Annotated in this window: 98 protein-coding genes and 4 pseudogenes (1 of these 102 only partly in view); 64 read left to right on the top strand and 38 right to left on the bottom strand. The window is 45.6% G+C overall.

Annotated features, from left to right (window positions below):
* Positions 1 to 712, top strand: partial view of a pseudouridine synthase gene (locus tag L5M71_RS08490; RefSeq protein ID WP_263206928.1) — the 3' portion only. Its footprint begins 206 nt before the window's first position; the window shows 712 of its 918 coding nt (coding positions 207-918); the start codon falls outside the window, past its left edge; it ends in the stop codon at positions 710 to 712.
* Between the two features lie 147 nt (positions 713 to 859).
* Positions 860 to 1,252 (top strand): hypothetical protein, encoded by a 393-nt coding sequence (locus L5M71_RS08485; RefSeq protein ID WP_212600493.1) that lies wholly within the window; start codon positions 860 to 862, stop codon positions 1,250 to 1,252.
* 4 nt (positions 1,253 to 1,256) lie between these two features.
* On the opposite strand, the gene L5M71_RS08480 is transcribed toward L5M71_RS08485, so the two are convergent.
* Complete coding sequence (locus L5M71_RS08480; RefSeq protein WP_263206951.1) at positions 1,257 to 3,107, bottom strand: alkaline phosphatase D family protein; 1,851 nt, start codon at positions 3,105 to 3,107, stop codon at positions 1,257 to 1,259.
* 178 nt (positions 3,108 to 3,285) lie between these two features.
* Between L5M71_RS08480 and L5M71_RS08475 the strand changes: the two genes are divergently transcribed.
* Genes L5M71_RS08475 through L5M71_RS08465 form a run of 3 tightly spaced genes read left to right on the top strand, consistent with a single transcriptional unit; the run spans position 3,286 to position 6,067 of the window.
* Positions 3,286 to 4,200 (top strand): dTDP-4-dehydrorhamnose reductase family protein, encoded by a 915-nt coding sequence (locus tag L5M71_RS08475; RefSeq protein ID WP_263206926.1) that lies wholly within the window; start codon positions 3,286 to 3,288, stop codon positions 4,198 to 4,200.
* A gap of 8 nt (positions 4,201 to 4,208) precedes the next feature.
* Complete coding sequence (locus L5M71_RS08470) at positions 4,209 to 5,519, top strand: sensor histidine kinase (protein WP_263206924.1); 1,311 nt, start codon at positions 4,209 to 4,211, stop codon at positions 5,517 to 5,519.
* A complete protein-coding gene (locus L5M71_RS08465) occupies positions 5,516 to 6,067 on the top strand; it encodes a response regulator transcription factor (RefSeq protein WP_105251231.1) in 552 nt (183 codons plus the stop codon). Before L5M71_RS08470 ends, L5M71_RS08465 begins: the two co-directional genes overlap by 4 nt.
* Before the next feature lie 189 nt (positions 6,068 to 6,256).
* Here the strand turns inward: L5M71_RS08465 and L5M71_RS08460 are convergent, their stop codons facing one another.
* The 4 genes from L5M71_RS08460 to L5M71_RS08445 form a co-directional block, all read right to left on the bottom strand.
* Entirely contained in the window at positions 6,257 to 8,590 is a 2,334-nt protein-coding gene (locus tag L5M71_RS08460; protein WP_263206921.1) for a M4 family metallopeptidase, read from the bottom strand.
* Positions 8,591 to 9,111: 521 nt separating this feature from the next.
* The gene (locus L5M71_RS08455; protein WP_263206919.1) at positions 9,112 to 9,819 is read right to left on the bottom strand and encodes an SDR family oxidoreductase; all 708 of its coding nucleotides are present in this window, start codon (positions 9,817 to 9,819) and stop codon (positions 9,112 to 9,114) included.
* Positions 9,820 to 9,966: 147 nt separating this feature from the next.
* Positions 9,967 to 11,532, bottom strand: a complete 1,566-nt coding sequence (locus L5M71_RS08450; protein WP_263206917.1) for a cryptochrome/photolyase family protein — start codon at positions 11,530 to 11,532, stop codon at positions 9,967 to 9,969.
* A gap of 708 nt (positions 11,533 to 12,240) precedes the next feature.
* Entirely contained in the window at positions 12,241 to 12,678 is a 438-nt protein-coding gene (locus L5M71_RS08445; RefSeq protein WP_113940113.1) for a hypothetical protein, read from the bottom strand.
* Between the two features lie 218 nt (positions 12,679 to 12,896).
* Between L5M71_RS08445 and L5M71_RS08440 the strand changes: the two are divergent.
* Both L5M71_RS08440 and L5M71_RS08435 read left to right on the top strand, forming a co-directional pair.
* Positions 12,897 to 13,358: pseudogene (locus tag L5M71_RS08440) on the top strand (transposase); the annotation flags it as partial.
* Positions 13,359 to 13,649: 291 nt separating this feature from the next.
* A complete protein-coding gene (locus L5M71_RS08435) occupies positions 13,650 to 14,126 on the top strand; it encodes a hypothetical protein (RefSeq protein WP_263206915.1) in 477 nt (158 codons plus the stop codon).
* Positions 14,127 to 14,160: 34 nt separating this feature from the next.
* Here L5M71_RS08435 and L5M71_RS08430 read toward each other — a convergent pair whose 3' ends face one another.
* The 9 genes from L5M71_RS08430 to L5M71_RS08390 form a co-directional block, all read right to left on the bottom strand.
* On the bottom strand, positions 14,161 to 14,745 hold the full coding sequence (locus L5M71_RS08430; protein WP_263206913.1) for a DMP19 family protein: 585 nt from the start codon (positions 14,743 to 14,745) through the stop codon (positions 14,161 to 14,163).
* Positions 14,746 to 14,864: 119 nt separating this feature from the next.
* Positions 14,865 to 15,251, bottom strand: coding sequence for a gamma-butyrobetaine hydroxylase-like domain-containing protein (locus L5M71_RS08425; RefSeq protein ID WP_063883307.1), 387 nt, complete (start codon positions 15,249 to 15,251; stop codon positions 14,865 to 14,867).
* A 194-nt stretch (positions 15,252 to 15,445) separates the two neighbouring features.
* Positions 15,446 to 16,774 (bottom strand): HslU--HslV peptidase ATPase subunit, encoded by a 1,329-nt coding sequence (hslU, locus tag L5M71_RS08420; RefSeq protein ID WP_105251238.1) that lies wholly within the window; start codon positions 16,772 to 16,774, stop codon positions 15,446 to 15,448.
* Positions 16,775 to 16,793: 19 nt separating this feature from the next.
* Positions 16,794 to 17,318 carry an ATP-dependent protease subunit HslV gene (hslV, locus tag L5M71_RS08415; protein ID WP_006083300.1) on the bottom strand — a complete coding sequence of 175 codons (525 nt, stop codon included), beginning with the start codon at positions 17,316 to 17,318 and terminating at the stop codon, positions 16,794 to 16,796.
* A gap of 144 nt (positions 17,319 to 17,462) precedes the next feature.
* On the bottom strand, positions 17,463 to 18,038 hold the full coding sequence (locus tag L5M71_RS08410) for a type II secretion system protein (protein ID WP_012088092.1): 576 nt from the start codon (positions 18,036 to 18,038) through the stop codon (positions 17,463 to 17,465).
* Positions 18,039 to 18,218: 180 nt separating this feature from the next.
* Complete coding sequence (locus L5M71_RS08405) at positions 18,219 to 18,770, bottom strand: dihydrofolate reductase family protein (protein ID WP_012088093.1); 552 nt, start codon at positions 18,768 to 18,770, stop codon at positions 18,219 to 18,221.
* A 15-nt stretch (positions 18,771 to 18,785) separates the two neighbouring features.
* Complete coding sequence (locus L5M71_RS08400) at positions 18,786 to 19,061, bottom strand: hypothetical protein (RefSeq protein WP_105251241.1); 276 nt, start codon at positions 19,059 to 19,061, stop codon at positions 18,786 to 18,788.
* 430 nt (positions 19,062 to 19,491) lie between these two features.
* Complete coding sequence (gene fliB, locus L5M71_RS08395) at positions 19,492 to 20,676, bottom strand: flagellin lysine-N-methylase (RefSeq protein WP_263147984.1); 1,185 nt, start codon at positions 20,674 to 20,676, stop codon at positions 19,492 to 19,494.
* A gap of 210 nt (positions 20,677 to 20,886) precedes the next feature.
* The gene (locus L5M71_RS08390) at positions 20,887 to 21,489 is read right to left on the bottom strand and encodes a response regulator transcription factor (RefSeq protein ID WP_263193054.1); all 603 of its coding nucleotides are present in this window, start codon (positions 21,487 to 21,489) and stop codon (positions 20,887 to 20,889) included.
* A gap of 215 nt (positions 21,490 to 21,704) precedes the next feature.
* Here L5M71_RS08390 and L5M71_RS08385 point away from each other — a divergent pair, with 215 nt between their 5' ends.
* Positions 21,705 to 23,516: a PhnD/SsuA/transferrin family substrate-binding protein gene (locus tag L5M71_RS08385; RefSeq protein ID WP_263206911.1), complete on the top strand. Its 1,812-nt coding sequence runs from the start codon at positions 21,705 to 21,707 to the stop codon at positions 23,514 to 23,516.
* Positions 23,517 to 23,580: 64 nt separating this feature from the next.
* On the opposite strand, the gene L5M71_RS08380 is transcribed toward L5M71_RS08385, so the two are convergent.
* The 3 genes from L5M71_RS08380 to L5M71_RS08370 form a co-directional block, all read right to left on the bottom strand.
* Entirely contained in the window at positions 23,581 to 23,907 is a 327-nt protein-coding gene (locus tag L5M71_RS08380; RefSeq protein ID WP_173247240.1) for a hypothetical protein, read from the bottom strand.
* A 96-nt stretch (positions 23,908 to 24,003) separates the two neighbouring features.
* Positions 24,004 to 24,831: a hypothetical protein gene (locus L5M71_RS08375; protein ID WP_131523469.1), complete on the bottom strand. Its 828-nt coding sequence runs from the start codon at positions 24,829 to 24,831 to the stop codon at positions 24,004 to 24,006.
* A gap of 408 nt (positions 24,832 to 25,239) precedes the next feature.
* Positions 25,240 to 26,151: a LysR family transcriptional regulator gene (locus L5M71_RS08370; RefSeq protein WP_263192930.1), complete on the bottom strand. Its 912-nt coding sequence runs from the start codon at positions 26,149 to 26,151 to the stop codon at positions 25,240 to 25,242.
* Between the two features lie 111 nt (positions 26,152 to 26,262).
* Here L5M71_RS08370 and L5M71_RS08365 point away from each other — a divergent pair, with 111 nt between their 5' ends.
* The 3 genes from L5M71_RS08365 to L5M71_RS08355 are packed head-to-tail and all read left to right on the top strand — an operon-like array spanning position 26,263 to position 29,026.
* Positions 26,263 to 27,399, top strand: coding sequence for an alkene reductase (locus L5M71_RS08365; RefSeq protein ID WP_263172956.1), 1,137 nt, complete (start codon positions 26,263 to 26,265; stop codon positions 27,397 to 27,399).
* On the top strand, positions 27,399 to 28,037 hold the full coding sequence (locus tag L5M71_RS08360) for an ester cyclase (RefSeq protein ID WP_198573044.1): 639 nt from the start codon (positions 27,399 to 27,401) through the stop codon (positions 28,035 to 28,037). Before L5M71_RS08365 ends, L5M71_RS08360 begins: the two co-directional genes overlap by 1 nt.
* A complete protein-coding gene (locus tag L5M71_RS08355; RefSeq protein WP_263206909.1) occupies positions 28,034 to 29,026 on the top strand; it encodes a polysaccharide deacetylase family protein in 993 nt (330 codons plus the stop codon). The genes L5M71_RS08360 and L5M71_RS08355 overlap by 4 nt, the downstream gene beginning before the upstream one ends.
* 126 nt (positions 29,027 to 29,152) lie before the next feature.
* Here the strand turns inward: L5M71_RS08355 and L5M71_RS08350 are convergent, their stop codons facing one another.
* Both L5M71_RS08350 and L5M71_RS08345 read right to left on the bottom strand, forming a co-directional pair.
* Complete coding sequence (locus tag L5M71_RS08350; RefSeq protein ID WP_263167648.1) at positions 29,153 to 30,313, bottom strand: putative sulfate/molybdate transporter; 1,161 nt, start codon at positions 30,311 to 30,313, stop codon at positions 29,153 to 29,155.
* Between the two features lie 279 nt (positions 30,314 to 30,592).
* A complete protein-coding gene (locus L5M71_RS08345; protein ID WP_263206907.1) occupies positions 30,593 to 31,324 on the bottom strand; it encodes an SDR family oxidoreductase in 732 nt (243 codons plus the stop codon).
* Positions 31,325 to 31,515: 191 nt separating this feature from the next.
* Between L5M71_RS08345 and L5M71_RS08340 the strand changes: the two genes are divergently transcribed.
* Positions 31,516 to 32,355, top strand: coding sequence for a LysR family transcriptional regulator (locus L5M71_RS08340; RefSeq protein WP_263206905.1), 840 nt, complete (start codon positions 31,516 to 31,518; stop codon positions 32,353 to 32,355).
* 33 nt (positions 32,356 to 32,388) lie between these two features.
* On the opposite strand, the gene L5M71_RS08335 is transcribed toward L5M71_RS08340, so the two are convergent.
* The 3 genes from L5M71_RS08335 to L5M71_RS08325 all read right to left on the bottom strand — a co-directional run bounded on the left by L5M71_RS08335 (position 32,389) and on the right by L5M71_RS08325 (position 35,891).
* Positions 32,389 to 33,165 (bottom strand): substrate-binding periplasmic protein, encoded by a 777-nt coding sequence (locus L5M71_RS08335; protein ID WP_263206902.1) that lies wholly within the window; start codon positions 33,163 to 33,165, stop codon positions 32,389 to 32,391.
* Positions 33,166 to 33,397: 232 nt separating this feature from the next.
* Entirely contained in the window at positions 33,398 to 34,936 is a 1,539-nt protein-coding gene (locus L5M71_RS08330) for a tetratricopeptide repeat protein (protein ID WP_263206900.1), read from the bottom strand.
* A 118-nt stretch (positions 34,937 to 35,054) separates the two neighbouring features.
* Positions 35,055 to 35,891, bottom strand: a complete 837-nt coding sequence (locus L5M71_RS08325; RefSeq protein WP_131523458.1) for a mechanosensitive ion channel family protein — start codon at positions 35,889 to 35,891, stop codon at positions 35,055 to 35,057.
* 169 nt (positions 35,892 to 36,060) lie between these two features.
* On the opposite strand from L5M71_RS08325, the gene L5M71_RS08320 reads away from it, so the two are divergent.
* Together L5M71_RS08320 and L5M71_RS08315 are read left to right on the top strand one after the other, a co-directional pair.
* Entirely contained in the window at positions 36,061 to 36,540 is a 480-nt protein-coding gene (locus tag L5M71_RS08320; protein ID WP_219250687.1) for a hypothetical protein, read from the top strand.
* Positions 36,541 to 36,917: 377 nt separating this feature from the next.
* On the top strand, positions 36,918 to 38,093 hold the full coding sequence (locus tag L5M71_RS08315; protein WP_105251256.1) for a type III PLP-dependent enzyme: 1,176 nt from the start codon (positions 36,918 to 36,920) through the stop codon (positions 38,091 to 38,093).
* A gap of 65 nt (positions 38,094 to 38,158) precedes the next feature.
* Here L5M71_RS08315 and L5M71_RS08310 read toward each other — a convergent pair whose 3' ends face one another.
* The gene (locus L5M71_RS08310) at positions 38,159 to 38,371 is read right to left on the bottom strand and encodes a YdcH family protein (RefSeq protein WP_006083288.1); all 213 of its coding nucleotides are present in this window, start codon (positions 38,369 to 38,371) and stop codon (positions 38,159 to 38,161) included.
* Between the two features lie 413 nt (positions 38,372 to 38,784).
* On the opposite strand from L5M71_RS08310, the gene udp reads away from it, so the two are divergent.
* Positions 38,785 to 39,543: a uridine phosphorylase gene (udp, locus tag L5M71_RS08305; RefSeq protein WP_105251257.1), complete on the top strand. Its 759-nt coding sequence runs from the start codon at positions 38,785 to 38,787 to the stop codon at positions 39,541 to 39,543.
* A gap of 102 nt (positions 39,544 to 39,645) precedes the next feature.
* Here the strand turns inward: udp and L5M71_RS08300 are convergent, their stop codons facing one another.
* Positions 39,646 to 40,398 carry an outer membrane protein OmpK gene (locus L5M71_RS08300; RefSeq protein WP_219253753.1) on the bottom strand — a complete coding sequence of 251 codons (753 nt, stop codon included), beginning with the start codon at positions 40,396 to 40,398 and terminating at the stop codon, positions 39,646 to 39,648.
* 474 nt (positions 40,399 to 40,872) lie between these two features.
* Here L5M71_RS08300 and L5M71_RS08295 point away from each other — a divergent pair, with 474 nt between their 5' ends.
* From L5M71_RS08295 to L5M71_RS08285, 3 genes are read left to right on the top strand one after another with little or no spacing between them, the layout of a single operon-like run.
* Positions 40,873 to 41,343, top strand: coding sequence for an NfeD family protein (locus tag L5M71_RS08295; protein WP_263192939.1), 471 nt, complete (start codon positions 40,873 to 40,875; stop codon positions 41,341 to 41,343).
* Between the two features lie 12 nt (positions 41,344 to 41,355).
* Complete coding sequence (locus L5M71_RS08290; RefSeq protein ID WP_105251260.1) at positions 41,356 to 42,291, top strand: SPFH domain-containing protein; 936 nt, start codon at positions 41,356 to 41,358, stop codon at positions 42,289 to 42,291.
* Positions 42,291 to 43,229, top strand: a complete 939-nt coding sequence (locus L5M71_RS08285) for an SPFH domain-containing protein (RefSeq protein WP_181800857.1) — start codon at positions 42,291 to 42,293, stop codon at positions 43,227 to 43,229. Before L5M71_RS08290 ends, L5M71_RS08285 begins: the two co-directional genes overlap by 1 nt.
* 181 nt (positions 43,230 to 43,410) lie before the next feature.
* Here L5M71_RS08285 and L5M71_RS08280 read toward each other — a convergent pair whose 3' ends face one another.
* The 4 genes from L5M71_RS08280 to priA form a co-directional block, all read right to left on the bottom strand.
* Positions 43,411 to 43,635: a hypothetical protein gene (locus L5M71_RS08280; protein WP_006083282.1), complete on the bottom strand. Its 225-nt coding sequence runs from the start codon at positions 43,633 to 43,635 to the stop codon at positions 43,411 to 43,413.
* 315 nt (positions 43,636 to 43,950) lie between these two features.
* Complete coding sequence (locus L5M71_RS08275; RefSeq protein WP_168825699.1) at positions 43,951 to 44,667, bottom strand: SPOR domain-containing protein; 717 nt, start codon at positions 44,665 to 44,667, stop codon at positions 43,951 to 43,953.
* Positions 44,668 to 44,670: 3 nt separating this feature from the next.
* Positions 44,671 to 46,416 carry an arginine--tRNA ligase gene (gene argS, locus L5M71_RS08270; RefSeq protein WP_105251263.1) on the bottom strand — a complete coding sequence of 582 codons (1,746 nt, stop codon included), beginning with the start codon at positions 46,414 to 46,416 and terminating at the stop codon, positions 44,671 to 44,673.
* 123 nt (positions 46,417 to 46,539) lie between these two features.
* Positions 46,540 to 48,735, bottom strand: a complete 2,196-nt coding sequence (gene priA, locus L5M71_RS08265; protein ID WP_105251264.1) for a primosomal protein N' — start codon at positions 48,733 to 48,735, stop codon at positions 46,540 to 46,542.
* 102 nt (positions 48,736 to 48,837) lie between these two features.
* Here priA and L5M71_RS08260 point away from each other — a divergent pair, with 102 nt between their 5' ends.
* The 34 genes and pseudogenes from L5M71_RS08260 (at position 48,838) to L5M71_RS08095 (ending at position 89,174) form a co-directional block, all read left to right on the top strand.
* The gene (locus L5M71_RS08260; RefSeq protein WP_263206896.1) at positions 48,838 to 49,851 is read left to right on the top strand and encodes a FimV/HubP family polar landmark protein; all 1,014 of its coding nucleotides are present in this window, start codon (positions 48,838 to 48,840) and stop codon (positions 49,849 to 49,851) included.
* A 181-nt stretch (positions 49,852 to 50,032) separates the two neighbouring features.
* The gene (gene rpmE, locus L5M71_RS08255) at positions 50,033 to 50,245 is read left to right on the top strand and encodes a 50S ribosomal protein L31 (RefSeq protein ID WP_063883331.1); all 213 of its coding nucleotides are present in this window, start codon (positions 50,033 to 50,035) and stop codon (positions 50,243 to 50,245) included.
* Positions 50,246 to 50,767: 522 nt separating this feature from the next.
* Positions 50,768 to 52,012, top strand: a complete 1,245-nt coding sequence (locus tag L5M71_RS08250) for a malic enzyme-like NAD(P)-binding protein (RefSeq protein ID WP_113940091.1) — start codon at positions 50,768 to 50,770, stop codon at positions 52,010 to 52,012.
* Positions 52,013 to 52,198: 186 nt separating this feature from the next.
* Positions 52,199 to 54,142, top strand: a complete 1,944-nt coding sequence (gene csrD, locus L5M71_RS08245; protein WP_263206894.1) for an RNase E specificity factor CsrD — start codon at positions 52,199 to 52,201, stop codon at positions 54,140 to 54,142.
* 245 nt (positions 54,143 to 54,387) lie between these two features.
* On the top strand, positions 54,388 to 55,266 hold the full coding sequence (locus L5M71_RS08240; protein WP_105251268.1) for an MSHA biogenesis protein MshI: 879 nt from the start codon (positions 54,388 to 54,390) through the stop codon (positions 55,264 to 55,266).
* Positions 55,263 to 55,865, top strand: coding sequence for a fimbrial assembly protein (locus L5M71_RS08235; RefSeq protein ID WP_263206892.1), 603 nt, complete (start codon positions 55,263 to 55,265; stop codon positions 55,863 to 55,865). The genes L5M71_RS08240 and L5M71_RS08235 overlap by 4 nt, the downstream gene beginning before the upstream one ends.
* Positions 55,862 to 56,512: an MSHA biogenesis protein MshJ gene (locus L5M71_RS08230; RefSeq protein ID WP_131523452.1), complete on the top strand. Its 651-nt coding sequence runs from the start codon at positions 55,862 to 55,864 to the stop codon at positions 56,510 to 56,512. Before L5M71_RS08235 ends, L5M71_RS08230 begins: the two co-directional genes overlap by 4 nt.
* Entirely contained in the window at positions 56,499 to 56,819 is a 321-nt protein-coding gene (locus L5M71_RS08225) for an MSHA biogenesis protein MshK (protein WP_263206890.1), read from the top strand. The genes L5M71_RS08230 and L5M71_RS08225 overlap by 14 nt, the downstream gene beginning before the upstream one ends.
* A 14-nt stretch (positions 56,820 to 56,833) precedes the next feature.
* A complete protein-coding gene (gene mshL, locus L5M71_RS08220; protein ID WP_263206888.1) occupies positions 56,834 to 58,516 on the top strand; it encodes a pilus (MSHA type) biogenesis protein MshL in 1,683 nt (560 codons plus the stop codon).
* Between the two features lie 6 nt (positions 58,517 to 58,522).
* Positions 58,523 to 59,431, top strand: coding sequence for an ExeA family protein (locus L5M71_RS08215; RefSeq protein WP_263201899.1), 909 nt, complete (start codon positions 58,523 to 58,525; stop codon positions 59,429 to 59,431).
* Positions 59,428 to 60,729, top strand: coding sequence for a tetratricopeptide repeat protein (locus tag L5M71_RS08210; RefSeq protein ID WP_263206887.1), 1,302 nt, complete (start codon positions 59,428 to 59,430; stop codon positions 60,727 to 60,729). The genes L5M71_RS08215 and L5M71_RS08210 overlap by 4 nt, the downstream gene beginning before the upstream one ends.
* On the top strand, positions 60,726 to 62,486 hold the full coding sequence (locus tag L5M71_RS08205) for a GspE/PulE family protein (RefSeq protein ID WP_173247182.1): 1,761 nt from the start codon (positions 60,726 to 60,728) through the stop codon (positions 62,484 to 62,486). The genes L5M71_RS08210 and L5M71_RS08205 overlap by 4 nt, the downstream gene beginning before the upstream one ends.
* Before the next feature lie 2 nt (positions 62,487 to 62,488).
* Positions 62,489 to 63,709, top strand: a complete 1,221-nt coding sequence (locus L5M71_RS08200; RefSeq protein ID WP_126491075.1) for a type II secretion system F family protein — start codon at positions 62,489 to 62,491, stop codon at positions 63,707 to 63,709.
* Positions 63,710 to 63,759: 50 nt separating this feature from the next.
* The gene (locus tag L5M71_RS08195) at positions 63,760 to 64,254 is read left to right on the top strand and encodes an MSHA biogenesis protein MshF (RefSeq protein ID WP_263148047.1); all 495 of its coding nucleotides are present in this window, start codon (positions 63,760 to 63,762) and stop codon (positions 64,252 to 64,254) included.
* A 76-nt stretch (positions 64,255 to 64,330) separates the two neighbouring features.
* Positions 64,331 to 64,948 (top strand): prepilin-type N-terminal cleavage/methylation domain-containing protein, encoded by a 618-nt coding sequence (locus L5M71_RS08190; protein WP_105251278.1) that lies wholly within the window; start codon positions 64,331 to 64,333, stop codon positions 64,946 to 64,948.
* Positions 64,949 to 65,012: 64 nt separating this feature from the next.
* On the top strand, positions 65,013 to 65,519 hold the full coding sequence (locus L5M71_RS08185; RefSeq protein WP_263206884.1) for a type II secretion system protein: 507 nt from the start codon (positions 65,013 to 65,015) through the stop codon (positions 65,517 to 65,519).
* 13 nt (positions 65,520 to 65,532) lie between these two features.
* Positions 65,533 to 66,051, top strand: a complete 519-nt coding sequence (locus L5M71_RS08180; protein WP_263206882.1) for a type II secretion system protein — start codon at positions 65,533 to 65,535, stop codon at positions 66,049 to 66,051.
* Between the two features lie 172 nt (positions 66,052 to 66,223).
* On the top strand, positions 66,224 to 66,712 hold the full coding sequence (locus L5M71_RS08175) for a type II secretion system protein (RefSeq protein ID WP_263206879.1): 489 nt from the start codon (positions 66,224 to 66,226) through the stop codon (positions 66,710 to 66,712).
* A complete protein-coding gene (locus L5M71_RS08170) occupies positions 66,702 to 67,256 on the top strand; it encodes a type II secretion system protein (protein ID WP_263206877.1) in 555 nt (184 codons plus the stop codon). The genes L5M71_RS08175 and L5M71_RS08170 overlap by 11 nt, the downstream gene beginning before the upstream one ends.
* The gene (locus L5M71_RS08165) at positions 67,256 to 68,113 is read left to right on the top strand and encodes a PilW family protein (RefSeq protein WP_263206876.1); all 858 of its coding nucleotides are present in this window, start codon (positions 67,256 to 67,258) and stop codon (positions 68,111 to 68,113) included. Before L5M71_RS08170 ends, L5M71_RS08165 begins: the two co-directional genes overlap by 1 nt.
* A complete protein-coding gene (locus tag L5M71_RS08160) occupies positions 68,103 to 68,582 on the top strand; it encodes an MSHA biogenesis protein MshP (RefSeq protein WP_263206874.1) in 480 nt (159 codons plus the stop codon). The genes L5M71_RS08165 and L5M71_RS08160 overlap by 11 nt, the downstream gene beginning before the upstream one ends.
* A gap of 64 nt (positions 68,583 to 68,646) precedes the next feature.
* Positions 68,647 to 72,354 (top strand): DUF6701 domain-containing protein, encoded by a 3,708-nt coding sequence (locus L5M71_RS08155; RefSeq protein WP_263206872.1) that lies wholly within the window; start codon positions 68,647 to 68,649, stop codon positions 72,352 to 72,354.
* 340 nt (positions 72,355 to 72,694) lie between these two features.
* Positions 72,695 to 73,744, top strand: coding sequence for a rod shape-determining protein (locus L5M71_RS08150; RefSeq protein WP_105251284.1), 1,050 nt, complete (start codon positions 72,695 to 72,697; stop codon positions 73,742 to 73,744).
* A gap of 44 nt (positions 73,745 to 73,788) precedes the next feature.
* Positions 73,789 to 74,793, top strand: coding sequence for a rod shape-determining protein MreC (gene mreC / locus L5M71_RS08145; RefSeq protein WP_263148058.1), 1,005 nt, complete (start codon positions 73,789 to 73,791; stop codon positions 74,791 to 74,793).
* Positions 74,793 to 75,281, top strand: coding sequence for a rod shape-determining protein MreD (gene mreD / locus L5M71_RS08140; protein ID WP_105251286.1), 489 nt, complete (start codon positions 74,793 to 74,795; stop codon positions 75,279 to 75,281). The genes mreC and mreD overlap by 1 nt, the downstream gene beginning before the upstream one ends.
* Before the next feature lie 2 nt (positions 75,282 to 75,283).
* Positions 75,284 to 75,873: pseudogene (locus L5M71_RS08135) on the top strand (Maf family protein).
* 218 nt (positions 75,874 to 76,091) lie between these two features.
* Positions 76,092 to 77,558 (top strand): ribonuclease G, encoded by a 1,467-nt coding sequence (rng, locus tag L5M71_RS08130; protein WP_168825804.1) that lies wholly within the window; start codon positions 76,092 to 76,094, stop codon positions 77,556 to 77,558.
* On the top strand, positions 77,558 to 81,904 hold the full coding sequence (locus L5M71_RS08125) for a YhdP family protein (protein ID WP_263206870.1): 4,347 nt from the start codon (positions 77,558 to 77,560) through the stop codon (positions 81,902 to 81,904). The genes rng and L5M71_RS08125 overlap by 1 nt, the downstream gene beginning before the upstream one ends.
* Positions 81,828 to 82,658, top strand: coding sequence for a carbon-nitrogen hydrolase family protein (locus tag L5M71_RS08120; protein WP_263206868.1), 831 nt, complete (start codon positions 81,828 to 81,830; stop codon positions 82,656 to 82,658). The genes L5M71_RS08125 and L5M71_RS08120 overlap by 77 nt, the downstream gene beginning before the upstream one ends.
* Before the next feature lie 133 nt (positions 82,659 to 82,791).
* Positions 82,792 to 84,240, top strand: a complete 1,449-nt coding sequence (gene tldD, locus L5M71_RS08115; RefSeq protein ID WP_105251291.1) for a metalloprotease TldD — start codon at positions 82,792 to 82,794, stop codon at positions 84,238 to 84,240.
* Between the two features lie 94 nt (positions 84,241 to 84,334).
* A complete protein-coding gene (locus tag L5M71_RS08110; protein WP_263206866.1) occupies positions 84,335 to 85,717 on the top strand; it encodes a TolC family protein in 1,383 nt (460 codons plus the stop codon).
* Positions 85,707 to 86,681: an HlyD family secretion protein gene (locus L5M71_RS08105; RefSeq protein ID WP_263206864.1), complete on the top strand. Its 975-nt coding sequence runs from the start codon at positions 85,707 to 85,709 to the stop codon at positions 86,679 to 86,681. Before L5M71_RS08110 ends, L5M71_RS08105 begins: the two co-directional genes overlap by 11 nt.
* Positions 86,682 to 86,761: 80 nt before the next feature.
* Positions 86,762 to 87,979, top strand: coding sequence for an ABC transporter permease (locus tag L5M71_RS08100; RefSeq protein WP_263206949.1), 1,218 nt, complete (start codon positions 86,762 to 86,764; stop codon positions 87,977 to 87,979).
* Position 87,980: 1 nt separating this feature from the next.
* A complete protein-coding gene (locus tag L5M71_RS08095; RefSeq protein WP_131523437.1) occupies positions 87,981 to 89,174 on the top strand; it encodes an ABC transporter permease in 1,194 nt (397 codons plus the stop codon).
* Between the two features lie 85 nt (positions 89,175 to 89,259).
* On the opposite strand, the gene L5M71_RS08090 is transcribed toward L5M71_RS08095, so the two are convergent.
* Positions 89,260 to 89,661 (bottom strand): hypothetical protein, encoded by a 402-nt coding sequence (locus L5M71_RS08090; protein WP_107402714.1) that lies wholly within the window; start codon positions 89,659 to 89,661, stop codon positions 89,260 to 89,262.
* Between the two features lie 624 nt (positions 89,662 to 90,285).
* Here L5M71_RS08090 and L5M71_RS08085 point away from each other — a divergent pair.
* Positions 90,286 to 91,617 (top strand): APC family permease, encoded by a 1,332-nt coding sequence (locus L5M71_RS08085; protein WP_263206862.1) that lies wholly within the window; start codon positions 90,286 to 90,288, stop codon positions 91,615 to 91,617.
* A 155-nt stretch (positions 91,618 to 91,772) separates the two neighbouring features.
* Here the strand turns inward: L5M71_RS08085 and L5M71_RS08080 are convergent, their stop codons facing one another.
* Both L5M71_RS08080 and yjgA read right to left on the bottom strand, forming a co-directional pair.
* A complete protein-coding gene (locus L5M71_RS08080; protein WP_263206861.1) occupies positions 91,773 to 94,283 on the bottom strand; it encodes an Ig-like domain-containing protein in 2,511 nt (836 codons plus the stop codon).
* A 29-nt stretch (positions 94,284 to 94,312) separates the two neighbouring features.
* Complete coding sequence (yjgA, locus tag L5M71_RS08075; protein ID WP_198573074.1) at positions 94,313 to 94,849, bottom strand: ribosome biogenesis factor YjgA; 537 nt, start codon at positions 94,847 to 94,849, stop codon at positions 94,313 to 94,315.
* Between the two features lie 174 nt (positions 94,850 to 95,023).
* Between yjgA and pmbA the strand changes: the two genes are divergently transcribed.
* Positions 95,024 to 96,367, top strand: a complete 1,344-nt coding sequence (gene pmbA / locus L5M71_RS08070) for a metalloprotease PmbA (RefSeq protein ID WP_263206860.1) — start codon at positions 95,024 to 95,026, stop codon at positions 96,365 to 96,367.
* A gap of 250 nt (positions 96,368 to 96,617) precedes the next feature.
* Here pmbA and L5M71_RS08065 read toward each other — a convergent pair whose 3' ends face one another.
* A complete protein-coding gene (locus tag L5M71_RS08065) occupies positions 96,618 to 98,744 on the bottom strand; it encodes a TonB-dependent receptor (RefSeq protein WP_263206859.1) in 2,127 nt (708 codons plus the stop codon).
* Positions 98,745 to 98,989: 245 nt separating this feature from the next.
* Positions 98,990 to 99,838 (bottom strand): substrate-binding periplasmic protein, encoded by an 849-nt coding sequence (locus L5M71_RS08060; protein WP_317629940.1) that lies wholly within the window; start codon positions 99,836 to 99,838, stop codon positions 98,990 to 98,992.
* A gap of 265 nt (positions 99,839 to 100,103) precedes the next feature.
* Here L5M71_RS08060 and L5M71_RS08055 point away from each other — a divergent pair, with 265 nt between their 5' ends.
* Both L5M71_RS08055 and fumC read left to right on the top strand, forming a co-directional pair.
* Complete coding sequence (locus L5M71_RS08055) at positions 100,104 to 100,328, top strand: ribosome alternative rescue factor ArfA (RefSeq protein WP_131523432.1); 225 nt, start codon at positions 100,104 to 100,106, stop codon at positions 100,326 to 100,328.
* A 209-nt stretch (positions 100,329 to 100,537) separates the two neighbouring features.
* Positions 100,538 to 101,941: a class II fumarate hydratase gene (gene fumC / locus L5M71_RS08050; RefSeq protein WP_263172894.1), complete on the top strand. Its 1,404-nt coding sequence runs from the start codon at positions 100,538 to 100,540 to the stop codon at positions 101,939 to 101,941.
* A 211-nt stretch (positions 101,942 to 102,152) separates the two neighbouring features.
* Here fumC and rimO read toward each other — a convergent pair whose 3' ends face one another.
* Positions 102,153 to 103,571: a 30S ribosomal protein S12 methylthiotransferase RimO gene (gene rimO, locus L5M71_RS08045; protein WP_263172890.1), complete on the bottom strand. Its 1,419-nt coding sequence runs from the start codon at positions 103,569 to 103,571 to the stop codon at positions 102,153 to 102,155.
* A 418-nt stretch (positions 103,572 to 103,989) separates the two neighbouring features.
* On the opposite strand from rimO, the gene L5M71_RS08040 reads away from it, so the two are divergent.
* The 4 genes from L5M71_RS08040 to L5M71_RS08025 all read left to right on the top strand — a co-directional run bounded on the left by L5M71_RS08040 (position 103,990) and on the right by L5M71_RS08025 (position 107,858).
* Positions 103,990 to 104,703 carry an oxidative stress defense protein gene (locus L5M71_RS08040; RefSeq protein ID WP_263206857.1) on the top strand — a complete coding sequence of 238 codons (714 nt, stop codon included), beginning with the start codon at positions 103,990 to 103,992 and terminating at the stop codon, positions 104,701 to 104,703.
* A 206-nt stretch (positions 104,704 to 104,909) separates the two neighbouring features.
* The gene (locus L5M71_RS08035) at positions 104,910 to 105,686 is read left to right on the top strand and encodes an EAL domain-containing protein (protein WP_113940061.1); all 777 of its coding nucleotides are present in this window, start codon (positions 104,910 to 104,912) and stop codon (positions 105,684 to 105,686) included.
* 140 nt (positions 105,687 to 105,826) lie between these two features.
* Positions 105,827 to 106,678: a class I SAM-dependent DNA methyltransferase gene (locus L5M71_RS08030; RefSeq protein WP_263206855.1), complete on the top strand. Its 852-nt coding sequence runs from the start codon at positions 105,827 to 105,829 to the stop codon at positions 106,676 to 106,678.
* A 601-nt stretch (positions 106,679 to 107,279) separates the two neighbouring features.
* Positions 107,280 to 107,858, top strand: coding sequence for a porin family protein (locus tag L5M71_RS08025; RefSeq protein WP_263148076.1), 579 nt, complete (start codon positions 107,280 to 107,282; stop codon positions 107,856 to 107,858).
* A 305-nt stretch (positions 107,859 to 108,163) separates the two neighbouring features.
* Here L5M71_RS08025 and L5M71_RS23120 read toward each other — a convergent pair.
* Positions 108,164 to 108,274: pseudogene (locus L5M71_RS23120) on the bottom strand (IS30 family transposase); the annotation flags it as partial.
* A gap of 177 nt (positions 108,275 to 108,451) precedes the next feature.
* Between L5M71_RS23120 and L5M71_RS08020 the strand changes: the two are divergent.
* Positions 108,452 to 109,327 (top strand): toxin-antitoxin system YwqK family antitoxin, encoded by an 876-nt coding sequence (locus L5M71_RS08020; RefSeq protein ID WP_263206852.1) that lies wholly within the window; start codon positions 108,452 to 108,454, stop codon positions 109,325 to 109,327.
* A 313-nt stretch (positions 109,328 to 109,640) separates the two neighbouring features.
* Here the strand turns inward: L5M71_RS08020 and L5M71_RS08015 are convergent.
* Positions 109,641 to 110,610, bottom strand: a pseudogene (locus tag L5M71_RS08015) (transposase).
* A 401-nt stretch (positions 110,611 to 111,011) separates the two neighbouring features.
* Here L5M71_RS08015 and L5M71_RS08010 point away from each other — a divergent pair.
* On the top strand, positions 111,012 to 111,518 hold the full coding sequence (locus L5M71_RS08010) for an Imm26 family immunity protein (RefSeq protein WP_263183952.1): 507 nt from the start codon (positions 111,012 to 111,014) through the stop codon (positions 111,516 to 111,518).
* Positions 111,519 to 111,904: 386 nt separating this feature from the next.
* Here L5M71_RS08010 and L5M71_RS08005 read toward each other — a convergent pair whose 3' ends face one another.
* Together L5M71_RS08005 and L5M71_RS08000 are read right to left on the bottom strand one after the other, a co-directional pair.
* Positions 111,905 to 113,008: a phosphoribosylaminoimidazolesuccinocarboxamide synthase gene (locus L5M71_RS08005; RefSeq protein ID WP_263206850.1), complete on the bottom strand. Its 1,104-nt coding sequence runs from the start codon at positions 113,006 to 113,008 to the stop codon at positions 111,905 to 111,907.
* The gene (locus tag L5M71_RS08000) at positions 112,995 to 113,423 is read right to left on the bottom strand and encodes a hypothetical protein (protein ID WP_317629999.1); all 429 of its coding nucleotides are present in this window, start codon (positions 113,421 to 113,423) and stop codon (positions 112,995 to 112,997) included. Before L5M71_RS08000 ends, L5M71_RS08005 begins: the two co-directional genes overlap by 14 nt.
* Before the next feature lie 247 nt (positions 113,424 to 113,670).
* On the opposite strand from L5M71_RS08000, the gene L5M71_RS07995 reads away from it, so the two are divergent.
* Together L5M71_RS07995 and L5M71_RS07990 are read left to right on the top strand one after the other, a co-directional pair.
* A complete protein-coding gene (locus tag L5M71_RS07995) occupies positions 113,671 to 114,153 on the top strand; it encodes an SRPBCC family protein (protein WP_131524358.1) in 483 nt (160 codons plus the stop codon).
* A gap of 105 nt (positions 114,154 to 114,258) precedes the next feature.
* Entirely contained in the window at positions 114,259 to 114,921 is a 663-nt protein-coding gene (locus tag L5M71_RS07990; protein ID WP_263206848.1) for a pentapeptide repeat-containing protein, read from the top strand.
* Positions 114,922 to 115,343: the final 422 nt, after the last annotated feature.

Below are 115,343 nucleotides of genomic sequence, written 5' to 3'. Positions count from 1 at the left end.
GGTGTATTACTACCGTGAAGTGCCGGTGGAAGCGAAAATTCCCTTCGAAGAACAGATCCTATTCCAAGATGACAATGTTATTTTGGCCTACAAGCCGCACTTTTTGCCTGTGACGCCAAGCGGCAACTATGTGAACGAATGTCTGGTGCATAGACTAAGATTGCGTACTGGCATTGATACTATCGCGCCCGCTCATAGGCTTGATCGTGAAACCGCTGGAGTGATCCTGATGACGGTCGCGCCTGAAACCCGTGCGCTCTATCATCAACTCTTTATTGACGATGCGATTCGTAAAGACTATCAAGCGATTGCCAAGTTGACTCCTGAGATTATTGAACAATATCAACAGGGCTGCTTAACTTTGCCATTGCACTGGACGGTAACAAACCGCATGCAGCCGAGCGACCCGAGTTTTACCATGAAAATCGTGGAAGGCGAGGCAAATACCCATTCCGAAATTAGCCTAGTGGCCATAAAAGGCGATCTTGGTTTGTTCCACTTGAGCCCGATTACCGGCAAAACTCACCAGTTGCGGGTGCATATGCAAAGCTTAGGTATGCCATTGTTAAACGACAGATTTTATCCAAGCTTATTACCTAAAGGGCCGGATAACTTTGCGACGCCTCTTAAGTTGATGGCGCAGCGGTTACGTTTTATTGACCCAGTGAGCGGGATGCACCACGACATGCAATGTCAAGGTTTTGAGTTTTAGTCAGCGGAAAGCATTATTTCCAGTCTGTTTAAAGGAAATAATCGGGTGCAATTGTGTGCTTGGCCCTGTGATGGTATGAATACAATCTGCAGTATCTGAGTCTCTGCCATAGGGAGCCATATTACGATTGTTTAAAGGAAGTCCATTATGACCAAATCTGCGATCTTCTCTATCTTGCTTTGCGCTGCAGTATTAGTGGGGGCCATGTATTTTGGTGACTGGACTAAGCAGCCTTATCTGAATGACATTGCCGCCGAGATCCGTAAGGCGAGTGCGGTGATTGAACCGAAGAAACCAAGTTCGTCTGGCACATCGACAGCAGAAGCCGATGCCGAGCGGGATCAAAGCCCTAAGATCATTTGGGATCAAATGGCGCATGAAAAACCATCGAATAAGTCGCAGCCAGAAGCACTGATTTTCAATCAGGCTCAGCCAAAACCTGCCAAAACCGATGAGGCGTTATCCAAAAATACGCCTTTGATGGATTCTGGCTCTGGTGCCACTCAGCCTGAAACGGTTAAACATAATAAACCCGTTTAATCTGTTATTCCTGTTTGGGTGGTTCGAACAGGGTTTCGCTCATATCGCCATGTAAAACCGCAATTTTTGTTGGTGCACCATCATCAGCTAATTCCAACATACCTATTCCGCTTTTATTCACTAGACGTTTACTCGGCTCACCATTTGGTCGCCTGCCGCGCAGCAACATACGTTTACGTTTTGTCAGCAAGTTAAGTGGTGAAAAGTGGCCATAAAACCAGCCATTGAGTTTATCGAAAATCGGTAACAGCTTCTCAGGGAAGTGATTTTTAATACCGCTGCAGGTGATTTGGTAGATGTTAGGGCTACTGCGTCTAAAACGAATACTGATGTCGTAACTAAAGGAGTAATGCACATCGCCGGAGAGGATCACAAACTCCTCAGGGGTTTTACGGTGCATAAAAATACTCAGCAGTGCATTGGCGGCGCCCGGGTGTGCCATCCAGTTTTCGGCGTCTACTAACAGGGAACCGCCGATCAGAGTGGCTGTGCGCTGCACAGCTTCAATCAACTTGACCCCAAACATGGGCGCAGGTGAGACGATAATGACCTTCGACTGGCCGAGTAACTCTTGCTGTAAATCCATTAACGCCTCCCAATCCATCAAGCCGGAAGGTTTTGCGAGATTAGATTCACTGCGCCAGCGGCGGGTACGGGTATCGAGCACGACCAGTTTAGGCGAGGACTCTAAGGTGTAATGCCACTGCTCAAATTTAAGTAATTCGTCGATGAGCAGATCCTGACTTTCGCTTTCTTGTCGCGTAAAAAACGCATCGAGCAGCGGGCGGATATCGGCGGCAAATTTATCAGGCGCGTTGCCAAGTCCTTGGAATAAGGTGTAGCCGATTAAGGCATTACCAATGATGCGTTTCGAAAATGCGTGTTCGTAGGCCGCTTGTTCCCATTTAGCCGTCAGGTTCCAATCATCGGTGACGTCGTGGTCATCAAACATCATATAAACGGGAATGTGCGCCATAAAGCGCCTGACTTGCCCCAACCCAGCTTTAAAGCCAAGCAAGTGTTGCCACTCATTTTGCCAGCGGGCGGTATTGGCGGGTAATAAGCCGTCGACATCCTTCGAGATATTCACTAATTCCCACAGCTCAGGTGACCAAGTGAGTAAATACAGGGCGATGATTTCATTTAGGCTGACCAAATGATTTACGGCGATGGAGGAGGTAAAAATGGGGTGATTGCGATACCAACGCCAAAGCGCGGTTTTGGCCGGATATTGGGTATGAGGCAACAGGTTTTTATGCCGTTGATACAAATATGCGGGTTGATAATGAATGTCTTCACTAGTGGTGATGCTCGCGCCTTCAAATTGCTCATGTTTAAGACCAAGCAAATCGATGACTTGCCCTATGGCGCTTAACATAGGTCCCGCAACATCATCAATATAGACCTGATCACCACTCATTATGATAAGTGCAGGGCGATCATCCTCCGCACCCCTGTTGATTATCTTGGCTAAATGGGTATCGGCGGCGACCAGTGCATCGTCACTGTGGTGATGCGGATTGCGGCAGGAACCGTGGAATACTTGGGTTAATTCAGGGGTAAAACGTACACTTGGCGTTGACGCATCGCCGTAGTTTAGCTGGCTTATCGTGGCAAAAATATCACCATGCTGAGCGGCAGACACTTGGTAAGGTGTGACGATATTGGGCGCGAGCAACTCTGGGCGCGACAGTATTATTAGATATTGATGGGCATGTTGCCCAAGTGGCACATAGTGTAAATCGGCATCCTGCAATAGGTACTCTTGCTCACCAAGACGCAGCTTAAGTTCAGTTAATGGCTCACGACTTACAAACCACAGGGTAAAGTGTGAGGCATCGCAGTGGCGCAGCATGGGGCCAGCTAATATCAGAGGAAGTGTCGTACTCAAATTCTGCCTATGGGTATTTGGGTTAATCTTGCATGAGTTAACCCTAAGTAAGTTTGGTTTAGAAGAGTAAACAAGTGCGTTGAATATGAAAAGCTTTTAGAATTGTTAGCCATAAATATGCGTTGAAACTGAATGGGGCGATATGGCTAAGATTATGGTCACGGGGGCAACAGGGCTACTCGGCAGAGCTGTCGTAAAACAGCTTGAATTAACAGGACATGAGATCATCGCCACGGGTTTTAGCCGCGCAAGTGAACGAGTGCATAAACTCGATCTTACCGCCCCTTTGGATGTCGAGGCATTTATCGCCCGCGAGCAACCGCAAGTGATAGTGCACTGCGCCGCCGAGCGTCGCCCCGATGTCTCCGAGCAAAATCCGCAGGCGGCATTGGCACTTAACTTAACCGCCAGCCAAGCCTTAGCTATGGCAGCTAAGGCCAATAATGCTTGGCTTATCTATATTTCCACTGACTATGTGTTCGATGGCACTCAACCTAAGTACGCTGAAGATGCAGCCACTCATCCGGTTAATTTTTATGGTGAATCTAAGCTAAAGGGCGAAGAGATAGTGCTAGACACTAGTGCTGATTTTGCCGTGCTACGCTTGCCAATCCTTTACGGCCAAGTAGAAAAGCTGAGTGAATCTGCTGTGCTAGTGCTGGTTAACCAATTGATTGAGCGTCGCGCTCAGGGTGTTGATCATTGGGCGATACGCAGTCCAACCTCGACCGCCGATATTGCCCAAGCCATAGACAAGATGATTGCACAGCATATTGAACATTCTACCGTGCAGGGGATTTATCATTTTAGCGCCGTAGAGACTATGACTAAGTATCAGATGTTGTTGACCTTAGGAGATATTTTACAACTCAGTACCGCGCACTTAACGCCTGAGTCAACGCCGACAGATAACGCCAAGCGGCCAAGGGATTGCACCTTAAGCTGTGCGCGTTTAGCTGCGATGGGGATTTGTTCTGAAATTAATTTTGCCACTGGCGTGCGCCAAGCATTAACACAATCGAGTGGTGCACTTGCCACGCTCGGACTCACTCTGTAGGAATTGCCATGGCTAAGATCTTAGGGACCAGTCTACAGGCTGCCGACCAAGTCGCATTACTGCGAACCTTAGGTTTGCTGCTGCAAATAGGCTTAACCACGTTTGCCGCCGATACTTTTGGTCTTAGCCTGCAAATGGAGCCGTTAGTGCATGTGTTAGTGCTAGAGGTGTTATACCTTTCGCTCACATTGGCGCTACGTAAACCCTTATTTGCTAAGGAGCGCGGCCTCTTTATTGCGCTCAGTTTAGACACGCTATTTTGGATATCTTGGTTGCACTTTTCCGGCGGCGCGACCAATGCGTTTATCTCGTTATTACTGTTGCCGATTGCACTTGCGGCTGTGACTTTGCCAATCTGGGCGCCTTGGGCACTGACGGCTATTTCAACCTTTGCTTACAGCCTGATGATCTTTACTGTGCCCGAATCCCCCATGCAGCACCACGGTATGGACATGAGTTCCCACTATTTAGGCATGTGGTTCAACTTTGTGATTTCAGCATTGGTGATGACAACCAGCGTGGCGTTAATCACTAAGCGTATGCGCCGCCAAGATGCGCAGTTAGCCTATATGCGCGAAGGGCAATTGCGTCAGGAACAACTCTTAGCCCTAGGCACAGTATCGGCGCAGATGGCACATCAACTGGCCACACCGCTCTCGAGTCTGAGGTTATTACTCGATGAAGTAAAAGAAGACATGAGCGATACCTCGATAACGATTGTCGAGATGGAAACTGCGTTAGGTCGCTGTGAACATACGCTTGCCGAGCTGAGATTAGCGACGGAGTCGATCCGCGATCGCCGCCAGCGCCCACTAAAGATCATTGAGCTGGTGGACAGTTTAAAGCAAAAAACCTTGTTGTTAATGCCGCAAACTGAACTGAATTGGTTGATCACTTGTGTGCCTGAACAACTAGCAGAGCAAAGTATTCTGACTGATATGAGCTTAACGCCTGCCATCATGGCCTTGATTGAAAATGCTGCCCGCGCCAGCGCCGAAACCATAGGTGTGCCGCAGGTGGATATCAGTTTAGATATAGCGCCAAGCGAAGAGCAGATCTACTTGCAGATCCGCGATTATGGCACTGGTATCGCGCCCGATTTATTGCCACAGTTGGGCACCTTACTCATAGAAAGTCCCAAGGGTTTAGGTGTCGCTTTGCTACTCAGTCATGCCAGTTTAGAGCGTTTGGGTGCAGAGTTGATTTTGGCTAATCATCCCCAAGGTGGCACTGTGGCACAAATTCGTTTCACTATATTAAGGGAGCTGGCGCCGTCTGTATCGCACAAGACTAAGGTTAGTGACGAGGTAAATTCATGAAACGTTTGTTGATTGTAGAGGATGACCTTTCCCTTGCGAGTATTTTAGGCCGCCGATTAACACGCCATGGCTTTGAATGCCGATTAACCCATGATGCCAGTGATGCTCTGCTGGTGGCGCGGGAATTTCGTCCTAGCCATATTCTTTTAGATATGAAGCTTGCCGAAGCTAATGGCCTAGGGTTAATTGTGCCGCTGCGTCATCTGCTGCCCAAGGTGACTATGGTGTTACTCACCGGCTACGCCAGTATCGCTACAGCGGTGGAAGCGATTCGCCTCGGCGCCGATAATTATTTAGCTAAACCTGTGGATACCCAAACCTTGCTCGCCGCACTGGAAATGGATGGGCATTCCCATACTCTTCAAGAAGATGAAGTCGACGATTCGCCACTTAATCCTAAGCGTTTGGAGTGGGAGCATATTCAGCAAGTGCTCAATGCTAACCAAGGCAATGTGTCCGCCACGGCTCGCCAATTGGGAATGCATCGCCGGACGTTGCAACGTAAATTGCTGAAGAAACCTGTGGGTGAAAGTGGACATTTGAAGTAACGATTCATCCACGTGTGGGCAAGGGGCAACAGCTTAAGGCAAACCTGATTAGGTAATGAGGCAGAGCCGTTTGACCATAAAAAATGCCACTCAAAAGGGCTGAGTGGCATTAACAAGAAAACGAGAAGTGAATCGATGAATTAGCGCTAGGATTTTACGCTAGCGCCATTGCACGATTAGGTTATGCGATTAAAAATTAACGGTTTCTTCGTTTGAGCAAGGGCCGTTAGTTTCACACACTTTATAGGTGAAGCTTGCGCCAGCTAGGTCGGTGAAACGGTCAATAAACGATGAGCTGCTTGAAGTATCCACCGCAACACCGTTACGGAAGATAGTATACTCATCAGCGTTGTGACCATCCCATTCGAGTGCAACACGTATGCTACCGCGACGAGATTTGTTCGCATTTTTTACTGCCATTTCTAACGCCACTTCTGGCACTTCAACCGCAAATTCTGCCGAAGTGCTTGCTGTTGCGCCATCGTTGTCAGTTACAGTCAGTGTGACTGTGTAGCTGCCTGACTGGGCATACTGATGATTGACACTCGCACCTGCGGCATTTGTACCATCACCAAAATCCCAGTTCCATGACGTCAGGTCGCCATCGCTGTCAGTACTGGTGCTTGTGAAGCTGCCGTTACCGTTAGCAAAGCTTGCAGTAAAGCCTGCGGTTGGAGCTTGGTTTGGTGTGTCATCGCCGTCATAAGCACCCACTAGGCTCACACCTGTGTAGCTGCTATAGCCGCTGACCATCACCCAATAAGTTCCCGTTTGAGCAGGATCAATAGCACAGCTTTCGGCATTACCTGACTTGTATGGACGACAGTCATAGCTGCTAGACGTCGGCGCTTGACCAAATTTAACATACATGTCCGCATCACCTGTGCCGCCTGACATATTGAAGATCAGGTTAGTTGCACCGCTAGCGACATCGAGTTTGTAGTATTTTTTGCTACCTGATGCACCCGCTAAACCTGTCACAGCAACACCGTTGGCGAGTTCAGTAGCTTCTGGTGGTGGCGGTGGTGGTGGCGTTTCACAAGGTGTGATACCCACAGCGGCAAACGCAGTAACCACATCGTCAGCACTTAAGCCTAAGTCAGTTGCGGCCGATTTAACACCACAGGCGCCTTGCCAGAATAAGCTGTCCGCCGTCCAATATAATTGGTTAGCGACTACAAATGTTTGGAATGCTTTGCGTGTATCCCAACCCGGTAAGTTAGCTAAAGTGTAGAAAGCTTTATTGAATACACCTGAACTGTGGTGCACATCGATGCCATCATAGTAATCGTCGATATGACCGATTGAGATACCGTCTAAGGTTGGATCTGCCATGTAGCGCAGTGCACCACTGCCTTTAAAGATATCGGCGCCGACTAACCAGTCGTTTGTGCCGTGCATGTAAAATTCAGCGGCTTCACCCGCCATATCTGAGAAGGCTTCGTTCATGCCGCCAGATTGATCTGCGTAAACCAGCCCTGAGTTTTGTTCAGTGAAACCGTGACTCACTTCGTGTGCCGAGACATCTAAGCTCACTAATGGGTGGAAGGTTGTTGCGCCATCACCGAAGGTCATAGCACTGCCGTCCCAGAAAGCGTTTTCGTAGTTGTTGCTGTAGTGAACTCGCATCGTTAACTGAAAGGTTAACGGTGCAGTGTTGTACCACTCGCTATACATCTTGTAGATCACGTTGCCGAAGTAGTGCGCATCGTTTAATGGCGAGTAAGCACCGTTGATCTCTTTGACTGTATTGCGCGGACAAGTATAAGAGAAGGGTGTGGCGCCTGATGTGGCACCGTTTAGGTTAACGGTTTTCACGTTAGGTGAGTTCATGGTGCAAGTGTCACCGCTCACTTCAACGTCTAAGCTAGAAAAATCAGTACCGTATTCGTATTGGCCAGTCTTAATGTTACCGCCTGGACCTGTGCCCGTTGCAGCGTGATTAATCCCTTCCCAACGCTTAATCACTTCACCAGAGTGCGCGTCAACCATAGTGAATGGGCGGCTTGGTTCATCGCCATATACTACAAATGAAGTCACATAAACGAGGCGAGTTTTAGCGGCATCATCGAGGTAAAGCCATAATTTTGCTTGTTTGTTTTCAGCTTTTAGGCCTGCAACGGCTTTGTCAGACTTGCCACGGATCGCAATATCTAACGCTTTGTTAGCCGTTAAAGTAGGTTTGACAAAATCAGCCGACTTTTCAATATTTTTTAATACGCGGCCAGACATGTCGCTGTAAAAGCCCATGCTCGATTGTGACGTCGCAACAGAGAAACCATAAACTGGTACGCCATGGAAATATTGTTGTAAACGTTGTTTTTGCTTGCCTTGACCTAGGTTGAGTTTTTTCTCGACTTTGAGTTGGCTACCTGCGTCTAAGCTGAACTGAGACACTAAGTTATTGCTTGAAGACGCGCTTCTAAGAGTGCCGACATCGATAACATCAGCAGCAAATGCGGATGTGCCTAAAGTGGCCGACACAGCAATGAAGAGTAGCGACAGTTTTTTGTTTAGCATCATGCTTGAAATCCTTTTTCCGTTTTGTAAATAACGTTGGAATGCCATACAGCTTAACTGGCTCGGGCGAGCGTTTTTTTATTGTGATTTCTACAGGGTCGTCGGCATCCCTCTGCCATGGCCGCATAGAATGAGCTGTTGCTCAGGCGGAAATTCTCAGGGTTTTATTCTGCGCAAAGCGTGAATGACCGCATGACCCTAGATGTTATTTAAATGTAAAAGTGTTAACAATCGTACAAAGGAACTATCTTCAACGTTCATTTAGATGCTTTTAAATCTGAATTAGGACTTTTGGGTAATAGCGATTTAGCCAAGCGGAAGGGTGATGCACTTGAGTGTTTTAAAACAATTTAATGATTTATTTCAATTGTTTATTTTTCAGTGTTCTTGAAAAGGCTTGATTAAGGATGGGGTGTGCGTTGGGGTCATCATCCTATCAAGGGGTTGAAACCCTCGGCTTTGATTTATTCACTTAGAAAGACTCCATCGAAGTTGCCGCTGCTTGACTTGCTCTTCAGCTTATTTCACCAAGGTAACTCTGTGCCATCGTAGGCAAAAAAACGCCCTGTTTGTGCGGGTGTAGCATTGGCAATGATGGGCAGTAAGCAGTTGGCGACATACTCAGGTGTAAACAGTTTGCCTTTGGGGACACTCTGTTGAAATGGCTGAGATAATGGCGTGTCTGTCGTGCCCGGATGCAGAGACAGCACCACGCTGTGTTTCATGGTGCGTTGCCACTCAATCGACAGTGTTTTGAGAAACATATTCAGCGCGGCTTTTGAGGCGCGATAGCTGTACCAGCCCCCTAATTTATTATCGGTAATACTGCCGACTCTCGCCGATATCACCGCAAATCTTGCCGAGTGGCTTTGTGTTAATGCCTTAGCAAAGTGCTTCGCCAACATGATGCTGGGCAGTGTATTCAGCATTAAATTGTGCTGGAAAAAGTCGATATCGATTGACTGTAGGCTTTTTTCTGGTCCTTTATCTTGGGTGTGTAAGATGCCGACACAGTTAATAATCCAATCTAATTCAGTGAGTTGTTCACTTAGCTGTTTAATCTCAGCTTCATTGGTCACATTTAATGCATGCCATTGGATTTTATCCTGCCTGTCTTGGGGAAGATGATGCCTGTAGGTGGCGTGCACAGTGGCGTCGGGATATGACTCTTGAATTTGCTTAACTATGGCTTTGCCAATACCCCCACTCCCGCCGACGATAAGTACTTTCATAGCAAACTCTCCCTATCCAAATATCTATATCAAACTCTTTATATCAAACTCTTTATATCAAACTCTCTATATCCAAGAGTCACGCTTAGGCTTAGTACAAATGCTAAGCACTAATGCTAAGTACTAACACTCAGTACTAAGGCTCAGTTACAAACGGTTTAGATGAACGAGATTGTGCTCGGCTGTGGCTAATATGGCATGCCTTACGGACTCGTCCATCTTGTCCCAAGTCTGGTACAGCATGCCGATCCTTGGGTTCTGCGATAATCGCGCGCGGTGTTTGTCCATAAAGCGCCAATAAAAGCTATTGAACGGGCAGGCAAGTGCGCCGCTGCGCTCTTTTATCTTGTAATGACACCCGCTGCAGTAGTCACTCATTTTATTAATGTAAGAGCCGCTGGCGGCGTAGGGTTTAGTACCGACAATGCCGCCGTCGGCAAACAATGCCATGCCGCGGGTATTAGGCATTTCAACCCATTCGATGGCGTCAACATACACGCCTAAATACCACTCATCGACTTGATTTAGCTCGATTTCGGTTAATAAGCAGAAATTGCCGATCACCATTAAGCGCTGAATATGATGGGCGTAGGCAAAATCTAATGATTGGGATAAGGCTTGTCGCATGCAGCTCATCTTAGTGTCGCCATGCCAAAAATAATCGGGCAGCGTCCCATGGGCATCGAGCGCATTAGTGCTGGCGTACTGCGGCATATTGGCCCAGTAAATGCCGCGAACGTATTCTCGCCAACCTAATATCTGCCGCACAAATCCTTCAACTTGGGCGATATCAATCTCAGCATTCGTTTGATAACTGTCGATGGCCGCATTGATGACTTCTAACGGGCTGATTAATTTACTGTTAAGGCTGAATGATAGTCGACTATGGTACAAGCTCCACTTGGCGGGATGTTGCGCTGTCATGGCATCTTGAAAACGGCCAAAGGAAGGCAAGCAAACCTGACAAAAATACGTTAATAATTCGAGGCTTTGCGCACGGTTTATCGGCCACAGCAATGGCGCATCAATGCGACCCATGGTCGGAATTTGATGACGTTCAAGACGTGCGAGAATTTCCGTCACATCGAGGCTAAACATCAATGGCGCTGGCAAGACTTTTATATCCTGAGTTTTAAGTTTTTGACGGTTGCTGGCATCAAAGTTCCACTGCCCGCCGAGTGGTTTCCCGTCATGCATCAAGATGTTGTAACGCTTACGCATGCGGCGATAAAAGTGCTCCATCATAATGTGTTTGCCGACGGGGAACTGCGCATCGATTTCGTCAAAGGGCAAGATAAAGTGCTCTGTATCGACACAGTTCACCACGGCGGCCTTGAGCTTAAGCTGGCTCAATTGCTCAAGTAGGCGGTATTCATCTGGCCTTTGGTATTCAAACTTAATCGCGCCAACCTGTGTTACCTGATGTTGAATGAGCCCCAGTAGTTCGCTATAGCCCTGAGTGTTATTGAAGGTGTCATCAAGGGTGAGATGGATCACTTGATGCCCTTGCGCCCGCAGCTCTTGGGCAAATTGCGCCATTGCTGCAAAGAAGGCACATATTTTTTGCACATGATGGGTCACATAAGTGTTTTCTTGGTGCAGTTCTGCAATCACATACAGCACTTGATCATCAACATGGTTAAACCAAGAATGCTGGGCATTGAGTTGATCGCCTAAAATTAGTCTAACTGTATGGAATTGCTGTAATTGCATTAAGTGGACTCGTTGAATGACTTTCGCGGTTAAGCATTTCGCGATGGGATATTGCCTGAAATTACGAATTGGGTTGCAGTGAGGATCACAAAGCAGGGTATTTGTCGTGATTTCGACAAGGAGGTTTATCTAAGCTTGGTTTGATAGCTTTTAAAGCAAAGTCAAAGTCGTGGGGCTTCCCCATTGATTTTCAATCAAGAGCCCTTGCCGAACAACGTCCATGTCTAACTGCCAGTTCGTCATCCTTGGCTCTCGTTTGTACCGCTGTTTCGCTGCACTCACCCTAGCGAAGTTACATGCATTAACTCTTTATTTATAAGCAGGGCTTCGTGCTTATTCAAAATCGCTAACGCTTACGGTGGTACATCCCTATTAATTAAATAAAGAATCCGAAAGCTAACTCGGCATCCATGCCTCGCTCATGCGATTTTCTTCAACGCCCTTCAGCAACTTCGCAGGTGAAGGTGAACTTCTGAAGTTTTAGTGTTGTTTGTTAGTATTTAAAAAGAGTACTAACACTCCATTTTTAAAATTTAACAATGGGAGTCTAAATAACAAGAGCTAATTCATATAATAAGGCTGGTGGAGCACGTTTTATATTACAAAAATGAGATTGGGTATCCTTAGATATAAAAACATCGGCCTAGACCGATGTTTTGGGGTTGTCTGATGCAATAAAATTCACATAAACAGTGAGATAGCTAACCACTAATCCCAATATACTGTATAGACATGATAGCCAGCATACGGCTTAGGGGATAGTTGATGTTCGCCATAGGGCCAGCCTGTCCCCATTCCATCTGCTGCGATTCCTTCAATCCATTCTTCCACTTCCGCCAGAGGCGCACAGGTAAGAATATGAATGTTCTCAGCTGCAGGCCATAGCTCATCATCCTCAAGTGCTTCGGACCATTCATCGTGCATCCCAACATAAACACCTTGCACATCTGACCTATGTTCGATTTCTTTCAAGCAACGATAGATTTCTTTGATGGATGGTCGACCATAACCCCAATTATTGGGTGCGATAGACTCTTCATCTTCGTTTTCTAAAAAGTACTCATTTAATGTCACTACCGGACAGTGCTCTGGATCGGCGGTCGATAAGGCGCTTAATTTATTGAGTAATTCCGTTCTCGTTGTCACTGACAATACTCCATTTCTAAGATTTGTTTCCAGCGAAGGTTTAACTGTTTTATCACATATGCAGGGCTAATAATAAATCTGGCCATCCATTTTAGAGCAACAATATAATGCACTTTCAGGTTGCCTACAAAGAAGCTGTTTTCAAGGCACCCAGCTTAAATGGTGTGGTAGTTAACCTCCGACTATGTTTTGATTAAGCATTAAACAAGGAGGTTTATATGCCGCGTCCTCTCAGAACTTAATAAGCCTTGAAGACATTCCCTATTACCATTGCTATAGCCGCGTTGTGCGGCGTGCTTTTTTATGTGGCGATGATGCCTATTCTGGGAAAAATTATGGCCATCGCTGTAGTTGGGTTGAGTCACTACTGTTTGAACTTGAAGCCGTTTTTGCTATCGATGTTGCAGCCTTTGCGGTGATGTCGAATTATCTGCATGTGGTGTTGCCAGCCGATATCGACAGTGCCAATCGTTGGACTGACCGCGAAGTACTTGAGCAGTGGCATAAGTTGTTTAAAGGCGATGAGTTAACGCAAAAATCCGTTTAAGGAGAGCTAGTTGAGGCGCATGAGGTCAACCGATTATGCGTTATTTCATGCCTAAGTTTTCAAAAGAGCGCGATGTTTGAATGAGCTAATAGCAAGACAAGCAAATCAAGAAGATAACTGTACAGGCCACTTTTAGCAGGGACGGTTTAAATCACAGGCCTTACTTGATGAAGTTGCTGATTTAAAATGGTAGGCCTGATAATTTTCATTCCATTATCCTTGACCATGTGATCGCAGTGTTCGCGCTTACTTATGCTGCAAATGGCGCCATCAAGCGCTTAGGGATAACTCATTTTTAAATCAAAGTTGGCGAGTCACTGGCGTAATAGTCTTAATCGTTGGGTGCATTGATCAAAAAGTTATTATTTTATAGTATGTTACTCAATTTTAATGCGTCACTTAACGCAGCAGGAGCTTAGTTCGTATGCGGGAATATGATGGGATTGAAAAGCGTTATCAAAGACCTGATGCCGATTTAGCTAAAAGTTTGATGATTATCGAAAATTTATTGGGTTTTACGCCGCTAGAGGATAGGTTGGAATTTGATTTGTCTTTTTGGGCTGGCGGCTCAGGTGTATTCGATAAGTTGGCGGTTTCATGTTCTGTGACTCCCGAGCAAATGGTACTCGCGCAAGATAAGTTGAGACTCTATTCCCCAGAGGCGGCGATAGCATTGGATGAATGGCGTGATGATTTTATTTGGCTAGTGGAGGATGAAGACGTTTGTACCGATGTGCTGGTTAGGTCGGCGCATTTTATTAATCAGAATAAAGCGCCATTTCAAGATGTTTGTCTTAAAACGCAATCCATTTATTTCGCTTACATGAGTGATGTGAATGGCTGGACTGCGGTATGGGGTCAGCAAGATAGGCTCAATTATGCTTATTTCTGCCAAGGATAGCCTTTATCTTTAAGTGATTACCGACAATCGCCAGTTAAGTGTTATTTACCAGTCCGTAATCAAGGGCGTAGCTTTCAAGCTTGGCATCGAGATCATCTAGATCTTTATAAAACTCGTCATCGAGCTTATCGAGTACGCTGTACAGGTCTTGGTTATCGGTTGCGGCTAAACGACGATCTCTGTCTATTGGTACTGGCTTTTCGCCAAACACGGCCTGTTTTGCTTGGTGCAATAAGTTTAACGAGTGGCTTGCTCCCATTTGGATAAGTCCACGTTCAGCGAAGGCGTAATGCTCACCTGAAGAGTTGTCGAAATACTGAATAAATCCACCATTATAGACTTCGCCAGATAAGCAGTTCACCGCATAGTAGTTTTGTTCCTCTGGTCTAAGCGTATAAAAACCTTGTTCTTTGTTATGTACCCTTACAACAAGATCTCGCCAAAAGGCTCGAAAGGGACAGGTTTTATCGAGTTCACGCTCTTGTTGGTAGTATTCCTTCGCACGCTCGAGATTTGCACGTATGCCATTTTTGCAGGGCATGCATAAACCCTCATTTTTCTCGGCGGTACTCGGAAGGATTAAGGTGTTACATTCTTGGCAGGGGATTTTTTCCGACATGGTCTTTCCTTTGATACTCAAGTCAGTAAGAGAAGTCACAGCTTCACAAGCTACCCATTGTTAAATTCTCTGTTTCTAGAGTTTACATCGCACAATTAAGCGTCTATTTACCTAACGTACTAGTTGTACTTTATATTCATCGCAATCAGCGGTTCGCGTGAGGCTTTTTCTGCGCGTAGGCGGGCGAGGTATTTTTCCCATAGGTCCACCTGGTGGGTGGCGAGATCGTAGAGCACTTTCCACGAGAATAGGCCTGTGTCGTGGCCGTCATCGAAGACGATTTTCACTGCGTAGTTACCGACGGGTTCTATGGCACTGATGTTGACGTTTTTCTTGTGGGTGACCAGCTTTGGATTACCGTGACCATGCACTTCGGCCGAGGGCGAGTAGACTCTGAGCATCTCGCAGCTGAGCTGATATTGCTCACCATTATCGAAACTGATTTCTAGAATGCGCGATTTACGTTTCAGTTTAAGATCGGTGACATTGGGCGTTGCTGTGGTCATAGGTTGGCTACCAAGAAAATGCTAAGGATAGGATAACGACTCATTAAAATAACACCTGACTAATGTAACCACTCGCGGCCAAGGATACAAAGGGTAAGCGAGAGCCTTGGTCAGGCTTTTTCGTTTAAGTCACACTTTTGCAGTTGAGTCGTTCACCGCCAAGTCGTTTGAGCTTGGCGGTGAACGGTTTAGTACTAGAGGATAAAGCGGCTGAGATCTTCGTCTTGGACTAAGTTGTCTAAGTGGGCGCTGACATAGTCGGCGTCGATAACAAAGGCGGAGCCCGATTTTTCCGATGCCTCGTAGGAGATATCTTCCATCAGCCTTTCCATCACAGTGTGTAAACGACGGGCGCCGATGTTTTCGGTGCGCTCGTTCACTTGCCATGCGGCTTTCGCAATGCTGTCGATACCCGATTCGCTGAATTCAACTTTCACGCCTTCTGTGCCCATCAGCGCGATATATTGCTCGGTGAGCGAGGCGTGTGGCTCGGTTAGAATGCGTTTAAAATCATTGGCTGATAATGCATCTAACTCGACACGGATCGGTAAACGACCCTGTAATTCAGGAATTAAATCAGACGGTTTAGACATCTGGAATGCGCCAGAGGCGATAAACAGTATGTGGTCGGTTTTTACCATGCCGTGTTTTGTGGTAACAGTGCAGCCTTCGATGAGCGGCAGTAAGTCACGTTGCACGCCTTCACGGGAAACGTCGGGGCCTGAGGTTTCGCCGCGCTTACAGATTTTGTCGATTTCGTCGAGGAACACTATGCCGTGTTGCTCAACCATTTCAATGGCTTGTTCTTTTAAATCTTCTTGATTGACCAGTTTGGCGGCTTCTTCTTCGATCAATAGCTTAAAGGCTTCTTTGATCTTCATCTTGCGACGTTTTGCTGGTGCTTGGCCCATGTTTTTAAACAGACTTTGCAGCTGGTTGGTCATTTCTTCCATGCCTGGAGGCGACATGATTTCAACACCAATTTGCGGTTGGGCCACATCGATATCGATTTCTTTATCGTCTAATTGGCCTTCGCGTAGTTTTTTGCGGAAGACTTGACGGGTATTTGAGTTGGAATCGGTTTCAGTGCTTTCCCAGTCGTTTTTTGGCTTAGGCAACAGGGCATCCAGAATGCGCTCTTCGGCATTTTCTTCGGCGCGTTGGCGACATTTGCCCATTTGCTGCTCGCGGGTCAGCTTGATGGCGATATCGGTCAAGTCGCGGATGATTTGCTCGACTTCCTTACCGACATAACCCACTTCAGTGTATTTAGTGGCTTCGACCTTGATAAAAGGCGCGTTCGCCAGTTTGGCTAAACGGCGGGCAATTTCAGTTTTACCAACGCCCGTTGGGCCAATCATCAGAATATTTTTTGGGGTGACTTCTTGACGGAAATCCGCGTCAAGTTGCATCCGGCGCCAGCGGTTGCGCAGGGCGACAGCAACAGAACGTTTGGCCTTTTGTTGGCCAATAATGTGTGCATCCAGCTCGTGGACAATCTCACGGGGGGTCATTTCAGACATAATATTCCTCACGGGCTGTTTAGTAATTGAGTTCTTCAATCGTTTTGAATTGATTGGTGAATACGCAGATATCCGCAGCAATAGTCAGGGATTTTTCGGCGATTTCTAGGGCTGACAGCTCAGTATTTTGCAATAGTGCAAGGGCCGCCGCTTGGGCATAGTTGCCGCCTGAACCAATGGCGACTAAGTCGTGTTCTGGCTGAACGACATCACCATTACCTGTGATGATAAGCGAGGTTTCCGCATCGGCCACGACTAATAGGGCTTCGAGTTTACGCAGCATACGGTCGGTACGCCAATCTTTGGCGAGCTCAACGGCCGAGCGCAATAAATGGCCTTGGTGCATTTCAAGTTTGGCCTCAAAACGCTCGAATAGGGTGAAAGCATCGGCGGTGCCGCCTGCAAAACCTGCCAGTACCTTGTTGTGATATAAGCGACGCACTTTTTTGGCGTTACCTTTCATAACGGTATTGCCTAGGGAGACTTGGCCATCGCCGGCGATGACAACTTGATTATTACGGCGTACTGATACGATAGTGGTCACAATGAATCCTCTTCTGGCCCGCAGCAAAAGTTGCGGTGGATGATGGGATATATATGGGGATGGATGACAATAATTCAAGTAATCGCGGCAAATGCCAAAGGAGTTTGCGATCTTTCGCGCTCCTTTAGCAATAAAAATAAGCGCTTACTGGGAAAGGGTGGATCGACCTACAATAGTGCGGCCATCGAAGGGATAGTATTTAAGATCCCAGTTTTCACTGCCGAAGCTGCGATCGTCCGAGACATAGTTGAAAATGCAGTAAGCATTGGGATCTTTTATGTCGACGGCACCATACCAGTAAACAATGTCGACATTGGGAACTGTGCGCCAAGAGTATTGATCGGCAATGACAAATTCATTATTAGCCAAAAGACCTTGCCATAACTGACCACAATAATCGCCCTGCAATTTAGCACCGGCATCAGCGGTTGCAGTCTCTATTCCCAGTGGAAATCCTGTGGTGGTCGAGTCGAGTTTTCCGTCACCATAACAGGCGAGATCTTGGGTATAACCAGAGTGACCGCCCGCAAGCCAGCAACTGTGATAAAGCTTAACACCAGAGGCAAAGGCCGCAAATGCGGTTTTGGCTCTGGCATCGTGGGCATCTTGGCCTAGGTTTAAAAACCGTGGTGCTGCGACGACGGCCAAGATCCCAAGGATGATAATGACCACAACCAGCTCAATTAATGTAAAGCCCTTCGATGACTGCAAACGACTCATATTGCTCACCTATCTGTTAGAGGACAATATTCTAACGGAACTTTGATTTGCAATCAGTAAGTCATTGATAATATCTAGTTGTTTAACATTGTTGTTACATGGCTCTACAGTAAGATGGTAAGCCGCAAAATGGCAAGCCATCACTTCATCTTTCAATGCCATCTGCCGAATGTAAACGGCTTATAAAGCCGTTTTGTCTATAACACGATAGCGGGTTTGTACGTAGCCATTGTCGTACTGCTGCGTGTGAATTGGCATTAATTGAATCGCTTGAGCTAAGTCGCCAAAGAGTGGAATACCTTTACCCAGTAAAGTGGGGATGCGAGTGAGCGTGAGTTCCTGAATTAGCCCTGCCGCTAAAAAGCCTTGGATTGTTTGGCCGCCATCGATATAGAGATGCTTAAAGCCACGGGTTTTGAGTTGCTCGCTAATGCTTGCTGCATCGCCATTTAGCACTTGCACGTGCTCACTTAACGCCGACGGTACTGTTACACCGCTGCGACTTAATACAAACACTGGGATATTTACATAGGGCCAATCACAATCGAAGGAGAGGACTTTTTCAAAGCTTTTTCGTCCCATTACAATCGCATCGATAGTGTCGATAAAGGCATGATAACCAAAGTCTTCATCGGGATTAGTACCGGGGTGCTGATTTAAAAAGTCGATATCCCCATCGGGCGTTGCGATATAACCGTCGAGGGTCGCGGCAATAAAAACGGAGGCTTTCATTCATCTTCCTTAATGCTATTTTCGAGCGTGTTTCTCTAATGATTCTTTCAGTGCTTGTTGTTGAGCGAGGCAGTCTTGTTTTGCTTTGCCCGACATATCGTTACACGTTTGACCTTTATCTGGGCCTTCCAATATAGCCGCCGCAACATAAACTGCGGCGTCGGCTGCATTGCATTCTTGTTTGCTGTAGGGGGAATTTGTATCACATTTTGAATTAAGTGGCCCAACGCAGCCACTCATACTGGCCAAGACTAAGGTGCTAAAGCTGAGTAATATTAAAGGTTTGAACATTCGCTCTTCCATGATTCTTATTATTTGAGACGGTTGGAAAGTATATAACTGCTTTGCAGACGGAACTAGAATTGGATCGTTCCATTTCCACTTTAGTTGTTATCTTGGAGGAAGGCATTCGCAGATGGAAGCAAAAAAATCCCCGAGGGTATAGTTACCCTCGGGTGGAGGTTCAAAAAGCAGTGGATTTCTTGAGCGCCCGCGGGGCACAAAGGAAGGAACCTATGGTGTGATTGTGCGGGCTGATACAATATTTAACAAAGCCAAATGCACAAACTGCGACAGCTTGTCGCAGGTAGGATTAATTTTTTATGCAGCAAGCCCACCTTACAGGGTAAATCTATATTGCAAAGTGAAGCTTCACACCTGTGATATTGCTTCACTTCGCTATATGTTCTCTTCTTGCTACAGCGCGATGCTGTTTATACGTTTAGATATTTGTTTTTAAAAGGCAAATTGCGGCTGGCACACTGTCTATTCCGCATTCCTCTAATGTTTTGCTCATGCTTTGTACAAATTCAATTTTATGCTGCCTAACGACTTGATAAAGCTGAAAGCACATCACAATATCACTTTCAGATAGTCCTTTATTTTTAAAGGCTATTGCAGATAAATAGCTGCGGATCATAAAACAATCGAGTACGAGTAAACGGAATGCTTCCCAAGATAATTGCTGTGAGTCTAGTAAGGGGAAATGGTAGTGGTAAATTGAATATAAAATGTATCGTTCAAAAAGTTCCGTATAGTTAACCAATGCGGGTACTGCATGCTCAGTCCATGCTTGATTCAACGCATCAATTTGATAACTATTTTCTTCATTACACAGTGCAGCAACAGCCTGATTTAACGACGTAAATCTTGCGCGTACACCTCTAGAATGAGTTTTACACAACTCATTATGAACAGTAATAAAGGCATGCGTCTGCGGCAGTGGGGAATAAGGTAAGTTCTTATATTGCTCTGCCAATGCGCCTGACTGTGCATACAATTTTAGTTGTTGTAAGCGCTTATCTAGTTCTTCTATTGGTAAGGTATTTTGACGGACTTGGTCACTAACCTTGATTAATAGCCCTATGGCCAGCAGTGCTTGTTGCCAACCACCTCCCAAATTCAATAATAGGTCGAGACTGTATTCATGGGTTTTTTCTAGCCACGTAGGACTTGGCGTTGAAGGCTGTTTTATGCCACTTATATTGGAATCAAATTGGAAAGCATTAGGATTAAATAACACTGAGCGAGCGACTTCTGGGCAAGATAGATAGAGGCTTTCGTATTTATTACCGCCAATGACCTTGTGGATCCTTGGATAAGTTTTACATGTATGACTTAAGGCCTGTTCACCCGCTTTTGCATGGATGTCACAAAGCTTATGTTCGTTAACAAATGGGCATGAACCTTGCGCATCAAGTCTAATGTCGGCCCAATCGCTTGTACTTTTCTTTGTTTCAATAAATGCAGTCTTTGCCGTTGTAGCGAGCAGTGGGTGTTTAATCGTGTTTTTATAGCTCTTTTTATCAAATGATATTCGCCAATCGTAACAGCAACTGTCTTCACATTCTGGTCCAACACATTGGAATTGAGTGACATAACCTGGTTTTATTATGAGGTTGTCCATCGGTAATTTCGTTAAATTTACAGTAATTTAGGACAAAGGTAACAAATCAAACTCCCTTATTCCAGTTTTGTTAAATGCCGATTAGATCTAAGCCAATTTAGGTACAATTAATATTTTACTCTCATCAACTAGTGCGATAGAAGTTCTTTGATTAAAACTTATACGCTCATTGGAATGCCATTTATTTCGCACTGCATATTGGTTCATTATTTATAAAACAGAATTCAGATTGCCTAAGTGCTGCACTAGCTCTGCCATATTGTTCACTTCGAGCTTTTTCATGATTTTTGCGCGGTGTACTTCAATCGTGCGCAGGGATAAAAACATCGCCTCCGATATTTGCTTGTTAGTCATGCCTTGGATCACATGGGCTAACACTTGCTGTTCGCGCTCAGTCAGTTGGTCAAACTTATGCTGCAGACTTTGCTGTTCGAAGGCCGCTTGGCTTTCACGCTGCGCCTTTTCAATCGCTTGTACTAATGCCTTGCCGGACACTGGTTTTTGAAAAAAATCGCAGGCCCCCTTACGAAAGGCGCTTAACGCCATAGGTAAATCGCCGTGGCCAGTGAGAAAGATGACGCCAAGCGGACTGTGGGTTTCGAGCAGTTTTTGCTGCACTTCTTGGCCGGTGATTTCCGGCATTCGGCTATCTAAAATCACGCAGCCCGCCTGTAATAATGCACAGTGCTCAAGGAAGTCGCGGCCGCTGTTGAAGGTTTGTATTTGGTAGCCAAATTGTCCGAGCATAAAACCCAGCGAATCCAGAATCGCTTCATCGTCATCGACTAAATACAGCGGCAGTTTTGTAGACATGGATTTCCTTGTGGGCATGTGTGGATCGCGATATCAGCTTAAGCCGCGTCTGTGTCTAGCTCAATTTTAAGCCTAGGTCTTGGGAGGTGCATCACTAAATTAGCCAATCCCCTCTGGGCATAAACCAGAGTTTGGCGGCATTTCACAGCTTGATTTTTATCTGCGAGCTAAAGTCGTTCTATGACAATGGCATATAAGAGTGGGTAATAGAGGCGATGACGATTGACTCTTGGTGTAAAGCGATATTGATGGGATTCTTGCTGAGTGTCATTGGGCTTAATCCGTCCAATGCCAGCGAAGTGACAGAAGTGAACCATTTTAGAGTCGGAGTGCTGGCAAATCATGGCGTGTTACAGGCCAAGCAGCGTTGGCAACCTATGATGGATTACCTCAGTGAGCAAGTGCCTAATAGTCATTTTGAAGTCGTGCCTGTGGATTTTAATGGCATGCGTAGTCAGTTACTTGAGCATGATTTGCAGTTTATCGTCACTAACCCTGGGCAATATCTGCATCTAAGTAACAATTTCCCGTTGTCTTGGCTTGCGACAATGAAGAGCCGTAAGCATCAAGGCAGTACTTTTACCATAGGTGCGACCATTATTGTCCGCGCCGACAGCCCTATCCGCACCTTGCAGGATTTGCGCGGGCGCAATGTGGTCGCCAGTGATCCGCAGGCCTTGGGGGGGTATCAAGCGGCAATGGGGTTACTGCATAAAATGGGTTTTTTACCCGAACAGTTTTTTGGGCAAGTGCGCTTCCTCGGGTTCCCGTTAGAACCGCTTATCTATCAAGTCAGAGATGGCAGTGCCGACGCCGCAATAGCGCCTTTTTGTACCTTAGAGGAAATGATCGCAACGGGTCTTGTTAATCAGGGTGATTATCGTGTTATCCATCCTGCCACGCCTGCAGGATATGATTGCGAGGTGAGCACTCAGTTATACCCAAACTGGTCATTCGCTGCGGCGGATACGGTTTCTCCTAAGTTGACGATGGCGATTACCCGTGCCTTATTCGATTTACCCGCCGATCATATTGCAGCAATTACCGCCGATACTTTGGGCTGGACTGCGCCCGTAAGCCAGTTAAAAGTGATTGAGTTATTTAAAGAATTACAACTACAGGGAGCATCACCACCACTTTATCAAACCGTATACAAATGGATGGCAAAAAATAAAGAATGGGGTGGTGCACTGTTGTTAATTTTCATTATTTCCACCATTTATCACCTGTGGCTTGAATATAAGTTTCGCCAGAAAAGTGAGTTTTTAGTTAGCACTGAGCGTCAATTAAAGGACAAGGCACTGCAGCTTGAGCGACTGCAAAGTGCGGCGATTCTTGGGGAAATAGGTGCAGGACTTGCCCATGAACTCAATCAACCCATAGCCGCCATTACCCAATACAGCGAAGGTGCCATGCTACAACTGGAAAGGCTTGGGCAAGATAATCCGGAACTCTATGATGTACTCGGTAAAATTAATGCGCAGTCGATTCGCGCCGGAGCGGTTGTGCATCGTATTCGCGGTTTACTCAAGCGGCGTCAGGCCAAGACCGAACCTTTAGATATAGTGCCAGTGGTGAAAGAAGCTTTAGCTCTGTTGCGGCGCGAGCTAGACCGAGCGAATGTGCAAGTGAATGTGCGAGTGCAGGGTGAGCCCTTTGAACTGATGGGCGATAGCGTTGGTTTAAGCCAAATGTGGGTCAATTTAGTAAAAAATAGCTTAGATGCGCTAGAAACCTGCGGCGATAATCGTGTGCGTCAATTATGGATCGATATCTATTATCATCCAAATGAAATCAAAGTGTTAGTTATTGATAATGGCGAAGGGCTACAGGGGCAGGCGAGTGAGTTGATGGCATCTTTTGCCTCAACCAAAGATGCGGGATTAGGGCTTGGCTTAGCCATCTGTAAGGATGTGGTCACCCGCCATCACGGCAGCATTCAAATCGAAAACTGTCAGCAATCCACGCAAGCGTTACTCCCTTGGCAACAGGGCTGTGTGGTGACAGTCGTGCTTCCCAAGGGATAGGGTTATACACTTATGAGTAACCCTTAATGTGCGCATTAGCGGAGCATCCGACAGCTTTTATTGGTTAGCGGTTAATATTAATAAAAGCATCATTTTCATAATAATATTTTGCTGCACTAATTAATTCATTTAGCCCAGCTTCAGAATTTTGTTGCAGCAAATTACTCTTAATACTTTGCAAATCTGACACACTTAAGAAGCTTTTATAGCCAATAGATGTTGGGTAAATTGGTTCATCATCACTACCACGATCTTCTTCTGTGTCATCGTCAAGTACAAGACATAATATCGAGTCATTAATTTCTTTATTAGAAGGTATATATACATCCCACTTCCAATCTAAAGATTCAATTTTATCCAACATGTTCTTGAGAGTTAATTCTAAACGCATTACGCACCTTTTGTGATACAGCTAGTCATTCCCGCGCCTTATTTGCGGTTAGTTTTGGGATGGAAAAGCCTTCGCTTGATCTCTGATCCACTTCATTCATAACTGTAGATATTTACCAAAATATTCATCGACAGTTTTATGGCAGTATTTATCTTCACCTCGCCAATACTCAGCGAACACCCAGTCATTTTTGCCTTTAGAAGGGCGATTGTAGCTCCTTGGTCGTAACACTCCAATACTGGCTAAAATCTCTATTAATACCTGCCTTTCTGCTTTACTGGACTTTACGACCTTAGCCAATCTTTTTTCAAGGGCACTTGGATAATCAGTAGGTTCCGAACTTTCGATAGTGCTTAATATTTCTTTGAAACAATTTAAGTCTTCATCAGTTGGGTCAGGGATATCCGTATTTATAAATTGGTTTAAGTCAAAATATGTATATAAAATATCGCCATGACGGACACCACCCCATTTGATACGCTCGAAATTCAATACGTTTATATCTGTGTTGTTATAGTTGTGACTGCCCCTTATCCCGTATTTGCTGTCTCGGCATACACCGCAGGTGTAGGAGTGTGAAGTTGGTTTTCCGTCGGAATATGAAGTGCCGGATATAACAGGTGTATATTTATGCTCCGGGATATTTTTGGCAATTGAATAGGATGATAAAGAAGATCTTAAGTCTAAGCGGCGAGTTGTCAGGCTACTTAAAAAACCTTTAGCAATTTGTGCTCCGGATATTGTTTTTACTACTTTTGCAATGGTATCTATGCAGTCATCATGAGAAATCGAAATCGGATCAAACATCAATCCTTGTGACTTTGCGTACTCAAAATCTCCATCAGATAAGAGTCTATCTTTTGAGTCTATCCATCCATTTTTCCAGTAGGTGGAGAATAATATTTTCTTCGCTTTCTTATCCATATTCGAATTAATGCTTTCACTTAACGTCTGAGTATTAATGTGTAGCGTTGTTTGCGAGACATAAATCACTTGTTCGACTTGGCTACTACGACGATGTTAATTGGTGTGAATGATGCTATAGGAATTTGTTTTGACAGGGTAGTGGTTTTTATACAACTTTGGTGGTAATTGCTTGATATCGTTTTAGCTTTATCATTACGTTTGCATTATTAGTGACGTTGATTTCGAGTATTCGGGCCTTACATTTTGGTTGACACAGGTACTACATCATCTCAACGACATTAAACCTATAAGGCATATTTACTTTTAGTTTTCTATCATCTAGCAACGACTTGATGGTGGTTATTTTCTTCACATGACCACTTGTTTATCGTGGTTTTCTATTAGGATACTTTGGACGTTTGCAATTTAGGGCAGTGGATAGTTTTGGGCGAACTGACCAAGCTTTTCTACTAAAAACTCTATGGTGCGACGGACCTTATGGCTGGGATAATCGGTTTGTAGGTATACCAATTGCAGTGGGATCGGTGGGGCTATTTTATCGGCTAGCACTAAGTGAAGTCTGCCTTCGGTCACATCTTGCGCCACATCGAGCCAACTCTTATAGGCAATTCCACGACCTGAGAGTGCCCAGTCGCGGATCACTGCGCCATCGTTACAAAAACGTTGGCCCCTGACTTCGATTTCAACGGGCGCGCCGTTATGACTTAACTTCCATTTCTGCCACGGCTCACCGCCGCGATTTAAGATCAGTACTGCGTGTTGGCTAAGTTCATTTAGCGTGCTTGGTGTGCCGTGTTGTGCCAGATAAGCGGGTGAGGCGACCAGTACCCTTGGGGTCATGGCGAGCTGACGCCTTTTAAGGTTTGAGTCGTCAAGCTGGCCATAGCGCAAAGCCAAATGGATATTTTGGTCGATTAAGTCTGTCATATGATCGCCAAAATACAGCTGCACTGTCAGTTCTGGGGCGCTGTCCATCAATTCATCGAGCCAAGCACGGATCTGGCTGCGACCAATATCCGAAGGTAAGGCGAGGCGTACTTCGCCCTTAAGCTCACCCCTGTGTTCGGCTAAATTGGCGCTAGCGGTTTCGAGAATCGCCAGTGCGGGTTTCGCAGAATCGAGAAAAATCCGCCCTTCTTCTGTGAGCTGTAAGCGCCGCGTCGAGCGAGCAAATAGCTGACATCCTAGCTTTTTCTCTAATCTTTGCAGCGCGGCACTTGCCGCTGCCGGCGTCATGCCTATTTCTTTACTGGCTGCCGAGAGACTCTCTAAGGCTGCGATACGCAGCGCTAATTGCAGATCGTTTAAATGATACATATCAAATTATTTTTGAAAATGATTTTAATAATAGCCTGATTATCAATATAGATTAACTAATGCACAATTGCACCACTGATGTTTCATCTTAATTTCTGGTTCGGAGTGTGTATGAGTCTATTCATGTCTTACAAATTAGCGTCACTGGCATTAAACAATCGCATTGTGATGGCCCCTATGACTCGGGCGCGTACTACGCAGCCAGGCAATATTCCGAATGATCTGATGGCGCAATATTATGCCCAGCGCGCCTCGGCGGGGTTAATCATCACAGAAGCGACACAAATCTCCGATGACAGCCAAGGTTATTCATTTACGCCGGGCGTGTATACCGCTGAGCAAATTGAGGGCTGGAAAAAAGTCACAGCGGCAGTGCATCAGGCTGGTGGTAAAATCTTCAATCAAATTTGGCATGTTGGCCGTGTATCGCACCCGATTTTTCAGCAGGGTAATGCCCCGATTGCGCCATCGGCCATTGCGCCCGTTGGCACTAAAGTATGGATTGTGGATGAAGCGCATCCTGAAGGGCAAATGGTGGATTGCCCAGAACCTAGGGCTATGGTGCAAGCGGATATCGACCGTGTTGTGGCCGATTTTGCACAGGCGGGTGTGAATGCGGTTGCGGCGGGTTTTGATGGCATCGAAATTCACGGCGGCAATGGTTATCTGATTGACCAGTTTTTACGCACCAATTCAAACCACAGAACTGATGCCTACGGCGGTTCTCAGGAAAATCGCATTCGTTTTTTACTCGAAATTGTCCAAGCCGTGAGTGCGAAAATTGGTGCCAATAAAGTCGGGGTTCGCCTCGCCCCTTACGTGACGTTTAAAGATATGGCGTGTCCTGAAATTGTAGACACTATTCTGTTAGCGGCTAAGCATTTATCGGCATTGGGCGTGGCATATTTACATCTTTCAGAGGCTGATTGGGATGATGCGCCGCAGGTGCCAGAGTCCTTTAGAGTCGAGCTGCGTAAAGTCTTTAAGGGCAGCATTATTGTTGCGGGTCGCTATGATGTGGCGCGTGCCAATGAAGTGATTGATAACGGTTATGCGGACTTAGTTGCCTTCGGTCGACCTTTTATTGCAAATCCTGATTTGCCTTACCGTTTAATGCATCAATTGCCTTTATCTGCATTCGACAAAGGGCCCTTGTTTGGCGGTAGTGCAGCGGGTTATACCGATTATCCTACACACAACGAAGCATTGAGAGCCGTCATCCGATCCGCTGACGATGAGGTGGCATAATGGATCGGGTTAACACTTTGTATGTTCAGCGCTTACCCGCTTGGCTTAGTTTAAGTCTATGGTTTTCAGGCTTTATAGGTATCGCTATTGTGGGTTTTAGCTTAGCAAGTCTGAGCATGGATGCGTTAGCCGCTCAAGGGGCAACAACACAGGATAGTGCTAAAGTGCGAGCGGCATTAGTGCCAAAAGTGGCGGCAATGGAAACGATTTCTGATCAATCACCGCAGGCACAAGCTATCGCCCGCGCCGCTTTGTTATATGCCAGTTTTTGGCACACGGGCGATGCAAGTTTTGCCCACGGCGCATTGGCGACTGGGTTTATCGACCGTACTCTGCCCGCTGGCCGCGCACAGGGAATCACGGGTCCACTCGAAGCCTCAAAGGCATTTAGGGCGGCGGTCCCCGATCTCTCTGTTTCAGTTGAGCATTTGCTAGTCGTTGGCGATCGTGCAGTGGTACGTCTGCGTTTTAATGGCCGCTTTACTGGTGTCTTTGGTGAGCAAAAAGGCCAAGGGCAGAAAATCGATTTTCGTGCTGTTGACATGTATCGAGTACGGGATGGTTTCATCACAGATAACTGGCACCTCGAAGATTATCAAACGCTATTTTCTCAATTAGCTGCAGGGACTCAATCATGAATCAACGTCGACGATTTTTAATGGCAGGTGGCGCCATCGCTGCTGGGTTCGGCCTAAGCCAAACGGCGCTTGCTATTGGTTTACCATCATTAGATACCTTAGAAAATAACTCCAAAAGTTCAGGTGGCAATGGTATGAACAAAATATTTTGGCCAAGTGGTGAGCAGTTAGTGATTTCAATCTCAATGCAGTTTGAAGCAGGTGCTCAAGATAAAAATGCCGAAGGGCCGTTTCCGCCGATGGAAAAGGGCTATCTAGATACCATCACCCCGACTTGGTACGATTACGGTATGAACGAAGGTATTCCAAGGCTGCTGCGCTTGTGGCGTAAGCACAATATCAAGGTGACTTCTCACATGGTTGGGCGCGCCGCTGAGTTACATCCTCAACTTGCCAAACAAGTTGCAGATGAGGGGCATGAGATTTCGGGCCACGGACAAACGTGGACGCCACAGTACAGCATGTCGCCAGCAGAGGAACGCGCCTCCTATGTGGCGAGTATTGAGACGCTGCAAAGGATCACTGGTCAGCGCCCCTTAGGTTTTAATGCCTTTTGGATGCGCCATAGTACTCAAACCCTCAATATTTTGCAGGACTTAGGTTTTATTTATCACATCGATGACCTATCGCGGGACGAACCTTCAATTATCCCAGTAGGAAATAAGTCTTTTGCGGTTGTGCCTTACACTTTACGTAACAATGATATCGGACGTTTTGGTGGCAACACTGCCATGACGGCCGCGGCCTTTTTGCAGGAACTAAAGGATGAGTTCGATATGCTCTATCAAGAAGGTTCGACGCAGCGACGTATGATGTCGATCAGTGTGCACGACCGTATTGGTGGCGCTCCTGGACTTGTGACCGCTTTAGATAAGTTTATTCAGTACGCTAAAGGTCACACTAACGTAGGCTTTATGCGTAAAGATGCCATTGCTAAATGGGCGCTGGCGCAAAAGGACACACCGACCAATCCTGCAAGAACCTTTTAGCCTGCTATCACTCTCGCTCTCGCTCTCGTTGATGGCAGTTGGAAGAGGTTTGAATGATTAACAAAAAGCGCGTTGTATAACGCGCTGTTTGATTTTGGGAACCTTATTACTGCGGGTAGGAAGCGATTAACGCATGGCTAACATGGCCCAAGTGCGGCGACCTTGCTCCAGAATTATCCCCACGGCAAGTCCCGCAGCGGCGTTGATGGCGAGGCAAGTCACCGCGGTTGATAAAATCACAAAGATACAGAAGGGCTTACCATCGATTAAGCGTTTCGACCACGCCAGTTGTAGCCCCGCAGTGGTCAGTAAACTGCCGAGGATTGCCATAGGAATAAGGCTTAATAGCCAAGCGATATTAGTACCCCAGCACAGGGCTATCATTAAGCACGTACTACCAAAAATTAACGGCGCCAGATAAGTGCGGGCGCCAAAATGGTATTGCACCGCAAGTCCGCCCGCACCGTGGCACATGGCCGAGGCACCAAAGGGCGCGAGCAATAAGTTGGCAAGACCTGAGCTAATGGCGAAGTTTTTGGGCGTGAGTTTGGCGGCATCTTCAGGGAATTTCTCCTGTGCCATTACAGACGTGGCAATGACCGCATTGGTTAAGGTTAATGCCAGTTGTGGCAAAACCAACAAAACGGCGGCAGAGGTCCATTCAACTGATGTCGGCCACGCTAATTGAAATGGCGCTGTCATTGCTTGAATATCAAAGTTAGTGGCTAAATTAGTTTGTGTACTTGCTTGCCAAATCATCCCCGCTGCTATGACTAAGGGCATGGCAAGGTAGCGCAGCGGCAAAAATTTACTGATAAATAACAGTACAAATGCCCCCACGCCAACCAGCCAAAATTCACTCATCATCTTAGTGCCCATCCACATCAGTTGCAGACCTATGGCGAGTTGAATGCCAACACTCACAGCTTGTGATAACTGTTTGGCTAACCAAGTGATGGCGCCGCTAAAGGCGAGAATTAACAGGATAATGCCCATTAACATGGCGCTTGCCTGCAACATGCCTGGGGTTAAGCCCTGAGCGATCACCAGTGCAGCGATGACTTTCATCGGTTGTACCGGAATCGGGCGACGGTAAAACAGCGCGCTGAGAATAGCGAATAGACCAAACCCCAAAAATATCCCTTGGGGCGAAAATTGATTGAGGGCAATTAGCCCTAGCACTAAAGGTAAAAAAGTGCCTAAGTCGGCAAAAGCGCCACTGGTTTCACCGAGTAAACGGTTGAATGAAGGATTGGATACTGTTTGGGAAATTTTGCCCGAGGTCATACTGATTGCCGTAATTGAACACGCTATGACTACGCAAAATAAATGCCATAAAAATCAGATGATTTTGGGGGTAAACAGAGTCAAACTACCGTATTGAGTCACTCAATGAGACAAACTGGGGCAAGGCCGAAGAATGGCTGAGTCTAATTGTCTGCACCTGTGTCTATTGCGGCTGCATTGGGGTAATTGTTAACTCAAGCTCATTTGTGAGTCATGATTCAACCGCAACACTGGCGGTCAGTGCCGTGGTTGATATTCTTTATTGTGTAATGTTGCTTGTTAAGGTTGCTGGCGCGTTGGTGCTAGAACGATTTCGCGTACGCACACATTTTGCGGTTGTTGCCATGCAAACAACGCAGCAGCGGCGACGTTTTCAGGGGCGATAACGCCGCCCATTTCTTCTTTCCAGTCATGGTAACCCGCTTTAATGTCATCGCTGGTGGTATGGCTCAACAACTCGGTTTCTACTGCGCCAGGGGCGATAGTGATAAGGCGTACGTCATCCATGGCGACTTCTTCACGAATGTTTTCTGTTAAGGCGTGCACGGCAAATTTAGTAGCGCAGTAAGCGGCGTGGTTTGGAAAGGTTTTACGCCCCGCCACTGAGCTGACATTAATGATAGTGCCAGTTTTGCGAGCTTTCATGCCGGCTAATACCGCATGAATACCATTAAGCACGCCCATCACATTGATATTGAGCATGCGGCTCCATTCCTTGGGATCTTGCACATCGATTTGGCCTAGTAGCATGATTCCCGCGTTATTGATAAGACAGCCGACCGGGCCAAATTGTGCTTCTGCTTGGGTTATGGCGGTTTTAATAGCTGCGCCGTCGGTGACATCGACGCTGATAGAAAGGCTGTTTGGTAATTCAAGCGCTTGCATTGCTTCAACTCGGCGTGCCAGTAATAGCAGCGGGTGGCCTGCAACGCTAAAGCTTTTGGCCATAGCGGCGCCAATACCCGATGAAGCGCCCGTGATGACAACCAGTGATTTAGTAACTTGATTCATTAGTATTTCCTATTAATTGGAGCCAATGTAAGCCGTAAACAAACTGTTGTTCGGCGTCTTGAACCTGTTAACCAGTATAGGCTGGGGATTTTCAGTCGAAAAATACTTATTCCAGCTGGATATGATAGGCTCAGCCTATGGCACTATTGTTGAAATTTGTGCTGAACTCGTCGGTTGTCGGAGAAGATTAAATGGTCGATTTGCGTTTGCTGCGTTTCTTTATCGCAATTTTTGAAGAGAACAATATTACCTCGGCGGCTAACCGTTGCTTTGTGAGCCAGCCTTCACTGTCTGCTGGGTTAAAGCAACTCGAAGAAGAGCTTGGTGGTCAGTTATTTGAGCGCAGCAAAAAAGGCGTTAAACCTTTGGACAGCGCGCACTATCTATACCCTTTGGCGGTTAAATTAGTCGAGGAGGCGAGTAAGTTACCAGGCTTGTTTATGGCGAAGGCGAGCCGGCAAAAGCTACGTTTGGCTGTGATGCCAGACTTAAGCCAGCGGCGTTTGGCGGGATTTTTACAGCAGGTGAATCAAGCCATTGATAAGCTAGATCTGGAGCTGTTGGATTACCAAAGCCCCGCAGATTGTCGTTTAACTATCGACAGTTTACGCCATGAAGATGAAGTGTTTTTCCCGCTATGGGAAGAAGATTATGTGCTGTGCGTCCCCAAGGAGCATGCCCTCGCCCAAGTAGATAGCCTACGCCCCGAGCAGCTCAATGGCTTTGACTTTATCGAGTGTCCGCCCTGTGAAGCTCATCAGCAGACGATAGGTTTACTGGCGTGCAGCAATATGTCGCTTAATTTGGTCGCTAAGGCCGAATCTAAGTCTCTCGTGATGTCGCTAGTGTTGGCTGGATTTGGGGTGAGTTTTTTGCCTGATGGTTTAATTGAGGATGAGCCTAGGCTCAAGCAAGTAAAATTTGATGGTCCGAGAATGTTTCGTCGTATTGGTTTGTGTTATCCCTCCCATCAGGCAGTTGCGCCAACATTGGCGACCTTGTTACGGCATTTAGCCGCTCGACCGAATTAATTCCAAGTTAGTTTTGGGTTATCAGCATTCAGATTAGTGAGTCGCTAAGGGCGATTCAGTGAGATTAAGTGGAGGCTCGACGCCGTAGGATTTAAATAGTTGAGTAATTTCACCTGAGGTGCGCATGTCGTCGACTATCTGGTGAACTTGCTTGGCATATTGATGCAGCGGCGACATGAGCGGAATGCTGAAGTAACGGCCGTTCTTGCTGATGTCGACGTATTCCATCTGCTTAAGCTGGGGATCTTTAGCAAAAAATTGCATTTCATGCTGTTCGGAGGTGATGGCTAAATCGATACGCTCAGCCTTCAACATATTGATTAACTGACCGTTATCATTAACAAAAGACACTTTTAGTTGGTTTTGATTGTCATTAAACTGCGGACAGTAAAAAGCGCCTCTAAGTGCGCCAATGATATGAGGTTTTAGTTCATCGAAATGTTTGACTTCAAGTTGTCTATTCGCAAGGGCAAAGTAATAGACGTAGCGCTTGTCGTATCCTAGAAGCATAGGGTCTAGAAAATCGTTGCGCTCTGGTGTCATCGAATGGACAGGGATTAGGTCGACTTGTCCCATTTCTGCCACTTTAATTGTGCGTGCCCAAGGCACATTACTCCAATTTATCTTGTGACCTAGGCGGGCGATGACTTCATTGATGACTGCTGCACCTGGGCCTTTGCACTCACCATTTTCGACATAAATAACAGGATGCCTATCGCGGCAGTGTGCTTGCCAGACAACAGCAGAGGTTTCTGCCCTTGCTTGGGACAGAAATAAGCATGAAATGACAATGATCAGTATCAGCCTCATTCATCTTGCCTATTAAAATGCTCAGTTTTAATTATCGGGCTGGACAGTTAATTCGACTAGGTTTTATTTTTGAGTCGTTTAGCTGCGCAGGTTTGGTCAATAATTGATTGTAGTGCTTATACATCCACTGTGCTTTTTAAGTAATTAAAAATTCACTCTATTTTGTAACCAAACGGTTTGGCCTGTTAAATCTGACCAAACCTTTTCTGGGACTCATTCGCTGCTAGGAAACTTACCTATCCGACTCAAGATAGGGCGTTAATTGGGTTTCAATGGCCTCAATTTGGGTTTCGGCGTAGACAAGCTCGGATTCTGTTAAACATGATTTTGCGGTGTTTTGATGGAGTCGTTGAGCGCTATTCATCCCGTATTTACCAAAATGACGTAGCAATAAACTAGACCAAATAAACATTTGTATAGGTTTATTTAATTGTTCTGCGCCGTAAATATTGACCAGTTCCCGCATAGCAATTTCATGACCTAGCTCTGCCGATTTGACGTACCAAGCTTCTGCCGCTTGTAGAGCCTCTTGAGTGGTTTTTTCATCACTTAAAAATGATTCAGCCTTATAGAAATAAAAATATTGTTGTTGCTCAGCGGGGATTGGATGCTGATGCAAGAAACTGTCACGTAGACGCTCAGCCTCTCTTATCTCTAAGGTACCTAGTTGCTGACTGAATCTGGCTAATTCTTTTAGATGATCGGCTCTATTGCTCATGGCCGCGAGCTGGTAATACATTAACGCTTTAATCGGTTGGCGACTCACGCCTAAACCTTGCTCATAAATCTTGCCTAAGCCTAGCAGTGCGTCTTCATTCCACTTAAGTGCGAATTCTTCAAAGTCAATTTTAGCCTGTTGGTAATCACTCTCATTTTGTGGCGCTTTCAGTAAAAGATGAGCAAATTCAATCTTAGCGAAGTCATTACCTCTAGCGACAGATTGGCTTAACCAATGGCGCGCCTTGTCATAGTCGACAGCCAAATCTTCACCGTAGAGGAAACGTTTACCAAGATAATACTGGCGGAAATCATCGTCTGCGGCGCGCTCGCTAAGTAATGCCTCTGCACGCGCTAAATCTTTAGGTCCACCTTGGCCAGCAGCAAGCATATGTCCTAGATCATCTTTTGCTAATTCATCACCAGCGGCGGCGGATTTCTCAAAGTATTCCCGTGCTTTGATATAGTCCGAAGTGACGCGCTCATCATGCCAGTAGAGTGTGGCTAAATGGTAATAGGCTCTTTGGTTTTTTTGTGCGGCGGCTTTTTCGAACCAGTAAATTGCTTGGCTAGCATCGGGATCGAGAAAGGGCTGGCTTAGATACAAGTAAGCAAGCTCATATTGAAACTCGGCTTGCCCCGCTTCGGCATTAGGTTTGAGCTGTTCTGCCTGTGCGATTAACTCATCGAGTGTTTGCGACTCAGAAGAGAGCAAATTAGGTAGTGTGAGCATGGGTAAATATTGAGGCTCTATTTCGGCGGCTTTTTTATACCAATCGTTAGATGCCTTGGGATCGGCGGGAACTTGTGGGAATCGACCGGAATAAAGTTCTGCCATAGCAATGGCGGCAACGGCTAAGCCTTTATCGACTGCCTGCTGAATATAATCTAGGCCAGAGTTGACTTCGCCTTGGTTAATCAGTGTTAAGCCATGATTGAGTAGCGCAGTAGGATCACCTGCGGCAAGTGCTTTAGCTTGCACTTGTTTTTTTTGATATTTAGCGAAAAAAATAAACAGTACAATAAAAGCAATAATTATGAGTATCAACAACATAGTAGTCCATCACTATCGATATTTGGGAGTATAGTAAACGTAAATTTTTACAAGAATGCAAGTTTACAATTTGGGCTAGGCTGATCGACTAAGCCTACCAATCCCATGGGCATTAGCGTTATTTATCTTGCAGATGGATCTCCCTAATGGGGCAGGCAATCTCGATTCCTGCCTGCTTAAGGGCGTTATAAAGAGCGAGGTTCACCTTATATTTATGTTGAAAATAGCTTTGTGTGGGCACCCAGTAACGAACCCCCATTTCAATTCCATTAGCATTAAAACCATTGATGCCAATATTAGGTGTGGTCTCTTGATAAACATAGGGATTATTGCTCAATAACTCAGTAATCACACTAATGGCTCGTTCGGGATCTGTGTTGTAACTGAGATTGAACTGGGTTTCGACTAGCTTATTGCTGAAGGAGTTGTGCAGGATTTCGCCGACGATATGTTTATTAGGAATGCTGATTTGCTCACCTTCCTCATTGGTCAGTATGGTCATGCCTAAGTGGATACGTTTAACAACGCCGCTTTCCCCTTTAATTTCAATAGTATTGCCTACCACAAAAGGGCGGGTGACGATAATAGTCACGCCTGCGGCATAGTTCGCTAGCATACCTTGTAAGGCTAAACCTGCACCGAGGGAGGCGGCACCAATTGCCGCAACCATAGGGGTAATACTGATGCCGATTTTGCCGAGGGCGATAATCCCAACCATGACGATGATCAGAATGCGGATAAGATTGCTGACAAAATTGCTTAGGGTGATATCGATATTGTGTTTGTCGAATTGCTTAGCGACTAAGCGTGATACTTTACTGGCTACCCATAAACCTAACAAAAAGATCAGCAAAGCACCTACGAGTTGAAAGCTGTAGGTGACTAAAAACTCGGTGATGAGTTGATAAACGCCTTGTAGTTGCTGCAATTCTTGATCGAGTCCAGGTGTTATCATTATGATATCCTTGTAATAAAATTAACTGTGCGATTATAGCGTAGAAATTTCACCAAATACTTTTCGCCCTTCATGTGTGAAGCGTATCATGTAATCGTGGTTGATTTAATGAGTCGATAGGGGGAGTCAGGTATGCTGTTCGCCTATCCAATAATGGAGTCGAGTGTTTATGAAAACGCTGTTGTTATGTTTGTCTTGTCTGTTAACCCCAATCTGGGCGTATGCTGCGAGTTATGTTGCCGGAGATGCGATTAATCCCATTTCACTTCTCGACCAAAATGATAAAACCATTAATGTGACTGATGAGACTCAAGTGCTGCTCTTTAGTCGCAGCATGAAAGGCGGTGATGTGATTAAGGATGCACTTACCCCCTTGAGCGCGACTCAAATGCCAGCGGGTTTAGTTTATGTTGCCGATATCAGTGGTATGCCTTCTTTGATCGCTAAATTTGTGGCTGTGCCACAGATGCAAGATTTACCTTTTGCGATTGGGTTAGATAGGGATGGTGAGATCAGTCGTTTATTACCTGATAACAAAGATATGGCCACTATGATATTGCTCAAGCAGCGTAACATTTTGGACATTGCCTATTTTGATTCCAGTGAAGCCTTGAACCAAGCCCTCGCAAAACTCAATCAGCCGCAGTAACGACTCGATTTAACGGACGTATTTTAAGGCATCCATTAGTCTTCTTTTTGCTGTGTGACTGTTACTTCAAGATAACTGTTTTTAGATGGATATTTTGGCTCCAGCCAGTCTATCCATCTCCCTTCCGATAACGTCGTAAAAAATTCACTTTTTATTCTGATAATGAACACAAATTTACCTTAGGGTTTGTGTGCATAATTATTTGTTTTATAGCGCCTTTTTCTGATGGTTCAGTTCCTTAAAGAATTAGGGAATAAAAAGTTATTAATTCAGCATAAAAATTCGTTGCGTAAAGCGAAAAAATATCGTTTACTGCGCACGTTTTTAATACATCACACTTACTGTTATCTATCTGACCCAAAGGAGACTCTGGCCCAATGAGCCAATTTCAATCTATTGATGTTGCTGACTATTATGATATGGACACATTCAAGCGTATTGAAGCGTTTGCCAAAGACAAAGCAACCCCGTTCGTAGTGATCGATACAAGTATCATAGCGAAACAATACGATGACATGGTTAATAGTTTTCCTTACGCCAACGTTTATTATGCAGTTAAGGCAAACCCCGCGGCCGAGATCTTATCTTTACTAAAAGATAAAGGGTCAAACTTTGATATTGCCTCGATTTATGAGCTAGATATGGTCATGAATGTCGGTGTGACAACCGATCGAGTCAGCTATGGTAATACCATTAAAAAGCGCCAAGATGTGCGTGCATTTTATGAGCGTGGCGTGCGTATGTATGCATCTGACTCAGAAGCTGATTTGCGAATGATCGCTGAAGAAGCACCGGGTTCACGTATTTATGTGCGCATTCTGACCGAAGGTACAGATACCGCTGATTGGCCGTTATCCCGTAAATTCGGCTGCCAAAACGAAATGGCCTATGAGCTATTAGTATTGGCACAGGAATTAGGCTTAGAGCCTTTTGGTATTTCTTTCCATGTGGGTTCTCAGCAACGTGACATAGGTGCTTGGGATTCAGCGATTGGTAAAGTGAAAAGCATTTTTGACCGTCTGCGTGATGAGCACAATATCACCTTGAAGATGATCAATATGGGTGGTGGTTTCCCTGCTAACTATATTGATAAAACCAATCAATTGGGTGTGTATGCCGAGCAAATCACTCACTTCCTGAAGGAAGATTTTGGTGATGATTTACCACAAATTATTTTGGAACCAGGTCGTTCGTTGATCTCTAACGCGGGGATTTTAGTGTCTGAAGTGGTGCTGATCAGCAAAAAATCTTACACAGCGTTAGAGCGTTGGGTGTTTACCGATGTGGGTAAATTCTCTGGCTTGATTGAAACGATGGACGAGGCGATTAAGTTCCCGATTTATACTGAGCGTCAAGGCGAGCTGGATAAATGCGTGATTGCCGGCCCAACCTGTGACAGTGCAGATATCATGTATGAGCACTATAGCTATGGCTTACCAAATGACTTAGCCATTGGCGATCGTATGTATTGGTTAACCGCAGGGGCTTATACGACGACGTATTCAGCAGTATGCTTTAACGGTTTCCCACCGCTGAAGGATTACTATCTGTAAGCGATTGTGATGACATTAATAAGGGCGCTTAGGCGCCCTTATTTGTCTTTAGAGTAATAGTAGGATTACTCGTGGGATTTGAGGATCTGATAAATTTCCTCTTTTAAATGTAACTTTCTGCTTTTGAGTTCTTTCACAGTGGGATTGAAATCACTGGCGACACGTTTTTCCAGTTGTTTGATTTCCTCGTCTAACTGATTATGCTCATTAAACTTACGTTGAAAATGAGCATCTTGGGTTTTCAGGGTGGAAATTAATTCTCTGTACTCTGGAAACATCGGCATTCTCCTTGTCGTCATTTACTACACTTCAGGTTACGCCTTAACCCTAACCTTATACCAAGTCGTTAAACGTGACTTAGATCACTTTTAGCGGTCACTTAGATTAATACTAATGGATGATTTATTTTAATCTATTTTAAATCAGCATCTTAGACATTTGTTACCACCGACTCTGGCATGAGTTCAGGATCTAGTTCACACTTTGTTTGGTATAAATCAGACTGACATTCGAAATATGGGCAAATTTGCTATCTTGTGAGCAGATGCTGGTGTAGTTGGTAATTTCATTACGACTAAACAATTACTTCTTGCCGATAATTCTGTGATCAAGTTAACCTTCACCGCTTCGATACTAGGTTAAAGTCGATTTTATAAGAATTTAATTATCAAAAATGAAAGGGGTTTTCACAATGGCTGATGTATTTCATTTAGGTTTGACCAAAGCGATGCTCGATGGTGCAACCTTAGCAATCGTTCCTGGTGATCCAGAGCGTGTAAAACGTATTGCCGAACTAATGGACAATGCGACGTTTCTTGCTAGCCACCGCGAGTATACAAGCTATTTAGCGTATGCCGATGGCAAGCCAGTAGTAGTGTGTTCAACCGGTATCGGTGGTCCATCTACTTCTATCGCAGTAGAAGAACTTGCGCAATTAGGTGTGAATACCTTCCTGCGTGTAGGGACTACAGGCGCAATCCAACCTCATGTTAATGTGGGTGATGTGATTGTGACTCAAGCTTCAGTACGTTTAGATGGCGCGAGCTTACATTTTGCACCTATGGAATATCCAGCGGTTGCAAACTTTGAATGTACCACTGCTATGGTTGCAGCGTGTCGTGATGCTGGTGTTGAGCCACACATTGGCGTAACAGCTTCTTCTGATACTTTCTACCCAGGCCAAGAGCGTTATGACACTGTCACAGGCCGTGTAACGCGTCGTTTCGCGGGTTCAATGAAAGAATGGCAAGATATGGGCGTACTGAACTATGAGATGGAGTCTTCCACTTTGTTCACTATGTGTGCCACTCAAGGTTGGCGTGCAGCCTGCGTTGCTGGTGTGATTGTAAACCGCACCCAACAAGAAATTCCTAATGAAGCCACAATGAAGAAAACTGAAGTGAGTGCGGTTTCTATCGTGGTTGCTGCAGCGAAAAAATTGTTAGCTTAATTTTTAGTAAGCTAAGCAACACTCCCCTGCAAAGTGAGTGCTCAGAATAGAAAAGGTGCCAATGGCACCTTTTTTGTTGTTTTAAAACTATGCCGATACCGATTAGAAATGGTATTGAGCAATCACAGAGTAAGTGTCTTGATCGACGCCTTTCACACCGTATTTATTGGTCCACAGATCGTATTCGATACCCACCAATAATTTATTGGCTTGATGATCACCGAACAGGCTCTTACCGAGATCGTATTTTAGCTGTGGGTTGAAATGGAAGTTTTCCTCGTAGCCGTTATCGTCGGTGGCAAATACCCAGTCGATAAAGCCATCGAGTACTATGTTGGCAGATCCAACAGGGATATCGATACGAAATACAGGAGTGAACTGCCAGCCGTCACTATTGTTACCAGTGCTCATACCATCGCGGCGATAGGTGTTAAAGTTAAGATAAGTGAAGTATGGTACTGCTACGTCAACCCCTAAACCGTAAAGTAAGCTGTGGACTGGGCCTTCACCTTCTTCATAGGTTAACGCTAGAGACAAGTCTGTTACTGGGCCAAAGGCGATTTTCTCGCCGAGGATTTTGCTGGCACTGAAACGCGGTGAAATTTCACCATAGGTAGTGCTTTGCATGCCCGTGTCGTTACCTTTGAAATAGATAAAATCTTGGAAGGCAAACCAATCACCGTATTTCCAGCCGCCAGCCGTTTCTAAGGTGATAGTGGCTTGTTTATCTGATGGCGCTAAATCGTAGTCTTCGCCATAGAGGGCTGTTGCACTGAAATCCCACCACTGTACTAAGTCACCCGCAAATGCTTGAGGAGAAAGCATTAGTGCTAGGCATAGGCATGTTTTTTTCATTGTTATTTCCTGTTGTATAGGTCGAAGTTTATTCGTGTCTTACTCAATCCGTTCTCTGACCTATGGCATGGTTTGATGGGTAAGTTCAAACCTAGCGCGAGTGTACGTCAAAGGACTTGCTCAAAAGTGGGGGCAATATATGCAAAAATTTACATTTATTCAAAGTTTTTATCGAATGTTGTTGTCAAAATCACATAATCATTAGTGAGGAATTTTATTTTTAGATAATTGATTTTTAATGTTTTTTATTGTTATTGCGCCGCTTGTGGATTGGGGGGGGCTATCTTTTTGAATTGATTATACTTAATTTTAAAACAACCTAACGGCTTTCGTGGGCGGATATGGGAGAATGAGGATTAAGTCATAGGTGATTGAGTGTGCGTTTTGATAGGGTAAATTTTGACATATTATGTCGATTATCCGAAACTCTGCTGTTATAGTGCAGTAAAGGACACTCTCATTTCAGGGGGAAATATGGAGTTTTCAAATCCGATTTTAGTGTGGGCAGTGATTGGTTTAGTGTTAATGCTCGCCGAAATAGTGGTGCCAGGTGGCATAATAGTGTTGCTGGGTGCGGCTTGTTTAGTCGTGGCAGGTGCGTTAGGCATAGGACTGGTCGAAGGTGTCGTGCAGAGCATGACCCTGTGGTTTATCTCTGCCATTGTGTTGTTATTGGCTTTCAGACAAGTCACTCAGAGGCTCGTTGGTGGTGATTCCCATGTTGATAACACGGATGAAGCAATCGAACTATACAATCAAATTGTTCGCGTAAAGCAGACCATAGGTCCTGGGCAAACACCTGGGCGGGTGGAGTTTCAAGGTAGTGAATGGCCAGCGCTTGGCAATGGCAGCATTATCGAGGCGGGTACCGAAGTCAGAATTATTTGTCGTGAAAATATCGCTCTAGTCGTTGAGCCTATTTCAATAGAAGCTTCCAAAAACTAAAGGATGGAATCTATGTTTGTATTTACCTTAGTCATTTTATTTATCTTTTTTATTCTTTATAAGTTGATGTTAATTGTGCCGATGCGTGAAGTGCATGTCATTGAGCGTCTTGGCAAATTCCGCGCAGTATTAAGCCCTGGATTTCATTTTTTGATCCCTTTTTTCGATCGCGTCTCCTACCGTCACGATACCCGTGAGCAAGTATTAGATGTGCCGCCACAGAGTTGTATCTCCAAAGATAACACTCAACTTGAAGTGGACGGCTTGGTCTACCTAAAAGTGATGGATGGCAAATTGGCGAGTTATGGTATTGAAAACTACCGTAAAGCAGCGGTGAATTTAGCCCAGACCACTATGCGATCTGAAATCGGTAAGCTGAGTTTGAGTGAGACTTTCTCTGAGCGTGATAGCTTAAATGAATCAATCGTGCGGGAAATAGATAAGGCTTCCGAGCCATGGGGAATCAAGGTATTGCGCTATGAAATTCGTAATATCACGCCTTCACGCCATGTGATCCACACTCTTGAGAAGCAGATGGAAGCTGAGCGTCGTAAACGTGCCGAAATTACCTTAGCGAATGCCGAAAAAGCCGCGATGATCAATATGTCTGAAGGTGAGCGCCAAGAGGCCATTAACCTGTCAGAAGGTCAAAAACAGAAACGGATTAATGAAGCTAAAGGTACAGGTCAGGAGATCGCTATCATAGCCAAAGCAAAATCCGAAGGTATGGCAATGATCTCGCAAGCATTAGCCGTCAATGGCGGTACAGATGCGATGAATATGCTATTAAAAGAACAGTTTATTGCTCAAGTTGGCAAGATCCTCAATGATGCACAAGTCTCTGTTGTTCCCGCTGAAATGGCAAAACTTGAAGGTTTCTTCGAAGGCATGGAGCAAGTCACTCAGACTATGAGTGGCCAGAATAATCTTGGCAAAGGAGCGCGATAATGAATATTCCAGTAGATACAGATTTGATTGTGATGGCGATTTGGGGCCTGATATTTGCCATTTTTGTGATTAAACTATTTCAATCGATCCGCCTAGTACCCACTAAATCGGCTTTTATTGTTGAGCGTTTAGGTAAGTATCACAGTACGTTAGATGCAGGGTTCCATACCTTGATCCCCTTTGTGGATAAAGTGGCTTTTATTCATGATTTGAAAGAAGAAACCATTGACGTACCACCGCAGGAATGTTTCTCGAGCGACGAAGTAAACGTTGAAGTGGATGGGGTGATTTATATCTCTGTGACTGACCCAGTGAAGGCCAGCTATGGTATTACTGATTATCGTTATGCAGCAATTCAGTTGGCGCAAACGACGACGCGCTCTGTCATCGGGACACTTGATCTTGATCGTACGTTTGAAGAGCGTGATGTGATTTCAGCCAAGGTAGTGCAAGTCTTAGATCAAGCGGGTGCCATGTGGGGAATACGCGTGCATCGTTATGAAATTAAAAATATTACACCACCTGAAACCGTTAAAAATGCCATGGAAATGCAAGTAAATGCCGAGCGTGAGCGCCGTGCATTATTGGCTAAGAGTGAAGGTGACAAACAGAGTAAAATTAACCGTTCTGAAGGGGTTAAAGCTGAAACGGTAAACCGTTCTGAAGGTGAGATGCAGCGCCGGATTAACGAAGCCGAAGGTAAGGCTGAGGAAATTTTAACCATTTCCCGTGCGACGGCAGAATCGATTGAACGTCTCGCCTCTGTTATTGCCGCACCGGGTGGTCACAATGCCCTGCGGATGCAACTCGGTGAGCAATACTTTAAACAGCTCGATGGCTTAAGCCAGAAGAATAGTCGAGTCGTATTGCCGGGTAATATGGTGGATTTCGATTACTGGATGAATAGCATAGGCTTAACGGAAGAAAAACCGAGCTAAGGCTGTGGTTAAAATCTGAAACTAGCTAGTTCATTAAGGTCAAATACTCAGGTGTTTGGCCTTATTTTTTGGCTGAAATTTGATTCTGTGTGATGGAGAGTGGGTGGGTTAGACAGCTTCTGTTGAATGAACCGCCAGAAGCTGCAGTTGGGCATAGTTAAATTTTTCATTGAATGGAAGGCTAATAAGCTAGGCGTTCATGAATTTGGGAATGGGCGTGGGTTTCAATGAGCTTGGCAATTTGGTTTTGTTCTAATTGCTGAAGCGCAGAAATTTCGTCATAAATCTTGTCTTGAACATCCAGTGGCATGCGCACATGTTCCATAAACATCCTAATTCCCAGCATGTCGCCACTCTTGAACAATTGGCTGAATTCGGTGGCTTCTATCTCGATTAATGCATTCATAATACTTCACCCTGAGGTTGGATTTGACACAGATACAGCGGTTTTGCTGTTAATTAAGAGATACGCCTAAGTTTGATCTAGGTCAATTAAACTGCATATTAATCTTTCTTAATAAAGAATTTTGTTGTTTACAAATAATGGGTTATAAATTTAGTAGATCAGCAAATTTGAAATGAGTTGTTGTTTAAAACTGACTTTTTATGGGCGGGCAGAGTCAATGAGTGAGCCATGTTATACGGACAAAAAAATAGCGACGAGCGATAAAACGCTGGCCGCTATTTATTCTTAATAGTCTATCAGGAGTAGGCTAAAGCCTTATTTAGGAATCGCCAGAATCTGGCAACCATTAATTCCCGCTTTTTGCAGTGTATGACGTTTACGCTCTGCATCACGTTTACGCTCGAAGGGGCCTAAAGCAACCTTGTACCATACGCCGGTTGTACCTTCGACTTGTCTCACTTGCGCCTCTAAACCTTGGAAAGCGATGACAGCTTTCATCTCGTTCGCCTGTGATTCTTGGCGGAAAGAAGCACACTGCAACTGATATTGCATCGGTGTTCTGCTCGCAACAATATCGGGAATATCGACCTCAACATGCTTATTTTCAAGCTCGTTGAGATAGGTCCATTCTTCCTTTGGTTGTGGTGGCAGAGCATTAGGATCCTTCTTTGGCGGAACAATAAGCTCAGCAGTTTCAGTTGTCTCTACTGGGATAACGACCGCTTGGCGTTCAGGTTCTTTGACCTTAGGAGTAAGCACTGCTGTCTCTTGAGGCTTAACTTGTACTTCCGTTTTCTTGGCTGGAGCGGGTATCGGCTTCACTTCTTGCTTAGCATTATCTTTAATGCTTGACAGGAAATAGACGAAACAACCCACAGCGAGTATGACAAAGCCTATCAAGGTCAGCGGCAGCTTCTTACGCGGCGCCGATTTAGATTGTGAAGGCTTTGCTCGAGTTGGGCGAGTCGCGCGGATTGGGCGCGGTTTAGCGCCCGACTGCGGCCTTCTATTGGCATAATCGCGATTACTCATGGCTTACATCCGCTCTAAGGTTTCAATACCGAGTAGATTTAGGCCTTTTTGTAACGTACGAGCCGTCAGTTGCGCAAGTAATAAACGGCTGTTCTTTTGCGCATCATTATCGGCGGCAAGTACTGGACAAGCTTCGTAGAAGCTAGAGAAAGCACCCGCTAATTCATATAAATAAGCACACAGTACGTGCGGCTGACCTTTATCGACAACACGATTGAGGATCTCACCGAACTGCGCCAACTTATTACCAAGATCTTTCTCTTTTTCATGCTCAAGCACGATTTTCGCTTGGCTGAGATCCAGATCGGTTACTCGCTTGAATATGCCCGCAACACGGGTGTAAGCGTACAGCAGGTAAGGTGCGGTATTGCCTTCGAAGCTGAGCATTTGTTCAAAGCTGAAAATGTAATCGCTGGTACGGTTTTTCGACAAATCAGCATATTTAACGGCGCTGATCCCAACGACACGGGCGATTTCAGTCAGCGTGGCTTCATCCATATCAGGATTTTTGCTACGAACGAGTTCTAGCGCGCGCACATTGGCTTCTTCTAACAGGTCAACTAACTTAACGACACCGCCGCTACGGGTTTTGAATGGACGGCCATCTTCGCCGTTCATAGTGCCAAAACCTAAGTGTTCTAATGACATATCTTCACGGACAAACTTAGCCAGTTTCGCTAGGCTAAAGACTTGTTGGAAATGCAGTGCCTGACGTAGGTCAACAAAATACAGGACACGATCGGCCTTTAACACGTTCGAGCGGTAGCGCATTGCCGCAAGATCTGAGGTGGCATACAAATAGCCGCCATCGGCCTTTTGGATGATAACAGGCAATGGCTCACCTTCTTTGTTGCGGAAGGCTTCTTGGAATACGACTTTAGCGCCGTTACTTTCGGTTAATAAACCTTGGGCATCTAAATCTTTAACCACTTGCTCGAGATCGGCGTTATAAGCACTTTCACCGTGTACATCGGCGCGGGTCAGGCTCACACCTAAACGGGCGTAGACTTCATGGCAGTGGCTTAACGAAATGTCGTTAAATTCGCGCCACAGTTTGTTGCAATACTCGTCGCCAGATTGCAGTTCAACCACTAACTGACGAGCGCGGGTGGCGAATTCTGCTGATTCGTCGAAACGCAGTTTAGCGGCACGATAAAAGTTTTCTAAATCAGACAGTTCAAGTTGAGCTTCTTCACCATTTTTGGCACGCAGCTCTTCCATATAGGCCAGCAACATACCAAATTGTGTGCCCCAGTCGCCCACATGGTTTTGACGGATAACTTTGTGGCCTAAAAACTCCAATGCACGCACAACACTGTCACCAATGATGGTTGAACGCAGATGGCCTACATGCATTTCTTTGGCGAGGTTGGGTGAAGAGTAATCGACAACAACGGTTTGTGGTGTCGGTAACTTAATGCCTAAATGCTCATCGTTGACGGCATTTTGCAGTTGATCTGCTAAGGCGCTGTCGTTGATGAAAAAGTTGATAAAGCCTGGTCCTGCAATTTCAACCTTAGCCACAAAAGCCGAAGCCGGTAAGGTATCTATGATCAGTTGGGCTAATTCGCGTGGATTCTTGCCTGCGACTTTGGTTAGCATCATGGCTAAGTTGGTTGCCAAGTCGCCATGACTCTTATCCTTGGTTCGATCTACCTGAATGCGTGCTTCAAAGTCAGCAGGCACAATACCTTGTTGTTTAAAGGATTCTAGAGTTTGTTCAAGTAATGATTGGATATGTGATTTCATGGGTTCTAATCGGCACTAACTTTAAGAGTGAATACAGGGAATAACCGCATATTTTAGCCGTTTGTGGTTAACAATTGCTATCTTCCCGATGATTTTTTATCAAATGATTGTGAAATACTCGACTCAGAGGAGATCCTGCGGATCTCTGTCTAAGCTCCATCGGCAGCGTTTAGCTTCGATAAGTTGTTCTACAAGCGGATGAATACGTTCAAACTCTTGTTGCAAGCGATTGCGGTTTTTAGCTTGGAATAAGAGTTGGCGGCGGAACTTGCCAGCTTTTTTATCTAAGGGCGCTGGCATAGGACCAATCACCTCAAATTCTTTATCTTGTGGCAAAAGCGCTGCAAAGGCGTTGAGAAAGTTATCGGCATCACTGGCTAAATGCGCTTCGGCGCGCACCAACACCATGTGCCATGCTGGCGGCAGCAGTGCCTGTTGACGTTCTTTGAGCTGGCTGCGAGCAAACTCGCCATAACCGCGGTGCAGCAAATCCCGCAAAATGGGATTGTCGCTCTGGTGAGTTTGCAATAATACTGTGCCGGGTTTACTGGCGCGCCCTGCACGACCTGCAACTTGGGTATAGAGTTGCCCAAAACGCTCAGGTGCGCGGAAGTCGGCACTAAATAAGGCGCCATCGACATCGAGTAACCCAACAAGCGTCACATCAGGGAAGTGATGGCCTTTAGCCAGCATTTGCGTGCCGACGAGGATTTTATATTCCCCCTTATGAATCGCATTTAAGTGGGTTTCTAATGAGCCTTTTAGGCGGGTCGTATCACGGTCGATGCGCACTACTGGATGTTTCGGAAACTCCTGTTGCAGCGCTTCTGCGAGCTGTTCTGTGCCTATGCCTTGGCCCATCAACATAGTGCTGCCACATTTGTGACACTGCTTGGGGATGGCGTATTGATTGCCACAATGGTGACAGCAAATTTCGCCAAGGGATTGATGTACAGTGAAAAACGCGTCGCAGCGGTCGCATTCGTGTAAGTGCCCACACTCGTGGCAAAGCAGGGCTGGTGCGAAGCCGCGGCGATTGAGAAACAACAAGACTTGGTTGCCTGCGTCTAAATGCAGGCGGATTTCGTTCAGTAACGGCACTGACATACCGGCTTTCAGCGGCATATTTTTAATATCGATAATGCCTTGGCGCACTTTTTTAGCCGCACCTGCGCGTTCACCCAGTTGTAAATGATGGTAACGGCCGCTTAAGGCATTTTGTAGACTTTCGAGTGAGGGCGTCGCTGTGCCCAAAATCACCGGAATCGCTTCTAAATGGCCACGCATAACTGCCAAGTCGCGGGCATGATAACCAACACCTTCCTGTTGCTTGAAGCTACTGTCGTGTTCTTCATCGAGTATGATGATGCCGGGATACGCCATAGGTGTGAACAAGGCTGAGCGGGTGCCGATAATGATTGCAGCCTGACCACAGCGGGCTTGGCGCCATGCTTCGAGTCTCTGATTGTCGGTTAACCCTGAATGCAAAATGGCAACATTGACTTTGAAACGGCGCTTAAAGCGATTGATTGTCTGGGGTGTTAAGCCGATTTCAGGCACTAAAATTAACGCTTGTTTGCCTTGCTTGAGGATTTCTTCGAGTACAGCAAGATAGACTTCCGTTTTACCCGAACCGGTAATGCCTTCTAATAAAGTACAGTGATATCCTTGTTGCAGATTTAAAGTGGCAACGGCGACGGCTTGTTCTTTATTGAGTTTATGTGGCGTTTCGTCCATTTCGAGTGTGGTGCGCCAGTCGAGGTTAAGCTCGGCAATTTTTTCATGGCGTGCCACCCAGCCTTTATCTTCTAGGGCTTTAAGCGCCGCTTTACTGATGTCTAAGCTGATAACCTCTTCTTGGGTTAAGCTGGCGGTTTTGAGTAACTCGAGTAGTTTTTTCTGTGCGGGTGCGCGTTTAACCACTTCGGGCGCAATATTTTGGCCTATTTCAGTTAATTGCCAGAATTGGATTTTTTGTGGCGCGGCATCGAGCCCTTTGCGAAGGGCCACTGGTAAGGCTTGGGTTAGCATCTGCCCTTGGCTGCAAAAATAGTATCTCGCGGCCCAAAGAGTTAATTTATAAAGTGATTCAGGCAGTAAAGGTTTATCGTCGATAAACTCGAGCACAGACTTAATTTGCTTTGGGGCTAAGCTGCAAGACTCAGTGATACCTGTGACTAACCCGATCAATTGTTGACGACCGAAGGGAACTTTAACGCGCACACCTATTTGCGGTGTACTAGGATAGGATTCGGGTACGCGGTAGCTAAAGGTTTGCCGCATAGGCACAGGTAACGCAACTTCGACAAACAATGACATATGCAGGCAAGTCTTAGACAAGAATGTGGTTTAGTGTACTCAGCGCGGCTGGCTAGGGCTAGCCCTAATGATGGTTTACCAAGGATAGTTGAGAGTAAATAAATGGCTAATATAGTGAAATCATTAGGTCTACTTGCTTTGGTGTGCAGCGCACCTAGCATGGCACAAGTCTCCCATGTGAGCATTAATAGCCGGATGTTTGAATTAGGCGCTTACCCTAAACTCAGGGTGAATGTGATCGCAGACAATCAAGATATGTCGCGCTTAGAGTTTGTCGTGCAGCAAGCTAGCGGCGAAGAAAGGTTAATGGTTGAGGAGATTAATCGCTTTTTAGTTTTACTCACTGGCGTTGAAGATGTGAAGGATAGCAGCGCTAAACTCTTAGTGAGAGAGTATCGCCTTGACCGATGGTATGACGTCAAAAGTATCAATTTATTCGGTGCGGCTAAACCGGCCTCTGCCGCGTTAACGACAAAAGCGGTTTCGGACACTAAAAATACCACCACAGCGGGCGCCCCAAAAAGTGCGGATAAAGTGGGCATTAAGCCTGTAAAAGTGGTGGTAGAATCAAAGCCACTTGAAGAGGTAACGCCCGCAGTGACTGTTGCTACTGCTGCAAATACCCAATCCAAAGTACCAACGGTAGAAGTGGTGACTGGCTTTAAATTTCCTGAAGCCGCGAATAAACAAAATACGTCGGCTACTGAGATAAGCGCCTTCGCTAAAACCTCTGAGACGATTGCTGTTGAAAAAGGGGCTGTTGAAAACGCTGCAACTGAAACTGTGGTTCCCGAAATAGTGAAAACGGCAAATAATGAGCAAAAACAGAATATTGCTGAAACGGCCTCACAGACGCCCGAACATTGCCAGTTAACGTATCTTGCTGGCGAGACGTTGTGGCGTATCGCTAATCGATATGCCAAGGATTGGGATGTGAGTGTATATGGCGCTATGTTGGCGATTTATGAGGCAAATCCTGTGGCTTTCTCGAAGAATAGAATCAATGCACTCAAGAGCAATGCGGTGCTATCTTGTCCTTCGAAAATGATTTTGGATCAGCATTCTGATGCTAAAGAGGCGCGGGCGGTATTTGAGGCTAAAGAAGCGGGAAAATAAGCCGCTTAACTAAAGTCAAAATAGACACGGATTAACCGGCAAACGCTCAGATAATCTACTTGTATCCCTTGTAGGTATGCTGTACCATTCTGCGCCCTAAACATATTGTTATTAACATGCATGTGGTGTCCGACTACGGGTTGGAAGAGCGACATGGCCTTACACTTTTGAGGTAACCCCAATGAAACCAGGTATCCACCCAACATACGCTATCATCACTGCAAACTGTACTTGTGGTAACGTTATCAAAGTAAACTCTACTGCTGGTAAAGATCTGCATTTAGACGTATGTGGTGCTTGTCACCCATTCTACACTGGTACACAAAAAGTTGTTGATACCGGCGGTCGTATCGACAAATTCAACAAGCGCTTCGCAGTGCTTGCAAAGAAATAATTGCGATTGCAATTTTTCTAGAAAAGGCGCCTATGGCGCCTTTTTGCTTTTTGTTATTCGTCGATTTTCTTTATTCCGCTTATTCTACATATCTAGCTGGTACGACTTCACTCAATAAATCGTCAACTTATTCTGTATTGAGAGTTCAAGTGTATAATTCGACTTATTTATAGCAATTAACTATAAGATAAATATGCTAGTCGCCATATATTGTAATTTAACCAACATTTTTGAGATTAAGTCGCTACAACTAGCGCAGTAACTACAAAATATATGTTTGTTTCCTACAAAACATATTAAGAAATGCAGCTTTATTATAGGAGATAAGTTTATAAAACTAAGCTTAGAGGGTCTATTTGGTGGCTAAAGTGAAATTTATGAATCTCTTATTTATAAATTCCCCTTATTGGCGTATCTTACCCCGACCAGCCAGACTATTGACATCACCCTTTGGTGAGACTAGATGTGTGTTGGTAGGTCTTACTCTCATCAATTATAAATGTCGCATTTCAGGATTTTAAAATGTCAGATATTCGTCAACAAGCACTCGATTATCATGAATTTCCCATACCAGGCAAAACCGCAGTTTGCCTTACCAAACCCGCCGAAACGAGTCACGATCTCGCCCTAGCTTATAGCCCTGGTGTGGCTGAGCCAGTACGCGAAATCGCTGCAGATCCTGACAATGCGTATCGTTATACCAATAAAGGTAATACGGTTGCCGTGATTACCAATGGTACGGCTATCTTAGGTTTAGGGAATTTGGGCCCTTTGGCTTCTAAACCTGTAATGGAAGGTAAAGCATTATTGTTCAAGCATTTTGCGAATATCGATTCGACAGATATTGAGATTACGCATAATACGCCTGAGGAATTTATCAATACTGTTGCTGCGATTGCTGACACTTTTGGTGGTATCAATCTTGAAGATATTAAAGCGCCCGAATGCTTTGTTATCGAACGTGAATTGATTGCTCGTTGTAAAGTGCCTGTATTCCATGATGATCAACACGGCACCGCAATCGTGACTGCGGCGGGTATGATCAATGCGCTGGAAATTCAAGGCAAGTTGATAAGCGACGCGACTTTTGTGTGTATGGGCGCGGGTGCTGCTGCCATCGCTTGTATGACTATGCTGGTAAAATGCGGTGCGAATCGCGCCAACATTTACATGCTAGACACTAAAGGTGTTATTCATTCTGGCCGTACAGATCTTAATGAATATAAAGCACTCTTTGCGAATGATACCGAGAAACGCACGCTTCTTGATGTTATTAAAGGCGCAGACGTATTTTTAGGTCTATCAGGTCCTGACGTCATTGGTGCAGAAGAAGTCGCGCTGATGGCTGATAAGCCAGTGATTTTTGCGTGTTCTAACCCAGATCCTGAAATCAAACCTGCACTTGCTCATGCAACACGTAGTGATTTGATCATGGGTACGGGTCGTAGCGACTATCCAAACCAAGTGAATAACGTATTGTGTTTCCCGTTTATTTTCCGTGGTGCATTGGATGTGCGTGCGTCTTGCATTAATGATGAGATGAAAATTGCGGCAGTTCATGCAATTGCATCACTGGCAAAAGAGTCAGTGCCTGCGAGTGTACTGAAGGCTTACCCTAATGTGACGTCGCTGAGTTTTGGCCCAGAATACGTGCTGCCAAAACCTATGGACCCACGTTTATTGCCAAATGTTGCCCGTGCTGTTGCACAAGCGGCTATCGACTCTGGTGTGGCTGCGATCACCACTTTACCTAAATACGCCGACTAGGCTAAAAGTGGTAAAAACATTAAAAAGAGGCTAATTAGCCTCTTTTTTGTTTTTAAGTGGACATTAAAGTCACAGCGTCTTAGTTGCCTTTTAGGTTATGCTACTGAATAATCAACGGACAACTTTTGTTGAACTCCTGTTAAAATCGCACAAATAATTATAATAATCCTGCAGGATAGCGGATAGATGAAATTCACCCGAATGTTAACTACAAAATTAACCAGCTTTTGGTTAATGTCATTAGCCGCTATCGCCTTCGTATTTTTGCTGAGCGCTATGATGAGTTTCGTGCAGCTGACCTATAAATTTCAGCAGCAAAAAGTAGCTGAACTCGAAACTATGTTAGTCGATCAGTTCCAACACCAACCTGATTGGGAGCTAGAAGCTTGGCTACCTCCCATGCTGCTTGCTTACAATGCCGTTAATTTTCGGTTGACCTTGAAAGATGAAGTGTTATTTGCCTATGAAGGCAACCTTTCTACGCAAAATGCGATGGTGTATGACCATGTGCTAGAGCCGACATCAGGCTTGCGTATGCAGTTAACCTTGACTCAGCCCTTCGAGCATTACACTTTCAGTTGGTATGAAATTCTGATTTTGTTGGTCGGTATCTTAGCCGTGGCTGCCTTAGTGCGTTTTGGTTATTTATGGTTTTCACAGCAGCTCGATGGCATTGAAGAATTAGCCTTACGTAGTCGATTGATTCTGCAAGGTAAGCATGAGCAAGCTCTCGCTACCCCCGGAAATGGTAAACCAAGGCTGATTAACCGTGCTTTGACTAAGTTGTTAGAAGAGTTACAGGACGCACAAAAGGAGCGGGGGCGTTTCGACAAATTCATCCGTTCTAATACCTTTCTCGATGCAGAAACGCGCATTGGTAACCGACTCTTTTTGAATAATCGTCTCGACGCCCTTAGTCATAATCAGGCTATGCTTGCCCACGGGGTGATCTATTTATTAGAAATGGATGATCTGGATTTATTGCAGCAATCCCAAGGTGAAGCAGTGACGAAAGAGCTATTAAACTCGACTGTTAATGCGATAAGTCAATTGCTGCAAACTCAAGCTAATAGTATTTTTGCCCGTCGCTCCCATAATCAATTTGCCATAGTCGTGCCGCAAATCTCCTTAATTGAAGCGGATCAATTTGCCAGCAAATTACTCAAGATATGTCTAAGCCAGCCTTTGCCTGATGTTGAGAATAGCGATAACTTTTTCCACCTCGGATGCGCTTATTTTACCGCAGGCGATAATGCGGCTCAGTTAATTGAAGAAGCCGATATGGCTTTGAGGGCGGCACAATTACAGGGTAATAGTAATTGGTTTATGTACGACAAAGGCGCGATTGATGAAGAGTTTGCCAAAGGCTCAGTGCGTTGGCGAAGCTTTTTAGAAAACGCGTTAGTGCAAAGGCGATTTTTCCCCTTTAGCCAGCCGATAATTGATTCAGATGGTAATGAGCACCATAAAGAGATATTTACGCGGGCTCGGGATAATCAGGGGGCGTTAATCCGTGCCACACTGTTTATTCCTATGGCGAATAAATGTGGCTTAATGCCACAGGTCGAACGGCAAATTATTGAGCGGGTATTGTTATTATTGTCGAATGAATTAGCAGACGGCATATCGAATGCTCAAACAGTTAAGAAATCAGCGCCGCAGATATACAGTATTAATCTGAGTTTGGATTCGCTAATGAGCCGAGCCTTCACTCAATGGCTAAAAACGACGCTATTAGAATATCGCCATCTAACCACGCGACTGATTTTCGAAGTGTCTGAAGATATCGTTATTCAACATCAAGAAAAGTTGCAGCCTAAATTAGATATGATCCGTAAAATGGGCGCGAGATTATGTGTCGATCATGTGGGTCAGCAGGTTGTCGGTACTTATTACATTCGCGAATGCCATTTTGATTTAATTAAGTTACACAGATCCATCGTGCGTCATATTCATTTACGGCCAGAAAACCAATTATTTATCCGCAGTTTGATTGGCGGTTTATATCGAACGGAAGTACAAGTCTGCGCCGAAGGGGTAGAAGTCTTTGAAGAGTGGCAGACACTGCAAATCCTCGGTGTTGGCGCAGCGCAAGGAATGTATTTCAGTGAACCCATAGAGGCTAAGTAGGGGAAGTTCAGTGTTTGGGTGATTAATGTCGTCTTAGAGACAAATAGATCCTATTATTCACGTATTTATCTATAAAATACGAGCGTTTGCGGCTAAACTAGCCAGTGCCAAAAATATGACGTTTGCGGTTTTTATTCTGTATCGAGCAGGTCATAGGTCAAGGAGCACTGGAGAGTGGAGTGACAGGAAGTTTGTGCGAAAGAGACTGCTCAAGCTTTTAAATTCAGTTGGTTATAGGCATCTTTATGGAAAAAAGTCTTATAGGTCGATTAGCCTTTTGGCAGAAGAGAACAGAACCGACTAGCCTTGGTGTCTATGTCTGCGCCGATAAATTATGGGTTTACGCACCTGCCCAAAAAGAAAATGCTGAGCAGTGGTTACCCTTTGAGCTGAAAGATGAGCACTGGTCATTGGCGTTTGCTGCTGTGGCTAAATCCTTTCCCAATGCACAGTTACAGCTGATTTTGGCTTCAGGCCTTTATCAATTACTGCTGACCGATAAACCGAATGTCGATACTGTCGAATTATCCCAAGCCTTGTTGTGGTCAATTAAAGACATGGTCACGCTACCTGTACCGCAAATCCATTTGGATTACTTTGAGTCACCCATTCCGAGTAATAAAATCAATGTTGTGGTGGTGGATAAAGCTAAGTTAGTGAGTATGGTGCAGGCCATTCATGAACAAGATTTACAGCTTTTCGGTATTAGTATCGAAGAGTTAGCCGTGACTAACCTATTTAATGATGACAACCAAGCGCGTCTGGTGGTAAGCCATAATCCCGGTCAAGAATTGCTACTGACTGTGGTTAAGCAAGGTCAGCTGTATATGCAGCGTCGCGTGCGCGGATTTACTCAATTGGATAAGACTCAAGCGGATGAGTTAAGTTATGGCATGGCAGACAATTTAAGCTTAGAAATTCAGCGTTCTATGGATTATTTTGAAAGTCAATTGAGACAGGCTCCGGTATCTTCTATCGAACTCCTCGCCGATGGTGCCGTGGATACTTTAGCTAAGTTAGTCTCGGCAAACTTCAATCAAGCTGTGAATGTCATTGATAAAAGCTGTGTTGGCGCGCGAATGGCGGGATTAGCCTTTGCTGAATTTTATCGAGGTACTGAGTGATTAAATACCGAGTCAATCTTTACACTCCTTCATTATTGCCCCCGAAGCAAAGATTAACCTTTGCGCGTTTAAGTGTTTACGCCTTGGTTTTTGTGAGCTTATTTGCGGTTTTAGGTGGTTATAGCTACTGGCAAGTCAGTGAGTTACAACAGGCCCAGCAATTCGCTGCCCAACAAAAGCAGCAATTCGATACCCAAAAACAGGCATTAGAAGCACAAATTGCTGCGCGTAAACCCGATGCCGATCTTGTTGCGCGAGTCGATTTAGCGGCACAACAGTTAGAGCTGAAGCAATTACTCATGGGAGAATTGAGTCTTAGGACTTCTTTAACTAGCCGTGGTTTTGCGCCAGTTCTTAAAGATTTAGCCGTCGTGTCGGATGCGAGTGTTTGGCTTAGTCATATCGTCATTAATGAGCAAGATTTTATGTTCGAAGGTTTTGCCGACCATCCTCAAAGCATTCCGCAGTGGATTGGCAAACTCAAAACTACGCAGACTTTAAAGGGGCAAGCTTTCTCGTCGATGAGCATGGATCGCGGTGAAGATAAACCTTTGGCCTTTACCTTGAAAAGCGATAACAAGGAGGAAGCCGCGCAATGAAGCAAAAGTTAGCCCAATTAGGACAACAGTTTGATGCGCTAAGTCGCCGTGAGCGAGTGTTGATCTCAGTCGCCATTCTGGCCGTGGTCGGCATGCTGAGTTATTTACCCTTAGAGTCCCTGTGGAAAACCCATGTGGCTGTTTCACAACAGCTAAAAGCTTTAGAGCAGGAAAACGCGATTTCGGCTCAGCAGATTGACTTGTATCAGCAACGTTTAGCGTTAGATCCCAATCAAGATTACCAACAGCGTTTAGTGCTGTTGCAGCAACAGAATCAAGCCCTAGATGCCCAGCTCGATGAGCAGATGGTGGATATGGTGCCGGCAGACTATATGCCGCAGTTGCTGGGTAATTTACTAGGACAAGTGCAAGGGATTAAATTAATTAAGTTTATGTCGATAGCGCCCATCCCTTTATTACCTGTGGGTGAAGAGAAAAAACTCAATCTATATAGTCATGGTATTCGTTTGAGTCTAGAGGGTGATTATTTTTCTGTGTTGCGCTTTGTGGAAGCCGTTGAGGCCATGCCAGATAAACTTTATTGGAAGCGTCTCGACTATAAAGTTGCGGAATATCCAAAAGCGACAGTTGAGATTGAACTTTATACCTTGAGTATTAATAAGGACTTTATCAGTGTTTCTAAATAAGTCTTATATTATCAGTATGTTGTTATTGGTTAGTAGCACTATGGTGTCTGCTGAATCGCTGCGCGATCCGACTTTGCCCGGTAAAGGCTTTGCTGTGCAGGGTCATGCGAGTCAAACGCAGGATCAGGCGCTTGTACTTAACAGCATAGTAAGCTCAGGAAACACGGCTTATGCTGTGATAAATAACAAGATATTGTCAGTTGGTGACAGCGTTCAGGGGCTGAGTATCGTTAAAATTACCCCCACTTATGTATCGCTGTCCGATGGACGGAAATTGACATTGTTTCAAGCAATAACAGAGAGATAGGGAATACACCTCAGATGAAAGCGATTAAATACTTTACACCTCTGCTCTCACTTTGCCTTGTGGCGTGTCAGACCACAAATAGGCCACAGCCGGAGGCGAGTAAGGCAGAATTAGCGACCTCAATGGCGACGGCAACGGCATCAACTACGCCACCGCCTGCGACTATGCCGGACGCGGTTCAGCGCGAATTGAATTCAGGCGCATTACTATCAGGTTTGACCCCCACGTTGGAAACTGAGCGTCGTTTCGATGTATCAGCCCACGATGTTGATGCTAAAGTATTTTTTCCAAGCTTAGTTCAAGGTACACCGCTGAGTGTTGCCGTACATCCTGACGTGCAAGGTACGATTTCATTATCCCTTAAAGGTGTGACGTTAACTGAAGCAATTCAAGTGGTTGAAGATATCTACGGCTACGAAGTCAGTCGCGAAGGGCGCATCCTAAGAGTGTTTCCTGCTGGGATGCGTACCGAGACGTTTCCGCTGAATTATCTCTATATGGAACGCGATGGCTTATCTGTGACGTCAGTGAGTTCAGGACGGATTTCGGATAGCAATAATTCCAATAGTAATTCGAACAATAACAATTCAAACAATAGCGGCTCGAATAATAACAATAACTCGAACAGCAGTAATGGCAATAACTCGAGCAGTAATGGCGGTAGCGATAGTAGCAACGGTACTTTTATCCGTTCGCGTACTAAGACAGATTTTTGGGGAGAGTTAAAAGAGACATTATCCTCGATAATCGGCGAAACGGGTGGCGGTCGTCAGGTTGTTGTTACTCCGCAGGCGGGTTTAGTGACCATTCGTGCTTTTCCTAGTGAATTACGCCAAGTGCGTACTTTCTTAAATTCCGCAGAAAGTCATTTGCAACGCCAAGTGATTTTAGAAGCGAAGATCCTTGAAGTCACATTATCCGATGGTTATCAGCAAGGTATCCAATGGGATAATGTGCTGGGACATGTTGGCAATACTAATGTGAATTTTGGTACATCAGCGGGCCCAGGTTTAAGTGATAAAATCACCTCGGCTATGGGTGGCGTTACTTCGTTGAGCATTAAAGGTTCTGACTTTACGACCATGATCAACCTATTAGATACCCAAGGTGATGTGGATGTACTGTCTAGCCCAAGGGTCACTGCATCGAATAACCAAAAAGCCGTAATTAAAGTGGGTTCCGATGAGTACTTTGTCACCGACGTTTCTTCGACCACAGTTGCGGGAACAACACCTGTGACCACTCCGCAAGTCGAGCTTACGCCGTTTTTCTCGGGCATAGCCTTAGACGTTACGCCGCAAATTGATAGTGACGGCAATGTGTTACTGCATGTGCATCCATCTGTTATCGATGTAAAGGAGCAGAGAAAAAATATCAAAGTGAGTAATGAATTGCTGGAATTACCCTTAGCTCAGAGTGAAATTCGTGAGTCTGATACTGTCATCCGCGCGGCTTCCGGTGATGTGGTGGTGATTGGTGGTTTGATGAAGAGTGAAAACATCGAAGTGGTATCGCAAGTACCTTTGTTGGGTGATATTCCTTTCCTAGGTGAATTGTTTAAAAACCGTAGTAAGCAGAAGAAGAAAACCGAGCTTATTATTCTGTTAAAACCTACGATAGTCGGTGCCGACACTTGGAAAACGGAGCTGCAACGTTCTAAGACCTTATTAGATCGTTGGTATCCGGAGACAAAGTAAGCTTCTATGTATCAGAAGCATTTTGGCCTAAGCCAACCTCCATTTTCACTGACACCCAATACCGGATTTTTTTTCGGCCTGTCGCCACACGTGGAAGCCTTGCAAGTCTTGCAAACCGCGCTGCAAACGGGCGAGGGCTTTATCAAGGTGACAGGGGAAGTGGGGACAGGTAAAACGTTGATTTGCCGCAAGCTCATTAACGAATTGCCGAGTCAGTTTCATTGCGCATATTTGCCTAATCCTTATCTCACTCCTACTGAATTACGCTGGGCGGTAGCGAGTGAGTTGGGCCTTAAATACACCAGCAATATCGACCAGCAGCAACTCACTGGACTTATTCAACAGCAGCTTTTAGCCTTGAGCGCCCACGGGCACGCCATCGTATTGGTACTCGATGAAGCGCAGGCATTGCCGGACGACAGTCTTGAGGCGCTGCGGTTATTCACTAATCTGGAAACCGAGACACGCAAATTATTACAGGTAGTGTTATTTGGGCAACCCGAGCTCGATGACAGGCTTAAACGCCAAGAATTTAGGCAATTAAGACAGCGTATTACTTTTAGCTACAACCTTCGCCCACTAACATGGGATGAAACCGACGCTTATCTTCGCCACCGATTAGCCATAGCAGGGCGTGCGGGCGAACCACTCTTTACATTACGGGAAACACGTCAGATAGCCTATGCGTCCCGAGGGATCCCCAGATTGATCAATATTCTTGCCCATAAAGCCTTGTTATTGAGTTTCGGCGAAGGCGCTACTCGTGTGCAAACCTCCCACGTTAAAGCCGCAATTCAAGACACCGAAGATGCAAGTGTTCGCCGATTATTATCGTGGAAATGGTTGCCTTTTTTCACTTTGATGACAGTGGCTTTCGGTTTGGGATTACAACACTTTTTCAGGGGTGTTGTATGAGCGTGATCAACAAGATGCTGCAGGATCTCGACAAGCGTCAGCAGGGGCATGAGCTCAGCAACGTGGCTCAACCGCAGGTGCAATATTTAGCTCGCAGGCGGGCTCCGTTTAACGGGCTGCTGCTCTGTGGTGTGTCATTGCTATTCGGTGGCGGCGCGGTTTATGGCTGGCAACTTTTCATGGCAAAGCCTGCTGAAGCGACTATTTCGGCTCAAACAAATGGGCAAAATGAATCTACTCAGACTCAAATCGAGCCTGTGCAGGTAGACAAGATTACTTCGAGGCAGCCTTCAGCAAGCGTCGACGTCGTCGAAGAACCGCTTAACGTTGCGACTATGCAGGAGTTTACGACTAAGAGTGAAGAGCTTGAACCCAGTGTCGACGACGTTGTACTTAATCAGCCGCAAGAATTTGAATCAGAAAACGAGGTTGAACAAGAGTCACAACGGCAACAAGATGACAGCTCAGCACTCGCAGATGACCTAGTCGAGCCAAGCCATTCACAGTCAAATCGTGCCACATCGAGCGTGCGAAGCGCCGAGGTCACTGCTGCCGCACCCTCTGCATTAATGATGTCAGAACGTGCCAGTGTTGCCGCCGATAATGAACTTAACGCGAGCAATGAGCTTAAAGTACAAGAAGTTAAAGCAGATGCTGGCGCTAATCGACTCATGCCCCAAGAGCAAGGGCAAATGGCGATTACTGAGGTGAAGTTGACCCCAAAGCAGCTGGCGCAGAAGCGGTTCACATTAGCGAATGAGGCTGAAAGGGATGGCAAACTCAAAGATGCCATTAGTTATTATGAGCAAACATTAGGCTTTGATCCCAGTATGCATGAAGCGCGCAAGCAGTTAGCTGCGCTGCATTATGGGCAAGGTCAATTAGCCAAAGCCAGTGAAGTGTTACAGCAAGGCATGCTGTTATTCCCACAGCAGTTAGACTTTGCCTTATTGCTTGCTCGGGTTCAGCAAGCCTCTGGCCAGGCTGATCTCGCATTAGTGACGTTAGCTAACATACCTGACACGCATCCGCTGGCGAGACAAAAGTGGATGGCACAATCGGATTTGGCGCAAAAGTTAGGGCAGTTTTCGTTGTCAGAACAAGCCTATAGACAATTATTACAACAAGAACCTCAACAGGCTAAATGGTGGATGGGGCTGGCCTATGCGCTCGATTCGCAGCAGCAATTTCCCCAAGCACGCCAAGCCTATCGGACTGCATTAGGCCATAGAGGCTTATCGGCGCAGGCGAGTGCCTTTATTGAACAACGTTTGACTCAGCTAGGAGATAGCCAATGAAACCCAGATTAAAAATGCGTTTGGGCGATCTGTTAGTTCAGGAAACCATTATTACTGAAGCGCAGTTGCAACAGGCGTTGGCTGAGCAGCGCAATACGGGCAAAAAACTGGGCCGTACTCTGATTGATTTGCAATCGATTACCGAACATCAGTTACTGCAGTTCTTGTCGCAACAATTGAATGTGCCTTTGCTGGATATCAGTAAAATGCCAATCCCTGCGGAAGTGGTGCATCTTATTCCTGAGGTGCAAGCACGACGTTTCCGCGCTTTAGCGGTTGAAGACAGGGGCGATAGCGTATTGGTTGCAATGAGCGACCCCGCGGATTTGCAGGCGCTCGATCACCTCGAAATGCTTATCGCACCTAAGCGTTTGAAGTTAGCGGTAGCGCCCGAGCAGCAACTGCTGCAAGCGTTTGATAACTTATATCGCCGTACAGACCAAATTGCCCAGATCGCCGGTAAGCTCGAAGAAGAATACGCCGCCGATGAGATGTTCGATTTAGCCAGTCTGACTTCGGGTGACAGTGACAATGAAACCACAGTGGTTAAGTTGTTGCAGTCGATTTTTGAAGATGCGGTGCAAATGCGCGCCTCGGATATTCATATCGAACCCGGTGATAAAGCCTTACGTATTCGCCAGCGTATCGATGGTCAGCTACATGAAACGATTCTGAATGAAGTTAATATTGCTGCCGCTTTAGTATTGAGACTTAAGTTGATGGCAGGTCTCGATATTTCCGAGAAACGTTTGCCGCAGGATGGTCGTTTCCATATGGAAATCAAAGGTCATCATATCGATGTGCGTATGTCGACTATGCCGATTTACCACGGAGAATCTGTGGTGATGCGTTTGCTCGATCAATCGGCGGGTTTATTGACCTTAAACGAAACCGGTATGCCGCCTGCTATTTTGGCGCGTATTCGTAAACAGATTAAACGTCCCCACGGCATGCTACTGGTCACAGGTCCAACGGGTAGCGGCAAAACGACCACCTTGTACGGTATTTTGAGCGAGCTCAATACCGCCGACCGTAAGATCATCACGGTCGAAGATCCGGTCGAGTATCAATTGCCGCGGATCAACCAAGTACAAGTTAACCATAAGATTGGCTTAAACTTTTCAAATGTATTACGCACCACCTTACGTCAAGACCCCGATATCATCATGGTGGGGGAAATGCGTGACCAAGAAACCGTGGAGATTGGCCTTAGGGGCGCATTAACGGGTCACTTTGTGCTATCGACCTTGCATACCAACGATGCGGTCACCAGTGCGCTGCGTTTACTCGATATGGGCGCTGCGAGTTATTTAGTTGCTAGTGCCTTAAGGGTGATTATTGCCCAGCGTTTAGTGCGCCGAGTCTGCCATAACTGTGGGGTAGAGTATCAACCGACACCGCAGGAAAAAGCCTGGCTGAGTAGTGTGAGTCGCAAAGATTTTACCCATGCAAACTTTAGAATTGGCACGGGTTGCCAGAGTTGTAATGGCAGTGGTTATCGTGGGCGGATCGGTATTTTTGAAATCCTCGAGCTAGACGAAAAGATGATCGATGCGATGCGTACTGGTAATCCGCAGGATTTTGCCAGAGCCGCGTTGCAGAGCCCTAACTTCACCCCACTCGCAGAGTCTGCTTTGCAATATCTGAGCGAAGGCATGACGACGATTGAAGAGGTTGCTAAGTTGGTGGAAGACGTGAGTGAATCTCAGATACCTTTGTCGAAGGATATTATCAGCCAACAAGGCGTTGAGGCGTAATTATGCCAATTTATCAATACCGTGGACGCAGTGGTCAAGGTCAATCCGTTACGGGACAATTGGATGCCGCGTCGGAAAGTGCCGCTGCTGACATGCTATTGGCGCGTGGCATTATCCCCCTTGAAGTCAAAGTCGCCAAAGTGGCTAAGTCGTTCTCACTGACTAAGTTATTTGGTGGGAAAGTCGCGTTAGAAGAATTACAGATTTTTACCCGACAAATGTACTCCTTGACCCGTTCTGGTATTCCTATTTTGCGGGCGATTGCAGGCTTATCTGAAACGGCGCATTCCCAGCGAATGAAAGATGCGCTTAATGATATTTCTGAGCAGCTCACCGCAGGGCGCCCCTTGTCATCATCCATGAATCAACATCCCGATGTGTTTGATTCTTTGTTTGTTTCTATGGTGCACGTGGGGGAGAACACGGGTAAGTTAGAAGATGCCTTCATTCAACTTTCAGGTTATATCGAGCGTGAGCAAGAGACGCGGCGACGAATTAAATCGGCCATGCGTTATCCCATGTTTGTATTGATTGCGATTGCGCTCGCTATGGTGATCCTCAATATCATGGTGATCCCTAAGTTTGCTGAGATGTTTTCTCGTTTTGGCGCCGACTTGCCGTGGGCGACAAAAGTGTTGATTGGTACATCAAATCTATTCGTGAATTATTGGGCGCTGATGTTGGTGGCGCTGATTGGTACTATCATTGGCATTCGTTACTGGCACCATACGGAAAAAGGCGAGAAGCAGTGGGATAAGTGGAAGTTACACATTCCCGCCGTAGGGTCGATTATTGAGCGTTCGACGTTAGCCCGTTATTGTCGCAGTTTCTCTATGATGCTCAGTGCGGGCGTACCGATGACGCAGGCCTTAAGTTTAGTGGCCGACGCGGTAGATAATGCCTACATGCACGACAAGATAGTCGGTATGCGCCGTGGCATAGAGTCTGGCGACTCTATGCTGAGGGTATCGAATCAGAGCAAGTTATTTACACCACTAGTGCTGCAAATGGTGGCTGTGGGCGAAGAAACGGGGCAAATCGATCAATTACTCAATGATGCGGCAGATTTCTATGAGGGCGAAGTAGACTATGATTTAAAGAACCTCACCGCGAAATTGGAGCCAATTTTGATCGGTTTTGTGGCCGTGATTGTCTTAGTGTTGGCCTTAGGGATATACCTGCCAATGTGGGATATGCTCAATGTGGTCAAAGGCGGTAAGTAAGCGATATGGATAATATTTATTTCCTATCTTATACGTGGGACTGAGGTTAAATGCAGACTCAGCAAAAGGCTGAAAGCGATCTATTACGTATCTATGGACGTATGATCGCCATTGGAATTGTATTGGTTATCATGGCGGTGATCGGAGCTAAGTACTTTTTTACGCTACCGCAAATAGCGGCTCGTGGATTGGAAGTGGAACACGCTCGTTTTTTAAATGTGCTGGTGATGGTGCGTTCCCAGTGGTTGTCTTTGGGTAAGCCGGCGCAATTGCAGTTGAACTGGGAGGTATTTGATAATCCCTCCCCAGAAACTGAGTCGAGTGTTGTCGATATCAATGATTTAGGATGGCCACAACCTAAGCACTTAAATGATCAAGGCTGCCAAGATTTGTGGCAACAGTTAATGGGCGCTGAAACTGATAATTTAGGTCTAGAGGCGGATTATTTGGCTAAGGATAATAGCTGCCACTATCGGTCTAAAAATGGCGATAGTTTAGGCTATCAACTGAACTCTGGCAGGGTCATTTTTTTGACTGCTCCGTAAAATATTGTTAACTCAATGGCTTTTTAAAATTGATTTAACTGTTAGAATAAAATTTCTGAGGTCTGGGGACATATATATGAAAACTAAGCAAACAGGGTTCTCATTAATCGAACTTGTGATTGTGATTGTGATTTTGGGTTTACTCGCCGCAACTGCGATTCCACGATTCTTAAATGTCACCGATGATGCTGAAGATGCCAGTGTTGACGGTGTTGCGGGTGGTTTATCGACTGCAGTTAGCTTTGTGCGTTCTCAGTGGGAAGTTGATGGGCGTCAAAATAGCAGCGTTATCCTCGACGGTAACACAGTAAATGTCGATACACGTTTTGGCTATCCAACGGGAACTTCAGTAACCAGTGCGACAGCTATGACAAATGCCAGTTGCCAAGAAGTGTTTAACACTGTGTTGCAGAGTGCTCCACGTAACGTATTATTTAACCAAGATGCACGTAATCAACGTTATACCGCTCGTGTTATTAACGCCGCAGGCGGCAGTGCTAACTCAATTACTGGCGCAGTCGTCGCAGGTTTAGATTTATGTGTTTATCACCAAGTGGCTTCACTGGTGCTAAATCAAACGAATGGTGTACCCACTCCTGCCCCTGATTTAACAACGGTAGGTGCTAAGGGAATAGTGTATAACCCAGGCACAGGCAGAGTATTAAGTTTCACCCAAACGCCATTTGTACCATAGAAACTAAAGCGTCATGCTTAAGTTAATCAACTTTTTTGTAAAGTTATTGAATAGGTAATTAAGAATGAAAAGACAACAAGGTTTTACCTTAATAGAATTAGTAGTAGTGATCATCATCTTAGGTATTCTTGCTGTCACAGCGGCACCTAAGTTTATTAATCTTCAGTCAGATGCATACGCGTCTACCTTGAATGGTGTTAAAGCCTCTTTACAAGGTGCTAATTCACTCGTTTATTCTAAGGCGGCTATTCAGGGGGTGGAGAGCAAGCCGACATCTAGCATTATCATCGATGATAAAGGTAATTCTGATGTAGCTGACGATGTTAAAGTTGACGGTGTTTATGGATATCTTAAACAAACTGCAGTAGATATGGCTGTTGTACTTGATCTAGATACCACAACTGAGTGGACTATTGATGATGCGCCAGCGGTCACAACGACGCTTACAACTCCAGCAATAATTCATCCTAAAAAGTTGACGCCTTCAGATACGGTTAAATGTTGGGTTGAATACAAACAGGCTGATTCTAGTAATCTTCCTAAATATCATGTTGAGTCATCAGGTTGTTAAGTAAGGATTGCAAATGAAAAAGCAAAATGGTTTTACATTAATTGAATTAGTGGTTGTTATTATTATTTTAGGGATTTTGGCTGTTACTGCGGCGCCTAAATTTATCAATTTGCAATCAGATGCTCGAGCTTCAACCGTTAAAGGTTTAGAAGCTGCAATTAAAGGTGCGGATACGCTTATCAACTCAAAGTCATTAATTGCAGGTAATAATACAGTTGCTTCAACAGCCACAACCCCGCCATCTGTTAGTGTATCTACAGGTAAAACAGTTTTGATTAACTATGGACATGCAACACCTGTATGGACAGGTTCCTTGGAAAATGCTTTGGATATTAAGGCCGCAACAGCTGCTAGCGGAACATCAAGTGAGTGGATCTATCTGGAAGATAGTGCAAGTAAGAGCATTTATTTCTATCCTCAAGGACAAATCAGTCCTAAAGCTACGCCTGCAGGACAGTGTTATGTTCAGTACGTAAATGGTTTGACTGCATACGGTCCAATTACAGTGACTCCTGTAGTAACAGGCTGTTAAGTCTATTAATACTTAAAGGCCTGCCTAGCAGGCCTTTTTTTTAGGTAAAATGCGGTTCTTACATGATTTTGAAGAAATGAGTCCGCCAAGAATTTACCGACATTTATTTGCGTTAATCATACTGTTGGCAGAAACTGAACCTAGCACTTGAAATCAGCAATTAACCCGAGCGATGCTTAACTTCTCTATGTCAAAACAGGCCGGATTTACCTTAGTCGAATTAGTGACGACCATCATCTTGATTTCAATTCTTGCTGTGGTTGTACTGCCTCGCCTGTTTACCCAGTCTTCCTACAGTGCTTATAGCCTACGTAACGAGTTCATTAGCGAGCTGCGTCAAGTACAGCAAAAAGCGCTCAATAATACTGACAGGTGTTTTCGTGTAACCGTCTCAGCCACTGGTTATCAAGTGAGTCAATTCTCTGCCCGAAATGAGGCGGTTTGTTCTGGTACAGCATTATCGCCAAACCCGCTTTATACCCAAGCTTTTCAAGGTGGTGCTCAATTAGTGCTAGTAAGCCCTAACAGCAGCGACTTTAGCCTCGATTTCGATATCGATGGTAGCACTTCGTTGGCTTGTAATGGGCCATGCATTAATGTGATTGCTAATGACACTGTGATGATTAACGTCTCCAGCGAGGGTTATATTTATGCGAATTAATCCTCTACTGTTTTCAATAAAAAAATCAATAAAAGCATCCAAAAAAGCCAAACCACAGCAGGGTTTTACCCTTATCGAATTAGTGATTGGCATGCTGGTGATTGCCATTGCAATAGTGATGCTAACCAGCATGTTATTCCCCCAAGCTGATCGTGCGGCCAGTACCTTACATAGAGTACGCAGTGCTGAGCTTGCACATTCTGTGATGAATGAAATCTGGGGTAAACGTTACGATCAAAACACCAATGCCAATGGTGGCACGCCAGCCTGTGGTAGTCCGCTCGGTAGTAATTGTTCCACTTCCTTGGGGCCTGAGGTGGGTGAGAGTCGTAATGACTTTAACGATGTGGATGATTACAACGGCTTAAATGAAACAGCGACTATGCTCAACTCAACCCAAACCTATGCCGCTGCTTATCCTAACTATCGTTTAAACGTCACTGTCGCCTATGGGCCTGCGCCTAATACTAAGCTAGTCACCATTAATGTGACTACGCCGGACAACGAAGTGATTACTTACAATATGGTGAGGAGTAATTACTGATGGCCTCACCTTTATCTACGATTAATAAAAAATCCACACTAGGTTTTACCCTGGTCGAGATGGTCACTGTTATCTTGATTCTGGGGATTCTCGTGGTCGGGGTGAGTAGTTTTATTATTTTTGGTACGCGGATTTTTGTTGAGTCGAGTTCAGTCGATCAAGTGCTCAGTCAGAGCCGTTTTGCTGTTGAGCGAATGACTCGTGAGCTACGTAGTGCTTTGCCCAACAGTGTGCGTCTTAATAGCGATTCGCTGACCTATCAATGTGTTGAATTTGTGCCGATCGAGGCCAGCACGACTTATCTCACTATGCCAATAATCCCCGCTGCGGCTGCGAGTACTGGGATCGTGATTCTTGATAGAAATCAGGATGAGAATAAGATTAGTGAGAATCAATTTGCTTGGATTTATCCTTTGGTTGATGCCGATGTGTATAGCAGCGCGAGACAAAAACGAGCACAGGTTAAAACGCCTCCTCTGACCTTGGCTAATCAAGTGACACTGACTTTTACTGCGCCAACACGTTTTGCCGAAGCATCACCACGACAAAGGATCTATTTTGGTTCGAGTCCAGTGAGCTATTGCTTTGAAAAGGGGCCAAGCGGCAATGAATTACAATTATTGCGTTATGCTGGTTATAACTTTAATACCGTTCAACCAAATCCAGCCACTATGGGCACGGGCGTGCTAATGGCGCAAAGTGTGGCGAATCGTCTCGATAATAGTAATGACTTGCCGTTGATCTTAACGCCATCGAGTTTAGTCAATAATGCCATGGTGCACTTGCAGCCAAGATTTAATGTCAATGGTGAGACGTTCCAATATCGACATCAAGTGCAGGTGATCAATGTTCCTTAATTCACAGCGTCGCTCGATAGGGCGTAATTCAGCATCCAGATCATCACTATCAAGATCAAAATCTTACGCTTTGCCTGAGCGCCAGCGTGGTAGTGCGTTAATCATTGGCGTGTTTGTGATTACCGTGATGTTTCTGCTGGCATCGGCACTGATCAATATTGTGGAAGACGGTGATACTGGGCTCACCCAAGAAGTATGGGGAACCCGTGCCTTTGCGGCGGCGAACAGTGGCGCCGATGCCGCGCTGGCACAATTATTCCCGCTAAATGGTGACGTGGGCGTTTGTTCGGCAAATAGCGCTTGGGCGCCACCCGATGTGGTAGGTTTTCATGCCTGTAGCGTGACTTTGCAATGTACGCGGTATTTTGTGGGGTCTTTCTCCCAGTACCACATTAAGAGCCAAGCGGTATGCGAGAGTGGTGATACCCGTGTAAGTCGACAAGTTGAGGTAGAAGCCCGTGGCAACTAAGCTATCAAAAATGATATTTAACAAAATAATAGCCAAATTCCCATTAATCCTTTTGCCCCTAATCATGGCATTCACATCCCATTTGGTGAAAGCCGATTGGACTAAAACATTTATAGAAGGTGTAAACAATTACGATAGAAACGGTTCAATTACCTTCAACAGTTCTTATTTATACAATGCCCCTAATAATGCTGGTCGTTGGTATAGTGACTTGCCAACTTATAACTATTTTCAAGGAGGAAACAGCTTTGACGATTTGTGTGTAACATCTAATAACTCCTATCGTTGGTGCCGTGCTGGAGATTATATTGCAACTTTACCTTCTAATCGTATTGATTTCTCTCAATGTTCATCTTCAAGTGCTGTAAATGTCGGCCCTCCAACATGGAATAATACAAAAATTGATATCGTTGAAGGTGAATATAATCGTATTTTACTGGAGGGCGGTTCTGATAAGACAATTCGTTTTGTGAGTGATGGTGGCATATATAAAATGAAGTCCCTTACAGCTACTTCGGGTCGAATCGAACTGGCTGCAGGGCAATATTGGATTGAAACTTTATCTATTAATGACGGTGTAACTCTGGTCTTTCCATCAACTGGTACTGTGTCATTTTTTATTAAGAATAACTATAGACATTACAACTTAAATACCATTGGACAGCCAGAAAAATTTCTCATTTATAGCTATTCAAATTTCACTCTCAATGGAGGGGCATCTCTTAAATCCTATGTTGTTGCAGAAGGAAATGCGGTGCTAGACGGTAGTTCTTATTTAGAAGGAGCTATTACGGCAAGAAATATTAGTTTAGGTGGCAACAGTAGTATTAAATTTGATGATAATGCTGCAAAGATTGATGTTGTTCCAAATTGTAATCCTGCGCCCGTTTTACAGTGCTTTAATGATAGTTTCTCTCTGGGTGCTTTAAGCAATGACTGGGTGGTTTCACGTAGTAGTGGTTCGTTTACTCCTTCGGTTGTTAGTGGGCGTATGCGCTTAACAGAAGCGAAATCAGATCAATCCACCGCCTCGACCTATCAAAGATTATTCCCAGCAGCCAATAACTTAGTCGAGATCCAGTTCGATCACTATGCCTATGGTGGTACTGGTGCCGATGGAATTGCAGTGGTGTTATCAGATGCCGCCATTACGCCCCAGCCCGGTGCCTTTGGCGGCCCCTTAGGTTATGGATTTAAGCCCGGCATTAGCGGCTTTGCTGGCGGCTGGTTGGGTATTGGGATCGATGAGTTTGGTAACTTCTCCGGCGAAGGCGGCAGTTCTAATATCGGCCAACGTCGTCAATCTGTTGCGGTGCGTGGCTCTGGTACTGGTACCTCAGGATACCGTTATTTGAAGGGGACTTGTAACAATGGCAGCAGTAATACCAATGGCAACTGTTTATCTCCCACGGTCGATGGTAACAATGTCTCGCCAGCCTATAGATATAAAATTACTATAGATTCGCAGGTTTCGGGCCAGTCGATAGTGAAGGTTGAACGTAATACGGGGTCGGGGTTTGTCACCTTAATCCCTGCTTTTAATGCGATTGCACAATCAGGGCAAGCGGCGACCCCCAGTGACTTCTTGATGTCACTTACGGGATCTACTGGTGGCTCAAATAACAATCATGAAATTGATAATGTGCAAATTTGTGCCTTGAAATCTAACCCTATTGGCGCCCAAATCGATCATTTTGAGTTTGATCATACCGGGCAGGGATTAACCTGTAATCCCGAAACCGTGACGATTCGAGCCTGTGCCAACGCCAGTTGTAGCCAGCTCTTTACCGATCCTTTGACGGCGACCTTGTTACCCGAATCCGCCTCCGAAGGAATATGGGTTGGCGGTAATCAAGTGAGTTTTAGTAATGGCAGTACTCAGTTACAGTTAAGACGTAATATCCCAGGTAAAGTGACCTTGGGTGTAAAAGGCTCTAATCCCACCACTAAACCATTAAGCAAAACCCTTTGTAGAGTTGGCTCGGGATCCTTGAGCGAGAATGCTTGCTCACTGGCTTTCGCCGACAGTGGGTTTATCTTCGACGTGCCCGATAAATTGGCCAATAAACCTATTAATGTGTTGGTCAAAGCTGTGAACAAATCCGATGAGACTCAGCAGTGTGTCCCAAGTTTCCAAAGCCAGACCAAAACGCTGAATTTCTGGAGCAGTTACCAAACGCCAAGCGCGCCTATCTCACCTAAGGCCGTCACTATCAACAATATGGCAATTGGCACATCGAGTGCCTCGCCTACGGCACTGAATCTAGTGTTTGATACCAACGGACAAGCAAGCATTTCAGTGAATTATCCCGATGCGGGCAAATTACAACTCGATGCCCAATATATCGGCAGTGGCAACGAGCAAGGCTTAGTGATGACAGGCTCGAATCAATTTGTCAGTGTGCCTGCGGGTTTGTGCGTCAAACCCATGGATGCCAGTGCCAGTTGCCCAAGTGCGAATATGAACTGCAATGCTTACCGTAAAGCCGGACAAAGTTTCGGTATGACAGTACAAGCAATGGCATGGGAAAAAGACGACGATAAGGACTTTTGTTCGGGCAACTTACCCACGCCTAACTTTAGTGATGCGCAGATGAAGCTTGCCAGTAAAGTCGTTGCGCCAAGCATTGCCAACGGCGGACTTGATGGGGCGTTAGGCGTGGCATCCTACAGCCACTCGGCGCAGGCCAATAATCTCAATACCATCAGCAATCAGACCATCAGCGAAGTTGGAGTATTCCAAATTGCAGCGCAGGCTAGCCCAAATTATTTAGGGACGGCAAGCAGCTTAAATATTCCAATTGGATATTCAGCTAATATTGGCCGTTTTGTGCCCGATAGATTTTTAATCAGTAACGTATCGGTCATACCTGCCTGTGGCGGCTTTAGCTATATGGATCAGCTGTTCCCTATGTCGATGGAGCTCAGTGCTTTAAATATCGGGGGGGATATAACGAAAAACTATTTCCCGCCATTTTCCCTTGCCACGGCAAAACTGGTGGGAGAAAACAACAATAATGGTGTTGATTTACAGAGTCGCTTAAGTGCCTTACCTATAAAGGCTGATAGTTGGAATCAAGGTGTGGCGACGGTCGATGCTTCTTACCAAGCTAACTTTAGTCGGGTGACCCCAAATGTGGCGACGAATCTGTATCAGGATGGCCCCTTCGAGCTGCTCGATATTGGCGTGCAATTGATGGATAACGATCCTCGGCCGAATGGGCTTTACAGCTATGTGGCCTCACCAGACATGGATGCGGCATCTACAGGCACTTGCACTAACTGTAATGCTAAGAAAATCAGCACTCAAACCCTTCGTCATGGCCGTGTGGTGATGGATAACACCTATGGTCCTGAGACAGAAATACTGCGTATGCGGACTCGAGCCGAATATTGGAATGGCAGCAGCTGGGCCTTAAATACTGCCGATAACTGCACAACGGCAGTGTATGCTTTGGGTTCGCAGGTTGATCATTCCGCTCTGGGTTACAATTTTGATCCCGACTTAGTGGCGGGACAAAGTGTTGTGCGTTCTGGCGGGACTGCTACATTCCAAGCTGGCCAATTTGAGTTGCTCTGGCAAGCCGTTACAACAAGTGGGTTGCCATACCGCGGCCAAGTGACTGCGCCCTTGGATGTGCAGCCATGGCTAGAATGGTACTGGAATTGGAATGGTGTATCACCAGCAGATCTTACTGAACCGCGGGCGAGCGCGTATTTTGGTCGCTACCGAGGGCATGACAAAATAATCTATTGGCGTGAGGTAAACTAATCTGAGTTCTTTCTCTCATTAAATTGAACTCAGGCTTTCCCTTGAAATGGGCTGCCATTTCACTTATTGGAAGTCGACGAAAACGCTTATAACAGATTCTAAATGCAATGCCTTAGTTTGATATTTGTTGCTGAATTGTGTGTTCACTCGTTTTTTGTTGCTGATATTATCGTCAATAAACAGTATTTTCCGCTTAAATACTGTTTTTTACGTGGCGATTTGAAAAAAAATCACCTCATTAGCGATTGTTAACCTCATCGGTCTTGTGGAATCAGGGTGGCATTGATAAAGTTAGCTGATTTTTCTTTTCTTCTGACTCCACAGAATACAGGCTAGTTACATGTTTAAGAAGCTACGCGGCATTTTTTCTAATGATCTATCGATCGATTTGGGTACAGCTAACACATTAATTTATGTTCGTGGCGAAGGCATAGTCCTCAATGAGCCTTCTGTTGTTGCTATACGTGGTGAGCGTAGTGGCTCCGGTCAGAAATCTGTTGCCGCGGTCGGCACAGAAGCTAAACAAATGCTAGGCAGAACGCCTGGCAATATCCAAGCTATCCGCCCAATGAAGGACGGTGTCATTGCTGATTTTTATGTGACGGAGAAAATGTTGCAGCACTTTATTAAACAAGTGCACAACAATAGTTTTTTTCGTCCAAGTCCACGCGTGCTTGTGTGTGTACCCGTTGGTGCTACTCAAGTAGAACGCCGTGCTATTCGTGAATCAGCCATGGGCGCTGGTGCTCGCGAAGTGTATTTAATTGAAGAACCAATGGCAGCTGCGATTGGTGCGGGTTTACCCGTATCTGAAGCGACCGGCTCTATGGTGGTGGATATCGGTGGTGGTACCACTGAAGTCGCGATTATTTCACTTAATGGTGTAGTGTATTCGTCTTCAGTACGTATCGGCGGTGATAAGTTTGATGATGCGATCATCAACTATGTCCGCCGTAATTACGGGAGTTTGATTGGTGAAGCTACGGCTGAGCGTATCAAGCACACTATCGGCACTGCTTATCCTGGCGATGAAGTGCTCGAGATCGAAGTCCGCGGCCGTAATTTGGCAGAAGGTGTACCTCGTAGCTTTACACTGAACAGCAATGAAATTTTAGAAGCCTTACAAGAGCCATTATCTGGCATCGTAAGTGCTGTGATGGTGGCGTTAGAACAATCTCCACCAGAATTAGCTTCAGATATTTCTGAGCGCGGTATGGTGTTAACTGGCGGCGGCGCTTTATTGCGTGATTTAGACCGTTTATTAATGCAAGAAACCGGAATTCCTGTAATGGTGGCGGACGATCCATTGACCTGCGTAGCACGTGGCGGTGGTAAAGCCCTCGAAATGATTGATATGCACGGCGGCGATCTGTTCTCCGAAGAAACCTAATTTAACTTCGGTATGGGGCGGTTAATCACCGCCTTAGCTTTCCTATGAAGCCAATTTTTGTTCGTGGTATTTCAAACCAATTCCGTCTGACACTGGCAATTATTTTGTCGGTGGCTTTGCTCGTGGCTAATCATCGCCTCGATCCTGTACGGCAATCGTTATCCTCTTTTTTTAGTCCATTGCAGTATTTAGCGAGCGTGCCCGGTGTTGCGCTTGACTGGTCGTCTGAAAGTTTTGCCACCCGCAATATGTTAGCGTTGCAGAATAAAGAGCTGCTCAGGCAGCAACTGCTGATGAGTGAACGCTTACAGCGTTTCGAACACTTACGCCAAGAAAATGAACGTTTACGCGCACTGTTGGGCTCACCAGCCTACCTTGATTCGCGCAAAATGGTGGCTGAAGTATTGGAGGTGGCTAGCGATCCTTTCCATCACTATGCGGTGTTAAACCATGGTTCACGCAGTGGTGTATTTGTTGGGCAGCCTGTGGTCGACGCCCAAGGGGTTGTTGGCCAAGTGGTACAAGTCAGTGAAATGACCAGTAGGGTGTTATTGCTCTCCGATGTATCACACGGATTACCTGTGCGTATCACCCGTAATGATGTGCGCCTTGTTGCCAATGGTACGGGTGAGCTAGATGAAATAGAGCTGCGCCATGTGGCCAAGAGTACCGACATTCGTGTCGGCGATTTGCTGGTCACCTCAGGTTTAGGGAATCGTTTCCCGGAAGGTTATCCGGTCGCGCGGGTTATGGAAGTGTTGACTGAAGATGGTCAAAGTTACGCTCGAGTCACCGCCCAGCCTTTAGCGGCGTTAGATCGTATTCGTTATTTATTGTTGATTTGGCCATCCCCCGATTCAGGTGTGACTTTACCGAGTCAGCCTACCGTGCCTGCTGCGGATCATTCATCGAGCGATAATGTATCAAAAGCAGATAGCGCTGTTCCTGCTGGCGGAAGTGTCACGCCAGCAGAGGCTTCTAAACCTGTGACCGCGCCTGCGACCAAACCGTCAACGGAAACCACTCCTCCTGTGGCTGAGGTGCATTAATGAGTTTTCAGGCCGCCAATGGGCGCTTTATTGTTTGGGTGACATTATTTATCGGCGTGATCAGCCAGATCATGCCTTTACCAAGTGCTGTTGATGCTTGGCGTCCAGACTGGCTATTAATGATTGTTCTCTATTGGTCTATCGCATTACCCCACAGATACAACATCTTAACCGCATGGGTTTTAGGCCTAGTATTAGATATTTTATTGGGAGCCACCTTAGGTGTGCGCTCTTTAGCCATGTCTTTGGTTATTTATATCGCTATCTTGCATTGCCAGCGTTTGCGAAACTTCCCTCAATGGCAGCAGTCGTTAGTGATCATGCTACTGATTTGTATTTATCACTTAGTGATTTACTGGGTGGAATTTGTGATGCAAGAGGCGGTTTTCAAAACAGATCTATTTTTACCTGCGATTTCAGGATTAGTGATCTGGCCTTGGATATTTTGGATTTTACGTCGGGTTCGACGTCATTATAAGGTTCGTTAACTGTGGATTTAGTTTTAGCTTCAACTTCGCCACGTCGCAAAGAATTATTGGCACAGATTGGATTCGGTCGTCCTGAGTTTAGTTTCACGCAAGTGGCACCTGATATTGATGAAACTGTGCAACAGGGCGAAGCGCCAAGGGATTATGTACGACGTTTAGCCGCTGAAAAAGCCCAAGCTGGACTGGCATTCAGCCTGCTGTATTAGGTTCTGATACTATCGTAGTGCTTGAAAATCAAATATTAGGTAAACCGCTGGATGTGGCCGATGCTAAGCAAACGCTCAGTGAACTGTCTGGCCGAACGCATACTGTGATGACGGCTGTGGCACTGACCTACAAAGCAGGCGAGTCTGACTCAACCTTAAAAACCTCAGTGCGCTTAGTTGAAACACAAGTGCGTTTTTGCGCTTTATCGACAACTGACATTGAGGCTTATGTGGCTTCAAAAGAGCCCATGGATAAGGCGGGCAGTTATGGCATTCAAGGGCTCGGCGGTTGCTTTGTGGCTGCAATTGAAGGCAGTTATTCTGGCGTTGTAGGTTTACCTCTGGTTGAAACGCGTGAGTTGTTAGCCGAAGTTGGCTTTATTTAACTGCTGCTGGTTGCTTATATTGCGATTTTGGCTTGAGGTTAGAATGAACCTTATTGGCGTTTAGGGCTCTGAATCGAGTACTCCAATGACGTTGACCTTGTTCCTTTATTCGGTTTTCATGCTTAGAGAGTTTGTAACTTCGATTAATTAATCTAGTTTCCCGAATGGGGTGAGTCGTGAATACCAGTCGCTTAAATCCAAATAAAATACAGCGCAAGATGGGTTCAGAATTACTGATCAACGTAACTCCATCTGAGGCGCGCGTTGCTTTAGTTGAGCATGGTGTGCTGCAAGAAGTCCATATTGAACGCCGGATGAAACGGGGTTTAGTGGGTAATATTTATAAAGGTAAAATCAGCCGTGTGTTACCCGGTATGCAAGCCGCCTTTGTCGATATTGGCTTAGATAAAGCGGCTTTTTTACATGCGTCCGACATAGTACCGCACACTGAGTGTGTCGCCGATGTTGAGAAAGGTCATTTCGTTGTTCGTGATATCGCCGAGTTAGTCCGTCAAGGGCAAGACATTATGGTGCAAGTGGTTAAAGATCCGCTGGGCACTAAGGGCGCACGCCTAACGACCGATATCACGCTGCCTTCCCGTTATTTAGTCTTTATGCCAGGTTCTAGCCATGTTGGTGTTTCCCAGCGTATTGAACTAGAAGAAGAACGCAGTCGCCTCAAACAAATTACTTTGCCCTATGTTGATGATGACGGTGGTTTTATTATCCGCACCGCCGCCGAAGGCGTAGGGGAAGATGAGTTATCCCAAGATGCGGCATTTTTACGCCGAGTTTGGTCAAAGGTGAGTGAGCGACGTAAACGCAGTGGTGTGTCGCTCCTGTATCAAGATTTAGCCTTACCTGTGCGCATTGTGCGTGATTTTGTCGGTACTGAGCTGGACCGTATTCAAGTGGATTCTCGCCGCACTTTTGCCGAGTTGCAGTCTTTTGCGCAGGAGTTTATGCCAGAGATTGCCGATAAGATTGAGCACTATTCAGGACCTGCGCCTATTTTTGATCTCTACGATGTGGAGAATGAAATTCAACGTGCACTCGGCCGTAAAGTCGAGCTCAAGTCTGGTGGCTATTTGATCATAGATCAAACCGAAGCCATGACGACTGTGGATATCAATACCGGCGCCTTTGTGGGGCACAGGAATCTTGAAGAAACCATTTTTAATACCAACCTCGAAGCGACCCAAGCGATAGCGAGGCAGTTACGTCTGCGTAATCTCGGCGGTATCATTATTATCGATTTTATCGACATGATGACGGCGGATCATAAGGCTCGTGTTCTTAGCAGCTTAACTAGCGCTTTGTCTAAAGACAGGGTGAAAACCAATGTGAGTGGTTTTTCGGGGTTAGGTCTAGTCGAAATGACCCGTAAGCGTACCCGCGAAAGTTTAGAGCATGTCGTCTGCGGCGAGTGTCCGGCCTGTCATGGCACGGGGAGCATGAAGACAGTCGAGACGGTTTCCTATGAGGTCTTTCGCGAAATAATCCGTTTAAACCGTGCCTACGATGCTGATGAGTTCCTGTTGTACTGTTCGCCTGCCGTGTATCAAAGTCTGCATACCGATGATAATCATCTTATTGCTGAACTTGAGGTTTACATAGGTAAGCGCATCCGTTTGCAAAATGAGCCTATGTACTCACAGCACAAATATGATGTGGTGATGATGTAGTGGCTACGCTTTTTACTGCAAAAAAATTTAGCCGTTTTTGTTGGCAATTTATGGCGCTTATTTTGGTCTTGTTTGCGCTTGCCGTCAGTTTGATCCGTGGCTTATTACCGCAGGTTGATGAAGTTCGTCAGCAACTGGTTAATTACGTAAAAAGCGAATATAAAGTCGATGTGCAAGTGGGGGAGCTATCCGCCCATTGGCAGGCATTTGGCCCTGCAATTAACATCGATGACTTAGTGATCCCGCCACAGGAACAACTGCCTGTGACCTTGATGATCAAGAACGTACAAGTGAAGTTAGATTTTTGGCAATCGCTGCTCACGCTCACCCCGCGAATCGAAGATGTTATTTTTGAGGGTGTCCATGTCGCTTTAGACATGGATAAGCTTACTGAAAACGATCCCGCCACAATTAATAAAGCACCGCAACTCGATTGGCTCTATGCCCTATTACTCAAACAACTCGATAGATTCTCCTTAACCAATGCCACAGTGCAATTGCTGAGCATGCACCAAGAGTTTCGCCCGATCCATATCCGTCATTTGAACTGGCGCAATCATGGTGAACGTCACCGCGGTGCGGGAGAGTTGTATCTTGATAGTGATGCCTCTGAGCATGAATCTCTCGGATTACAGTTAGATATCAAGGGCGATGGTGCAAATCCCGACAGTTTGACTGGGCAGATTTATTTGGCGGCTAACTCTTTGGATTTAGGTGAATGGGCTTCACGTCAGCCTAATCCCTATGATTCCACTCAAAAGTTACCCTTAGAAGGGGTTGTCAATCTTAAGGCTTGGCTTACGTTTGCCGACCGCAGCATCAGTTCTGCTATGGTTCATTTTGAGCCGAGCTGGCTGCAATGGACATTAAAGCAAGAGCCGCAGAAATTTGAAATTCAAGCGGGCGATATTGTCTGGCAGCCAAAGGAGACGGGTTGGGAAGTGCAAAGTTCAGGACTGGATTTTGTCACCAATGGTGAGCATTGGCCGGCATTAACGCTGGCCGCGAAGCGTCAAAACGATGAATTATTTGCCTATGTGAATCAAGTTAATACTCAGAGTCTATTGCCGCTGCTGCCGCTATTTCCTGGAGTCGATAGAGCCGTATTACGTCAATGGCATGCGTTAGCTCCCGAGGCGAATATTGGACCAATCCGCCTGTATCAAAAAGCCGACCAGCCTTTGCTCGCCAGTACCGAAGTGAAGCAGTTGCATTGGCAAAAGGTTGACGGTATTCCCAATACTTATCCTGTCGATGTGAACCTGCGCTGGCAAGATAAAACGTTGTATTTCTCTCTACCTGAACAAGTGTACACCCTCGATTTTGGTGATGAATTTTCGGCGCCATTAGTGTTCAATGGGGCGCCAATTGATGGTCAATTCGATACTGAACATCTGAGTTTAAATGTGCCTCAGTTGCAGTTTGAAAACGAAGATATCGGCGTTGATGCGGCATTGAATTTGGACTTTAGCGGTGCTGCACACATGGCGCTGGCGGCCAATGTTCGTATCAACAATGTGGCTAATGCCGACAAGTATTTCCCCAATAAGGCGATGGGTGAATCACTGGCCGAGTATTTGGATACTGGGCTTAAAGCGGGTCAGACCCAAGATGCGCAAGTTGTTTGGCGTGGTCCGTTAAGTGGTTTTCCCTTCGACGATAATAGCGGCGTATTTCAGGCAGCATTTACCTTAACAGATGCCAAATTTCAGTTTCAACCCGACTGGCCTGCGGTCACAGATCTGTCCCTTAACGCTTTGTTTGAAAATACCCGCATGGATCTTTGGTTAAACCAAGGCAAGCTGATGAATGTGGATGCCACAGGGGCTCATGTATTTATTCCCGCTATTGGTGAACAGACGCTGCTAAGGATTGAAGCCGAACTTGCTACTCAAGGCAGTGCGGCGACTAAGGTGTTACAAGCCTCACCTTTGGCGAACTCAGTAGGCAAAACCTTAGATGTCGTGCAAGTACAAGGTGCTGTCACTGGCACTTTAGACATCAGCATTCCACTGTATGAAGGTGAAGCTGAAGATATTCGTGGTCAAATCCGTTTTGATAACACACCTGTATATATTGCTCAGCCAGGGCTTCAACTTCATGGCGTGACTGGTGTAGTCGACTTTGCGAATGAGGTTGTGACAGGAAAAGGCATTAAAGCGCGCTTGTTTGAACAACCGCTCAGTTTAACTTTCGACACTCAGCCTAAAGGTAAAGATTTTGGCCTTAATCTTTCGCTGAAAAGTCGTTGGGATCTCAGCCGTCTCCCCGATGAATTGCACAATCCCTTGAGTGATTTTTATCAGGGAAAAATCAGTTGGGACGGCGCTATGACTATGCTATTTACTGAGCAAGGTTATCAAATCCAAGCCAAAGTGACTTCGGATATGCTGGGGACGCAACTGTTACTCCCAGGATACTTTGCTAAACCCGAAAATGAACCACGACCTTTAGTCGCCGAGTTTGTTGGCGATCAAGATAATGCGACGCTCGATGTCAAACTTGCCAGTCATGCCGAGTTTATCGGTGGTTTCGATGCCGATAAAGGCGCAAATTTTAGTTATTTTGACTTGTTATTGGGGCGTTTATTCGATGTGGATGAAGCCAGAAATACGGAACAAGGTCATATTCAAGTCGATCTCGGTAAGGCCAAATTAGCCGAATGGTTACCTGTGGTTAATGCCTTTGTTGGTCAAGAGAAAATACCGAAAACGGGCATTTTAGTTGATGATATTCCCCATAAAAGTTTATTTCCCGCGGTGGCGAGTATCGATTCTCATATCGGTCGGCTCGATCTTTTAGGGCAACAACTGACGGAGCTTAGGCTTAATGCTAAGCCTAACGAGACGGGATGGCGTTTTAATACCGTTGCCAACGAATTTGACGGTTGGATCGATTTCTATCCAAATTGGAAAACTCAAGGTCTCAAAGTTGTGGCGAATAAATTTTATTTTTCACCTGAGGTAAAGCCGAACACGGATGCCGATTTTGCTAGTGATCAAGTGCTCACTAACTTACCGCCCGTGGCAGTGAATGTGGAAGATTTTCGTTTCTTCGATAAATCCTTTGGAAAGCTTGTTTTGCAGGCGAGCCCACAAGCGGCAGGATATAAGATTCAAACATTGTCTTTGACTACGCCCAATGTCAATTTGCAGGGCAGTGGCATTTGGCAGCAACAGGCTGGACAGAATAAAACTGACCTCAGTGTTGAGTTAAATGCCACTCAGTTTAGTTATCTATCTGCTCAATTGGGTATAGAGCCTGGCATTAATGAAGCACCCTTGAAGGTTAATGCGGATTTATCTTGGCAAGGTGCTCCCTATGCTTTCTCCCTCGAAACCTTAAATGGCAAGGTGAAATTCGATTTAGGCAAAGGCCACTTATCTCAGGTGAGTGACAAGGGCACGCGGATTTTCTCCCTGTTCAGTTTAGATTCTCTGGTGCGTAAACTGTCGCTGGATTTCACCGATGTCTTCGGTCAGGGCATGTATTTCAACTCTTTCAATGGCAATTTGCAGATTGATAATGGCGTGGTGAAAACCACAGACACTGAAATGGATGCCATCGCGGGTAATATGAAGGTGCGTGGCTATACGGATCTCACCACTGAAAGTTTGAATTACGATATCCGCTTTGTGCCACAATTGGCCTCAAGTGTGCCGACTGTCGTATTGCTCAGTACCAGCGCGTGGACACTGGGTCTGGGGGCCTTTGCCCTGACAAAAGTGCTTGAGCCTGTGATTGAAGTGATTTCAGAAATTCGTTTTCGGGTGACTGGGACTATGGCTGAGCCTGTGGTCGAAGAGTTAGAGCGTAAGAGTAAAGAGATTGAAATTCCAGAATCTATTTTACCTGTGGTTGGCGTTGAGCGCCCAGCGGTGCCGACCGAAGCCGCGAGTCATAACGCCGATATCACTCAGCCGGTAGAAACTAAATCGACCGAGGCTCAATTAACAGAAGCTAAGCCAACTGAAACTAAGTTAACTGAAGCTCAGTCAACTGAAGTTAAACCAAGCAACGCTAAATCTGAGCCACAGCTTCAAGCAACACAACCAGAAGCGCTCGAGCCACAAGACGTTAAGCCTGAAGAGGCCAGATCTGAAGAATCAAAGTCAGAAGAGCTAAAGCCAGCAACAGATCAAATTAAAGTGCTCGATTTAAAGCGGGAGCAACCTCAAGCGACGCCTTCGCCTGAAGCGCCGAACACGCCTGCCACACCAGAGAATCAGCCAGCAGTAGAATCGATTAAGCAAATTCAGGGAGAGCAAAATGCACATCAGCCTGTTGCAATGTCAGAGCAGTCGCGACGTCAGCGCCAATCTGCTGTTTATCGAATCGCAGCTTAACGAACTCAAACGGGATGTCGATACGCCCCATTTAGTCGTGTTACCCGAATGCAGTTTACTGTTTGGTGGCCATGAAAGTCAGCAACTTGCTTATGCGGGCAATGTCCATCAGAGTCCGCTCAAATCGGCGTTAAGTGCACTGGCCGCCAAGTATCGGGTGTTTATGGTCGCGGGGACTATTCCGGCGTTGGCTGAGGACGGTCGTGTCTATAGTCGCAGTTATCTGTTTGATGATAAAGGTGATACTTTAGGGCATTACGATAAACTGCACCTTTTTGATGTGGATGTTGCCGATGGTACAAAACAATATCGCGAGAGCGAAACCTTCTGCCCCGGTGATCACATTAGCGTTATCGATACACCTTTTGGCAAAATTGGCTTAACCATCTGTTATGATTTACGCTTTCCCGACTTGTTTAGGGCGATGCGTCTTGCGGGTGCCGAGATTATTACAGTCCCTTCTGCCTTCACCAAGGTGACGGGGGAATCCCATTGGCAAGTATTGCTACAGGCCAGAGCGATTGAAACCCAATGCGTTATTCTTGCTGCAGCTCAGTGGGGACAGCATAACGAAGGCAGCCGTGAAACCTGGGGGCAGAGCATGATAGTCGGTCCTTGGGGGAATATTTTGGCTGAACTCAAAACCGGTACGGGTTGGGTACAGGCTGAGGTCGACTTAACCGAACTGCACAGTATTCGCAGTAAAATGCCCGTCATGCAGCATAATCGTTTCCTTGAACCAAGCTTGAAATAATGTGCCAGTAGCCAGCAGACGAGTTGAAATGCTGAATTTGCGCTTGAGTCGATATGCAGCATTAACACATAGAATTAGTACACCGAATTTACACTCAGAATATCAAGATCCCTTGGGGTCAAAGAGAGCATAGATGCCATTTTTAGCACAAGTAGAGCAAAGTTTATTGAAGAATGGGTTAGCGTTAGAGGGCCTGCAAACCTATCTAAACACCATACATCAGCACAAAATCGATTATTCCGATCTCTATTTTCAAGGTAGTCGCCACGAATCTTGGGTGCTGGAAGACGGCATCATCAAAGACGGTAGTTTCCATATTGAACGCGGTGTGGGTGTGCGGGCCATCAGCGGTGAGAAAACGGGTTTTGCCTATGCCGATGATATCACTCCTGCCGCCTTAAGCGCTGCAGTACAGGCTGCCCGTGGCATTGCTAGTGCGGGTGAGCAGACTCAAGTGCAAGCCTTTAAACGTCAAAAAGCATTGGCGTTATACGACAGCTTAGATCCGATTGCGGCGATGGAAGAAGTCAAAAAAATCAACCTGCTGAAAGAAGCCGATGCTTTTATTCGCAGTCTAGATAGCCGGATTATTCAAGTGGTGGTTAGCCTTGCTGGTGTGCACGAAGAAATCCTCGTTGCTGCGAGTGATGGCACTCTTGCGGCCGATATCCGTCCTCTGGTGCGTTTTAACTGTAGCGTGATTTTGGAAGAAAACGGTAAACGTGAACGTGGTGGCGCCGGTGGTGGTGGTCGTCATGACTACGGTGTTTTAATGGCAAGCGATGACACAGGTTTACCTATGTGTTTCGCCTTTGCCCGCGAAGCCGTGCGTCAAGCGCAAGTTAACCTTAACGCCATCGATGCACCAGCGGGTGAAATGCCTGTGGTGTTAGGTAATGGCTGGCCCGGTGTATTGCTCCACGAAGCGGTTGGACATGGTTTGGAAGGCGACTTTAACCGTAAGGGCAGCAGTGCCTTTAGCGGCAAGGTTGGTCAGCAAGTTGCGTCTAAGTTAGTGACTGTGGTCGACGATGGCACCTTGCCTAATCGTCGTGGTTCACTCAGCATCGACGATGAAGGTGTACAAACCCAAAGAACCGTATTGATTGAAGACGGTATTTTAAAGGGTTACATCCAAGACAAACTCAATGCTCGCTTAATGGGTGTTGCACCAACGGGTAACGGTCGCCGCGAATCCTACGCGCATTTGCCTATGCCACGTATGACCAATACTTATATGACGGCCGGTGAGTCTGATCCCAGTGAGATTATCAAATCGGTGAAGAAGGGCATTTACGCCCCTAACTTTGGCGGTGGCCAAGTCGATATCACTTCGGGTAAGTTTGTGTTCTCAGCATCCGAAGCCTATTTGATTGAAAATGGTGAAGTTACTCAAGCCATTAAGGGGGCCACTTTAATCGGTAATGGCCCTGAGGCTATGAGCCAGATTTCTATGGTCGGTAACGATATGGCTTTAGATCAAGGTGTGGGCGTTTGTGGTAAAGATGGTCAAAGTGTGCCTGTGGGTGTGGGTCAACCGACCCTAAAACTCGATAAGCTTACCGTGGGCGGAACAGCATAAAACCTAGAACCTTACGTCTATGGGTTCTAGTCGCTGCCCACCATGAATGTTATCATTCGCAAAGGAAATTAGAGTAACTACTCTAGAGGTGTTAATGAAACTATCACGTGTAGTATGGCTGTGCCTATTATCATTGCCTTCGGCTGGCTATGCTCAGCCGATTAGCTTTACTGATGCTTGGCAGCAAGTGCTGAAGGTGAGCGACAAGTTGCAAGCGCAATCGCAGGAAGTTAACCGCGCTAAGGGTGAACAAGAGGCGGGCGAGAGCTTAAATTTGCCCTCATTAGACATTCGCGGTAACTATATTCATTTGGATAAACCGATTGAGTTTGATCTGAAAGAACTAAACTCTATTACTTCTCTTCCACCAGTAATTGGTGGTTACATTGCGGCTATTCCGCCGCTGCCCTTAAGTGAACAAGATATTTTTAGCGCCAGCTTACAGGCAATGTGGCCGATTTATACGGGCGGACAGATCACTGCGGCTCAAGGTATACACGCGGCTATGGTGGCCGAGAAGCAACAAGAATTACAATTGGCTACTCGTGATTTATTTACCCTGCTGGTGGATAGATATTACGCTGTCGATGTGACGTTGGCATTGGTGAATACTCAGACCGATCTGGTTGGCTCGTTAGCTAAGCATGTTGATCATGCTTTAGCACTAGAGCGCGAAGGGCAAATTGCGAAGGTTGAGCGCCTCAATGCGCAGGTCGCCCTAGACAATGCTAAAGTCAATTTAGGCAGTGCTCGTCGGCAACACGAAATGGCAGTGATCGCGCTGGCTCGTATGCTACAGCAAAGTCAGGTGAGCACAAATTCTCCCTTATTTGTACTGCCACAGGCTCCTTCATTCGCTCAACTCAGCCAAATTACCCTGAGCCAACATCCGGCGCTCAAATTACTCGAAGCGAAAGAAACGCAAGCGAACGGTTTAATAGCGTTGGAAAAAGGTAAATACCATCCAACGGTTTTCCTCTTCGGTAACTACACCTTGTATGAAGAAGACACACTCTTGACGAGCATCACACCTGACTGGATGGTTGGGGTTGGGGTCAATGTGCCACTGATCAGCCGAGATGGTCGTAGTGGTAAGGTTGAAGCGGCGAAAAGTGCACTCTTACAAGCTCGTTATACCAAGGCACAAACTAAACAAGACTTGAGCCTGCTGGTGGATCAAAGCTATCGCCAATTATTACAGGCCGAGGAAGAAGTGACGGCGCTCGATACTTCGCTCGAACTTGCTATTGAAAACCTGCGCCTGCGTGACATCGCCTTTAATCAAGGGCTTTCAACCTCTATCGACAGAGTCGATGCGGAGCTGAAACTGAGCGCAGTGAAAACTCAGCAATTGGCTGCCCGTTATCGTTACGTGCAAGCCTATGCCAGATTAATGGCCATTAGTGGTCAACTAGATGAATTTATCGGTCGTACCATAGGCCGCACTCAAGAGCAGGAGACAAACAATGCGCGCTAACAGAATACTTGCCCTTGTGGCGTTGGTCGCATTAGGCCTTATCTTAGCCTATGGACTCAAGCTCGCTTATAGCCCGCAGCCGAGTTTGTTGCAGGGCCAGATTGAAGCCCGTGAGTACAATGTTTCGTCCAAGGTGCCAGGTCGAGTCGAGCAAGTGCTCGTGCGCCGCGGTGATAGTGTTGCCCAAGGGGATTTATTATTTGCGATCCGCAGTCCTGAGCTAGATGCAAAGTTAATGCAGGCCGAAGGTGGCCGTGATGCCGCTAAGGCGATGCAGCTAGAAGCCAACAACGGTGCTCGCAGCCAAGAAGTGATGGCAGCCAAGGAGCAATGGCTCAAGGCGCAGGCGGCGGCAACGCTCGCTAAAACCACCTATACCCGAGTCGAAAACTTATTTAACGAAGGTGTGACGGCAAGACAAAAACGCGATGAAGCCTTTACTCAATGGCAAGCGGCAAAATACACAGAACAAGCGGCCTTAGCCATGTACCAAATGGCCGAGGAAGGTGCGCGGGCGGAAACTAAAGTGGCTGCTGCAGGTAATGCCCGTAAGGCTGAAGGTGCAGTGAAAGAAGTTAGCGCCATTATGGAAGATAGCCAAATGCGCGCACCTAAATCGGGTGAGATCAGCGACGTGCTGTTACAGGCGGGTGAATTGGCTCCCAGTGGTTTTCCGATTGTTAGTTTGATTGATATGCAGGATGCTTGGGCCGTGTTCCAAGTGCGAGAAGACCAACTTAAACGTTTCAAAAAAGGTCAAACAATTCAATTAACGATTCCGGCACTCGGGCAGGATGTGGATTTTACAGTGTCCCATATCAGTGTGATGGGTGAGTTTGCCACTTGGCGTTCGACCGAAAGTGGCCATGATTTTGATATGCGTACCTTTGAAGTGGAATTGCGTCCAAACCAGCCGATTACCGATCTGCGTGTCGGCATGTCTGTGCTGCTGCGTAGTGAGTAAAAGTCGTGACTGAACGTACGCCTCACGCCAACGCGGCGGACAAGATTAAGGGCGAATCACAGCCATCGAGCATAAGCTTTATGGCGTTGCTCACAGCGTTAGTTCGCCGTGAGCTGCGTGCCCTATGGCATGACCCTTGGCAGTTAGCGCTGATAAGTTATATTCCACTACTGGGGATTTTATGCTTATGGTGGTTGTTCAGTGCAGGTCTGCCAAGGCAACTGCCCGTGGCGATTGTTGACCAAGATCATAGTCAATTGAGCCGCATGTTGACCCGTCAGCTTAAGGCAAACCCAGTTACCGATCCGCAAAGTTTTACCGACTTATCCTCGGCGATAAGCTCGATGCAACAGGCGAAAGTCTACGCTATTGTGGTTTTTCCCTATGATATGAAAAAGGATTTACTCACAGGCCATAAGCCTACAATTGATGTGCGCTACAACAGTCAATTTTTGCTGGTGGGTAAGTTACTCTCAAGCCAAATTCAGCTGAGTTTAGGCGACGGATTACAGCAAGTGGCGGGTTTAAAGCAGCTCGCAAATGGTACACCAAAATCCCAAGTTGCAGTGAATTTAAGCCCAGTCAAAAGCCAAACAACAGCCCTGTTTAACCGAAATAACAACTACATAGGTTTCTTAGTACCGCCAGTGCTGATTGCGCTGTGGCAGTTGTTATCTATGTTAGTGATGGCAAACAGTTTAAATCGAGAGCTGCATTTAGCGCCTACCACTCATGCCGATGGCATGTCGAATCTCTTAACTGAACATTTTTGGCCTAAGGTGTGGGCGAAAATGGTGCTGTTTACGCCGATATTGATGCTGCAGGGCGGCTTTATTTTAGCTTGGCTGTATTTGTATCTTGCTCTGCCGATGGCGGGGAGTTTAGCCCTATTATTGCTCGCGCAATTAGTCATGTTATTGGCAGTTTGGAGCTTAGTGTTATTAATATTTGTAGTGATGCGTGACAGTGCGCGGGTCATCAGCTTTTGTACCGCTTTATTTGCGCCAGCGTTTGCTTTTATGGGCATTACTTTTCCGACTCACGAAATGCCGCAATTAGCCCAGTGGTGGCGACTTATCATGCCATCGAGCCATTATATTGAGTCCCATGTTAGTATCGTGAGTTATGGCGCTACTTGGCCAAGTGTAGCGAGCCAAATCACCAGCTATTGGGGCTTTATTTGTCTGATACCTTTGATATATTTCCTGTCGCGTAAATTACTGCCTATCACAGTTAACACCAATGCTTCAGTGACGGTTTATGACTCGGACGCAGCTATATCTGCGAAGGGGCAATAGGATGAATTTATCCAATAGCGAACACGCAAACACACCACGTCAGCTCAGTCTGTGGCGACTGATCCTCACTGAATTTAAGGCCATTATTAGCGATAAAGCGATCGCTGTGACCTTATTTGGCGGTGTACTATTTTATTCGGTTTTGTATCCTTTGCCCTATCTGAATCAAGTGCCGACCGAGCAACAACTGATCGTGGTGGACTTAGACCATTCTTCCCTAAGCCGTCAATTGATCCGTCATGCCGATGCAAGCGCAAAAATTCAAGTCATAGGCCAAGTCGGTTCGATTACTGAGGCGAAGCGTTTTATTGAGACGCGTAAGGCCCACGGCTTACTCGTGATCCCAGAAGGATTCCGCCGCGATTTATTGCTTGGTAAAGGTGTGACGCTAAGCTATGGCGGTGATGCTAGTTACTTTTTGATTTATTCCGCGGTTGTTGAAGGCTTAGTTAGCGCTGGAATGGATGCGGGTAAACAAGTGCAATTGATTGGCATGCTTGCTCAAGGACAAAATCCTAAGCAGGCCCAAGAGAGTTTAAACTCGCTTCATCTTAACAGTGTGCCTGCCTTTAACCAGAGCCTAGGTTATACGCCCTATGTGGTACCTGGACTGTTCTTGCTGATTTTGCACCAAACCTTACTCATAGGTACTGGCATTTTGGGGGCAGGGCAATGGCGGCATAAAGGGTATTGGCAGCAGGTGTCACCGGTGCAATTAGTCTGTGGTCGTATTCTTGCTTTCATGTTGATTTATATCTTCTTTACCAGCTTTTATGTGGGCTATTGTTATCACTGGTATAACGTGAGTATTCAAGCGAGCCTTGGCTTAGTTGCGCTGTGGTTATTGCCGTTTTTACTGGCTACCGCCGCCGCAGGTGTTGCCATGAGTACCTTGTTCACCCGCCGCGATTTACCCACCCAAGTGCTACTGCTGATCTCTATGCCTATTTTATTTGTGTCAGGTTTTGTGTGGCCGATAGCGCTGATCCCAGAGCCTTTAGTACTCGGCTCACAGTTTATTCCGGCCGTACCCGCGATTATGGGTATGCTAGAGCTCAATCAAATGGGCGCAAGTTGGGCGAGTGTGATGCCAAAATGGCTGCAACTCTGGGGCTTATTTGCGGTCTTTTTCGGCCTAGCGATGTTGGGGATTAAGCGCAGAGCAAGATTGTTGGATGAAGCTAATCAGCTTTGATGGGACTCGCGGGACAGAGTATCTCGCGAGTGTTTACAGGTTTTGTACTCTACAGGGGCAGTTTAGGTACTTCTGCAATTAATCTTTAGAAGTAGAGACTTTCAACAATTTTACCGTCGACGAGCATATCGCACTTATCGCCTGAGCTCGACTTAGTCGCTTGAATGACGCCGGCAATCGCGCCAAATGCGCCACCTTGGCTGCTGAGTACTGAACCGAAATAGCATTGGCTAGAAATCTTGAAATCCTTGTATTTACCGCTCAAATTTTGAGTCGGAGTATAAGGCGGGAAAGTGCCTTTCATAACAGAATCGCCATTCACTGAGAGTGAAATGTTTTTGCGTTCTGTATCAAAACTGCCACCAAAAACTAAGTTAACACCCTCGATTTCAACGGTTTTTTCTTGAGCGATAATAGGTGGTTTTGCGGCGCAGGCGGCGAGAAAACAGCTGCCAATGGTCAGAGAGACTAAAGTAATTTTACGCATTTCATCTTCCTTTTGATGCGATAAAACAAATGAAGCGGTTGCTTCGCAAATTAAACTGCCCCTGTTTAATTTTTGCCGGAAGATTATATCTATATCTGCCTTATTTCCAATAACAAATTTAAAACAAGTGAAAAAATTATTCAGTATTGAGCTTGTCCTTCGGCATGTCATCAGCCTTACTGTCATATTCTAGTAGCGTGTCTTAGTGTTCAAACTGCTTTAAGCCATCTTTATCCTTGTCTATTCTATTCCGTTAATTTAACGCTCATCGTGCAGATAGCCATCAAACGGCCCTTATTGGGTTGTCTTCTTGTTGGTTTTGGGGGAGAATGCGCGCCGAAAAAATAACCGAGATACTCAGTATCTCGGTTATTTTTTATTTATGGCGTATGTGTTTTAAAACAATTGAGGCCGGTAAACATCCGGAAATGATATGAGGTTCAGTTGAACCTATTTTACTGAGGAAAGACCAATGGGGCTGTTGTGTACCGGATTGTCGGTAGTTGTTGTAAATCAAGTTGTTGCGTTAGCCATTAAACCTAGAGTGCAGACGGTTAGCCGCAAGCAAAAACTAATTGCAGATGCGTGCTTAGGTGTTCAACCCTGTACAATGGGGGTGTGCTGATGAGCCAACAAAATCCGGGTTTGAAGCAGACCCTCAACTTATGGCAAGTGGTGGTGATGGGGCTTGCCTATCTCACGCCTATGGCCGTTTTTGACACCTTTGGTATTGTTTCCGAGATCACCTCTGGCCATGTGGCTACGTCTTATCTATTCGCATTGGCGGGGATTTTATTTACCGCGTTTAGTTACGGTCATTTGGTACGTAAATATCCCTATGCGGGTTCAGCCTACACTTATGCTCAAAAAACCTTTAGCCCGAATGTTGGTTTTATGGTGGGTTGGTCATCGCTGCTGGACTATATGTTTATGCCAATGATCAATATGTTGCTCGCAAAAATCTATTTAACCGCCATGTTTCCCAGCGTCGAACCTTGGATCTTTATTTTTGCTCTTGTGACCATAATGACCTTGCTTAATCTCAAGGGGATTGATCTCGTCGCTAACTTTAATGGGGTGATAGTGTTTGCACAGATCGCCATTATTGTGGTGTTCATTGGTCTAATGGCCTATAGCATTTCCCTCGGTGAAGGCGAAGGTGTCGTCGCGAGTGTGCGACCATTTTATGCCGATAATATGGCGATGGCGCCATTATTCACAGGGGCGACGATTCTGTGTTTCTCCTTCCTCGGCTTTGACGGGTTAAGTTCACTGACTGAAGAAACTAAAGATGCTCAACGTGTTATTCCTCGCGCGATTGTGTTGACGGCTTTGCTCGGTGGCGTGATTTTTGTTGGCGTGTCTTATTTTTTGCAGCTCTATTTCCCCGATATTTCCCGCTTTCAACAGCTTGATGCGGTATTGCCTGAAATTGCACTCTATGTGGGTGGTAATCTATTCCAGTCCATCGTATTAGTGGCGACCACTGTTGCCGTATTGGCATCCGGTATGGCTGCCCATGCTGGGGTTGCACGGATTTTATATGTGATGGGGCGGGATAATATGTTGCCACGTAAAGGGTTTGCTTATATCCATCCTAGATGGCGAACCCCTGCATTTAATGTCTTGTTGGTGGGGGCGCTTGCGCTGTCTGCCGTCTCATTTGATTTGGAAATGGCGCTAGCCTTAGTGAATTTTGGCGCTTTAGTCGCTTTTACCTTCGTAAACTTAGCCGTGATTGTGCAGTTTTACCTAAGGGATCGACGTAATAAATCTTTTAGAGACCACTTACAATACTTAGTCTTGCCATTGTGTGGCGCCGGCACTATTGGCGTGCTTTGGGTGAACTTAGAGCCACAATCATTAGAGCTGGGGCTTATATGGGCGGTTGTGGGAGCATTGTATTTGGCTTTACGTAGTTTCCGTTTACGCCGCGCAGTAGAGCTACAAAATTAAGAGCTATAAAATTAGTGAGAGTCATGGCTCATAGATGCACAGCTATAACTAAAGATGTGTAGTAGATCTAAGGGTTGTGGGTTGTCATCCTCTAATAAAATCCTCCAATAAAAAGACCCGCATTCGCGGGTCTTTTCAGTTTGCTTAATTGAGTTTTAAAGCGCTGGTACTGTGAAACCTAAGCCATCAGTGATGACATTTTTAGGGGTCGTGACTTTCACCGATACGCTGGTGTTGGCCGATGCCGTAAATTTCAGTGGTGAACCTAGACTGCCTTTCGCATACACAGTATTGGGAACCTCGAAGGTTTTAGGCGTTCCAGCACAATCGACGCACAATTCGATACTTGTCTGAGCTGGCATGATTTGATTCGCACTGTCGTGGACAAATACTACTAGTTCAGAACTAGCACCAACGGCCACAGGTTTGATGTCATTCACACTCGGCAATAACACACCGTCTTGCATCACACTGATATAAGCCTGTGAGCCTGACATGCTCATTACTAAGGCTTTGCGGATATAGGTTTTATTGGCTTGGCCTTTGCCGCAGAGTGCGCTTTCGCATTGTGGACCGTTAAATTTACCATCGGCAAAACTATATTCTTTTGCTTGAGTATTCCAAAATGGTTCGGCTGAATTCCTAATGCCATCTTCATTGTCATCCCTAAACGCATCACCTAGATCACTAAAACCACTAGGAAGATAGGCTTCGATGTCCATACCATTGCCTGTGCATTTTTTCGCAACGCCTGAATTCGTTAAACAAGCCAAGTCAGGCACAGGCGTGCCATTGATGTCTTTACTAACATCAGCATCATCAAAGATGTTATTGCCATTGGTATCGAAGAAGGTTTCGTGACCTAAGGCATAAGCGAGAATCGTGATGCGGTGATCGGGTACTCGTGCCGTTTGTGAAGTCCAAACAACGCTACATGTCCCATTTTTAGTTAAACATGATGTTGGGATCTGGCCACCTTCTGTCGTGAAGTTGACAGCAGTATCATCGGGCGCTGGATTGCCAAAACTATCGGAGGCTCGAATGGTGATCGTTGCAGTTTCACCATTAAAGTCACCTGCTTCTGGATTGAATATTGTCGTTGATAGACTAAATCCAAGCTGTTGCGGCAAGCCAGTATTGACGGTCAGTTGCTCTGATTGGCTAGTGATGACTTCTTTAGTATCAGTATCAACAGCAGTGGCAACCACGCGTACTGGCGTGGGTACTGTACCGGATAATACGCGCACACTGGCGATACCTTGGGAGTTAGTCAGGCTTTGCGCATTCGCAGTGCCATTGGCAAAACTTAAACCACCGACAACCGTATCTAAGGTAAAGCTGACATTCTGTTGCGCTGCGGGTTGGCCATTGGCGCTGGTGACTTTGAAGCTGACTAAAGAGGACTCGCTTGAACCTGTGCCGCCCGCACCTTTGATGCGAATTTGTGCAGGCTCTGCCGACTCAAAACTTAAGCTGGCAAGCGTTTGACGTTGCAGAGTAAATGGGAAATTCGCCGTTAACGTCTGATTGCCAGCTACGGTTGTGGCGATGATTTGGTCGCTACGTTCACTGTTGCCACTGCAACTTGTGTCTTGGAAAGTCGAGCTCGCATTACCCGATAAAGTCGTAACTGGGGTATCGAGTGTGGCGCTATTGTTTGTGGTGCAATCTGAGCTAAAGCTGATGGAAGAGGGTGTTTGTACTCGTGTAACCGTGCCGTCATTGGCCTCTAATACTAAACTTGCACTTACACCAAAACTACCGCCTGCGCTGATTTTATATTTGCCATTGGCATCGGCCGTTAAGGTGCTCGCCAATTGACCTTCGGTAAAGACTGCGCCATTGAATGAGCCGAGTTTCAGCGTGCCTTCTTGATTGACTGCATCTTTACTCAACACTTCATACAAACTGCTGGTTTGCAGCGATTGACCTTGATAGTCCACAGTGACCGTTAAGGCATTTGCCCCTAATTCAGTTGCACTTGGCGTATAGGGTACCTGCGCAATACCTTGAGTGTTGGTCAACGCACTGGCAGGATTGAGCGCCGCTGAACCTGCAGTAAAGGTGACTTTAGCGCCTTCGATACCTTTGCTTTCGCTATCGAGCAATATGGCTTGTAATTGCACCGCCTCATCGACTTTAAAGCGAGTGACTAAGGCTGAGCTGCTTAAAATACTGGCGCTGAGTTTAGGTGCAGCAGGAGAAGTACCATCGCTAGCACTTAAAAACTCAAAATTGCGGGTAGCTGTTAGCGCCGTTGTGGAATCATTTGGGGTTGTCGTTGTAGTAATTATCCCTGCATTGACAAGTAAATCAGGATTACTAACGATAATAATGGCTTCACCGTTATTGTCTGTTAGTTTGCTATTAGGTGTTAATACACCAAGGTCTGTCGTAAAGTCTACTTTCTGATTGCTCACTGTAGCGGAGCCTTTCTTTAACTTCGCGACTGCGCAAAAGCCTGTGTTTTTAGGGAAACTTTGGAGTGAAGTAACACTGCCGCATTCAGAACCCGATAAGGTTTTAAAGTCGATAGACAGTTTATAGATACCGTCAGTGGCATCTGTGCCACCGTTATCTTCGTCCGCAGGGCCGTTACAGGCCCCGAGTCCAAATAGTCCAATAAAAAGCAAAGCTAGGCTACATAACGTTTTGCTAAGTCGCATAAGCAACATCCTTGTGGGGCTGAAGTTAATTAGTCTTGGATTTCGCTGCGTAGATATTTAAACAGCTCTTTAGATGATTTTGACTCTGGGCTTTTGGCCAGTTCTTTGGTGGCTTGACGCACCAAAGTACGCAGTTTTTGTCTGTCTAATTGCGGATAATGCTCGACGACAGTTTGAATCTCATCATCACCTTGGGTGAGTAAGCGTTCACGCATTTTTTCGAACATTTGTAACTTAGCGGTCTCGTTGTTGTTTTTATTCAAAACGATAGCGAGTGAAGCCTTGATTGGCTCGATATCAAAATTACGCATCAATTTGCCGATATACTGCATGTGGCGACGATACGCCTCAGTATTGACCTTGATTTTGCGTGTTTGCAGGATAGCGTCGTACAAAAACTCATCCAGCTCGATTTTATCTAGCTGAGTCTTGCTCAGTGAAACAAGCTCCATACCGACTTTTTGCACGGCTTCGCTATCACGCTTGTCCGTTGTTTTGCTGCTGACATAATCTTCATCTATGTCGTAGGGCTGTTTAAAATGTTCTGAATCACCAACAATCTTCATATAGATAAAACCTCAAGTAATTTACTGGCTAATAATAACATCTCCAGCCAAAAATCGCCTAGGTGAATGTGCTTAGGATGCGCTCTTAAGCCTAAGTCCGCCGCGAATAATTAATGTGAATGGGATTTGTGTTTGTTATGCTACGGCAATTGCCGACAACGAAAGAGTAGCTTTGTGTCTTTGAACAGAATCGATAGTGAATTGGGCGCGCTGAAAGATGCGGTGGCCGTGGCGCTGGAATATGCCAACAAATTAGGAACGAACGCTGCCGAAGTGGCGATCAGTAAACAACAAGGTTTGTCGGTTTCTACCCGTTTAAAAGAAGTTGAAACCGTTGAATTTAATAAAGATGGTGCCTTAGGAATTACGGTTTACCGCGATGGTTGCAAGGGCAGTTCATCGACGTCGGATTTAAGTCCAGAGGCCATTGCCCTCGCGGTGAAAGCGGCCGACGATATCGCCCGTTATACTTCTCCTGATCCATTCAGTGGTCTTGCCGATAAAGCCTTGATGGCAAATCAGATCCGCGATCTTCAACTGTATTATCCACAAGATATTTCCCCCGATGAGTTAGCACAACTAGCGATCCGCGCTGAAACTGCAGCGCTCGATGCCGATCCACGTATCAATAATTCCGACGGCGCCAGTGCCAATGCTCACACTGCGGTTAAAGTGTATGGCAACAGCCACGGTTTCTTAAACGGTTATTGCAGCTCGCGTTATAGCTTGAGTTGCAGTGTGATCGGTGAAGATAGTGAAGGCAATATGCAACGGGATTACGATTACACTATCGCCCGTAAATTCAGCGAGATGCTTGCACCTGAAACGATAGGTTTAAAGACCGCGGAGAAGACAGTAAGCCGCCTCGGTGCGCGCAAGATCGCGACGACGCGTTTACCCATTTTATTAGCGCCAGATATCGCCACAGGGTTAATCGGCCACTTTATTGGTGCGATCAGCGGTGGCAGTTTATACCGTAAATCCAGTTTCTTATTGGATTCGATCAACACCCAAATCTTCCCCGATTGGTTCAATATCGAAGAGCAGCCACATTTACTGGGTGCTCTAGCGAGTGCGAACTACGACAGTGAAGGCGTGGCGACCCAAGACAGACGCATTATTGACCGCGGCATGTTAGAAACCTATTTACTGACCAGCTACTCGGCGCGCAAGTTAGGCTTAACCAACACGGGCCATGCGGGCGGTATTTATAACTGGACGCTCGGCCACACAGGCCAAACCTTCGACGAATTGGTGAAAGACATGGGCACAGGTTTGATTGTGACCGAAGTCATGGGCCAAGGCGTGAACATGGTAACGGGCGATTATTCCCGTGGTGCGGCGGGTTTCTACGTTGAAAACGGTGAGATCCAATATCCAGTGGAAGAGATCACTATCGCGGGTAACTTAAAAGAGATGTTCCGTGGTGTACAAGCCGTGAGTAAGGATTTTGATTTGCGCTCATCGATTCGTACAGGCGGCATCTTGTTATCTGAAATGAAGATTGCGGGCAACTAATCCATAGTGTCACTCGTTCAGCCGTGCTGCATAGTGCGCTTAAGTCGTCTCAGTGTTTTAGTGCCTGTGCTTTAGTGTTAGTGGCATGAATGTGGTTTGAGCATAAAAAAGGGCAAGCGATTAATCACTTAATCTGCTTGCCCTTTTTGTTTAACGTTCGGATTAGATCTGTTCGCCCTAAAAGCCGTGCAGTTAAAAACCATGTGGTTAAAAACTATGTTGTTAAAAACAGTGCCTTTAAAATCAGTTGTTAAAACGCATAGCTTGCGCTGAGTTCAAACGAGCGACCTGCACCGGCAATCTGGTTAAAGCCATTGGTATTATCGGCCTTAAATTCAGCCACACTCACGCCGCCCAGTGGCAGCTCATAGTAGCTGTCGAACAGGTTATTCACGGCGAAGGTAACAGTCAGATCCTGCCACTTCATACTGCTGTTCAAATTGAGCAAGGAGTAGCTGTCTGTTTCATTTTCAAGGCGGCGGTCATCTACGCGATCTTTGGTCGCAACCCATTGCCATGAAAGACTGTTTTCCCACAGACCTAACTGATGTTGCAGTGCCAGCTCAGTTTGCAACGGCTTGATTTGATATAAAGGTTCATCACCTTCATCTCGCTCGCCACGGGTTACATTCACTTTGCCTAACACTTGCCATTTACCTGTGCTGGTTTCGGCAAACTGGTAGAGCGCATTAAAACGTGCGCCATAGAGATTGGCATCTAAGTTAGTGAATTGGAGAATATTGCGTTTGCCATCAGGCGAACTGGTGCGATTGAAGCTACCAATGACTTCTGCATCGACATAGTCAGTTACAGCAGTGTACCAAGCTGTGGTCGAGACTTGCCAGCTATCACCGTTATATTTGTAGGCTGCGCTCAGGGTATGGGCGGTTTCTGGTTTAAGATCCGGATTACCCACATAACCATTACCATCACCATACCAACCTATCATAGTGGTCGCCATAGTGCCGCGGCCCCAGCTGTAACGTTCGTACAGATTCGGTGCACGATTCTTGCGGGCTAAACCAAACTCAAGTTGTTGATTGGTTGATAATTGATAGCGTGCCAGTAAGGTGGCATCGATCAGATTATCATCACGTTTTCTGTCCATCGCATTAAAGGCTTTTGCCGCTTCTGCGTCGACATTGGGCATGCCCATCATAGGCATGTTGCTATAGGCTTGGACTTCACCTGTATTGGTGGTGACATACTCAAAGCGAACGCCCGCCGATAACCACCAGCTTTGACTTAAATCTTGCTGCCATTCGCCATAAACGGCGGCGCGGCGGCGTTCACCATCGTTGATGTTGATGTAGTCATTGGGCGCCATCATAGTGCCAGGCACCGCAGGCCAAACATCGTCGAGCTGGTAGCTATAATATTCTTGGCCGACCAGTAAGGTGCTGTCATCACCCATTGGCAAACGCCAGTGCAGTTGATAGCTGTAGTCATCACCTTCAGTGTTCATTGGCATCTTGCCGGTTTTTTCTGGGGTGAAAAAGCCCATCTCGTGTTTCACGCCGTGCCAGTTTACTTGGGCACTGAATTCACCGTCATCGTCGAGTTTGAGTTGATAACGGGCGAGGGCACCGTAACTCTTGTTATCCGTCATATCCATGTATTGGTTAGCAAAACCTTGGAATGGAATATTTTGGTGGGTCAATTTGATGGCAACTTCTTGAGTCTCATCGCGCCATGCGGCGGTCAGTGCATGGTTTTGTGCGCGGTACAGGGTATCGATGACTTTATCGCCATTGCCATCTTTATAGCTGTTGGCATCTTCATAGGCGCCTTGATAGCTAAGACTGACATTTTTGCTGGCGACAGTGGCGTTGGTGCCGAGTAATAAGGTGTCACTCACACTGCGATATCCAGTTGAAATATCGCCACTATTCCATTTGATGGCCTCGCTTTCACCAAATTTAGGGTTAAGGCTGCTAACCTTGATCACACCCGCAATATTGTCGCCACCGGCACTGACTGGCGATACGCCCGCAATGACCTCGGCTGTGGTGATTTGATTGGCGGAGATATAGGACAGCGGTGGATTCATTTGGTTTGCACAGGATGCGGTAATGTCTGCGCCATCAACCAGCACTTTGATGCGATCGCCCATCATGCCATTGAGGATAGGTAGGGCCGATACGCCGCCCGCTTCGGAGAAATCGACTCCTTGCCCTTTCAGTAGATTTTCAGCCGAGCCTAAGGCGTTACGGTTTTCGGTCTGTTGGCCATGTACCTCTAAGCGTTCAATATTGGCTAATTCGCTGTCGTCAGCCATGGCCTGTGGCGCTAGCGATAAGCCCATGGCGATTGCGAGGGATGAGGAAATTACTGAAGTTTTAAACGGGTGAGATAAATACGCAGAATTTGCAGCCATCTTATTGTCTTCCATTCACTTGGATTAATTGCGCTGCATTATAAAGAGCATCTCAGTGTGGCAGGTGCGGCATATTGTCGCAGAGGGTAACAAAGCGAGTTAAAACATCAGAATATGGCTTGAGCAGAAGATAAATTTTCCACTTTTTAATCAGTTAGGCATGATTCTCTTAGCTCTTTATTGGTACCTCAATTGATAAGAGGTCCAATAGAACTCTGCGTTAGCGGTACTTTTTGTGATTTAAGCTAGCCAAAATACTTGCTATACAAGCGCTGAGTTTCACCTTGGGAATCCATGGCGGCGAGTGCTTTGGCAAATTCAAAGACTTTAGAATCTGGTGTTAACACTGTGGGACTGTTATCTGGGCTGATGGGGATATCGGCGCGATAGTTGGGGTTGTGTCTACCGCGGTAGTGGCGGCTTTTTTTCGAGAAACCGAGGTACATTTCCTGCGGTAATTCGCTGTAGTGATAGTGGAGTTTAAACTGGCTTTGGTCACGATTTTTAAGGTAATAATGCAAAGTGGTTTGATCATAAATAAAAAAGTCCCCTTGGTTTGAAAGTAAATAATCCAAGGCTTTAGGGACGGTTAACTCAGGCGGTTTGCGTACCTTGATTTTGTCGGGTAAGCCGCCAAAGTCGTAACTGCCGGGGGCGATTAAGAGGATCATCTCATTATGGGCTAACTGTTCAATGGAGCGAATATCGGCGGCGCCAGCACGGCTAATGCCAATCGCACGTTGTGAAAGTCCATTGGGGATAAAATGCGCGTATTGAGCCCGCTCTTCGGTGAAATTAAGGCCGGGATAAAAATCGATATTGCCGAGTTTGAGATCCCGCAGAATACGTAATTTAGGTGCGCGCACCACATTGAGTTTGCAGCCAATCTTGTCCGCCGCCGCTTGGTAGAGTTCGTGATAAAATCCCGTGTTATTGGACTCGTCTCCGATAAAGGGTAAGCGTTCGCTGGTGCGATACCCCATAGTCATCACGCAGGAGTCTGAACTGGAAAAAGCGTTGGCAAGCGGGGTTTGAAGCATTATCAGTAAAAACAGTGCGCCGAGCCAAGGTTGAGCGACTAACACGGATGTCAAATTGATCTCCTTATCTGTCGATTACAAAGTGTAACCTGAGTGCCAATAAAGGTTATGGCAAAATCCACTCACTAAACCTATTAATAAATCTTATTGATTATTAAGCTAATATATTATTTTTGTTTGAATAATCTATCATACTTTCCTACTAGTCAAAGTCATTTTTTATGTTGGAGTGCACAAACTCTGTACATCTGATTTGATTGCGTTATAGTTTGCGCTGTTAGGCTATGGGCTTAACTTTCATTAAGCAGTGAGGCATAAAATGACTAAGCAAAAACCGCAAAATATGCCCTTAGAACACGAAAGTGGTCGAGGCACCATTACCGATAACGCACTCAAAGCGTTAGTGACGAGTCCCTTGTTTAGGACCCGCACCGAGAAAGCGAAAAAGGGCAAAGGGTCATACGATCGCAAAGCACAAAACCGAAAGGGGCATCAGCACAAGGGCGATGCCCCTTTTGACTTTCTAGGTCTGCGCTTTTGTTAATCAGCTTTTTTACTGCTTTAGTTCGCTGTTTTAGTCTGCTGTGTTAGTGCCTCGTTAATCCTGCCAATTCATGCTCCTCCACCTGCCTTTACGCCAATCTTTACGCTTAAATCAGCCTTATTATTGATACTCCTTGTTGGAGGTTAATTGTACTTTCGCCCTGAGCGAGTATGGTGAACGCTTAGAGCGTTTTAGCGAAGGAGATGCACATGGCACAGCAATATCGAGTTGAACACGACACTATGGGTGAGGTTAAAGTCGCCGCCGATTGTTATTGGGGCGCACAAACCGAGCGTTCGCGGCAGCACTTTCGTATTGGTGCTGAGGCATCTATGCCTGTCGAAGTGATCTACGCTTTTGGCTATTTAAAGAAAGCCGCCGCTATTACCAATCAACAGCTTGGCGTCTTGCACCAAGATAAAGCTCAACTGATTGCCCAAGTGTGCGATGAGCTGATTGCAGGCGAACTCGATGCGCAATTTCCTTTAGTGATTTGGCAAACGGGCTCGGGCACGCAAACCAATATGAACGTCAATGAGGTGATTGCCTATCGCGGCCATGTGCTCTCGGGCGGGCAACTCTCCGATACGGTTAAATGTTTGCACCCCAATGATGATGTTAACCGCTCGCAATCCTCCAACGATACTTTCCCCACCGCCATGCACATTGCCGCCTATCGCCAAGCGGTTGAGCTCGTTTTGCCCTGCATGAGGTTATTGCAGCAGAGCTTGCAGGATAAGGCCGATGAGTTTGTGCACCTAGTCAAAATCGGTCGCACACATTTTATGGATGCAACACCGTTAACGTTAGGCCAAGAGTTTTCGGGTTACGCCGCGCAGTTAAGTCATGCCATCGAAGGCATTGAGCACAGTCTCAAGCGGGTGGCCGAGTTAGCCTTAGGTGCGACCGCCGTCGGCACTGGGCTGAATACACACAAGGATTACGCCGTTAAGGTGGCGGACAATATTGCAAAACTCACGGGTTTGCCCTTTGTGACGGCGCCGAATAAGTTTGCTGCCCTTGCTGCCCACGATGAATTAGTCGCCCTATCGGCGGCCTATAAAGTGGCGGCGGTTAGTTTAATGAAGATCGCAAATGATATTAGGATGTTAGGTTCTGGCCCGCGCTGCGGCATTGGTGAGTTATTACTGCCTGAAAATGAACCGGGTTCGTCGATCATGCCGGGAAAAGTCAACCCGACTCAGGTCGAGGCTATGACTATGGTGTGCGCGCAAATCATGGGTAATGATGTCGCCGTTGGGATTGGCGGCAGCAATGGTCAGTTTGAGCTCAATGTGTTTAAGCCGATGATCATCGCCAATGTGCTGCAATCGGGGCGCTTATTGGGGGATGCTTGCCAGTCGTTTAATGACCATTGCGTAGTCGGCATAGTGGCGAATGAGCCACAAATCGCGCAGCATGTGGAGAACTCACTCATGTTAGTGACAGCGCTAAATCAACATATCGGTTATGAAAAGGCCGCTAAGATAGCTAAAAAAGCCCATAGTGAGCATAAGACACTGCGCCAAGCGGCATTAGAACTTGAGTTTGTGACTGCAGAAGAGTTCGAGCTTTGGGTCGATGCCAATAAGATGTTGGGACCCGATGCTTAATGCTTAATTCAAAACGTCTCATCCTAGCTGCTGATAAATCAGCGAAATTGAGGCTGGCAATGAATCAATATCGTGGGCCAAGACAGTGTGAAGAAACAGTGGAGTAAGGATGCTGAAGCATTCGCAGTGTTAATGCTTACGAAATGATAAAAACAAAAAGCGAACCAGAGGTTCGCTTTTTGAGTCATAGCCTGTCCTATATCAGAACGGCTTAGTCTTGGGTGTCAGCGTCGACCACTTCAGCCCACAGATCGTGTTCATCTGAATGGGTGATGCGGGCACGAACCAACATACCGGGTTCCAGCTCAGTTTCACCATTGATAAACACCATGCCGTCGATTTCTGGTGCATCGGCGAAGCTGCGGCCAATGGCGCCTTCTTCGTCTACATCATCAATCAGAATATCTAAAGTACGGCCAACGAAACGGGCTAAACGCTCGGCGCTGATCTCGGCTTGGAGTTCCATAAATCTGTGGTATCTGTCTTCTTTAACCTCTTCGCTGATAAGCTCAGCGATAGTGTTGGCGACAGCGCCATCGACTTCAGAATATTTAAAGCAACCTACGCGGTCGAGACGAGCTTCTTTTAAGAAATCGAGCAGGATTTGGAAATCCTCTTCGGTTTCACCTGGGAAGCCGACGATGAAGGTTGAGCGGATCACTAGATCTGGGCAGATTTCACGCCAGCGTTGAATCGCTTCTAACTGACGGTCAACACGGCCTGGACGCTTCATCATCTTGAGGATGCGCGGGCTTGCATGCTGCATTGGAATATCCAAATACGGCAGAATCAAACCTTCGGCCATTAGCGGGATCAAATCGTCAACCCATGGGTATGGATAGATGTAATGCAGACGCACCCAAGCGCCCATTTTACCCAGTTGGCGCGCTAGGCTAGTAATGTCTTGCTTGACTGGTATACCGTTCCAAAAATCGGTACGACCGCCTTTGTCTTTGCCGTAGGCCGAGGTGTCTTGGCTCACAACTAGAATTTCTTGTACGCCTGATTCCACTAAACGCTTAGCTTCATCTAAGATGCTGCCCGCTGGGCGGCTGTCGAGATCGCCACGTAGCGAAGGAATAATGCAGAAAGTACAACGGTTGTCGCAACCTTCTGAAATCTTTAAATAAGCGTAATGCTTAGGCGTTAACTTAACCCCAGTTTGTGGGATTAACGAGGTGAAAGGGTTGTGCTCTGGCTTAGGCACGTACTTGTGAACATGCTTCAACACCGCTTCGTAGCTGTGTGGGCCAGTGATTTCTAACACATCTGGGTGCACTTCGCGGATCTGGTTTTCTTTGGCGCCAAGGCAGCCAGTGACGATCACTTTGCCGTTTTCTTCTAAGGCTTCACGCACAGCATCCAGAGATTCTTCCACCGCAGCATCGATAAAGCCGCAGGTATTGACGATAACTAAGTCGGCATTGTCGTAGCTGTTAGTGACTTCGTAGCCGTCGATGCGTAACTGAGTCAGAATACGCTCTGAATCCACGAGGTTTTTTGGGCAGCCCAAAGACACGAAACCGATGCGATTCCCAGTGGTAACAGCATTAGTGCTTGCTGCTTCTAATGTTTTGACTGGGATATCAAGCGTGGTCGTTTGCTTGGGTTTAAAAGTTTCAACTGTCATGGTTTCTCGCTGAGGTATAAGCTGCCTTAAAAAAGTTGGCGGATTATACCTGAAGTGATTAAAAGGTACAGTAGCTTTGGCTGAAAAATGTACAACTAGGGCGCTGAATATGCCAGTTAACCCTATGACCTATTCTGGGTGTGGGTATAGAGATATCCGCTAGAGATCCGCAGTCGAACTCATAGGGATAAAAAGAGCTAAATATTTTTCAGAAAAATTAACCATTTTTAAAATCCGCCGCGTTTATAGCGAGCAAGAGACAGTTTGTTGATGCTGTTACATATTGGTACAGGTATTGGCACTTTTTACTGATAGCCTAAGCGCTAAATAAGCGACACAGTCGTGTTAGCCGTCTCGTTTGAATATGCGTTCTATTTGAAGTGGTTTAGGTATAAGCACATTATTTTTGGAGTAAGTTATGAAAAATTCTCTTTTAGCGGTATTGGTGGCGGGTGGTCTTTTTTCTAGCGCGTTTATGGCGCCAGCGGTACTCGCCGCTGAGGTCGATTTCCCGCATATTGAAACCATGGGTGTGAGTCAAATCCAAGTCGAGCCCGATATGGCGGATGTGAATGTGGAAGTGGCCGTGACCGAAAAAACTGCTAAAGCCGCCAAAGATAATTCCGATGCCGCCGTGGCTAAGTTTATCGCCCGTCTCACCGCAGCGGGTGTGACTAAAGATCAGATCCAGAGCGCGAATTTAAATCTTCAACCGCAATACGTCTATGTGCAGGATAAAGCGCCAGAGCTGACGGGTTATACTGCCAGTCGCCAAATTACCGTGACGGTAACAGACTTAAGCCGCTTGAATGCTATTTTAGATTCTGCCTTAGAAGAGGGCATGAATCGGGTCAATAACATCGCCCTTAAGTCGAGCAAAGAAGCTGAATACGTCGCCAAAGCACGTCAAGCCGCGATTGTGGATGCCAAACAAAAAGCCGAATCTTTGGCTAAAGGCTTTGGTGAAAATCTCGGTAAGATTTGGCAGATCCGTTATTACGATCAACGCCCTGTGCAACCTGTCATGTTGCGTATGAGCGCTAAAGCCGATGCCATGGGCGCCGCCGAGAGCTATCAGTACGGTCAAGTGAGCATAGAAGATAGAGTTGAAGTGGTTTATAAACTGAAGTAAATCAGTCTGAGGCCTATGGTGATGGATGAAGCTCCTATTGGGATTCATCCATTTTTTTTATGTCGTTTACAATCGTTTTATATTTTTGGAAATAGCATTCTTCACTCTAATATGTGATGGATTTTATTAGGATGATGAACAGTAAAAACTGGCAAATTTAAGTATTTATCCTCACACTAGTAAGGTTAATGTTTAGGAGGCCGTTTATGGATTTTCCCGCTCGAATAAAGCAACAAACTTGCATGGATTGCTTAAGTGGTAAGTCATTAGGATTTGAAATTCGAATGGCATTTCAACCTATTATCCATTGGCCTAGTCGTGAGATTAGCGGTTATGAAGCCCTGGTCAGAGGCCCTGATGGTGAAGGGGCTGCGTGGGTGTTTGAGCGGATTAATGAAAATAATAAATACTATTTTGATCAGGCTTGCCGTGTTAAAGCGATAGAAACCGCTTCAAAGCTGGGACTCGATAAGATGCTCAGTATCAACTTTTTACCTAATGCCGTATATAACCCTGAGACCTGTATCCGCGCGACGATTGAAGCCGCCGACATGTATGGGTTTGATATTCACAAAATCATGTTCGAAGTGACTGAGGGCGAGCAAATTGTCGATCGGGCAAAATTAGTCCGTATCTTCGAGAGCTATGCTAAGCGTGGTTTTATCACGGCAATCGATGATTTTGGCAGTGGTTTTGCTGATTTAAGCTGGCTCGAAGCCCTGCGCCCTCAAGTATTAAAACTTGATATGACCTTGATCCGTGATATCGATCTCGATAGAGAAAAGCAGTTAGCCGTGGATGAAATACTGCGTATTTGTTTAGAGCTTAATACAAGAGTTTTGGCCGAAGGCATTGAGACTGAAGCCGAACTTAATTATCTCGCTGGAATAGGGATTGAGTATTTTCAGGGGTATTATTTTGCCAAACCACAACTCGAATATTTGAGTTCCTATGAAGAGCTGAGCTTTCACGCCCCAAAGTAAATGGTTAGGTGGATTGATATCGTTGCACGATTAGAGTGATAACACGTGCAGAGACACGATGGATAATTCTTTGTTTCTGATATCGGCTAACTGATATATCATGCGCCACCTAAAATTGCCCTTGTTACCTATTCGCTACTATGTCTTCCAACGCGCTCTATACCGATTTATCCGGTTATTACGATTTAATGTGTTCCGATATTAACTACCAGCAACAGAGCGCGAGTATCCATCGTCTGCATCAGTTCCTCGGCAATAATGGTAAGCAACATCTTGATTTAGCCTGTGGCACTGGTCCGCATGTGCGGCATTTTATCGACCTTGGTTATCAGTGCAGTGGCCTTGATATTAATCAGCCTATGCTAGACATGGCCATGCGTCGTTGCCCTGAGGCTCAGTTTAACCTCCAAGATATGACGGCTTTTTATTTAGAAGAGCGCGTCGATTTGATTACCTGTTTTTTATACTCCATCCATTACAGTGCTTGCATCGAACGCCTTAAAAGCTGTATCGCCAGTGTGCATAGCGCACTTAATGATGGTGGGCTGTTTTGTTTTAATACTGTCGATAAGCACAGAATCGATAACACAAGTTCGGTTAAGCATTTTGCCGAGTTTGATGGTAGCCATTTCGCCTTCGAATCCGGCTGGCATTACAGTGGGCAAGGTGAGAAACAGTCATTAAAGTTGAGTATTGCCAAAAGCAGTCAGCCGTTTGCTGAGGTCTCGCCTTTACCTGTCTCTGATATGAAAGGCTTAGGCTCGCTGGAAGCTGGGTTACACGCCGCAGGTTTGCAAAAAGTGGGCTTACAAGAAGTCCACAGTATTGAGCAATGGCAAGATCAACATGCTATGGTCGCTACCAGCTTCACTGAGCTGCAGGAATTGTTAGCGCCCTATTTTGAAGTGCATGTTTTCGAACACGATTATGAAAGAATTGTCCCGTGGGATTTAGCATCAGGTAATGCGCTGTTTGTTTGCGTGAAGATTTGACCTTCTGTTGAAGTTTGGTAACAGAAGATCTGCTCATAATGTCAGTGTTACTCGTTAAATCTCGCTTCTCTTTCAGTCTGTTTTTATGTAAAGCCAAATTAAAGTTGTAGGCTTCACTCTTAATTTTTCATCAAGAGTCGACCAAAAGGGGAAAGTACCGTTCCCCTTTTGGATATTCCTTGCCAAATAACGTCCATGTTTAACAATCAGTTCGTCATCCATAACTCTTGTTCATAACGCTGCGGCACAGTATTCCTGTTAAAGCTTGCTTTAATAAATAAGTCGCACAATAGAAATGATAACAGGTTTAATTAAATGTAATGATTTTGTGTGTTTATTTTATTGCCTATGAAATAGTTACAATTTCATAGGCAATAAATACATTAAGACAAAATTAGCACGGCTTTAGTGTAAGTATGAAAAAAGTTTCATGTGTTTTATAAAAATAGTTAACTTGAATTTAAAATATTAAAATAAATCTATGGTATTGATAAGTAAGGTTATTGTTTTAATTGTGTATTGATCTGAGTGTGGTTTTGCGAGGTTGGCATTATTTTTGTAATGTCCTTAGTGTATTTAAATAATTAACTAGGAGTACTTTATGAAAAATCCCATTCTTACTTTAGCTGCCATTATTTCTTTAGCCTCTTTTAGTGCATATTCTCATGCTGATAACATGAGCAACAGTGATGCCGCAGAAAACGGAATCTATGTCGGCGCTAACTACGGTTATTTAAAAGTCGATGGCGATGATGATTTTGATGATAATAGTGATGTAATGCAGGGCCTTGTTGGTTATAAGTTTAATAAATACCTTGCTCTTGAAGGTAGTTACATTAACTTTGGTGATTATGGTAATGGTTTAGCCAATGCCGAAACCGATGGTTATACGGCAGCCCTTAAAGTCATGTTTCCAATTGTAGACAGAGTCGAGTTATACGCTAAAGCTGGGCAGCTATGGTATTCCACCGATTATAAAGTCGTCGGTTTTTCTGGAAATAAAGATGATGAAGGTGTATTTGCGGGTGCAGGTGTTGCATTTAAAGTCACAGACCGATTTTTAATTAATGCTGAGTACACTTGGTATGATGCAGAGATTAATGCGGATAATGTAGCTAATGGTGCAAATACAGAAACGGACTTTAAACAAGCAAGTTTAGGTGTTGAATATCGATTCTAGATATTTTTAATACTTAAAATTAAAGTACTAATCATCGAGGTGTAACACGCTAAGTGTTATACCTTTTTTACTTTAATATTATCTTGATGGTAGATGTTATTGGATTTAATAAGAAATGTTGAGAGCTATTTACAAACAACAATATAATGCACTTTCCATTTTTGCCTACAATCTGTTATGGCGAAAATTGCTTGAACGAGTACCATTAAAAATGATGGGACGATATAGTGGACAAAAATCAAACTAATTCATTAAAAAAGGCGTTTTAAAACATGCAAACCCCACCGATTTTAGGCATGGGAGGATTGCCTATCGTCACTAGGACGATGACAATCAGTACATTTATATCGAAAGCCTTGTTCTAAAAGAGCAGAAATCTGGTATCGTCTTACTATGGTCAAATACAGATAATTCATGGTGATAGTCTCTTATATCTATGGTTAACATAAGTATGCTTTTGAGTAAACTATGGTTGAAAATAGAACTGATAGATTGAGATTTGCACTCTTGGGCGTTAATCTTGCTTCTATTCTCCGATTAGAGTATCGCACTTCGGAGTTGAATTTTAGTTATCTTAATTATGGTATAGCAAAATGAGTAAAAAAATATTTACAGGGAAAGTAACAGGTCATTATAAAAATGGTCAACTAAGGATTGAGGAAAATTATGAAGATGGAAAGTTAGATGGTATTCGTAATAGTTATTATGAAAACGGTCTGCTAGAAAAAGAAGAAAATTATAAAAATGGAGTGTTAGATGGTATTTGTAATAGTTATTATAAAGACGCTCAGTTAGAAAAAGAGGGAACTTATAGAAAAGGCACTAGAGAAGGCATTTATAAGCATTATTGGTCTAATGGAAAACTAATGGAGGAAAAGTTTTATGTAAATGGGAAAGAAGAGGGTATTTGTAAAAGCTATTATAGAAACGGTCAGTTAGAGTCGGAATTGACTTATGGAAATGGGACTTTAGAAGGTGTTTGGAAATATTATAATGAAAATGGTCAAGTAACAGTACAAATTTTTAAAAATGGGAAAGAAGACGGTTTTTATCGAACTTATCATTGTAATGGTGAACTAGAGAATGAAGCGTTGTATATAAATGGAAAATTAGAAGGTGTTTGGAGGTGTTATAATGAAAATGGTAGATTAACAGTGGAAAAAACCTATGTTAATGGTATTAGAAATGGTCTGTTTAAATATTATAATGAATACGGTAAATTAGAGGCGGAAGGCGTTTATAAAAATGATCAATTAGATGGTCTTTATAAAGCCTATGATGAGGAAGGAATATTGCAAGCTGAGGAATATTATAAAAATGGAGAGCGAGAGGGGCTTTTTAAGAGTTATCATAAAAATGGTATAATAGAAGTAGAAGGAACTTATGAAAATGGTAAGAAAGAAGGTATTTGGAAAAGCTATAATGAAGATAGTCATTTAATTCAAGAAACGACTTATAATAATGATTAGTTAGATGGAATCTTTAAAAAAATTGCAGCAATTGACAATTAGTGTTGGAAGAAATAAATCTTGTCCTCCATTTGTAGCGAAGATATAAATCAGGCCACCCAATATAAAACAAGAAAATAATGTACTTTCAGTTAGCATCCAAGTGACTAAAAGTCACTTAGCGGCTAAATAGCTTGCGAGGTATTGCTCCAGAGGATGAGGACTAACTCAATTAGCCTATTTTGCTGAAAAACTTAGATTTTTAGTAAAAAATACCTAAGCCATTCTCTTGTTGGCTGTTGTGAAAGGCATGGTTAATGATGCAGGATTGAAATCAGCCAGCGTTGAGGTGCTGACAGCATTTGGCAAAGTGCCGTCGTCGCTTTTCTAAGTGTTCGCAGTAATCAGTCAGTTCTTGCAAGGTTCCCACAGGGCCATGAAATAGCTTACCAAACTCGGTGGTAAGCTTAAGCCAATTGTCATGGTGGATATTTAATCTTGTCAGTAACTTGGCGCTATTTTCAGTGATTGCACCTAGTTTATCATTTCGAATAATTCGACCGGTATCATCCACCAATTGAAGGTAATCTATTAATGAAAACGTAATGCCAATGGGTTGGTTATCGCGTTCATTGCCGATAAAAGGCAATAGATTTTTTGGGCTGCTCATCTTTCAATGCCGCCTGAATTCGAAGCTGAATACTGGCATGAGCTGATCGCTCCAGTGTATCGGCCATTTGGGCTCTGATGGGATTCAAATCCACATAAGTCATACAGGCTAAAACGGCAGCTTCATCAAGTAGAGCTTGATTCTCTATAAAAGAAATAGGTAAATCGACCTTCCCAAAAACGCCCAGTACAGTTATCTTCTTGATTTGCTTGTCTTGCTATCGGCTCGTTTAAGCAACGCATGAACCAACTGATATCACATAAGCGGTGCGATAAATGGCGATTGAATGCCTTAATCTGTTGACCTCGTCCGCTTCAACCAACCCACCTTTGGCGAATTTTTGCGTTAATTCATCGCCTTTAAATAGCTTATGCCATTGCTCAAGCACCTCCCTGTCGCTCCTGCGGTTTGCTGTCTCTACATCAATGCGTAAAACCACATGTAGATGATTGGACATCACCGCAAAGGCCGCCACATCTATTGCAAAAACGGCTTCGAGTTCAAACAATAGCGATTCTACCCAAGCGCGGCGATGGTCATGGTTTTTACCTGAGTAACGATCATCGCCACACAAAAAAGCACGTCGAACGACACGACTGCAACAGTGATAAAAAGGGGTGTCTTCAAGACTAATCTGAGTTCTGCGAGGGCGCGGCCTACAAACCTCCTTGTTTAATGCTTAACCAAAGCATATTCGGAGGTTAACTACCTCGCCATTAACGATGGATGTCCATTTAGTATTTTGGATGTCCATTTAGTATTTCCATTTAGTATTCTTTAGTATTCTCATGCACAAGTCAGAGGGTATGAACAAGCGGATATTGAACATTACAAAACGTTAGATACTTCTCAGCGTGGAGTCTACACAGAAGACGGTAAATTTAATGCTGGAGCAGGCAACCGTGCTCGCTCTTACGACCCCAGCAGATTGAGTGATCCTAATGATAAGAGGGCCAAAGCGTTTGATGAAAACTATAGAAATAGAATGTCAACACATTCATCTTCGAAGAAAAAATGCTAACTTGGTGGGGGCGTATGAAAAAGATTGATGTAGGTACTTGTTTTTACATTCCGCTTGAAAGCGGTGAGTTTGGTTTCGGATACATTGTTTATGATGATCGGTTTCTCATTGTGAATATATTTGATTTTAAATCAATAAGTTGTAATGAAATTGCCTCTGCTTTTGATCGGCCACTTTTGATTGAAGGGTGGCTAATTGATGTGGTTGTTTTCGCTAAAATAAAAAATGCAATGTACCCAAAGTGGGAGTTACTACGTAAAGTTATATATGACAACCCTAAGTTCCCTGTAAACCCTATAGTAATATATGGGCTGCCAAGCAGGCTCAAATGCCTAAATTATGTAACTGGCGACACGTTTGACGCTGCGGATAATGATATAAATATTTATCCTAGATTTATCACGAGGCATAGTGACTATTACTCTGCTTTCGTGAGCTTAAAGTATTCTGGTGTTCAGTTTGATAATCTGCGGTTTGATGAAAAGCTTGATTGCTATATACCAGTTCTCAATGGTCTGTAATTTTTTACTATTAGCAGAGGTTGTATCAATACTACATAGTTAGACATGTTGGCTGTACAGATCTAGTTATCACCTTACACCGAAACAATTTAACGAGCCGTCCATTGTTAAATTTGTAAAGTGTCTGCTTGTGAAAAGGCATACAGATTACTGAAGAGTTGGTTGAATTAAGCATTGGCATGTAAGTGACCGTTGACGGCATGGATGCCGTCGTCGAGCCCTCATGGATGAGTTCATGGCGTGTCACTGGAATGACAGTGCTTAATCATCAGCGGTGTATTGGTTAAGTTTTTGAATGACTTAAACAAAAAGGCGCCTAAGCGCCTTTTCTACTATTCAGTTATGGGTAAACCACCCAAAACCTCAGATTTGATTACAACTCTCTATTACACAATCAGATCATACTCATCTTTGAGTATCTTGATGATATCTGCCTTTGGATTCGCTGGCAGCGGGATTGGAGCGCCAGTCACCTTCTCGGCAACGCCGGTGTAAGTGCGTGACACTTGCATCATGGCCTCAAGTGGCAGGTCATTGTCGCGGGCGAGGGCTTCACGCTCTGGCATTCTGTCTTTGTTGAGCAGCACATCAGGATCAGGGAAATGATTTAGCAGGAACTGGCGGAAACCCTCTTTGGAGTTTTCCAAAATCTTGCCATCGCGGTAGGCTGCGCCGTCCCAAATACGTGATGAGTCTGGAGTGCCAACTTCATCCATGTAAATCAGTTTTGAATTGCCATCTTTATCGGTCACATAACCGAACTCAAACTTAGTGTCGACAAACACTTGATCAATGTCGGCCAGTGCTTTTGAAATCACTTTAAAGCCATCTTTTAACAGCTTCTCGTACAGGTCGATATCTTCTAACTTTTCAAAGCCAAAGGCTTGGTAGTTGGCTTGGATATCGCTGCGGCTGATGTTCACGTCATCTTGGGCTGGCACACCTGGGATGCCGGTTAAAATACCCTTAGTCGATGGGGTGATTAACAGCTCAGGGAGCTTTTGATCTTTCTCTAAGCCTTCTGGCAGTGTGATGCCACAGAATACGCGCTCGCCCTTAGAGTAAGCGCGCCACATTGAGCCTGTGATGTACTGGCGGCAAATGGCCTCGACTTTAATGGGGCGGGCTTTTTGGACTATCCATACGAACGGGTGCGGGATATCCAAAATATGGCTGTCGGCTAAACCGTTTTCGGCAAATAGCTTAAACCAATGATTAGAAATGGCATTTAATGCCGCGCCTTTACCGGGAATGCCTTTGAGGTCACCTTCACCGTGGAAGATACAGTCGAAGGCCGAGATACGGTCGCTGATCACCATGATGGCGAGCGGGGTATCTTCGGGGACGTTATAACCCTTGGTTTTGATTAAACGGCGGCTGTCGGCATCGGTTAGCCAGTAAACGCTGCGAACCTTGCCGCTGTGGACTGGGCTGTCGGTGCGGATTGGCAAATCGTTATTCACGGCTAATACGGAATCAGCAAGACTCATGACGAGTATTCCTTAGGATAGAGAGTGTAGGGATAAGGTTTTTATAAGTGTCGGTTTGCAGATGGACTATGGCGTTAGCAACAGCCAGATTCATTGCAACCGCTTTATTATTCGCGCTTGGCTTAGGGCGTAAAGCGTTCAGCCAGTTTGCGGGATTTGATGTTAAATCTTGAACAGCAAAAATTGTAGTTTCGGGCGGTGTTTGAATTGTGTCAGCAGGAGATAATGCAAGGGAGGGAACAAACGCAGGGCAAGGTTGGCACCACAGTGAAAGTGGTCTGCGAAAGCGGGCTGGGCCCGTGCCATTTTGCTCGAAAATGCTAACCATTAATCCGAGAGAACCTTGTTCTAGACTGCCGCGAAAAAGTGGCGACATTCTACCTTTTTTGACAAAATTTGCCACGGCTATTTGCATCGCTCTTTGCACAGATCTTTACTCAGCCCTTTATACTGCTCTTTACATAGTTCTGTGGCTTGAATCTAGCGGGCATAAGGATTTGCAAGGGAATCACGCGCTAACACTCAGTGCTGAGCATGATCGTGGGCTGGTGTTCTGCGGACGAGCTAATGTTGAAGGGCTGTATTTTAGCGCGCTGATATGCGAGCTTATGATGTAGCTGCAGCCGACAAGACCATCAAGCCAAATATCCAATGGAGGGAATATGAGCACAAGTCAGCATGTACATAATGATAATCAACGAGAGCTAGTATTAGAGCGGATTATCGATGCGCCGCCAGAAAAGCTGTTCCGCGCGTGGACCGAGCCAGAACTCCTCAAAATTTGGTTTACGCCAAGGCCGTGGACTGTGGCTAGCGCGAGCTTAGATGTGCGTGCCGGTGGTTCAAATGTGATCGTGATGCGCAGCCCTGAGGGGCAGGATTTCCCGAATCGTGGCGTGTATCTCGAGGTGGTTGAGAATGAGCGCATCGTATTTACCGATGCCTTTACTGAGGCTTGGGTGCCGTCCGATAAAGCCTTTATGACGGCAACCATCATGTTTGAACCTATAGATGGTAAGACCAAGTACACTGCGCGGGTGCTGCATTGGAATAGCGAAGATAGGCAGAATCATGAGGATATGGGGTTTTATCAGGGGTGGTCTAAGGCGACCGATCAGCTTGAGGAACTCGTCGCGAGCATTTAGCCGGTGAGTCTCAAGCCTCGTATCTGAGAGTAAACAATAAGCAGTACCTAGCCCAATTGCCCTGCATTATCATATGGTTGGGGATTGGGCAGGATTAGAGGTGTTATGTCGTCACAGAAAGAAGTGCCTGTACTTAAACAATCAGTGCTTGCGCCATCCCAACTCGCGCAAAGCGCGGTTTTGCAGGGCAATAGTTTTTTATCAAAACAGTTTAATGGCTTGTCGGAATTAGCCCAAGAGCTACAGGGCATCGAGTTCGAGGATTGCTGCTTTCAAGACTGCCATTTTAGCGAGAGCACTTTCCGTAAGTGCAAGTTTATCGATTGCCGCTTTGTGCGTTGCAACTTAAGTTTAGTGAAAGTGCCCCAGTGCCAGTTCAGCGGGGTCGAGTTTGAAGAGTGTAAGTTAGTCGGTATCGATTGGACCCGCGCCGCGTGGTCGCGTTTATCCTTTGCCGCGCCTTTTTCCTTTAAGCAATGCATTCTAAACGACTGCTCATTTTTAGGCTTGTCCCTCGATGAAATTATCATCGAAGAGTGCAAGGCCCACGATGTGGATTTTCGCGAGGGCAGTTTTAATCAAGCCAATTTCACCTACACGGATTTTAGTCATAGTCTGTTTGGCCGAACTCAATTATTGGAGGCGGATTTCAGCGAGGCCTCAAATTACGATATCGACATTTTTAACAATAAAATCAAAGGCGCTAAGTTTAGCCGCGACGAAGCGATTCGCCTGCTCAATTGCCTCGATATAGAGTTAATGGATTAATGCGATTGTAATCAGTTTGCGCCCGCTAGTGAGATGTTCTTATCCTGCTAGGGTTATCGTAATTGACTGTAATGTCAGTTTTCTTCTAAGCCGCCAGTGTCCAAACTGGCGGCTTTTTTCTGTCTTCTCCGTCGATGTAAAGCCTGTTCCCAATAAGCCTGTTGATCTTATTCACGTATTTCAAGGTCAGTCTTAGGTTTTAGTTGCGGTAGATCACACCGAGCTTCCCCATGTGGTTTACCACAATACCCACCTACCTCTTTCGGGATAACAATCTCTGTGGATGAGCAGTGTATTCAGCGTATGCCGTGTATTTTGAAGATATGGTGGCGCTGTTTTAACGCTTTATAACTAAAAAAGTAATCAAATCAGTGAGCAAACCTCTGCTCGATGGCGTCCAATGTGGCGACTGGCGGGTGGGA

This window comes from Shewanella sp. SW1 (genome assembly GCF_025653545.1).
Classification (GTDB): Bacteria; Pseudomonadota; Gammaproteobacteria; order Enterobacterales; family Shewanellaceae; genus Shewanella; species Shewanella oncorhynchi.
This window is presented reverse-complemented; position numbering and strand designations above follow the sequence as displayed.

Excerpts from the sequence above, each read along its gene's own strand:
- L5M71_RS08485 (WP_212600493.1), top strand. The coding sequence starts at position 860 with ATGACCAAATCTGCGATCTTCTCTATCTTGCTTTGCGCTGCAGTATTA.
- L5M71_RS08480 (WP_263206951.1), bottom strand. The coding sequence starts at position 3,107 with ATGCTGCGCCACTGCGATGCCTCACACTTTACCCTGTGGTTTGTAAGT.
- L5M71_RS08475 (WP_263206926.1), top strand. The coding sequence starts at position 3,286 with ATGGCTAAGATTATGGTCACGGGGGCAACAGGGCTACTCGGCAGAGCT.
- L5M71_RS08470 (WP_263206924.1), top strand. The coding sequence starts at position 4,209 with ATGGCTAAGATCTTAGGGACCAGTCTACAGGCTGCCGACCAAGTCGCA.
- L5M71_RS08465 (WP_105251231.1), top strand. The coding sequence starts at position 5,516 with ATGAAACGTTTGTTGATTGTAGAGGATGACCTTTCCCTTGCGAGTATT.
- L5M71_RS08460 (WP_263206921.1), bottom strand. The coding sequence starts at position 8,590 with ATGATGCTAAACAAAAAACTGTCGCTACTCTTCATTGCTGTGTCGGCC.
- L5M71_RS08455 (WP_263206919.1), bottom strand. The coding sequence starts at position 9,819 with ATGAAAGTACTTATCGTCGGCGGGAGTGGGGGTATTGGCAAAGCCATA.
- L5M71_RS08450 (WP_263206917.1), bottom strand. The coding sequence starts at position 11,532 with ATGCAATTACAGCAATTCCATACAGTTAGACTAATTTTAGGCGATCAA.
- L5M71_RS08435 (WP_263206915.1), top strand. The coding sequence starts at position 13,650 with ATGCGGGAATATGATGGGATTGAAAAGCGTTATCAAAGACCTGATGCC.
- L5M71_RS08430 (WP_263206913.1), bottom strand. The coding sequence starts at position 14,745 with ATGTCGGAAAAAATCCCCTGCCAAGAATGTAACACCTTAATCCTTCCG.
- L5M71_RS08425 (WP_063883307.1), bottom strand. The coding sequence starts at position 15,251 with ATGACCACAGCAACGCCCAATGTCACCGATCTTAAACTGAAACGTAAA.
- hslU (WP_105251238.1), bottom strand. The coding sequence starts at position 16,774 with ATGTCTGAAATGACCCCCCGTGAGATTGTCCACGAGCTGGATGCACAC.
- L5M71_RS08410 (WP_012088092.1), bottom strand. The coding sequence starts at position 18,038 with ATGAGTCGTTTGCAGTCATCGAAGGGCTTTACATTAATTGAGCTGGTT.
- L5M71_RS08405 (WP_012088093.1), bottom strand. The coding sequence starts at position 18,770 with ATGAAAGCCTCCGTTTTTATTGCCGCGACCCTCGACGGTTATATCGCA.
- L5M71_RS08400 (WP_105251241.1), bottom strand. The coding sequence starts at position 19,061 with ATGTTCAAACCTTTAATATTACTCAGCTTTAGCACCTTAGTCTTGGCC.
- fliB (WP_263147984.1), bottom strand. The coding sequence starts at position 20,676 with ATGGACAACCTCATAATAAAACCAGGTTATGTCACTCAATTCCAATGT.
- L5M71_RS08390 (WP_263193054.1), bottom strand. The coding sequence starts at position 21,489 with ATGTCTACAAAACTGCCGCTGTATTTAGTCGATGACGATGAAGCGATT.
- L5M71_RS08385 (WP_263206911.1), top strand. The coding sequence starts at position 21,705 with ATGACGATTGACTCTTGGTGTAAAGCGATATTGATGGGATTCTTGCTG.
- L5M71_RS08380 (WP_173247240.1), bottom strand. The coding sequence starts at position 23,907 with ATGCGTTTAGAATTAACTCTCAAGAACATGTTGGATAAAATTGAATCT.
- L5M71_RS08375 (WP_131523469.1), bottom strand. The coding sequence starts at position 24,831 with ATGGATAAGAAAGCGAAGAAAATATTATTCTCCACCTACTGGAAAAAT.
- L5M71_RS08370 (WP_263192930.1), bottom strand. The coding sequence starts at position 26,151 with ATGTATCATTTAAACGATCTGCAATTAGCGCTGCGTATCGCAGCCTTA.
- L5M71_RS08365 (WP_263172956.1), top strand. The coding sequence starts at position 26,263 with ATGAGTCTATTCATGTCTTACAAATTAGCGTCACTGGCATTAAACAAT.
- L5M71_RS08360 (WP_198573044.1), top strand. The coding sequence starts at position 27,399 with ATGGATCGGGTTAACACTTTGTATGTTCAGCGCTTACCCGCTTGGCTT.
- L5M71_RS08355 (WP_263206909.1), top strand. The coding sequence starts at position 28,034 with ATGAATCAACGTCGACGATTTTTAATGGCAGGTGGCGCCATCGCTGCT.
- L5M71_RS08350 (WP_263167648.1), bottom strand. The coding sequence starts at position 30,313 with ATGACCTCGGGCAAAATTTCCCAAACAGTATCCAATCCTTCATTCAAC.
- L5M71_RS08345 (WP_263206907.1), bottom strand. The coding sequence starts at position 31,324 with ATGAATCAAGTTACTAAATCACTGGTTGTCATCACGGGCGCTTCATCG.
- L5M71_RS08340 (WP_263206905.1), top strand. The coding sequence starts at position 31,516 with ATGGTCGATTTGCGTTTGCTGCGTTTCTTTATCGCAATTTTTGAAGAG.
- L5M71_RS08335 (WP_263206902.1), bottom strand. The coding sequence starts at position 33,165 with ATGAGGCTGATACTGATCATTGTCATTTCATGCTTATTTCTGTCCCAA.
- L5M71_RS08330 (WP_263206900.1), bottom strand. The coding sequence starts at position 34,936 with ATGTTGTTGATACTCATAATTATTGCTTTTATTGTACTGTTTATTTTT.
- L5M71_RS08325 (WP_131523458.1), bottom strand. The coding sequence starts at position 35,891 with ATGATAACACCTGGACTCGATCAAGAATTGCAGCAACTACAAGGCGTT.
- L5M71_RS08320 (WP_219250687.1), top strand. The coding sequence starts at position 36,061 with ATGAAAACGCTGTTGTTATGTTTGTCTTGTCTGTTAACCCCAATCTGG.
- L5M71_RS08315 (WP_105251256.1), top strand. The coding sequence starts at position 36,918 with ATGAGCCAATTTCAATCTATTGATGTTGCTGACTATTATGATATGGAC.
- L5M71_RS08310 (WP_006083288.1), bottom strand. The coding sequence starts at position 38,371 with ATGTTTCCAGAGTACAGAGAATTAATTTCCACCCTGAAAACCCAAGAT.
- udp (WP_105251257.1), top strand. The coding sequence starts at position 38,785 with ATGGCTGATGTATTTCATTTAGGTTTGACCAAAGCGATGCTCGATGGT.
- L5M71_RS08300 (WP_219253753.1), bottom strand. The coding sequence starts at position 40,398 with ATGAAAAAAACATGCCTATGCCTAGCACTAATGCTTTCTCCTCAAGCA.
- L5M71_RS08295 (WP_263192939.1), top strand. The coding sequence starts at position 40,873 with ATGGAGTTTTCAAATCCGATTTTAGTGTGGGCAGTGATTGGTTTAGTG.
- L5M71_RS08290 (WP_105251260.1), top strand. The coding sequence starts at position 41,356 with ATGTTTGTATTTACCTTAGTCATTTTATTTATCTTTTTTATTCTTTAT.
- L5M71_RS08285 (WP_181800857.1), top strand. The coding sequence starts at position 42,291 with ATGAATATTCCAGTAGATACAGATTTGATTGTGATGGCGATTTGGGGC.
- L5M71_RS08280 (WP_006083282.1), bottom strand. The coding sequence starts at position 43,635 with ATGAATGCATTAATCGAGATAGAAGCCACCGAATTCAGCCAATTGTTC.
- L5M71_RS08275 (WP_168825699.1), bottom strand. The coding sequence starts at position 44,667 with ATGAGTAATCGCGATTATGCCAATAGAAGGCCGCAGTCGGGCGCTAAA.
- argS (WP_105251263.1), bottom strand. The coding sequence starts at position 46,416 with ATGAAATCACATATCCAATCATTACTTGAACAAACTCTAGAATCCTTT.
- priA (WP_105251264.1), bottom strand. The coding sequence starts at position 48,735 with ATGTCATTGTTTGTCGAAGTTGCGTTACCTGTGCCTATGCGGCAAACC.
- L5M71_RS08260 (WP_263206896.1), top strand. The coding sequence starts at position 48,838 with ATGGCTAATATAGTGAAATCATTAGGTCTACTTGCTTTGGTGTGCAGC.
- rpmE (WP_063883331.1), top strand. The coding sequence starts at position 50,033 with ATGAAACCAGGTATCCACCCAACATACGCTATCATCACTGCAAACTGT.
- L5M71_RS08250 (WP_113940091.1), top strand. The coding sequence starts at position 50,768 with ATGTCAGATATTCGTCAACAAGCACTCGATTATCATGAATTTCCCATA.
- csrD (WP_263206894.1), top strand. The coding sequence starts at position 52,199 with ATGAAATTCACCCGAATGTTAACTACAAAATTAACCAGCTTTTGGTTA.
- L5M71_RS08240 (WP_105251268.1), top strand. The coding sequence starts at position 54,388 with ATGGAAAAAAGTCTTATAGGTCGATTAGCCTTTTGGCAGAAGAGAACA.
- L5M71_RS08230 (WP_131523452.1), top strand. The coding sequence starts at position 55,862 with ATGAAGCAAAAGTTAGCCCAATTAGGACAACAGTTTGATGCGCTAAGT.
- mshL (WP_263206888.1), top strand. The coding sequence starts at position 56,834 with ATGAAAGCGATTAAATACTTTACACCTCTGCTCTCACTTTGCCTTGTG.
- L5M71_RS08215 (WP_263201899.1), top strand. The coding sequence starts at position 58,523 with ATGTATCAGAAGCATTTTGGCCTAAGCCAACCTCCATTTTCACTGACA.
- L5M71_RS08210 (WP_263206887.1), top strand. The coding sequence starts at position 59,428 with ATGAGCGTGATCAACAAGATGCTGCAGGATCTCGACAAGCGTCAGCAG.
- L5M71_RS08205 (WP_173247182.1), top strand. The coding sequence starts at position 60,726 with ATGAAACCCAGATTAAAAATGCGTTTGGGCGATCTGTTAGTTCAGGAA.
- L5M71_RS08200 (WP_126491075.1), top strand. The coding sequence starts at position 62,489 with ATGCCAATTTATCAATACCGTGGACGCAGTGGTCAAGGTCAATCCGTT.
- L5M71_RS08195 (WP_263148047.1), top strand. The coding sequence starts at position 63,760 with ATGCAGACTCAGCAAAAGGCTGAAAGCGATCTATTACGTATCTATGGA.
- L5M71_RS08190 (WP_105251278.1), top strand. The coding sequence starts at position 64,331 with ATGAAAACTAAGCAAACAGGGTTCTCATTAATCGAACTTGTGATTGTG.
- L5M71_RS08185 (WP_263206884.1), top strand. The coding sequence starts at position 65,013 with ATGAAAAGACAACAAGGTTTTACCTTAATAGAATTAGTAGTAGTGATC.
- L5M71_RS08180 (WP_263206882.1), top strand. The coding sequence starts at position 65,533 with ATGAAAAAGCAAAATGGTTTTACATTAATTGAATTAGTGGTTGTTATT.
- L5M71_RS08175 (WP_263206879.1), top strand. The coding sequence starts at position 66,224 with ATGCTTAACTTCTCTATGTCAAAACAGGCCGGATTTACCTTAGTCGAA.
- L5M71_RS08170 (WP_263206877.1), top strand. The coding sequence starts at position 66,702 with ATGCGAATTAATCCTCTACTGTTTTCAATAAAAAAATCAATAAAAGCA.
- L5M71_RS08165 (WP_263206876.1), top strand. The coding sequence starts at position 67,256 with ATGGCCTCACCTTTATCTACGATTAATAAAAAATCCACACTAGGTTTT.
- L5M71_RS08160 (WP_263206874.1), top strand. The coding sequence starts at position 68,103 with ATGTTCCTTAATTCACAGCGTCGCTCGATAGGGCGTAATTCAGCATCC.
- L5M71_RS08155 (WP_263206872.1), top strand. The coding sequence starts at position 68,647 with ATGGCATTCACATCCCATTTGGTGAAAGCCGATTGGACTAAAACATTT.
- L5M71_RS08150 (WP_105251284.1), top strand. The coding sequence starts at position 72,695 with ATGTTTAAGAAGCTACGCGGCATTTTTTCTAATGATCTATCGATCGAT.
- mreC (WP_263148058.1), top strand. The coding sequence starts at position 73,789 with ATGAAGCCAATTTTTGTTCGTGGTATTTCAAACCAATTCCGTCTGACA.
- mreD (WP_105251286.1), top strand. The coding sequence starts at position 74,793 with ATGAGTTTTCAGGCCGCCAATGGGCGCTTTATTGTTTGGGTGACATTA.
- rng (WP_168825804.1), top strand. The coding sequence starts at position 76,092 with ATGGGTTCAGAATTACTGATCAACGTAACTCCATCTGAGGCGCGCGTT.
- L5M71_RS08120 (WP_263206868.1), top strand. The coding sequence starts at position 81,828 with ATGCACATCAGCCTGTTGCAATGTCAGAGCAGTCGCGACGTCAGCGCC.
- tldD (WP_105251291.1), top strand. The coding sequence starts at position 82,792 with ATGCCATTTTTAGCACAAGTAGAGCAAAGTTTATTGAAGAATGGGTTA.
- L5M71_RS08110 (WP_263206866.1), top strand. The coding sequence starts at position 84,335 with ATGAAACTATCACGTGTAGTATGGCTGTGCCTATTATCATTGCCTTCG.
- L5M71_RS08105 (WP_263206864.1), top strand. The coding sequence starts at position 85,707 with ATGCGCGCTAACAGAATACTTGCCCTTGTGGCGTTGGTCGCATTAGGC.
- L5M71_RS08100 (WP_263206949.1), top strand. The coding sequence starts at position 86,762 with ATGGCGTTGCTCACAGCGTTAGTTCGCCGTGAGCTGCGTGCCCTATGG.
- L5M71_RS08095 (WP_131523437.1), top strand. The coding sequence starts at position 87,981 with ATGAATTTATCCAATAGCGAACACGCAAACACACCACGTCAGCTCAGT.
- L5M71_RS08090 (WP_107402714.1), bottom strand. The coding sequence starts at position 89,661 with ATGCGTAAAATTACTTTAGTCTCTCTGACCATTGGCAGCTGTTTTCTC.
- L5M71_RS08085 (WP_263206862.1), top strand. The coding sequence starts at position 90,286 with ATGAGCCAACAAAATCCGGGTTTGAAGCAGACCCTCAACTTATGGCAA.
- L5M71_RS08080 (WP_263206861.1), bottom strand. The coding sequence starts at position 94,283 with ATGCGACTTAGCAAAACGTTATGTAGCCTAGCTTTGCTTTTTATTGGA.
- yjgA (WP_198573074.1), bottom strand. The coding sequence starts at position 94,849 with ATGAAGATTGTTGGTGATTCAGAACATTTTAAACAGCCCTACGACATA.
- L5M71_RS08065 (WP_263206859.1), bottom strand. The coding sequence starts at position 98,744 with ATGGCTGCAAATTCTGCGTATTTATCTCACCCGTTTAAAACTTCAGTA.
- L5M71_RS08055 (WP_131523432.1), top strand. The coding sequence starts at position 100,104 with ATGACTAAGCAAAAACCGCAAAATATGCCCTTAGAACACGAAAGTGGT.
- fumC (WP_263172894.1), top strand. The coding sequence starts at position 100,538 with ATGGCACAGCAATATCGAGTTGAACACGACACTATGGGTGAGGTTAAA.
- rimO (WP_263172890.1), bottom strand. The coding sequence starts at position 103,571 with ATGACAGTTGAAACTTTTAAACCCAAGCAAACGACCACGCTTGATATC.
- L5M71_RS08040 (WP_263206857.1), top strand. The coding sequence starts at position 103,990 with ATGAAAAATTCTCTTTTAGCGGTATTGGTGGCGGGTGGTCTTTTTTCT.
- L5M71_RS08035 (WP_113940061.1), top strand. The coding sequence starts at position 104,910 with ATGGATTTTCCCGCTCGAATAAAGCAACAAACTTGCATGGATTGCTTA.
- L5M71_RS08030 (WP_263206855.1), top strand. The coding sequence starts at position 105,827 with ATGTCTTCCAACGCGCTCTATACCGATTTATCCGGTTATTACGATTTA.
- L5M71_RS08025 (WP_263148076.1), top strand. The coding sequence starts at position 107,280 with ATGAAAAATCCCATTCTTACTTTAGCTGCCATTATTTCTTTAGCCTCT.
- L5M71_RS08020 (WP_263206852.1), top strand. The coding sequence starts at position 108,452 with ATGAGTAAAAAAATATTTACAGGGAAAGTAACAGGTCATTATAAAAAT.
- L5M71_RS08010 (WP_263183952.1), top strand. The coding sequence starts at position 111,012 with ATGAAAAAGATTGATGTAGGTACTTGTTTTTACATTCCGCTTGAAAGC.
- L5M71_RS08005 (WP_263206850.1), bottom strand. The coding sequence starts at position 113,008 with ATGAGTCTTGCTGATTCCGTATTAGCCGTGAATAACGATTTGCCAATC.
- L5M71_RS08000 (WP_317629999.1), bottom strand. The coding sequence starts at position 113,423 with ATGCAAATAGCCGTGGCAAATTTTGTCAAAAAAGGTAGAATGTCGCCA.
- L5M71_RS07995 (WP_131524358.1), top strand. The coding sequence starts at position 113,671 with ATGAGCACAAGTCAGCATGTACATAATGATAATCAACGAGAGCTAGTA.
- L5M71_RS07990 (WP_263206848.1), top strand. The coding sequence starts at position 114,259 with ATGTCGTCACAGAAAGAAGTGCCTGTACTTAAACAATCAGTGCTTGCG.